Source organism: Lysinibacillus sp. NPDC096418, from assembly GCF_044762775.1.
Taxonomy (GTDB): Bacteria; Bacillota; Bacilli; order Bacillales_A; family Planococcaceae; genus Lysinibacillus.
Window position 1 is genome coordinate 115,343 of the sequence record NZ_JBIWEY010000003.1, and the last position, 115,343, is coordinate 230,685.

Annotated in this window: 104 protein-coding genes, 2 pseudogenes and 1 other annotated feature (2 of these 107 running past the window's edge); of the genes and pseudogenes, 81 read left to right on the forward strand and 25 right to left on the reverse strand. The window is 37.2% G+C overall.

Annotation, left to right across the window (positions count from 1 at the left end; genetic code table 11):
* From addB to ACIQZG_RS04885, 6 genes are all read left to right on the forward strand, one after another.
* A protein-coding gene (addB, locus tag ACIQZG_RS04860; RefSeq protein WP_402754039.1) for a helicase-exonuclease AddAB subunit AddB crosses the window boundary here: on the forward strand, positions 1–1,770 show its 3' portion. Its footprint begins 1,743 nt before the window's first position; only the last 1,770 of its 3,513 coding nucleotides appear in the window; its start codon lies off the left edge, out of view; the stop codon is at positions 1,768–1,770.
* A 1-nt stretch (position 1,771) separates the two neighbouring features.
* Positions 1,772–5,494 (forward strand): helicase-exonuclease AddAB subunit AddA, encoded by a 3,723-nt coding sequence (addA, locus tag ACIQZG_RS04865; protein ID WP_402754040.1) that lies wholly within the window; start codon positions 1,772–1,774, stop codon positions 5,492–5,494.
* Between the two features lie 375 nt (positions 5,495–5,869).
* The gene (locus ACIQZG_RS04870) at positions 5,870–7,039 is read left to right on the forward strand and encodes a DUF418 domain-containing protein (protein ID WP_402754041.1); all 1,170 of its coding nucleotides are present in this window, start codon (positions 5,870–5,872) and stop codon (positions 7,037–7,039) included.
* Positions 7,040–7,093: 54 nt separating this feature from the next.
* Entirely contained in the window at positions 7,094–7,996 is a 903-nt protein-coding gene (locus tag ACIQZG_RS04875; protein WP_402754042.1) for a fumarylacetoacetate hydrolase family protein, read from the forward strand.
* A 77-nt stretch (positions 7,997–8,073) separates the two neighbouring features.
* On the forward strand, positions 8,074–8,442 hold the full coding sequence (locus tag ACIQZG_RS04880; protein ID WP_402754043.1) for a YisL family protein: 369 nt from the start codon (positions 8,074–8,076) through the stop codon (positions 8,440–8,442).
* A 189-nt stretch (positions 8,443–8,631) separates the two neighbouring features.
* The gene (locus ACIQZG_RS04885; RefSeq protein ID WP_402754044.1) at positions 8,632–10,101 is read left to right on the forward strand and encodes an alpha-amylase family glycosyl hydrolase; all 1,470 of its coding nucleotides are present in this window, start codon (positions 8,632–8,634) and stop codon (positions 10,099–10,101) included.
* 90 nt (positions 10,102–10,191) lie between these two features.
* Here the strand turns inward: ACIQZG_RS04885 and ACIQZG_RS04890 are convergent, their stop codons facing one another.
* Positions 10,192–11,049: a DegV family protein gene (locus ACIQZG_RS04890; protein ID WP_402754045.1), complete on the reverse strand. Its 858-nt coding sequence runs from the start codon at positions 11,047–11,049 to the stop codon at positions 10,192–10,194.
* A gap of 82 nt (positions 11,050–11,131) precedes the next feature.
* Entirely contained in the window at positions 11,132–11,941 is an 810-nt protein-coding gene (locus ACIQZG_RS04895; protein WP_402754046.1) for a Cof-type HAD-IIB family hydrolase, read from the reverse strand.
* Positions 11,942–12,065: 124 nt separating this feature from the next.
* On the opposite strand from ACIQZG_RS04895, the gene ACIQZG_RS04900 reads away from it, so the two are divergent.
* On the forward strand, positions 12,066–12,830 hold the full coding sequence (locus ACIQZG_RS04900) for a prolyl oligopeptidase family serine peptidase (protein WP_402754047.1): 765 nt from the start codon (positions 12,066–12,068) through the stop codon (positions 12,828–12,830).
* Positions 12,831–12,978: 148 nt separating this feature from the next.
* A complete protein-coding gene (locus tag ACIQZG_RS04905) occupies positions 12,979–13,287 on the forward strand; it encodes a metal-sulfur cluster assembly factor (RefSeq protein ID WP_402754048.1) in 309 nt (102 codons plus the stop codon).
* Positions 13,288–13,695: 408 nt separating this feature from the next.
* Here ACIQZG_RS04905 and ACIQZG_RS04910 read toward each other — a convergent pair whose 3' ends face one another.
* Complete coding sequence (locus tag ACIQZG_RS04910; RefSeq protein ID WP_402754049.1) at positions 13,696–14,373, reverse strand: Crp/Fnr family transcriptional regulator; 678 nt, start codon at positions 14,371–14,373, stop codon at positions 13,696–13,698.
* A 242-nt stretch (positions 14,374–14,615) separates the two neighbouring features.
* On the opposite strand from ACIQZG_RS04910, the gene ACIQZG_RS04915 reads away from it, so the two are divergent.
* On the forward strand, positions 14,616–16,742 hold the full coding sequence (locus ACIQZG_RS04915; RefSeq protein WP_402754050.1) for an ATP-dependent Clp protease ATP-binding subunit: 2,127 nt from the start codon (positions 14,616–14,618) through the stop codon (positions 16,740–16,742).
* A 61-nt stretch (positions 16,743–16,803) separates the two neighbouring features.
* Here the strand turns inward: ACIQZG_RS04915 and ACIQZG_RS04920 are convergent, their stop codons facing one another.
* Positions 16,804–16,998 carry a YjzD family protein gene (locus ACIQZG_RS04920; RefSeq protein ID WP_402754051.1) on the reverse strand — a complete coding sequence of 65 codons (195 nt, stop codon included), beginning with the start codon at positions 16,996–16,998 and terminating at the stop codon, positions 16,804–16,806.
* Positions 16,999–17,208: 210 nt separating this feature from the next.
* On the opposite strand from ACIQZG_RS04920, the gene ACIQZG_RS04925 reads away from it, so the two are divergent.
* The 3 genes from ACIQZG_RS04925 (at position 17,209) to ACIQZG_RS24565 (ending at position 19,728) form a co-directional block, all read left to right on the forward strand.
* Positions 17,209–18,147: a beta-ketoacyl-ACP synthase III gene (locus ACIQZG_RS04925; protein WP_402754052.1), complete on the forward strand. Its 939-nt coding sequence runs from the start codon at positions 17,209–17,211 to the stop codon at positions 18,145–18,147.
* 31 nt (positions 18,148–18,178) lie between these two features.
* Positions 18,179–19,420: a beta-ketoacyl-ACP synthase II gene (gene fabF / locus ACIQZG_RS04930; protein ID WP_402754053.1), complete on the forward strand. Its 1,242-nt coding sequence runs from the start codon at positions 18,179–18,181 to the stop codon at positions 19,418–19,420.
* A gap of 95 nt (positions 19,421–19,515) precedes the next feature.
* Positions 19,516–19,728 (forward strand): YuzI family membrane protein, encoded by a 213-nt coding sequence (locus ACIQZG_RS24565; protein WP_483869781.1) that lies wholly within the window; start codon positions 19,516–19,518, stop codon positions 19,726–19,728.
* Here ACIQZG_RS24565 and ACIQZG_RS04935 read toward each other — a convergent pair.
* Positions 19,725–20,045, reverse strand: a complete 321-nt coding sequence (locus ACIQZG_RS04935) for a hypothetical protein (RefSeq protein ID WP_402754054.1) — start codon at positions 20,043–20,045, stop codon at positions 19,725–19,727. The genes ACIQZG_RS24565 and ACIQZG_RS04935 overlap by 4 nt on opposite strands.
* A 10-nt stretch (positions 20,046–20,055) precedes the next feature.
* Positions 20,056–21,045, reverse strand: coding sequence for a tryptophan--tRNA ligase (gene trpS / locus ACIQZG_RS04940; protein WP_402754055.1), 990 nt, complete (start codon positions 21,043–21,045; stop codon positions 20,056–20,058).
* Positions 21,046–21,131: 86 nt separating this feature from the next.
* Positions 21,132–21,364 (reverse strand) — a binding site (T-box leader).
* A 617-nt stretch (positions 21,365–21,981) separates the two neighbouring features.
* Here trpS and spxA point away from each other — a divergent pair.
* From spxA to pepF, 4 genes are all read left to right on the forward strand, one after another.
* Complete coding sequence (gene spxA, locus ACIQZG_RS04945; protein ID WP_053585422.1) at positions 21,982–22,380, forward strand: transcriptional regulator SpxA; 399 nt, start codon at positions 21,982–21,984, stop codon at positions 22,378–22,380.
* 434 nt (positions 22,381–22,814) lie between these two features.
* Positions 22,815–23,483 (forward strand): adaptor protein MecA, encoded by a 669-nt coding sequence (gene mecA / locus ACIQZG_RS04950; protein ID WP_402754056.1) that lies wholly within the window; start codon positions 22,815–22,817, stop codon positions 23,481–23,483.
* Between the two features lie 288 nt (positions 23,484–23,771).
* Positions 23,772–24,884 carry a competence protein CoiA gene (locus ACIQZG_RS04955; protein WP_402754057.1) on the forward strand — a complete coding sequence of 371 codons (1,113 nt, stop codon included), beginning with the start codon at positions 23,772–23,774 and terminating at the stop codon, positions 24,882–24,884.
* Positions 24,885–24,930: 46 nt separating this feature from the next.
* Positions 24,931–26,748: an oligoendopeptidase F gene (gene pepF / locus ACIQZG_RS04960; protein ID WP_402754058.1), complete on the forward strand. Its 1,818-nt coding sequence runs from the start codon at positions 24,931–24,933 to the stop codon at positions 26,746–26,748.
* A gap of 476 nt (positions 26,749–27,224) precedes the next feature.
* Here the strand turns inward: pepF and ACIQZG_RS04965 are convergent, their stop codons facing one another.
* From ACIQZG_RS04965 to ACIQZG_RS04980, 4 genes are all read right to left on the reverse strand, one after another.
* On the reverse strand, positions 27,225–28,034 hold the full coding sequence (locus ACIQZG_RS04965; protein WP_402754059.1) for a DsbA family protein: 810 nt from the start codon (positions 28,032–28,034) through the stop codon (positions 27,225–27,227).
* The gene (locus ACIQZG_RS04970; protein WP_402754060.1) at positions 28,027–28,434 is read right to left on the reverse strand and encodes a globin domain-containing protein; all 408 of its coding nucleotides are present in this window, start codon (positions 28,432–28,434) and stop codon (positions 28,027–28,029) included. The genes ACIQZG_RS04965 and ACIQZG_RS04970 overlap by 8 nt, the downstream gene beginning before the upstream one ends.
* 451 nt (positions 28,435–28,885) lie before the next feature.
* The gene (locus ACIQZG_RS04975; RefSeq protein ID WP_402754061.1) at positions 28,886–29,698 is read right to left on the reverse strand and encodes a lytic transglycosylase domain-containing protein; all 813 of its coding nucleotides are present in this window, start codon (positions 29,696–29,698) and stop codon (positions 28,886–28,888) included.
* A gap of 8 nt (positions 29,699–29,706) precedes the next feature.
* Positions 29,707–30,294: a CYTH domain-containing protein gene (locus tag ACIQZG_RS04980; protein ID WP_402754062.1), complete on the reverse strand. Its 588-nt coding sequence runs from the start codon at positions 30,292–30,294 to the stop codon at positions 29,707–29,709.
* Between the two features lie 120 nt (positions 30,295–30,414).
* Here ACIQZG_RS04980 and ACIQZG_RS04985 point away from each other — a divergent pair, with 120 nt between their 5' ends.
* The 6 genes from ACIQZG_RS04985 to ACIQZG_RS05010 all read left to right on the forward strand — a co-directional run bounded on the left by ACIQZG_RS04985 (position 30,415) and on the right by ACIQZG_RS05010 (position 35,255).
* A complete protein-coding gene (locus tag ACIQZG_RS04985; RefSeq protein ID WP_402754063.1) occupies positions 30,415–30,798 on the forward strand; it encodes a UPF0738 family protein in 384 nt (127 codons plus the stop codon).
* A gap of 59 nt (positions 30,799–30,857) precedes the next feature.
* Entirely contained in the window at positions 30,858–31,526 is a 669-nt protein-coding gene (gene yjbM / locus ACIQZG_RS04990; RefSeq protein ID WP_402754064.1) for a GTP diphosphokinase, read from the forward strand.
* Complete coding sequence (locus tag ACIQZG_RS04995; protein ID WP_402754065.1) at positions 31,526–32,320, forward strand: NAD kinase; 795 nt, start codon at positions 31,526–31,528, stop codon at positions 32,318–32,320. The genes yjbM and ACIQZG_RS04995 overlap by 1 nt, the downstream gene beginning before the upstream one ends.
* A 1-nt stretch (position 32,321) precedes the next feature.
* The gene (locus ACIQZG_RS05000) at positions 32,322–33,221 is read left to right on the forward strand and encodes an RluA family pseudouridine synthase (protein WP_402754066.1); all 900 of its coding nucleotides are present in this window, start codon (positions 32,322–32,324) and stop codon (positions 33,219–33,221) included.
* Positions 33,222–33,430: 209 nt separating this feature from the next.
* Positions 33,431–34,807: a magnesium transporter gene (gene mgtE / locus ACIQZG_RS05005; protein WP_402754067.1), complete on the forward strand. Its 1,377-nt coding sequence runs from the start codon at positions 33,431–33,433 to the stop codon at positions 34,805–34,807.
* 52 nt (positions 34,808–34,859) lie between these two features.
* Positions 34,860–35,255: a hypothetical protein gene (locus ACIQZG_RS05010; RefSeq protein WP_402754068.1), complete on the forward strand. Its 396-nt coding sequence runs from the start codon at positions 34,860–34,862 to the stop codon at positions 35,253–35,255.
* A 69-nt stretch (positions 35,256–35,324) separates the two neighbouring features.
* Here the strand turns inward: ACIQZG_RS05010 and ACIQZG_RS05015 are convergent, their stop codons facing one another.
* Entirely contained in the window at positions 35,325–35,879 is a 555-nt protein-coding gene (locus ACIQZG_RS05015) for a CotY/CotZ family spore coat protein (protein ID WP_402754069.1), read from the reverse strand.
* Between the two features lie 134 nt (positions 35,880–36,013).
* On the opposite strand from ACIQZG_RS05015, the gene ACIQZG_RS05020 reads away from it, so the two are divergent.
* The 6 genes from ACIQZG_RS05020 (at position 36,014) to ACIQZG_RS05045 (ending at position 38,740) form a co-directional block, all read left to right on the forward strand.
* Positions 36,014–36,418, forward strand: a complete 405-nt coding sequence (locus ACIQZG_RS05020) for a YhcN/YlaJ family sporulation lipoprotein (RefSeq protein ID WP_402754070.1) — start codon at positions 36,014–36,016, stop codon at positions 36,416–36,418.
* On the forward strand, positions 36,419–36,874 hold the full coding sequence (gene spoVAC, locus ACIQZG_RS05025; protein WP_402754071.1) for a stage V sporulation protein AC: 456 nt from the start codon (positions 36,419–36,421) through the stop codon (positions 36,872–36,874).
* Positions 36,868–37,863, forward strand: coding sequence for a stage V sporulation protein AD (locus ACIQZG_RS05030; RefSeq protein ID WP_402754072.1), 996 nt, complete (start codon positions 36,868–36,870; stop codon positions 37,861–37,863). Before spoVAC ends, ACIQZG_RS05030 begins: the two co-directional genes overlap by 7 nt.
* A gap of 16 nt (positions 37,864–37,879) precedes the next feature.
* Entirely contained in the window at positions 37,880–38,239 is a 360-nt protein-coding gene (spoVAE, locus tag ACIQZG_RS05035; RefSeq protein WP_402754073.1) for a stage V sporulation protein AE, read from the forward strand.
* A gap of 64 nt (positions 38,240–38,303) precedes the next feature.
* Entirely contained in the window at positions 38,304–38,480 is a 177-nt protein-coding gene (locus ACIQZG_RS05040; protein WP_402754074.1) for a YjcZ family sporulation protein, read from the forward strand.
* An 11-nt stretch (positions 38,481–38,491) separates the two neighbouring features.
* The gene (locus ACIQZG_RS05045) at positions 38,492–38,740 is read left to right on the forward strand and encodes a stage VI sporulation protein F (RefSeq protein WP_402754075.1); all 249 of its coding nucleotides are present in this window, start codon (positions 38,492–38,494) and stop codon (positions 38,738–38,740) included.
* A 51-nt stretch (positions 38,741–38,791) separates the two neighbouring features.
* On the opposite strand, the gene ACIQZG_RS05050 is transcribed toward ACIQZG_RS05045, so the two are convergent.
* The 3 genes from ACIQZG_RS05050 to ACIQZG_RS05060 all read right to left on the reverse strand — a co-directional run bounded on the left by ACIQZG_RS05050 (position 38,792) and on the right by ACIQZG_RS05060 (position 40,542).
* Positions 38,792–39,220, reverse strand: a complete 429-nt coding sequence (locus ACIQZG_RS05050; RefSeq protein ID WP_402754076.1) for a GNAT family N-acetyltransferase — start codon at positions 39,218–39,220, stop codon at positions 38,792–38,794.
* Positions 39,221–39,223: 3 nt separating this feature from the next.
* Entirely contained in the window at positions 39,224–39,739 is a 516-nt protein-coding gene (locus ACIQZG_RS05055; RefSeq protein WP_402754077.1) for a YjcG family protein, read from the reverse strand.
* An 83-nt stretch (positions 39,740–39,822) separates the two neighbouring features.
* Entirely contained in the window at positions 39,823–40,542 is a 720-nt protein-coding gene (locus ACIQZG_RS05060) for an alpha/beta hydrolase (RefSeq protein ID WP_402754078.1), read from the reverse strand.
* A 126-nt stretch (positions 40,543–40,668) separates the two neighbouring features.
* Between ACIQZG_RS05060 and ACIQZG_RS05065 the strand changes: the two genes are divergently transcribed.
* From ACIQZG_RS05065 to ACIQZG_RS05140, 16 genes are all read left to right on the forward strand, one after another.
* Positions 40,669–41,250 (forward strand): phosphatidylglycerophosphatase A family protein, encoded by a 582-nt coding sequence (locus ACIQZG_RS05065; protein ID WP_402754079.1) that lies wholly within the window; start codon positions 40,669–40,671, stop codon positions 41,248–41,250.
* 315 nt (positions 41,251–41,565) lie between these two features.
* On the forward strand, positions 41,566–42,384 hold the full coding sequence (locus tag ACIQZG_RS05070) for a thermonuclease family protein (protein ID WP_402754080.1): 819 nt from the start codon (positions 41,566–41,568) through the stop codon (positions 42,382–42,384).
* 976 nt (positions 42,385–43,360) lie between these two features.
* The gene (locus ACIQZG_RS05075) at positions 43,361–43,957 is read left to right on the forward strand and encodes an NEAT domain-containing protein (protein ID WP_402754081.1); all 597 of its coding nucleotides are present in this window, start codon (positions 43,361–43,363) and stop codon (positions 43,955–43,957) included.
* Positions 43,957–45,393 carry an NEAT domain-containing protein gene (locus tag ACIQZG_RS05080; protein WP_402754082.1) on the forward strand — a complete coding sequence of 479 codons (1,437 nt, stop codon included), beginning with the start codon at positions 43,957–43,959 and terminating at the stop codon, positions 45,391–45,393. Before ACIQZG_RS05075 ends, ACIQZG_RS05080 begins: the two co-directional genes overlap by 1 nt.
* Positions 45,394–45,527: 134 nt before the next feature.
* On the forward strand, positions 45,528–46,727 hold the full coding sequence (locus tag ACIQZG_RS05085) for an NEAT domain-containing protein (protein WP_402754083.1): 1,200 nt from the start codon (positions 45,528–45,530) through the stop codon (positions 46,725–46,727).
* Between the two features lie 15 nt (positions 46,728–46,742).
* Entirely contained in the window at positions 46,743–47,648 is a 906-nt protein-coding gene (gene isdE, locus ACIQZG_RS05090; protein ID WP_402754084.1) for a heme ABC transporter substrate-binding protein IsdE, read from the forward strand.
* A gap of 104 nt (positions 47,649–47,752) precedes the next feature.
* On the forward strand, positions 47,753–48,718 hold the full coding sequence (locus ACIQZG_RS05095) for a FecCD family ABC transporter permease (protein WP_402754085.1): 966 nt from the start codon (positions 47,753–47,755) through the stop codon (positions 48,716–48,718).
* A gap of 6 nt (positions 48,719–48,724) precedes the next feature.
* The gene (locus tag ACIQZG_RS05100; RefSeq protein ID WP_402754086.1) at positions 48,725–49,495 is read left to right on the forward strand and encodes an ABC transporter ATP-binding protein; all 771 of its coding nucleotides are present in this window, start codon (positions 48,725–48,727) and stop codon (positions 49,493–49,495) included.
* Between the two features lie 12 nt (positions 49,496–49,507).
* Positions 49,508–50,284 (forward strand): class B sortase, encoded by a 777-nt coding sequence (srtB, locus tag ACIQZG_RS05105; protein WP_402754087.1) that lies wholly within the window; start codon positions 49,508–49,510, stop codon positions 50,282–50,284.
* A 507-nt stretch (positions 50,285–50,791) separates the two neighbouring features.
* Entirely contained in the window at positions 50,792–51,319 is a 528-nt protein-coding gene (locus tag ACIQZG_RS05110) for a YceI family protein (RefSeq protein WP_402754088.1), read from the forward strand.
* A 115-nt stretch (positions 51,320–51,434) separates the two neighbouring features.
* A complete protein-coding gene (locus tag ACIQZG_RS05115; protein WP_402754089.1) occupies positions 51,435–52,361 on the forward strand; it encodes an NAD-dependent epimerase/dehydratase family protein in 927 nt (308 codons plus the stop codon).
* A gap of 300 nt (positions 52,362–52,661) precedes the next feature.
* Positions 52,662–53,948 carry an AAA family ATPase gene (locus ACIQZG_RS05120; RefSeq protein WP_402754090.1) on the forward strand — a complete coding sequence of 429 codons (1,287 nt, stop codon included), beginning with the start codon at positions 52,662–52,664 and terminating at the stop codon, positions 53,946–53,948.
* Positions 53,945–54,520: an RloB family protein gene (locus ACIQZG_RS05125; RefSeq protein ID WP_402754091.1), complete on the forward strand. Its 576-nt coding sequence runs from the start codon at positions 53,945–53,947 to the stop codon at positions 54,518–54,520. The genes ACIQZG_RS05120 and ACIQZG_RS05125 overlap by 4 nt, the downstream gene beginning before the upstream one ends.
* Before the next feature lie 203 nt (positions 54,521–54,723).
* Entirely contained in the window at positions 54,724–55,494 is a 771-nt protein-coding gene (locus ACIQZG_RS05130) for an ABC transporter ATP-binding protein (RefSeq protein WP_402754092.1), read from the forward strand.
* Positions 55,495–55,554: 60 nt separating this feature from the next.
* Positions 55,555–56,508 carry an ABC transporter substrate-binding protein gene (locus ACIQZG_RS05135; protein ID WP_402754093.1) on the forward strand — a complete coding sequence of 318 codons (954 nt, stop codon included), beginning with the start codon at positions 55,555–55,557 and terminating at the stop codon, positions 56,506–56,508.
* A gap of 15 nt (positions 56,509–56,523) precedes the next feature.
* Entirely contained in the window at positions 56,524–57,285 is a 762-nt protein-coding gene (locus ACIQZG_RS05140; protein ID WP_402754094.1) for an ABC transporter permease, read from the forward strand.
* Positions 57,286–57,310: 25 nt separating this feature from the next.
* On the opposite strand, the gene ACIQZG_RS05145 is transcribed toward ACIQZG_RS05140, so the two are convergent.
* Complete coding sequence (locus tag ACIQZG_RS05145) at positions 57,311–57,739, reverse strand: winged helix-turn-helix transcriptional regulator (protein ID WP_402754095.1); 429 nt, start codon at positions 57,737–57,739, stop codon at positions 57,311–57,313.
* A 125-nt stretch (positions 57,740–57,864) separates the two neighbouring features.
* Here ACIQZG_RS05145 and ACIQZG_RS05150 point away from each other — a divergent pair, with 125 nt between their 5' ends.
* Together ACIQZG_RS05150 and ACIQZG_RS05155 are read left to right on the forward strand one after the other, a co-directional pair.
* The gene (locus ACIQZG_RS05150; RefSeq protein ID WP_402754096.1) at positions 57,865–58,383 is read left to right on the forward strand and encodes a DUF4242 domain-containing protein; all 519 of its coding nucleotides are present in this window, start codon (positions 57,865–57,867) and stop codon (positions 58,381–58,383) included.
* A 20-nt stretch (positions 58,384–58,403) separates the two neighbouring features.
* Positions 58,404–59,465, forward strand: a complete 1,062-nt coding sequence (locus tag ACIQZG_RS05155) for an acyl-CoA dehydrogenase family protein (RefSeq protein WP_402754097.1) — start codon at positions 58,404–58,406, stop codon at positions 59,463–59,465.
* Positions 59,466–59,624: 159 nt separating this feature from the next.
* On the opposite strand, the gene ACIQZG_RS05160 is transcribed toward ACIQZG_RS05155, so the two are convergent.
* The 3 genes from ACIQZG_RS05160 to ACIQZG_RS05170 all read right to left on the reverse strand — a co-directional run bounded on the left by ACIQZG_RS05160 (position 59,625) and on the right by ACIQZG_RS05170 (position 62,626).
* Positions 59,625–61,091 (reverse strand): MDR family MFS transporter, encoded by a 1,467-nt coding sequence (locus ACIQZG_RS05160; protein ID WP_402754098.1) that lies wholly within the window; start codon positions 61,089–61,091, stop codon positions 59,625–59,627.
* Between the two features lie 43 nt (positions 61,092–61,134).
* On the reverse strand, positions 61,135–61,896 hold the full coding sequence (locus ACIQZG_RS05165; RefSeq protein WP_402754099.1) for a VOC family protein: 762 nt from the start codon (positions 61,894–61,896) through the stop codon (positions 61,135–61,137).
* A gap of 94 nt (positions 61,897–61,990) precedes the next feature.
* Entirely contained in the window at positions 61,991–62,626 is a 636-nt protein-coding gene (locus ACIQZG_RS05170) for a TetR/AcrR family transcriptional regulator (protein ID WP_402754100.1), read from the reverse strand.
* Positions 62,627–62,799: 173 nt separating this feature from the next.
* Between ACIQZG_RS05170 and ACIQZG_RS05175 the strand changes: the two genes are divergently transcribed.
* The 4 genes from ACIQZG_RS05175 (at position 62,800) to ACIQZG_RS05190 (ending at position 70,044) form a co-directional block, all read left to right on the forward strand.
* Positions 62,800–64,866 carry a catalase gene (locus ACIQZG_RS05175; RefSeq protein ID WP_402754101.1) on the forward strand — a complete coding sequence of 689 codons (2,067 nt, stop codon included), beginning with the start codon at positions 62,800–62,802 and terminating at the stop codon, positions 64,864–64,866.
* Between the two features lie 340 nt (positions 64,867–65,206).
* Positions 65,207–66,544 carry a dihydrolipoyl dehydrogenase gene (lpdA, locus tag ACIQZG_RS05180; RefSeq protein WP_402754102.1) on the forward strand — a complete coding sequence of 446 codons (1,338 nt, stop codon included), beginning with the start codon at positions 65,207–65,209 and terminating at the stop codon, positions 66,542–66,544.
* Between the two features lie 599 nt (positions 66,545–67,143).
* Positions 67,144–68,379 carry an IS110 family RNA-guided transposase gene (locus ACIQZG_RS05185; protein WP_402754103.1) on the forward strand — a complete coding sequence of 412 codons (1,236 nt, stop codon included), beginning with the start codon at positions 67,144–67,146 and terminating at the stop codon, positions 68,377–68,379.
* Positions 68,380–68,664: 285 nt separating this feature from the next.
* Positions 68,665–70,044: a right-handed parallel beta-helix repeat-containing protein gene (locus ACIQZG_RS05190; RefSeq protein WP_402754104.1), complete on the forward strand. Its 1,380-nt coding sequence runs from the start codon at positions 68,665–68,667 to the stop codon at positions 70,042–70,044.
* 52 nt (positions 70,045–70,096) lie between these two features.
* Here the strand turns inward: ACIQZG_RS05190 and ACIQZG_RS05195 are convergent, their stop codons facing one another.
* On the reverse strand, positions 70,097–70,258 hold the full coding sequence (locus ACIQZG_RS05195) for a hypothetical protein (RefSeq protein WP_402754105.1): 162 nt from the start codon (positions 70,256–70,258) through the stop codon (positions 70,097–70,099).
* Between the two features lie 213 nt (positions 70,259–70,471).
* Between ACIQZG_RS05195 and ACIQZG_RS05200 the strand changes: the two genes are divergently transcribed.
* The 7 genes from ACIQZG_RS05200 to ACIQZG_RS05230 all read left to right on the forward strand — a co-directional run bounded on the left by ACIQZG_RS05200 (position 70,472) and on the right by ACIQZG_RS05230 (position 82,487).
* Positions 70,472–71,860, forward strand: a complete 1,389-nt coding sequence (locus tag ACIQZG_RS05200) for an aldehyde dehydrogenase (protein WP_402754106.1) — start codon at positions 70,472–70,474, stop codon at positions 71,858–71,860.
* Positions 71,861–72,293: 433 nt separating this feature from the next.
* Positions 72,294–73,760, forward strand: coding sequence for a UDP-N-acetylmuramoyl-L-alanyl-D-glutamate--2,6-diaminopimelate ligase (locus tag ACIQZG_RS05205; RefSeq protein WP_402754107.1), 1,467 nt, complete (start codon positions 72,294–72,296; stop codon positions 73,758–73,760).
* A 361-nt stretch (positions 73,761–74,121) separates the two neighbouring features.
* Entirely contained in the window at positions 74,122–75,699 is a 1,578-nt protein-coding gene (locus ACIQZG_RS05210) for a peptide chain release factor 3 (RefSeq protein ID WP_402754108.1), read from the forward strand.
* 156 nt (positions 75,700–75,855) lie between these two features.
* A complete protein-coding gene (locus ACIQZG_RS05215) occupies positions 75,856–78,909 on the forward strand; it encodes an efflux RND transporter permease subunit (protein ID WP_402754109.1) in 3,054 nt (1,017 codons plus the stop codon).
* Positions 78,910–78,931: 22 nt separating this feature from the next.
* The gene (locus ACIQZG_RS05220) at positions 78,932–80,017 is read left to right on the forward strand and encodes an SDR family oxidoreductase (RefSeq protein ID WP_402754110.1); all 1,086 of its coding nucleotides are present in this window, start codon (positions 78,932–78,934) and stop codon (positions 80,015–80,017) included.
* 246 nt (positions 80,018–80,263) lie between these two features.
* Positions 80,264–81,022: a TerC family protein gene (locus tag ACIQZG_RS05225; RefSeq protein ID WP_402754111.1), complete on the forward strand. Its 759-nt coding sequence runs from the start codon at positions 80,264–80,266 to the stop codon at positions 81,020–81,022.
* Between the two features lie 109 nt (positions 81,023–81,131).
* Positions 81,132–82,487, forward strand: a complete 1,356-nt coding sequence (locus ACIQZG_RS05230; RefSeq protein ID WP_402754112.1) for a TrkH family potassium uptake protein — start codon at positions 81,132–81,134, stop codon at positions 82,485–82,487.
* Positions 82,488–82,665: 178 nt separating this feature from the next.
* On the opposite strand, the gene ACIQZG_RS05235 is transcribed toward ACIQZG_RS05230, so the two are convergent.
* The gene (locus ACIQZG_RS05235; protein WP_402754113.1) at positions 82,666–84,405 is read right to left on the reverse strand and encodes a B12-binding domain-containing radical SAM protein; all 1,740 of its coding nucleotides are present in this window, start codon (positions 84,403–84,405) and stop codon (positions 82,666–82,668) included.
* Between the two features lie 256 nt (positions 84,406–84,661).
* Between ACIQZG_RS05235 and ACIQZG_RS05240 the strand changes: the two genes are divergently transcribed.
* Both ACIQZG_RS05240 and ACIQZG_RS05245 read left to right on the forward strand, forming a co-directional pair.
* Positions 84,662–86,086, forward strand: a complete 1,425-nt coding sequence (locus tag ACIQZG_RS05240) for an ATP-binding protein (protein WP_402754114.1) — start codon at positions 84,662–84,664, stop codon at positions 86,084–86,086.
* A 124-nt stretch (positions 86,087–86,210) separates the two neighbouring features.
* Positions 86,211–86,657 (forward strand): MarR family winged helix-turn-helix transcriptional regulator, encoded by a 447-nt coding sequence (locus ACIQZG_RS05245; protein ID WP_402754115.1) that lies wholly within the window; start codon positions 86,211–86,213, stop codon positions 86,655–86,657.
* Positions 86,658–86,767: 110 nt separating this feature from the next.
* Here ACIQZG_RS05245 and ACIQZG_RS05250 read toward each other — a convergent pair whose 3' ends face one another.
* The 3 genes from ACIQZG_RS05250 to ACIQZG_RS05260 all read right to left on the reverse strand — a co-directional run bounded on the left by ACIQZG_RS05250 (position 86,768) and on the right by ACIQZG_RS05260 (position 88,598).
* Positions 86,768–87,445: a hypothetical protein gene (locus tag ACIQZG_RS05250; RefSeq protein ID WP_402754116.1), complete on the reverse strand. Its 678-nt coding sequence runs from the start codon at positions 87,443–87,445 to the stop codon at positions 86,768–86,770.
* A 269-nt stretch (positions 87,446–87,714) separates the two neighbouring features.
* Positions 87,715–88,329 carry a CPBP family intramembrane glutamic endopeptidase gene (locus tag ACIQZG_RS05255; protein WP_402754117.1) on the reverse strand — a complete coding sequence of 205 codons (615 nt, stop codon included), beginning with the start codon at positions 88,327–88,329 and terminating at the stop codon, positions 87,715–87,717.
* A gap of 80 nt (positions 88,330–88,409) precedes the next feature.
* Positions 88,410–88,598, reverse strand: coding sequence for a YkvS family protein (locus ACIQZG_RS05260; protein WP_402754118.1), 189 nt, complete (start codon positions 88,596–88,598; stop codon positions 88,410–88,412).
* 126 nt (positions 88,599–88,724) lie between these two features.
* Between ACIQZG_RS05260 and ACIQZG_RS05265 the strand changes: the two genes are divergently transcribed.
* The 8 genes from ACIQZG_RS05265 (at position 88,725) to ACIQZG_RS05300 (ending at position 98,813) form a co-directional block, all read left to right on the forward strand.
* Entirely contained in the window at positions 88,725–88,913 is a 189-nt protein-coding gene (locus ACIQZG_RS05265) for a hypothetical protein (RefSeq protein WP_402754119.1), read from the forward strand.
* 93 nt (positions 88,914–89,006) lie between these two features.
* The gene (locus ACIQZG_RS05270) at positions 89,007–89,237 is read left to right on the forward strand and encodes a Spo0E family sporulation regulatory protein-aspartic acid phosphatase (protein ID WP_402754120.1); all 231 of its coding nucleotides are present in this window, start codon (positions 89,007–89,009) and stop codon (positions 89,235–89,237) included.
* A 194-nt stretch (positions 89,238–89,431) separates the two neighbouring features.
* On the forward strand, positions 89,432–90,298 hold the full coding sequence (locus ACIQZG_RS05275; protein ID WP_402754121.1) for an NAD(P)-dependent oxidoreductase: 867 nt from the start codon (positions 89,432–89,434) through the stop codon (positions 90,296–90,298).
* A gap of 272 nt (positions 90,299–90,570) precedes the next feature.
* Entirely contained in the window at positions 90,571–91,893 is a 1,323-nt protein-coding gene (locus tag ACIQZG_RS05280; RefSeq protein ID WP_402754122.1) for an MFS transporter, read from the forward strand.
* Between the two features lie 69 nt (positions 91,894–91,962).
* On the forward strand, positions 91,963–92,865 hold the full coding sequence (locus tag ACIQZG_RS05285) for a chemotaxis protein (protein WP_402754123.1): 903 nt from the start codon (positions 91,963–91,965) through the stop codon (positions 92,863–92,865).
* A 184-nt stretch (positions 92,866–93,049) separates the two neighbouring features.
* Complete coding sequence (locus ACIQZG_RS05290) at positions 93,050–94,603, forward strand: Ppx/GppA phosphatase family protein (RefSeq protein ID WP_402754124.1); 1,554 nt, start codon at positions 93,050–93,052, stop codon at positions 94,601–94,603.
* Entirely contained in the window at positions 94,593–96,749 is a 2,157-nt protein-coding gene (locus tag ACIQZG_RS05295; protein ID WP_402754125.1) for an RNA degradosome polyphosphate kinase, read from the forward strand. Before ACIQZG_RS05290 ends, ACIQZG_RS05295 begins: the two co-directional genes overlap by 11 nt.
* Positions 96,750–96,800: 51 nt before the next feature.
* Entirely contained in the window at positions 96,801–98,813 is a 2,013-nt protein-coding gene (locus ACIQZG_RS05300) for a putative bifunctional diguanylate cyclase/phosphodiesterase (protein WP_402754126.1), read from the forward strand.
* A 24-nt stretch (positions 98,814–98,837) separates the two neighbouring features.
* On the opposite strand, the pseudogene ACIQZG_RS05305 reads toward ACIQZG_RS05300, so the two are convergent.
* Positions 98,838–99,509, reverse strand: a pseudogene (locus ACIQZG_RS05305) (transposase); the annotation flags it as partial.
* A gap of 315 nt (positions 99,510–99,824) precedes the next feature.
* Positions 99,825–99,965 (reverse strand): annotated as a pseudogene (locus tag ACIQZG_RS05310) (IS3 family transposase); the annotation flags it as partial.
* Between the two features lie 422 nt (positions 99,966–100,387).
* Between ACIQZG_RS05310 and ACIQZG_RS05315 the strand changes: the two are divergent.
* The 14 genes from ACIQZG_RS05315 to ACIQZG_RS05380 all read left to right on the forward strand — a co-directional run.
* Complete coding sequence (locus tag ACIQZG_RS05315) at positions 100,388–101,758, forward strand: lytic polysaccharide monooxygenase (RefSeq protein WP_402754127.1); 1,371 nt, start codon at positions 100,388–100,390, stop codon at positions 101,756–101,758.
* A 533-nt stretch (positions 101,759–102,291) separates the two neighbouring features.
* Positions 102,292–102,645, forward strand: a complete 354-nt coding sequence (locus tag ACIQZG_RS05320; protein WP_402754128.1) for a Fe3+-siderophore ABC transporter permease — start codon at positions 102,292–102,294, stop codon at positions 102,643–102,645.
* 101 nt (positions 102,646–102,746) lie between these two features.
* The gene (locus ACIQZG_RS05325; protein ID WP_402754129.1) at positions 102,747–102,896 is read left to right on the forward strand and encodes a hypothetical protein; all 150 of its coding nucleotides are present in this window, start codon (positions 102,747–102,749) and stop codon (positions 102,894–102,896) included.
* 686 nt (positions 102,897–103,582) lie between these two features.
* Positions 103,583–104,350, forward strand: coding sequence for a 2,4-dienoyl-CoA reductase (fadH, locus tag ACIQZG_RS05330; protein WP_402754130.1), 768 nt, complete (start codon positions 103,583–103,585; stop codon positions 104,348–104,350).
* Positions 104,351–104,423: 73 nt separating this feature from the next.
* Complete coding sequence (locus tag ACIQZG_RS05335; protein WP_402754187.1) at positions 104,424–104,657, forward strand: short-chain dehydrogenase; 234 nt, start codon at positions 104,424–104,426, stop codon at positions 104,655–104,657.
* A 260-nt stretch (positions 104,658–104,917) separates the two neighbouring features.
* Positions 104,918–105,361 (forward strand): cyclic-di-AMP-binding protein CbpB, encoded by a 444-nt coding sequence (cbpB, locus tag ACIQZG_RS05340; protein ID WP_402754131.1) that lies wholly within the window; start codon positions 104,918–104,920, stop codon positions 105,359–105,361.
* A gap of 311 nt (positions 105,362–105,672) precedes the next feature.
* Positions 105,673–106,563, forward strand: coding sequence for a transcriptional regulator CcpC (locus tag ACIQZG_RS05345; protein WP_402754132.1), 891 nt, complete (start codon positions 105,673–105,675; stop codon positions 106,561–106,563).
* A gap of 177 nt (positions 106,564–106,740) precedes the next feature.
* On the forward strand, positions 106,741–109,134 hold the full coding sequence (locus ACIQZG_RS05350; RefSeq protein ID WP_402754133.1) for a hypothetical protein: 2,394 nt from the start codon (positions 106,741–106,743) through the stop codon (positions 109,132–109,134).
* Positions 109,131–110,066, forward strand: a complete 936-nt coding sequence (locus ACIQZG_RS05355; RefSeq protein WP_402754134.1) for an ABC transporter ATP-binding protein — start codon at positions 109,131–109,133, stop codon at positions 110,064–110,066. Before ACIQZG_RS05350 ends, ACIQZG_RS05355 begins: the two co-directional genes overlap by 4 nt.
* Entirely contained in the window at positions 110,063–110,908 is an 846-nt protein-coding gene (locus ACIQZG_RS05360; RefSeq protein ID WP_402754135.1) for an ABC transporter permease, read from the forward strand. The genes ACIQZG_RS05355 and ACIQZG_RS05360 overlap by 4 nt, the downstream gene beginning before the upstream one ends.
* A gap of 12 nt (positions 110,909–110,920) precedes the next feature.
* Entirely contained in the window at positions 110,921–112,321 is a 1,401-nt protein-coding gene (locus tag ACIQZG_RS05365) for a hypothetical protein (protein WP_402754136.1), read from the forward strand.
* Between the two features lie 11 nt (positions 112,322–112,332).
* Positions 112,333–113,328: an AAA family ATPase gene (locus ACIQZG_RS05370; RefSeq protein WP_402754137.1), complete on the forward strand. Its 996-nt coding sequence runs from the start codon at positions 112,333–112,335 to the stop codon at positions 113,326–113,328.
* Positions 113,325–114,200: a DUF58 domain-containing protein gene (locus ACIQZG_RS05375; RefSeq protein ID WP_402754138.1), complete on the forward strand. Its 876-nt coding sequence runs from the start codon at positions 113,325–113,327 to the stop codon at positions 114,198–114,200. Before ACIQZG_RS05370 ends, ACIQZG_RS05375 begins: the two co-directional genes overlap by 4 nt.
* Positions 114,201–114,211: 11 nt before the next feature.
* Positions 114,212–115,343, forward strand: partial view of a vWA domain-containing protein gene (locus ACIQZG_RS05380; RefSeq protein WP_402754139.1) — the 5' portion only. Its footprint extends 614 nt past the window's final position; only the first 1,132 of its 1,746 coding nucleotides appear in the window; the start codon lies at positions 114,212–114,214; its stop codon lies beyond the right edge, outside the window.

Consider the following 115,343-nt stretch of genomic DNA (forward strand, 5'->3'; position numbering starts at 1 on the left):
GATGAAGTTACAGTGGCGACAGTGGAATTAGCCCGTTTATCAGACATCAAGGTAGCCTTTGTATTAGGAATGAATGATGGTGTTTATCCAACTCGTTTGGATTATGAAGGGTTGCTGTCGGATACTGAACGTGAATGGTTTACGCAAATTGGCTATGAGCTTGCCCCAACATCGAAGAATAGATTATTGCAGGAAAACTTTTTAATATATCGTGCATTGACGACACCATCTGAAAAATTATATATGACGTATCCAACTGCGGATGAAGAAGGAAAGGCATTGCTTTCATCTTTTTATATTAAAAAAGTAATCGGTGATGACAAAACAGCAGGATTGCTTAGTGGTGTATCTATACAGCGTGTGGTGATTGATCCAATTGAAGAACTGACAGAAAATACGGCTCTTTCTTATTTACGTCATCCTAGAACCTCATTGTCTTATTTAATGGTGCAATTACGTCAAGCAGAGCATAGTCGGGAGCTTGCACCAGAGTGGTTGGCATTGAAGAAGTTCTATGAACAAGATCCTTATTGGGCGCTTATTTTACAGCGTGTGATGCATCCAGTGGCACATAAAAATGAAGCAGAGTCTTTAGAGCCGTATATTACGCAAGAATTGTATGGATCAAAACTAACGTCGAGTGTATCTCGTGTGGAGAAGTACTTCCGCTGTCCGTTTTCGCATTTTACAACGTATGGCTTGCGCTTAGAAGAGCGTGCTGAATACCGTCTGGAATCATTTGCGATGGGTGATTTATTTCATGAGGCTTTGAAATGGATTACAGAAGAAACACAGCGTCAGCAAATTTCATGGATACGTTTGACGAAGCAACAGATTCAGCAACTGTCCCGTCAGGCTGTAGAGCAAATTGTACCAGTCTTCTCTCATCAGATACTATTATCAAGTGCGCGCTATCGTTATATACAGCGTAAGCTTATCCGCATTGTTGAGCGTACGATGACAGCATTATCGCAGCATGCCAATGTTTCACATTTTAAACCAATTGCTATTGAGGCATCATTCGGACCGGGGCGTGATGAGCAGTTGCCTCCGCTTGAAATTGATTTAACAGGTGGTAAGAAAATGTTGATGCGTGGACGTATTGACCGTGTAGATAGTGCAACCATTGATGACCGTTCGTATTTGCGAGTGGTGGATTATAAATCATCGAGTCGAGATTTAGATTTAAATGAGGTATATCATGGGCTTTCATTGCAGGTAATGACATACTTAGATGTTGCTATGGAAAATTCTTCTTACTGGCTACCAGGAGATGCGGAGCCAGCAGGAGTGTTATACGTACATGTGCATAATCCAATGTTGAAACTTGATAAGGATATGGCGGAAAGTGAGATTGAAGCTGACCGACTCAAACAGTACAAAATGAAGGGGCTATTAACTGAAAATCCAGAGGTCATTTTGTCAATGGATGAGCAGCTTGAGGAAGGTGGAGGCTACTCTCAAATTGTGCCGGTGTACATGAAAAAAGACGGCACACCATCGGAATCACAGTCTCGCGTTGTACCTGTCAACGATATGAAAAATATTCAACATTTCGTACGTCAAAAGCATAAAGAAGCTGGGAACGGAATTTTAGCAGGAGATACAGCGATCAGCCCGTATAAATTAAAATCGAAAACAGCATGTGATTATTGTCAATTTGCAGCTGTGTGTCAATTTGATCCGTCTGATGGCAAGCAAAGCTACCGCCAGTTATCCCAAGCAAAGCCTGTGGAAGTCGTTGAGAAAATTCGTAAGGAGATGAAGTAACATGGTGCAGACAATACCTGTGAAGCCAGCCAATGTCACGTGGACGGATGACCAGTGGAAGGCGATATACGCTAGTGGTCAGGATACACTTGTTTCAGCCGCCGCCGGCTCCGGTAAAACAGCCGTGCTCATTAATCGGATGATTGAAAAAGTGGTGGCTACAGAAGATCCAATTAATGTGGATGAGCTTTTAGTTGTGACCTTTACGAATGCTTCTGCTGCAGAAATGCGCCATCGAATGGCAGAAGCACTTGAAAAAGCAATCATTGAAAATCCATCATCTACTCACTTGCGCCGTCAATTAAGTCTCATTAATAAGGCACAAATTTCAACTCTGCATTCATTCTGTTTAGCAATCGTTAAGCAGTATGCATATATGTTAGAAATCGACCCAGGGTTCCGGATTGCAAACGAAGCGGAAGTAGCATTATTAAGAGATGATGTACTTGCAGATGTTTTAGAAGCGGCGTATGACACCCTTGATGAAGCAAAGGCACATGCATTATATCGACTGGTTGATAGTTTTACATCGGATCGTGACGACCAAGCTATTGAAATATTGATGAGTAAGCTTTACGATACATCACGTGTTCATGCAGAGCCGTTCAAATGGCTAAAAAGTTTATCTGAAGAGTACAAGTTAGTGGAAGATGTAACAATTGATGATTTAGAGTTGTCCCAATATGTAAAGTTGACGGTCAAGCATAGTTTAGAGGAAGCATTTGTCCTTATATCTGAAATGCGAGAAATTACATTAAAACCAGATGGTCCTGCTCCCTATGCAGAAACAGCAGAGATTGACTTTGCCATGATTCAAGAGGGCATTCGTATTAGTCGTGAAGGGACTTGGCAGGAGTTATTTGATTATTTTGGGACAGTAAAGTGGACGAAGTTAAAAAGTGTTAAAAAGGATGCCTTAGCGAATCCTGATTTGCAAGATTTAGCGAAGAAAAAGCGTGAAGCAGCAAAAAAAATAGTCAACAAAATGAAAGAGACGTATTTTGTAAGAACGCCAGCACGTTTATTGGAAGAAATTCGATTAATGGCGCCGACAATTGAAACATTAGTGGAGCTGACAGAACAATTTAGCGAGCAGTTTAGTATGGCGAAATTAGAGCGAGGCATTATTGATTTTTCTGATTTAGAGCATTTTGCCTTGCAGATTTTAACGATTGAAGAAGACGGGCATCTAAAGCCATCGCCTATTGCTTTAGATTTTAAGAAACGTTTTAAAGAAGTACTTGTCGATGAATACCAAGATACGAATATGCTACAGGAAACGATTTTGCAACTTGTGAAAAATGGTGATGAGCATGACGGCAATCTCTTTATGGTAGGGGACGTCAAGCAAAGTATTTACCGCTTCCGTTTAGCAGAACCGAAGCTCTTCATGCGGAAATATGGTGAATTTGTGGAGGAACCAGAGAATACTGGAATGCGTATAGATTTAAACGCCAATTTCCGAAGCCGCAAGGAAGTACTAGATGGCACCAACTACGTGTTTGCACAAATAATGGGCGAGCGAGTTGGAGAAATTGACTACGATGAAAAGGCATCATTAAAACCTGCTGCACCTTATGATGACAAAGAAGTGCCTGTAGAGTTAACGATTTTATATCCACCACAAGAGGAAGCTGCTGATGAAGATAATCAAGATGAACCGGTAATTAGTGAAGCATCTGAGCTAGAAGAATTGAAAAAATCACAATATGAAGCGCGTTTTATTATTGAACGGATTCAGCAGTTAATGGCAGAAGGATCGACTGTTTTTGATACGAAATCTGGTACTGAACGTCCGTTAAAGTACAGTGATATTGTGATTTTAATGCGTTCAATGACGTGGTCAGCAGATTTAGTAGAAGAGTTTAAGCTTGTAGGAATACCTCTTTATGCAGAGTCATCTAAAGGTTATTTTGATGCACTTGAAGTGATGATTATGCTAAATACATTAAAGGTCATCGATAATCCATATCAAGATATTCCCCTAGCCTCTGTGTTGCGTGCTCCGTTCGTTGGTTTAACAGAAAATGAGCTGGCGAAAATTCGTTTAGCAGAGCCGAAAGCGCCTTTTTATGATGCATTAAAGCAGTTTGTACGGAGTGAGGGACGCGGAGTACAATCCGAAACATTTGAGAAACTCCAACGTTTTATGCTGCAGTTTGAAAATTGGCGCGATTTAGCTCGTCGTGGCTCACTGTCAGATTTAATCTGGAAAATTTATTTGGATACGCATTATTACGAAATGGTTGGGGCGATGCCGAATGGACGACAACGACAGGCGAACTTGCGTGTCTTACATGATCGAGCCCTAATGTATGAACAAACGGCATTCCGTGGTTTATTTAGATTCCTACGTTTTATCGATCGTATGCGTACACGTGGAGATGATTTAGGAACGGCAAAGTCTATTGGTGAAAAAGATGATGTTGTACGCCTTGTAACGATTCACTCTTCAAAAGGATTGGAGTTCCCAGTTGTTTTCGTGGCAGGTATGGGGCGTCCATTCAACAAAATGGATTTCCATAATCCATATTTGTTTGACCAAGATTATGGTTTAGCTGTGAAGGCAATTGATCCTGAAGACCGCATTACGTATACTTCCTTGCCATTTTTAGCGATGAAGGAGAAAAAAGAATTAGAAATGCGTGCTGAAGAAATGCGCGTGCTTTATGTAGCGATGACACGTGCGAAGGAACGACTTATTTTAGTTGGTTCGGTGAGAAATTGGGAGAAAACACGTGAAAAGTGGCAGGATGCACAAAGCCTACCACTTGATGCACCGTTACAAGAATATTTACGTGCGCGTGCCAATAGCTACTTTGACTGGGTAGGACCTGCAGTTGCAAGGCATATAGATTTTGCTCCGTTAGCAGATGGACCATACAAAACGAGAGACAATCCATCAAGGTGGTTTGTACAAGCGATGTCGACGTTAGCATTCGATTATGAAATGCCTATAGACCATGAAGAACTACAGCAAGAGTTAGCAACAATAGAAGATCAAGCATTATTCAATGAAATTATGAACCGTTTCCAAGCACAGTACAAATATCAACAATCAACGTTAAAACGTTCAAAAACATCCGTTAGTGAGATTAAACGTCTAGAAAATTTACAGCGTCAAGAAGAGCCAGAATATTTCTTTTCTGCGCCCAAAAAACAAGAGACTACGATTGCACCTAGACCTGCATTTTTACAGGAAAAACGTATGACAGGTGCTGAAATCGGGACAGTTGTCCATGCTGTTATGCAGCATGTGCCACAGTGGGGTTTTTCAACTGTGCAAGAAGTTGAAACATTCGTTGCAAATTTAGTGGCGAAGCAATTATTAACTGAGTTTGAGGCGAAAGCTGTGCCGTGTGAAAAGGTTGTGCATTTCTTTACAACTGATATCGGACAACGTTTTAAAGAGGCAAAGCAAATTCGTAGAGAAATGCCATTTACGATAAGTCGTGTAGATGAAGATGGCGATGCACAAATCGTGCAAGGTATTGTAGACTGTTTATTCGAAGATGCGAATGGTAACTGGGTATTATTGGACTATAAAACAGACCGTATTCAAGCCCATTTCGCAGAAGAACCTGCATTATCAAAGGAATTACTAGGGCGCTATGCTGTCCAGTTGCGTGTTTACAGTGAAGCGATTGAATCAATATTGCATATTCATGTAAGTAAAAAAGTACTGTATTTATTCGATATTGGAAAAGAACTTCACGCGGAGTAAAGCAACCTTTGAGTAAGAAAAACGCTCCATTTTGTAAAAGATATGGGCTGTTTTTCCAAGAGGGTGTAATATATAGTGCAGGCGTGTTGATTAGGAGAATATTATGTGGTTATTTGCCAATGTATTGGTTATTTTCAATGCTAAAGTATGTTACCTTAATTTTAGTTGATTGTAGCGGAGGGTGCTCGACTCCTGCGGGGTATACAAGCTTACCGAGACCCTGCACGGAGCGTAGCGAAGGAAGCGGCTCGGTGCTTGCCCGCGGAAAGCGAGCATCCCGTAGCGGAAATCAACCTACCACTTTAATAGTATTGAGATAAATTGGTTAATTAACACCGCTGATATAGGGGAGTATTTGCAAGAGGAGGATATTTTGTGGATTTAAAACCTACGATGTTGCAAGAACGTATTGCAACATTAGATATTTTACGAGGCTTTAGTTTGTTCGGTATTTTACTAGTTAATATGTATGCATTTTATTTGCCGATGCCTTACATCGATTTGGCGACATGGTTTACAACACCGTCAGATATCGTATGGCAACAAAACTTAGACATTTATGTACAAAGTAGTTTTTATCCGCTATTTGCCATGTTATTTGGCTATGGTTTAGCGATGCAGTGGCAAAAGGCACAAAGTCGTGAAATGAAATTTTACGGAACTGGATTTCGCCGATTAGGTGTATTGTTTGTCTTTGGTCTAGTACATGCCGTGCTAATTTGGTGGGGCGATATTCTAATGACATATGCGTTTTGTGGCGTATTTTTATTGCTACTTCTACGCTTAAAACCGATTTGGCTACTGCTAATTGGAATTGTTATTAATGGTATTTTCCAGCTGTTTATGCTACTTGCTGCAGCACTCATTAGTATTAGTGGTGAAGCTTTAGATTCATATTTAGATATTACGGCAGTAGAAAAAGCTATTACTGCATATGGTTCTGGTAATTGGGTCGACGCTTTTATGCAGAGGCTTGATGATTTGTCCTTACAGGCTAGTGTAGGTATGTGGGTTGTTGCACTATTTACGATATTACCCTACATGTTAGTGGGAGCAGCTGCGTCGAAGTGGAAGTTGATAGAACGAGCCAAAGAATTAAAGTGGCTTTGGGTTGCGCTAGCAGTACTAGGACTAGGTGTAGGTATATTTGTGAAAAGTTTGCCTATTTTACAAACTAGAACATATTTGCTCGATTTTATAAAAGTCTATATTGGTGGGCCAATTTTATCGGTAGGATATGTCGGTCTCATTGTATTACTTTGTTTAGTGCCAGTTATTTTAAAGTTGTTAAGTCCGATTGCCAAAATGGGCCGTATGTCGATGACGATGTACATTATGCAATCCATTATCGGAACATGTTTATTTTATCAATTCGGTTTAGGTTGGTATGGTAAGGTAAGTGTCGAAACAGGCGTGTTGATTGCAGTAGGTATTATTGTTGCACAAATAGTCATCGCTGAAATTTGGTTGTCGAAATTTAAGCAAGGACCTTTAGAGATGATTTGGCGTAAATTTACGTATAAAAAAATGTTGTCGGAAAAGTAAGGCAATTTGTTGAGTATTGTTGTATCATGTAGAAAAAAGAAGGAGTCTTAAATCATGAAAATTTTATCATTTAAATTAGGTGGACATGTAAGTTTTGGACCAAAAGTAAAAAAAGAAGAAGCAGTATGGGATGTACTGGCTATTCAAAATGAACTTCAAGTTCTCCCTTCTTTTTCAAATTCGATTGTAGATGGTATTGCATTAGGCTTCGATTTTGTTGAACAGATTCGTAAATTAGTAGAAGCAGCAGAGAAATCAGATCGTGCAGAAAGCTTCAAGCGTGAATTTACAGTAATCGAGTGGTTATCTCCAATCCCACGCACACCAAAAAACATACTGTGTATTGGTAAAAACTATGATGAGCATGCAAAAGAAATGGGCGCACAAGCAGCACCAACAGATTTAATGGTATTTACAAAATCACCAACTGCTATTGCTGCAGATGGTCAAACATTATCTATTCATGCAGATCTTTCTTCTAAGATGGATTATGAAGGGGAACTTGCTGTCGTGATTGGCAAGCGCGGAAAAAATATTCCTAAAAACTTGGCATTTGATTATGTATTTGGTTATACAATTGGTAACGATATTACTGCACGTGATCTGCAAGATAAGCATAAACAATTTTTCTTAGGAAAAAGTCTTGATGGTACTTGTCCACTTGGTCCTTATCTTGTTACAAAAGATGAAATTCCAAATCCACAAGATTTAACAGTTGTGACAAAAGTAAATGATGAAGTACGTCAAAACGGTACAACAAAAGATATGATGTTTACGGTAGAAGAACTAGTATCAACTCTATCAAAACATGTCACATTAGAGCCAGGGGATGTTATTTTAACAGGGACGCCAGCGGGTGTTGGTAAAGGTATGACGCCTCCACAATTCTTGAAGTCTGGTGATACTGTAAAGGTTTCTATTCAAGGTATTGGCACATTAGTCAACCACTTCGAATGAAAATCTGAAATATTTGAAACCATTTCCACGTCATGGTAGGATATAGTTTGATAGAAAAATTATGAGGTGAGAAATAAATGGATTTTTTAACAAGTTCAGTGCATCCACACATTACGACATGGGTAGTCGGTATCGTACTCTTTTTAATCGCAGCACTTAGTGGCAAGCAATCAAAAGGTTTACATATGGCATTGCGTCTATTTTACATTCTAATCATCATTACTGGTGGAGCACTATTCATCGAGACAATGGGCTTGGGTGAAGGTATGCTTTATGGCTTTAAATTTATCGGTGGTATTTTAGTAATCGGTATGATGGAAATGGTATTAGTTCGTCAAAAGAAAAACAAACCAACGGGTATGTTCTGGGCATTATTTGCGGTGTTCTTATTCATCACAATGTTCCTAGGATTCAAACTACCATTGAATTGGAATTTTTTAGCGTAATTGATCGTAAAGGTCGTGAAGTATTTGCTTCACGACTTTTTATTTGCCCATAATTGTCCATGAAAGTAGAATGACACCTTTTTGTCGCAATTGTTTTTACATTTCAGGAAAATGTTTCGAAAAGATAGCGGTTTCTATGTTTTATTTGGTAAAATGACGATGGATTGGTTTGAAAGAGAGGGAATATAATTGAAGTTTAAGAAGTGGATAAGTGGAACAGCAGCATCGTTATTAATCGCTACTTCATTATTTGGGGCTACGCCTTTAGCACAAGCAGATGAAGTACAGAAAAGAACGATTGCTGAGGAAAGCATCTATGATTTACTCGTTGACCGTTTCTTTAATGGTGCGGGTGAAAATGATTATGATACAAATACGAAAGATCCTGCGAAATTTGCCGGGGGCGACTTTAGAGGATTACAAGATAAAATAACTTTCATCGGAGATATGGGCTTTAGCATCATTTCTATTGGTACTATTTTTGATACGGATAAATACGATGGCTCGATGCCAACAAGCTATACAGCGCTAGAAGAGCATTTTGGGACAGCTGAAGAATTTCAAAGTGTTGTTGAAGCGTATCGAGCAAAAAAAATGTCTATTATGATTGATTTCCCATTAAGCAATGTGAGTCCAAATCATGAGTGGGCAAAGGATCCTGCAAAGCAAAGTTGGATTACTTCTAGTAATGATGGACAAGTTCAGTGGGACTTAGCAAACGAAGAAGTACAAGCTGCACTTATTGAGGCTGCAAGTGATTTTGTAACTACATATGATATTGGTGGCGTTCGTTTAACAAACTTAGATGGGGCTAATACTGAATTTGTGAATACGATGATTGAAGCGCTTAAAGATACAAAAGAATCATTGTATGTGATTTCTAATGAAGAAAGTGATGCAAATTTTGATGCAACTTTCTCACAAGAAACAGCTGATATTTACCGCAATATTTTCAAAAATGTTGATATGGATTCAGCAAAGTTAATGGAACCATTTTCAGGTGAAAAACCAATGCAAATTATGGTAGATACGCTTAGCACACATCGTTTTACGTTTGACTCTGCAAATGAAAATATGTTTCCACCAACGCGCTTAAAAATGGCAATGGGTACATTATTTATGTTACCAGGGGTACCCGTTGTGCAGTACGGAACAGAAATTGCGATGAATGGTGACAAAGCTCCTGATACGCATCAATTTTATAATTTTAAAATCGATGAAGAGTTAATCGACTATATTGAAAACTTGCAAACGCTACGTAATAAATCAGCAACGCTTCGTAATGGTGAGTTTGAATTGATTACGAATGACAACGGCTTACTTGTATTTACTCGTACATCAGATGAAGAGAAATGGGTCATCATGGTGAATAATACAAGTAAAACAAAGCGCGTCGATTTAACACCTGAACAACTAGGTGACAAAAAAGCGTTGAACGGTATTTTAAATGAAGAAAAGGTCCGCTTGAATGAAAAGGATGTCTATCCGATTATATTAGACCGTGAAATGGTTGAAATTTATCAAGTAAAAGATGATGAAGGCTTAAATATTCCGTATATGGTGGCACTTGGCTTAGTTTATGTATTATTTATCGGCTTTGTAATTGTTATTATAAAACGTGGGAAGAAGCGTCGACAAGAGCAAGATACAGCACAATAATCTATAAAAAAGGAGATGGTTCAAATGTTTTTTGAGCCATCTCCTTTCTATGTGACAGCCCCTACATATTCGTAAACTTAAGGGCTTTTTTTATGACTGATAATCTTTGTTTGTGAAGAATATGGCGATCGTACCAGGACCGACATGTGAGCCGATTACAGCTCCGATCATAGTTGTTTGGATTGCTTTTGGTGCAAATTTTTCTTGTATCGATACCTTTACTTCGTTGGCGAAGATAGGATCATCACTATGACTAATACCAACAATTTTATTAGAAAAATCCCCTCCACGTTTTTCCATTAAGTCAAGCATACGTGCAATTGCTTTTTTACGGCTACGTATTTTTTCGATGGGCACAAGCTTTCCATCTTCAACATTTAAAATAGGTTTAATGCTTAATAAACCACCTAAAAATGCGCTAGCTTTGGATACGCGTCCGCCTTTTGCTAGGTAGTCTAGGTCTTCTACAGTAAATAAATGTTCGATTTGTGGTGCAAGAACTTTGATTTTTTCCTCAATTTCATCAACAGAACAACCGGCATCGCGTAGTTGAACAGCTTCTTCAATGAGTAAGCCATGCCCTAGTGAGGCGCATTTTGAATCAATGATCGCTAGTTTGAGTGATGGATATTGTTCTAGTACTTGGTTGCGAATCATTACTGCAGTACCATATGTACCGGAAAGTTCTGATGAAAAGGCAATATATATACCTTCTTCACCGTTTTTAGCTAATCGTTCGAAATGGGATAGAAAAATTTCTGGTGACACTTGAGATGTTTTGGGATGCGCACCTTTTCGAATGGCATCATAAATTTCTTTTGAGTCAATTGAGATGACATCATCATATTCGTTACCGTTTAACTGAACACGTAATGGTAATAACACTACATCGTGATCTTCATAGTAAGCTTTAGGTAAATCGCATCCACTATCAGTGAAAATTTTCATATAATCATCCTCCTACATATAATGCTTCTATTTCAGAATTTAAACGAAGCTACAAAGGAATGTCAATTGTCCTTAGTATTACTTATGTTAATTTCAAGCGATCAATGAGTATTTTAGCAATACCGTCCTCATTATTTGTCGCTGTAATCTCATTGGCAATGTTTTTTAATGATGATATACCATTACCCATGGCAACGCCGATACCGGCATAGTCTATCATTTCAAGATCATTGTCTTCATCACCAAAGGCAATAATACGCTCACGTGGTATCCCTAAATCTTTTGCAACATGAGAGATACCAACAGCTTTATTTAAGCCACGGCGTACAATTTCAATAATATGCAATGGTGCTCCCCAACGGCGGTGCTCGATTACCTCAGCATGTACATCTTGTAAATGGTCGCGAATAATCATCGAGTTTTCTTCATTGGCTTGAATTAGTAGACTTGTTGGATTCACTTGTAGATTCATAGCTAAGTCGCCCAACGTAATTTTTGGATTCCCCATATTGAAAATATTTAATATTCGATCATCTTCTGTGTGGATATAAATATCATCTTTCACCTCTGCAATAATATTTTCATATTCATAGGCATTCACAGATTCAACGACGTTATGCACAACGTTCAAATCAATCGGTGTATGCATGGTTTGCCATGCTTTATTTTTTGGATGATGAATGTATGCTCCGTTAAAATTCACAATGGGTGTTGTCAGGCCGAGTTCGTGATAGTAAATGTCACTTGCACGATACGGACGCCCTGTAGCAATCATTACTTGATGTCCTTGGGCTTTTGCCTGTAATAATGCACGTTTTGTTTTTGCTGAAATTTGTTGTTGGTCCGTTAGTAACGTACCATCTAAATCCAAGACAATTAAATGTGGTTTCATAATCTTGTTGCCCCTTTCTTCTATGTATGAATAGTATCCTTTAGTCCCCCGATTCGTCAAAACTTTGTCACGTAGAAAAAAGTTTGCTAACATAATAGTGTAAGCAAAGTTGGGAGTGAAAAAAATGATTGTAACAAATGAGACGTGGGAAGGTATTCCTTTATTACACATACATACGAACGAAATGAATGAACAAACACCAGTAGTAATCTTCCTACATGGTTTTATGAGTGCGAAAGAACATAATCTACATTATGCTTATCAGTTGGTAAACAAAGGGGTACGTGTCCTATTACCAGATGCAAAATTACACGGGGATCGAAGTGAAGGCTTAACTGAAATGCAGATGAATCTGCGATTTTGGGAGATTGTTTTAAATTCTATTCATGAAGTAGAACAATTATTTAATTATTTAAAGGTTAATCGTTTATTAGAAAGTAATAAAATTGGTGTTGCAGGTTCTTCAATGGGAGCTATTACGACATCAGGTTGCTTAAAGCGTTACGAATGGATCACTACGGCAGCTATTTGCATGGGTGCGCCTGGTTTTGTAGAGTTAGGAAAACATCAATTAGAGCAATTGGCTACAAATGGACTTAGCTGGCCAATGTCGGAAGCGGAAATTGCTAAAAGCAATGAATTGTTGGCAAGCTATGATGTAACTTTAACGCCTGAGAAATTCGCAGGACGTCCAGTGTTTTTCTGGCACGGAAAAAAAGATTCAACGGTGCCATTTAAAGATACTTATACATTCTATTTAAAATTACGTGCATATTATGATGGAAACCCAGAAAAATTAAATTTTTTGGTAGACAATCAAGCGGGGCATGCTATTACACGGGATGGCTTGCTAGCAGCAACTGATTGGCTTGCACAGCATTTGGCATAATAAGTATCATCTGCTATGATGAGTTTAAATTATATTCACCGGATGTTCAAACATCCGGTGAATATAATTAAAGCTCCGGCGAGTGTCATAGGTGTTTTTTAGACACAAATGCGCCAAGGCGAATTATTGTGTAGAAAGGAGAAATAAAATGGATCAAGATATGAAAGATAGTATGTTAGGTGCTTTAGAAAATGTAATTGACCCTGAGCTAGGCATTGACATTGTCAACTTAGGTTTAGTATATGATGTAGAATTAGATGACGAGGGTGTAGCGACTGTTAATATGACGTTAACATCTATGGGTTGTCCAATGGGACCAGTTATCGTAGATCAAGTTAATACAGCGCTTAGTGAATTGCCAGAGGTGAAGAGTACAAACGTCAACATCGTGTGGAACCCACCATGGACAAAAGACAAAATGTCACGCTACGCAAAAATTGCTTTAGGTGTACGTTAATAGTTAAAGCGAAATAAAATTTTTATAAACATAAAGTAACCCTGTTTGCAGTAATTTGCAGACAGGGTTTTTCGTATAGCACATCAGATGTGGTGATTAATCTATTTTACTAACAATGAATAAATTTCAAAAGAAATTATTCCCATTTTATTGAAGCGTAAGAGCTTTCCGTAGGAAATCTCGCTACGCGTGGTTTGTTGTGAATTACGTCTCGTGCGTGCTCCTGCCGCTACGTCTCACTCATGCTTTCGTCGCAAATAATGTTTCTGCTGGAGTCTCACGTCAACGCTATAAGCTTTAGTTAGCAGTGTGGAAATATTAGTAATTATTTGTGCTCATTGAAAGTATTTTATCTAATTCTACTAACCAGAAAAGGTTGACTAAATAATAAACACTTTTTGTAGCGGATTAATCTATTCGGCAAATTTGCAAAGGGCAATTTTCGCAGGCAATTTCATCTTTTAAAAATTTTAAATTATGGATAGTAATGTACCCTTTATCAAATGTTAAGATATGATGCTTTTTTAAATCATTCAACATACGATTTATCATTTCTCGACTAGTTCCGCAGAGATTAGCTATTTCTAAATTTGTTAATGGAAAATTAATAACGATCGCACCGTCATCTAAGGGTTTTCCATAAGTGTTGGTAAGGCGAATTAGTGTTGAAAATAGAGCACCTTTTTTTCCATTCAGTATTAAATCCCGTAATCGACTTTGATGCTTATAATTTTCAATTTGAAGCCATTTTAAATATTCCACCATCATCAACGGTTGCTCCGTCAATAAATGCTCCATCGATTTTTGACTAAGCACATATAAGGTGGAAGGCTCTAATACTTTCGCGGTCATGGAATTATAGGTAAGCTGACAAAACAGTGTACCTTCACCAACAATGCTATTAGGTCCACATATACGCATCGTTAATTCTTTACCACTTTCAGTTTCTTGGCTAATTTGGATAGCACCAGACTCAATATAAAAAAGTGCTTCTGCACGTTCACCTTCTAAAAAAATTTTACTATCCTTATCCACCTTTATAAAAATCCCATGATTTTTAAAAAGTGCATGAATATTGTCTTGCATGTTATCTATTATGATCATATAACAATCACATCTCTTTCTTTTTATAAGTTGCGATTATATTACAAAAGGATGCTGATTAATCTTTTCCATATATTAAAACAGCGAAATATAACATCATTATAACATAATCTTCCAATTATAAGTGTTGTTTTTTTAGAGCTTATTTTTTGCATGACCTTGTCGTTTGATGTAAAATAAAGTTAGTCAAAAAAGGTCAAACATTTAAAAAGGAGATGTTGACAATGCAATTTCAACAAACTGATGATAAAAAACCATTAGAGCAATTTGGTCGTAATTTAATAGAAGAAGTCAAAAATGGGAAAATGGATCCTGTTATTGGTCGTGATGAAGAAATTCGAAATGTTATTCGAATTTTGACGCGTAAAACTAAAAACAATCCAGTTTTAATCGGAGAACCTGGCGTTGGTAAAACTGCAATTGTAGAAGGTTTAGCACAACGTATTGTCAAAGGTGATGTGCCAGAAGGATTAAAAGATAGCATTTTGTATGAACTAGATATGAGTGCATTAATTGCTGGTGCAAGCTATCGTGGTCAATTCGAAGAACGATTAAAAGGTGTTCTTAAAGAAGTGAAGGAAGCGGAAGGGCGCATTATTTTATTCATTGATGAGATTCATACAATTGTAGGTGCAGGTAAAACAGATGGCGCGATGGATGCTGGCAATATGTTAAAACCAATGCTTGCCCGTGGTGAACTGCATTGTATTGGAGCAACAACATTAGATGAATATCGTATGTATATTGAAAAAGACCCTGCATTAGAACGTCGTTTCCAACAAGTTTTAGTACGTGAACCATCTATTGAAGATACAGTGTCGATTTTACGTGGTTTAAAAGAGCGTTTTGAACTACATCATGCTGTACGTATTCATGACCGTGCTATTGTGGCAGCTGCAGAACTTTCAAATCGATATATTACAGAGCGTTTTTTACCAGACAAAGCAATTGATTTAATTGATGAAGCATGTGCAATGATTCGTACAGAAATCGACTCAATGCCTCAAGAACTGGATGCGGTGACACGCCGAATTATGCAATTAGAAATCGAAGAGCAAGCACTCCGCAAAGAAAAAGATGATGCAAGTAAAAAACGTTTAGAACAGCTTCGAGAAGAACTTACAAAGTTGAAGGAATCTTCAGAGGGAATGCGTAAACAATGGGAAGCTGAAAAAGAAGCACTTCATGGTATCCAGAAAAAACGGGAAACGCTTGATAAATATCGTCGTGACCTAGATGAAGCAGAAAGTAAATATGATTTAAACAAAGCTGCTGAATTACGTCATGGGAAAATTCCAACACTTGAAAAAGAACTACAAGATATGGAACAGCATTTAGAAAACGGTACAGATACTCGTATTTTACGTGAAGAAGTAACAGCTGATGAAATAGCATCTATAGTTTCCCGTTGGACAGGTATTCCGGTAACAAAATTAGTGGAAGGTGAACGTGAAAAATTATTACGTTTAAAAGAAACATTACATGAGCGAGTAGTTGGGCAAGATAATGCCGTTCAATTGGTAACAGAAGCGGTATGGCGTGCTCGTGCAGGTATTAAAGACCCACATCGTCCAATTGGTAGCTTCTTATTCTTAGGTCCAACGGGTGTCGGTAAGACAGAGCTGGCAAAAGCACTTGCAGCACAACTCTTTGATTCGGAAGATCACTTTATCCGTATTGATATGAGTGAGTATATGGAAAAACATAGTGTTTCTAGATTGGTCGGTGCGCCTCCAGGGTATGTTGGCTATGAAGAAGGTGGCCAATTAACAGAAACTGTTCGTCGTAACCCTTATTCTGTGGTGTTACTCGATGAAATCGAAAAAGCACATCCTGATGTAGCGAATATTTTACTGCAAATTTTAGATGATGGAAGAATTACAGATAGCCAAGGGAGAATGGTGAATTTCACGAATACAGTCGTCATTTTAACGTCTAATATTGGCTCTAGTTATTTGATGGAAGCGAAAAAAGATGATGATGTAGTAGAAAATCTTGTGATGGCAGCATTACGACAACATTTTAAACCAGAATTGTTGAACCGTATGGATGATATTATACTTTTCCATGCATTGTCTGATGAACACTTTACAGCGATTGCTTGGAAATATGTTGAGCAACTTATGAAGCGTGTGGCAGAACAGGAAATTACATTACAAGTCGATGAAGAAGTGATTCAGTGGGTAGTAGAACAAGGGGCAGATCCACAATTCGGTGCACGTCCATTAAAACGTTTCGTTCAACGTTATATTGAGACTGCGGTTGCGAAAGAATTACTACGCGGTGAAGTTTTACCGGGTGAGGTACTTCACATTGCGATACGTGATGGACAATGTGTTGTAGAAAAATAAATTGTGGATGATGCCACGAAAAAAAGAGACATCTCAATGTTGAGACGTCTCTTTTTTGTTATTAATGATGGTCTGCTGCTTCTGGAGTTGGTTCGTTTGGAATGATAGCGCCAATTACAAAAATTAGTACTGAGAACACAACTGAGACAATAGCGCCAACTTGGAAGTCAAATGGTGCGCCAAGTACAGAACTTACTACGTAGTTTAACATTGAAACAAGTAGGAATGACCATACGAATGTTGCGATATATTGCATTAAATTCACCTCTACCGAACTTTTTGAAAATCATAAAGTTTTACTACATATACATTATCATATCATAACATATATCGAAAAAAAAAGAATCTTTTTAATAAACATGGCGAAATTGTCACGCGATTCAACCTATTGTTTTCAGAAAAATTATGAGTTATAATTATGACCAGTTACTAATAATTGATAGTAAGAAAGCAGAGGGGTTGCTGTATGAACGCAGGTATTATAGGGTTAGGAAGATACGTTCCTGAAAAAGTAATGACGAATTTTGATTTAGAAAAAATTATGGATACGTCAGATGAGTGGATTCGTACTCGGACAGGTATTGAAGAACGTAGATTTGCTGCAGACACACAAGAGACTTCAGATCTAGCAGTAGCCGCTGCAAAAGATGCATTAAATAAAGCAGGGATTGCTCCTGAGGAAATTGGTTTAGTGCTAGTTGCAACAGTGACACAAGACCAAGCGTTTCCCAGTGTGGCATGTATGGTGCAAGACCAAATCGGTGCAGTAAATGCAGCTGCGATGGATCTTGGTGCAGCGTGTGCAGGATTTATATATGGCTTGGTGACAGCTAAACAATTCATAGAATCAAACGCCTATAAATATGTCTTAGTAGTAGGTGCTGAAAAACTGTCGAAAGTAATCGACTGGGAAGATCGAAATACGGCTGTAATATTCGGTGATGGGGCAAGTGCAGCAGTTATGGGGCAAGTGTCTGAAGGTAGAGGGATTCTATCCTTTGAACTTGGTTCGGACGGATCGGGTGGAAAACATTTATACTTAACACAGCAACAGACAATTGCGATGAATGGTCGTGAAGTGTTTAAGTTTGCTGTTCGCCAAATGGGCGAGTCCGCTGTAAGTGTACTAGACATGGCTGGATTATCAAAAGAAGATGTTGATCTTTTGGTACCGCATCAAGCGAATATTCGCATTATGGAATCAGCGCGCGAACGGTTAGAGTTACCGCCTGAAAAAATGTCGAAGACGATTCATAAATACGGTAATACGTCGGCTGCCTCTGTTGGTATTTCATTAGTAGAGGAGTTAGAAGCAGGAAAAATAAAAGATGATGATCTTTTAGTGCTTATCGGATTTGGTGGCGGTTTGACATGGGGCGCTCTTACGATGAGATGGGGAAAATAAAAACGATGAATTGAATGAGGGGAGTAAGACAATGAGTAAAAGACGTGTAGTGATAACAGGTATTGGCGCAGTAACACCACTTGGGAATAGCATCGAGGAAACATGGGAAAATGTAAAAGCAGGCAAGTCTGGTGTAGGTGAGCTAACACGATTAAACAAAGATCTATTTGCTGCCAAAATTGCTGCAGAAGTAAAAGATTTCGATATCGAAAAGTATATTGAACGTAAAGAAGCACGTAAAATGGACCGCTTCACGCATTATGCACTTGCTGCGTCAATTATGGCGATGGAAGATGCTAAACTTACAATTGATGAAAATTTGGCTCCACGCGCAGGCGTATGGATTGGTTCAGGCATTGGTGGTATGGAAACATACGAGCAACAATTTTTAACGTTCCAAGAGCGCGGTGCAAGACGTGTGAGTCCGTTCTTTGTACCAATGATGATTCCAGATATGGCATCGGGTCAAGTGTCGATTCATTTTGGCGCAAAGGGCATTAATTCTTGTTCTGTAACGGCATGTGCATCTGGCACGAATTCTATAGGTGATGCGTTTAAAGTTATTGAACGAGGAGATGCAGATGTTATGATTTCTGGGGGTGCAGAGTCTCCAATCGTAACAATGGCAGTGGCAGGCTTCTGTGCAAATACTGCATTATCTTTAAATACAGATCCGACTACTGCTTCACGACCATTCGATAAAAACCGTGACGGCTTTATCATCGGCGAAGGTGCAGGTATCGTGATTTTAGAAGAATATGAACATGCCAAAGCACGTGGTGCAAAAATTTATGCTGAGGTCCTTGGATATGGTTCAACAGGCGATGCACATCATATTACAGCTCCAGCACCAGAAGGCGAAGGAGCAGCACGTGCGATGAAGCAAGCATTAACAGATGGTGGTGTAGACCCATCACAAGTTGACTACATTAACGCACACGGTACAAGTACACCATATAATGATCTATTCGAAACACAAGCAGTAAAAACAACGTTTGGTGAGCATGCATATAAACTAGCAATGAGCTCGACTAAATCTATGACAGGTCATTTACTAGGTGCAGCTGGTGGTGTAGAAGCAATCTTTACAGCATTAGCTTTAAAAGAAGGTATTTTACCACCGACAATGAACCTAACAGAACCAGACCCTGATTGTGATTTAGATTACGTGCCGAATGAGGCACGCGAAGCAAACATTGAATATGCAATGAGTAATTCGCTAGGTTTTGGCGGACATAATGCAAGTTTATTATTTAAAAAATATGTAGATTAATAGAAAACGTCAGCCATAATTTTCATGGCTGACGTATTTTTTATTGTCTTTTCGAATAGATGATAAGTAAGAAGAAATAGAAAGGATGCGCATATTTGTTCCGAGTATTTATGTTTTTACTTAGTTATGGCTTGTTAATTCTATCGATAGGCAATCTGATATTATATTTAAATTATCGGACACTTGGATATTCTTGGACGGTAGTTTTCAAATTCATGCTACACACAACTGAATTTTATTTAGCGATCGGCGCATGTATAATTTTGTGCAGTGTGATGCTTGATTTTTGCTTTGACCGTACATCCTAATTTGTAAGATAAGGACTGAATTTTATCGTAACACCTGTGCCCAATTCATCGGCAACTTTTTGGGCAAGCAGTACCCCTTGTTTGTCATGTGCTTCTGCTAGGTGTTCGGTCCCCTCAATGAAAGAATCATTTTCGATATCAATCCATTCACCAAAGGCACACATCCATGTTGTCAATTCAGTTAGTAAGACTTCACTTAGTGGCATCTCGTCTAATTCTAAATTTGCGAGGCAGTGACCACACCAAATGGGATCAGCACCAAAATCGCATTCTATAATAAGCTCTTTGAGAGGTTTGTTACAATGTTCGCAGTGCATAAATTTCCCCTTAGCGACGTGTACGGCCTAAGCCCATTGCTGCTTCCATATGTTTTAGTGTAGCACTTGCGATAGCATTTGCTTTTTCTGCACCCTCATCTAAAATAACATCTAGTTCTGATGATTCAATCAGGTTATAGAATTTCTCTTGAATAGGTGCTAGGTGATCGATGACAGCTGTTGCTACGCCTTGTTTGAAACCACCATAACCGATACCTTCATATTTTTTCACTAGATCTTCAATAGAAATACCTGAAATAGCTGATTCAATAGACAACAAATTAGAAACACCAGGTTTATTTTCAACATCAAATGCCACAAAACCATCAGAGTCAGTCACAGCAGATTTGATTTTTTTCTCGATATCTTTTGCCGTATCCAAAAGCTTTATAGTTGCTTTGGTATTTGGGTCTGATTTGCTCATTTTTTTCGTTGGTTCTTGTAAGGATTTAATACGAGCGCCAGCTTTTGGTAATTGGATTTCCGGAATTGTTAAAACTTCACCGTAACGCTTATTAAAGCGCTCTGCGAGGTCACGTGTTAATTCGATATGTTGTTTTTGGTCATCACCCACGGGCACGATGTTGGTATTGTATAAAAGAATATCAGCGGCCATTAATGGTGGGTATGTTAATAGTGCTGCAGATACTGCTTCCTTACCATTAGATTTATCCTTGAATTGCGTCATACGTTCTAATTCACCGATAGAAGCGATACATTGTAAAATCCAGCCTGCCTGTGCATGAGCAGGTACTTCTGATTGGATAAATAACGTCGATTTTTTCGGATCAACACCAGTAGCGATATATGTCGCAGCTAAGTTGCGAATATTTTGATGTAATTCCTTTGGATCTTGTGCCACTGTAATGGCATGTTGGTCAACGATACAGTAAACTGCGTTACCTTCCTCTTGTAGGGCAGGGAATTGTTTGAATGCGCCAAGATAGTTCCCTAGAGTGACAATGCCTGTTGGTTGCACACCTGAAAAAATTGTTTTCATCTGTTTTCCTCCTAAAATTCATTTAGCGTTAGATCGCTGAACGAATAAAATAAAAAAACATCACGCGTCCTCATTAGTTTTTCTAATGAAGGGACGAATGATGTTTGTATCCGCGGTACCACCCAGCTTGCCTAAAAAGGCCACTCTTCTTCGTAACGTGAAGGTACGAGCTTTGCTAATGGGTTTCATGAGGATACATGAACGTTCACAAAGCTAACTCGGAAGCCCATTCCAAATGCGTGCATGATCTGTTCGCAGCTACCACAGACTCTCTAAACAAGCACCTTGCATTTGTACTATTCTTCGTCAGCGTTTTTAGTATTGCTGAAATTATATTATAAAGATTCGTCTAAAAGCAAGTATAGCAATTACGCCTTTGGGTAATTGCAGTTGTCACTACGTTTTCGGTACAAAAAACGGAAGAGGCTTATTCTTCATTCATTTAGTGTTTAGATATCACTAAAAAAGGGCAAACTTATACCTGATAGAGATATTTTTTCACTGAATGAAGATAAAAGTCGGACTTTTGGCGGTGGTTTTGTCTGCATTAAAAAATTATGCTTTATTTATATATTTTTTTGCTGAAAGGGGAAACCTTATTTCCTAAATATTCGTTTAATTTGTACACGTGTAAATGACATTATTCTCGTTTAAAAAAAATAAATGAGAACAAAATAATTAAAAAAAGTTTATGTTTAATATTGTGTATAAATGGGAATATTATTACTACTTTTATTTTCTTAACAAGAAAATAGTTGTATTTAATGCGCATAAATCGACAATATAATTCGAAATATTGCCTTTCTTTTTTCATTGGAACTATATTCAAAATCCCCAGAGTATTGTATAATGAAGTAGTGGTTTTAAATTAAACTAATTCTAAATTAATACTCTAATTTATAGATACTGGAATCTAAATGGAAAGGATGTGTAAATATGTTAGTAACTTTATTTACATCACCAAGCTGTACTTCTTGTAGAAAAGCTAAAGCATGGTTGGAGGAACATGAAATTCCATATACAGAGCGTAATATTTTTTCTGAACCTTTAAGTATAAGTGAAATTAAAGAAATTTTACGTATGACTGAGGATGGTACGGACGAAATTATTTCAACGCGTTCTAAAATTTTCCAAAAACTAAATGTTGACGTTGAAAGTTTACCTCTACAACGTTTATATGAACTAATTCAAGAATATCCAGGCTTGTTACGTCGACCAATTATTTTAGATGAAAAACGTTTACAGGTTGGCTATAACGAAGATGAAATTCGACGTTTCTTACCACGTAAAGTACGTGCTTATCAGTTACAAGAAGCGCAACGTATGGTGAACTAAGCACGAATATATAATTTAAACCGACGTAGATGTTACACAAATGCGAGAAGCATACGGTGACATCTCTTTTTTTATGCCTTAAACAGGTAAAAAGTATATAGGAATGCGATAATAATTGATAGGAGAAAGTCATATATTTCCGTGAAAGTATGTTAAACTTGATTTAGACAAAATAGTTTACTACAATTTCAATATTCAAATATCTTTTGTGAAACGGTGTATATCCTTTTCATTTTATGAAAGAACAGCATACAATAGAATTAGAGACAACTGCGTCCAGTAATATCAAGGATTTCAGTTGCTCAACAATTTTGTTGTAGTGTGGTCAAAGGTTGAAAAACAAATCAAATTCAAGATTAAAAAAAATGATTCATAGCATACTAATGAAAGAAAACTGTTTTTCGACAAATGACAGTGAAGGGAGATGAGGTCTAATGGACATCGAACGTGTAAATGAAAACACGCTCAAGCTCTTTATTACGTACAATGATATAGAGGACCGCGGCTATAGTCGTGAAGAAATTTGGTACAATCGAGCAAAGGGTGAACAACTTTTTTGGGATATGATTGATGAAGTAAACACGGATGACTATTTTGATGTAGAAGGTCCGATTTGGATTCATATCAATGCGTCTGAAGTGGGCTTAGAGATCATTGTCACACGTGCTCATATTTTAAAAGACGGTGAAACATTAGATGGTCATTCAAATTATGATGAACAGAAGGAGATGTTTGGTCCTTTTGATGAGGTTGGCGAAGAGCTGCTTAGTCAATTAAGCCAATTCGGTGATTTGGATGATTCAGAATTGTTCATGGATACAGATATTTATGTATATAAATTTAAAGATATTGATGAGCTAATCCCTGTGGCTAAACGTATGACAGTAGACGCACTGGATTCCTCATTATTTAAATATGAAGATCAATATTATTTAGTAGTAGATTATGCAAATGTTGATGAAGATTTAAATCGACATGATAAAAATGCTGTAATAAAAGAATTTTTAAGACCATCAAATTTCACAATTCACCGTTTAGAGGAATACGGCGAAAAAATTATGGAATATGACTGTTTTGAAACAATTCGAAAATATTTTGTATAGATAATGATAGCCCCCGAGATTTCGGGGGCATTTTTTTATTGAGGGAACTATAGAGTTAGTGGTTAATTATTTGGATACAACTATTACAGAACAATGACTGTGCAATTTTCTGAAATCCAGATTTGATTTATGTGAATGAGAAAAAAATCAGTTCATGAGAGAAGTGATTCGAAAAGTTGAGGAATGCACCGTTCGTGATTATGCAAAAATTAATTTTGAGGAAAACACAGCTTTTTTATTGAGACGCATGCTGATTATTTTTACAATGGGCAAAAAGGGGATGGTTCCATGCTTATTGCCCTGACAGAACATAGTCAGCGTTTTATAAGTTATGAATATACAAGGGAGGCGTTGCAAAAATATCGGGAAAAGGGGACATTTTATTGTCCACAATGTCATCAACCAGTGCGATTAAAAATAGGAACCATTAATATTCCACATTTCGCGCACATCACCAATCAGTCATGTGATCGATTATTTGCTGAAGGGGAATCAGTCCTTCATTTAAAAGGTAAGGTACAGTTATTTGAATGGCTCAAAAAGCTCGGACATATAGTAGAGCTAGAGCCTTATTTAGTAAAGCTCGCGCAAAGACCAGATATGCTTTTGACAGTGCAGGAGCGATTGATTGCGTTTGAATATCAATGTAGTGCCATTTCGTATGAAAAGTGGCGATTACGCACAGATGGATATGAAAAAGAAAGGATAGAAGCTTTGTGGCTCTTTCAAACACCGCCGAAAAAAAGTGTCACGCCAGGTGTTCAAAAAGTTTCTATTGCGCCAATCATGCAACAAGTAATGATTCATTCTTCTCAAGGTTTACCATATTTAATAACATACGATGCAAATTCTTCGCAATTTATCTATTGGTCGAATCTTCTTCACCTTCAAGGGCATACTTTTATAGCGAAAGTGCAATGCTTACCTATCGAAATGCAACGATACCCTCTTTACGAACCGAAGCCACTATCAAGAGATGATTTTAAACGTTACTGGCAATTGTATAAAAAAACAGGTGAACAGTATATGTATCAAAGGTTATTACGCAGTAAAAACGGTGTACAAGACCCTTTTTTACGAAGCTGCTATGAAATGAGATTTGCACTTGAATCCATGCCTAGTTACGTTGGTTTACCAGTAAAAAACATAGAAGCTATTCCTTGTTTTTCGGTTGAATGGCAGACGTTGTTACATTATTTTTGTCGGCAACTGCAATTGCACCCGAATGAATTATGTAAAGATGATGTTCGATTATTCCTTCGTCAATTAGACGTTGAACCGACGGAAGGGGCTATACAAGCTGTGAAAAATTACAGCATGATTTTTGAAAATGTAGAAAGTGGTAAGGATTGGATGGGATACATTTATGTCCATTTATTTGCATTTGAAACAAGTTATTGAGAAAATATGAGAGTAAAGGAAAACTCAGATAAGAGGGGGCTGGCATATGGCTAGTAACAGCAATCAAGTTTTAATGAGAAACGAAGTACCAGAGGAGTTAACATGGCGTTTAGAGGACATTTTTGCAACAGACGCACTTTGGGAAGAAGAATTTAAAGAAGTCGCAGCATTTGCAAAAAAAGCGTCTAGCTATGCAGGTACCTTAGGAAACGGTGCAGATGCTTTATTAGACGTTTTAACGTATTACGATGAAATATATAGCCGTGCGATGAAGTTATACACTTATGCACATATGCGTTACGATCAGGATACAACGAATAATTTTTATCAAGATATGAATAGTCGTATCCAGACATTAGCAACAAACATTTCTACAGCGTTGTCATTTATCACACCTGAAATTTTAGCTTTAAGCGAAGAGACGATTGAGAGCTATTTAGCAGAAAATAAAGACTTACAATTATATACACAATCTTTGAAAGAAATTACGATGGCTCGCCCGCATGTATTACCTGCTGAACAAGAGGCACTTCTTGCACAAATGTCAGAGGTAACCGGTACAGCTTCAAATACATTTGGTATGTTAAACAATGCGGATTTGGTGTTCCCAAAAGTGAAAGATGAGAACGGTGATGAAATCCAACTAACGCATGGTAACTACATCAAGTTTTTAGAAAGCAAAGACAGAGATGTACGAGAAGCTGCATTTAAAGCGATGTATGCAACATACGGAAGCTTTAAAAATACATTCTCTTCAACATTAACGGGTAATGTAAAGAAACATAATGTTAGTGCACGTATTCGTAATTATAGTTCCGCACGCCAAGCTGCAATGTCGAATAACTTTATTCCTGAAAATGTGTATGATCAATTAATAGAAACGATTCATAAACATTTGCCAGTGGTACATCGTTATATTGCACTTCGTAAAAAAGTGCTAGGTGTGGACAAGTTGCATATGTGGGACTTATTCACACCTCTTGTCAAAGAAGTGGAAATGAAGATGCCATATGATGATGCGAAAGATATTTTAGTGAAAGCTTTAGCACCACTTGGTGAAGAATATCAAGGCATTGTACAAAATGGTTTTGATAATCGCTGGGTTGACGTAAAAGAAAATAAAGGCAAGCGAAGCGGCGCATATTCTTCAGGCACATATGGAACAAACCCATATATATTGATGAATTGGCAAGATAACGTCGATAATTTATTCACACTTGCCCATGAGTTTGGTCACAGTGTCCACAGTTATTACACACGTAATAATCAACCATTCGTTTATGGAGACTATTCAATCTTTGTAGCTGAAGTAGCTTCAACATGCAATGAGGAATTATTAAATGACTATTTACTAAAAACAATTAAAGATCCTCAGCAAAAGATTTATTTATTAAATCATTGGCTGGATGGTTTCCGTAGCACGGTATTCCGCCAAACAATGTTTGCTGAATTTGAGCATATGATTCACGAGATGGATCAAAAGGGCGAGTCGTTAACTGCAGAACGCTTAACTGAAGTTTACTATGACTTAAATAAACAATATTTCGGAGAAGACATTGTTGTCGATGAAGAAATTGGTTTAGAATGGGCACGTATTCCACACTTCTACTACAATTATTATGTGTATCAATACGCAACTGGTAAATCTGCAGCAACAGCATTAAGCAAACAAATCTTAGAAGAGGGTGAACCAGCTGTAGAACGATATATTAACAACTTCTTAAAAGCAGGCTGCTCAGACTTCCCAATTGAAGTGTTAAAAGCTGCAGGTGTTGATATGAATGATGCGAAACCAATTGATGAAGCATGTAAAGTGTTTGAAGAACGATTAAATGAGTTAGAAAAATTATTGTTAAATAATTAATATGAATGGCTGTAGTGATACACTACAGCTTTTCTCTATTATATGCAGAATCTATAGTTATGAAATAATATATAGAATAATATTTTTTGAAGAACTTATAATGGAGCTTAGTTTAAGAAAACCTTGCTGTAATCGCTTTCTATATGACAAATTTGTGAATCTGTTCCTGGTTTCGTTGCTATATTTATTATTCCGTGATAAAGTAAATCCTGTGAAATAAATCACAAAACAAACATACACCCCTTTGTTTGAACGTGAACATTTCTCCCATCCCCTTTGTGAAAAGAGGCGTCTCTATCTGTCGAGGATAGCGGCGTCTCTTTTGTTTTAACGAAAATTTGTAGCTTTGAATCTTATTTATTTGGGTTTAGTATATTCAAACTTTGTAATCATTGATGAACGTAAAAAAAAAAACGGGAATGCTCACTTGTATTAAGGAGACATTTCCGTTTTTAGTATAAGAAAGAATAATGGCATTATTTAGCGCGCCAAAGTGTGGCGTGGTTTGTCTGAATACGTTCAATTTTTTGTAGCAACATCCGCTTTTTTAATTCGCGTTCAGCAGCTTGCTCTGTCATCGAGTAAATAAAAGCTATTTCATTCGTAGAAAGAGTCTGATATTTGTCAAATAGTTCTTCGAAGGACGGAAGTGGTTGACTTACAAGTTGTTCATCAATCATTTCTTGTAATATTTGTTCATATACTTCGTAGGCGTAATTTCCTCCTACTTTTAATCCTTCATCTTCTATGCATTCGTTAAAAAATACAATGCTAGGTACTTCATCTACTTCCATCTCACGTTTGATGTATAAATCACATTGAAAGGCCCGAGCCGCTTCTTTTGAGCCAAAATCAACTGTGAATTCAGCCATATCTAACTGTACATCTTCTGCAATTTTTAATAGTGTAGCATATGAGTTAACATCTTGATAATTTAATAGAACATACTCTTGCAATTTATTTAGATAACGTGCACCTGCTCGTCTGCCTTGTAGTTCAGCTGCTTTAATGGCAATGGAAGGTAACACTGGGTGATTAATATCGAGCTCAATACCTGACTCACAGCCCTTTGTGCGCTTACTTAAACAGTTTAAAGACGTAAGCTCTGTGCTAAGTACAAACCGCCATGTGAAATAGTGATTGTATTCAAGTTGCAGTTTACGGATTACCGTCTGCAATCCAAAAGCATCTGGACAAAGTGGATCTACGAAAATATACAATTCAATGGGCTTAACGGCAGTTGAAATAGCTGACATGGGCTCTTGTACCATTTGAATATTATTCAAGCAATAACTCCCCCTCATCGTCATTTGGACTATTAATCATGTGATGAGCTGTTAATACTAATCGTTTGTAATAAATTTCTCGGAACTTACCGTCTAAGCCTACTTCATCCATAGCTTCTGACATGCATTCAAGCCATGCTTGAGCACGGTCAGGAGTAATGGCGAAATTCATATGACGTGCACGCATCATTGGGTGTCCATGTTCTTCAGTAAAAAGATTTGGTCCACCTAAATACTGTGTTTGGAATTGAATTTGTTTCCTTATTGTCTCTGTCAAATCCTTTGGAAAGATTGGAATAAGATCAGGATGATGAGCTACTCTTTTATAGAATGCATGCATGAGTTCAGAAAGCTTTTCAGCTCCAAGCTCATCATATGGAACAGTATAGTTTCGACTCATAATTAGGATGCTCCTTTATTCTTCATAGGTAGTATAGCTTAAAGCAGTAAAGCAAGGTGTAAAACCTATAATGGCTTTATATATACTTTGTAATATTTTTTTAAATTAAATGTGTATTTCCTGTGACTACTTTCATTCTATCAACGTCTTTTCGTTAATACAAACAAACAGCTCTCGATAAGTTTTCACTGACAAACAACAAATTTCACCAATATAGGTGAAATTTGTCGGGGTAGGCTGTGTGTGGCTCATTATCATTACTTTAAAATTATATCTGTTTCGGCTGGGCGTAGTCACACGATGTGACTTTTTTAGTCTTCGATCTTTTATTGTAATTCTCAGGCGTCGCCCTGCCTCCACTCAACCTGCATTTTTAAAATCATTAAGTAGTTTAATCAAATGTCTTCCACGACTTTGGGTGATGAATCAGTTTAGAAAAGCAATTAGCAAATTAAGCTGTAAAGTAGTTCATCACTTTCTTTACATAATTTTGCGTTTCTTTAAATGGTGGAACTCCTCCATATTTCGTCACACGAGACGGACCTGCATTATAGGCAGCAAGTGCTAGTTGAGGATCATTATCGAATTTATCGAGCATTTGTCGTAAATATTTAGCGCCAGCCATAATGTTTTGCTCAGGATCAAAAGCGTTTGATACACCTAAGTATTGGGCAGTTTTTGGCATTAATTGCATTAAACCTTGTGCGCCAGCATTGCTAACGACGCTTGGATTGAAATTCGATTCTTGTTTCATAACCGATGCAATTAACTTTTCAGGTACATTATGAGTAATCGATGCTTGTTTGATAATTGCTGCATACTTGTTGGCACCAGCAAGTGATTCTTCATAAGCAACTGTACCGATGACGTCGTCGGAAACATATGTATCTAACTTAGTACCTGAAGACAAATTAAATTGTGCTAGTGTGTCATAAACGGATGACGGTACATAGACAGCGTTTGAGCCGTTGTATAGTAAAGATTGCAAAGCTTTGTTATTAGCGTCATCAAGCTGATTTAAATTATTTGTAGTATTTGTTAAACCTGCAAAATAGCTAGACAGGTCTGATGATGAAGAAAGGCCCAGTAAGCTAGACATATTAGCTTTGCTAGTTGTTGTAGCGTCGCTAAGTAATTCTCCAATCATATCAGAAAAGATTGAGTTACTGTTGTCTGTTATCGAGTTCGTCGATGAATTTCCAGATGAACCTAGAGTTTGAAGTGCTTGTATTTCTAATAAGGTTCTGAGTGATTGAATATCCAAGTGATTAGTCACCCTTTCTTTGCTTGTAGCGCGGTCATAAAACGAGCGATTTTTTTATCAGTCTTTTGTTTTTCGATACCATATTCATGGAGAAATTCGTCGAATATGATATTTCCTTTTTTTACATCATTTGATTCATATTCTACCTCATAATCGTCGCACTGCAAATAGTAAGAATGGTCAAATACAAGAAGTCCCTCTTTGTAAGGGATTTCGACACGGTCAGTAGTTAGTGAACCAAACACAGCTAGTTTATCTATAGGGATATTATGTAAATCCAGTCTTTTCGCTACCTCAGTTGCAAAGAAACCTTTCCCTTGTAACATTACTTTTGCTTGTTCATCTGTAATTTCATCCGTTGTTTCTAAATGTGCGTGTTCGGCAGATTTTTCTTTTAATGTACATTCAAAATAGCTACCAATTTGTCGAATACGTAATCCGCTTCTTAAGTTTTTTAGCGAATTTTCTGGTGTGTCGAAATAATGATTTGTTTGACGATGTATAGCGTCTTTTGGGATTTGAAACTTTTGTAATAACCGATCGTATTGTTGTTTGGTTAAAAGATTTTTGAATTCGATTTCAAGTTGTTGTGTCATGGTTTTTCATCCTTTTTTATATTTTTTAGACAAGTTTCCAATTTAATATTTCCTGACTGCAACTAACTACCCCATATGATAAAATAGGTGGAAGAGAATGAACGAAAAGGGGACTCGCATGTGCGGAAAATTTATACAATAGACTCATTTAGTTTTGAAAATCAGCAACTTCATTTTAGTTTAAACGACAATGAGTTGAATTTACAGTTAAAACCTGCAGCGCAATTAATTGCAGATTCAGATGATTTTGCATTTATCTACTTACTAGATGCTGGAGATGATTATCATTATTTACGTTTTCAACCAACGATTTGGACTGAACTTGTGAATATTTTACAAACGAAGCGAAATCCAATGTTACAAGTAGGAACAGAGGTATTGGAGTTAACAAATTTCTACGAAGAATTGGAGATGCTCGTGTATAATATTGAAGGGAATTACAACTATGGGGCGGAATTTGTCCAAGCAGTGGAAGCCCACTTTAAGGCAATTCTAGCTGACTGAATAGTACATAACGGAAAGCTATCCGTTTTACTTGTATGCCGATGTCTGGAGGTTTGACAATGGGACAATGGGAGATTTTTTTAAGTCCATATAAGCAAGCTGTGGATGAATTAAAAATAAAATTAAAAGGAATGCGTTCGCAATTTGGCATAGTTAACGCAAACTCACCTATTGAATTTGTAACAGGTCGAGTAAAGCCACTTGCAAGCATTTACGATAAAACATTAGAAAAGGGCTTAGCATTTGAGCCTTCGAAACAATTAGGTGATGAACTTGGTGATATTGCTGGCGTCCGTATTATGTGCCAGTTTGTAGATGATATCGCTACTGTGACTGAATTAATTAGGCAACGAAAAGATATGCGTGTGGTTGAAGAACGTGATTATATTACACATAGTAAGCCGAGTGGTTACCGTTCACATCATATGATTGTAGAATATCCAGTTGAAACGATTCAAGGTAAAAAAGTGGTGCTGGCGGAAATTCAAATTCGGACTTTGGCGATGAATTTTTGGGCGTCTATTGAGCATTCACTTAATTATAAATATAAAGGTATGTTCCCGGAAGAAATCAAAAATCGTCTACAAAGTGCAGCAGAGGCAGCCTTTCGTTTAGATGAAGAAATGTCTTCAATTCGAAGTGAAATCCAAGAAGCACAAGCGTATTTCAACGAATTCAAAGAAGCCTCGAATCCTAATTTACTATCAGAGAAGGAGCGTGACGCATAATGAAATTTTCCATTCAATCACGTAGAGATGCACAATCGAACGAGTTAATGGAGCTAGCAAAAACATATCTACAAGATTTCGGGTTAACATATGATGAAGAATGTCCAGAAATTGTCGTGTCGATAGGGGGAGATGGCACGTTGCTTCATGCCTTCCACCGCTATTTACATCTGCTTGATCAAGTAGCCTTTGTCGGTATTCATACGGGACATTTAGGGTTTTATGCGGACTGGAAGCCTTCTGAGTTAGAAAAGTTAGTGTTGTCGATTGCAAAAAAAGAATTTAACGTCGTGGAATATCCACTATTAGAAGTAAAAGTAGAGCATCATAATTCTGAGTCTAATACGTATCTGGCGTTAAACGAGGCAACGGTTAAATCGCCAGATGTAACGCTTGTAATGGATGTTGAATTAAACGGCAATCAGTTCGAACGATTCCGCGGTGATGGACTTTGTGTATCGACACCATCTGGTAGTACGGCATATAACAAAGCTCTCGGTGGTGCTATAATTCATCCAACATTAGCTGCATTACAAATTACGGAAATCGCTTCAATTAATAATCGTGTATTCCGTACGGTTGGCTCTCCTCTTATTTTACCAGCGCATCATCATTGTGAGTTACGGCCAGTCAATGATCAAATCTTTAATATGACTGTCGATCATCTTCAAGTAACGCAAAAGAATGTAAAATCTATTTCTTTTAATGTAGCGAACGAAAAAGTACGCTTTGCTCGTTTCCGACCATTCCCGTTTTGGGAGCGCGTGCATGAATCATTCGTAGCAAATGAGTAAAATGGATCAACGATTTACATTACGGTTTACAGCAACGAAGGAAGGACAGTTGCTTCGAGAAGCTTTAGGTGAATGGCGTATTTCCAAACGTGCCTTAACAGCTATTAAATTCGAAGGAGGCTTATTGACTGTTAATGGAGTGGAGCGGAATGTAAGACATCCATTGCAAATCGGTGATATCGTCGAAGTCAAATTTCCACCCGAAGAAAAAAGCGAAGGGCTTGTTGTGGAATATGGTTCACTTCGTATTGTATACGAAGATGAAGCGATATTAGTAATTGATAAGCCCGCTCATCAAAGTACGATACCTTCTCGTGAGCATCCGACAAAAAGTATTGCCAATGATGTTTGTGGCTATTTTGAGCATCAAGACTTAGCTTCAACTGTTCACGTTGTGACGAGACTAGATCGTGATACATCGGGCTTACTTTGTATCGCTAAGCATGCACATATCCATCATTTAACTGGACTCGCACAGCGAGGTGGAGAGATATCGCGAGAGTATGAAGCGATTGTCCACGGACACGTAGTAGTGGATAAACAATCGATTATTGCACCTATTGGTCGAAAGGATACGAGTATTATTGAGCGTGAAGTACGCGAAGATGGTCAATTTGCCCATACAGATGTCACTGTGCTTAAACGCTTCAACATTCGCGGTGAGCCGATGACACATATTCGCTTGAAGCTACATACAGGACGTACGCATCAAATACGTGTGCATATGGCATATTTAGGGCATCCACTTGTTGGGGATGAATTGTATGGCGGTAACAGAGCGCATATTAATCGACAGGCACTACACTGTGTATCTTTGCAAATGTACCATCCGTTAACAGCTGGATCCTTGAAATTTTCAAGTCCGTTAATGGCAGATATGGAACGTTTATTAAATTGGTGAGGGAGATGTTCGCGTAAGCAGAGCATCTCCTTATCGTTTTTAATAGTGTTTTAGCAGATAATTAGATTTGTGTAGGGTATAGTAATGGAAAAGGTGGGTATCCAGAAAAAGAGTTTGCAGAACCAATAGGATACGCACTATTATATAAAAGGTAGATTTATGTGATAGTATGTATAAGTTAATTTGACGCTCGGAAGGAGGGGACAAGCATGATAGAGGAAAGAAATGAAAAAGATGAAGTACTATTTGACGAGGCGCATTTACGAGAAACGCTCGCTGCGAACGATATTAGTGCATTCCGAAATGAATTTTTAGAACTTCATCCATACGATCAGGCAACGTTTTATGAAAAGGTGGAGCCTGATATAAGGAAAATAATCTATACGTTCTTGTCTCCAACAGAAATGGCTGACATTTTCGAGGCAATCGAATTAGATGATGATGAGTATGAAGAATTTTTAAATGAAATGGATACGGCTTACGGGGCAGCAATGTTATCGCAAATGTATGCCGATGATGCTGCAGATGTCTTAAACGAATTAGATACAGAACAACGTGAAAGTTATTTAGAAATGATGGACGATGCGACGGCAGACGAGATTAATGAACTATTGAGCTATGACGAGGATACAGCTGGTTCCATTATGACGACTGAATATGTCGCTATCCCAGAAAATTCTACGGTACGCTCAGCGATGGCGATTTTACGCAAAGAAGCACCGAATGCTGAAACGATTTATTATATTTTCGTAGTGGATGAGAAACATCGACTAACAGGCGTTATTTCACTTCGTGATTTAATCATTGCGGACGAGGATACTCTTATTCGTTCGATTATGAATGAACGTGTTGTTATGGTGCATGCTGGAGATGACCAAGAAGAAGTCGCACAAATTATGAAAGACTACAACTTTCTGGCGGTACCTGTAATTGAGGACGCCGGTGAACTATTAGGGATTATTACGGTCGATGATATCATTGATGTCATTGATGACGAGGCATCAGAAGATTACTCAAAATTAGCAGGTATTTCTGATATGGATAAATTCGATACAAGTCCGTGGCAAGCAGCTAAAAAACGTCTGCCATGGCTCGTGATTTTATTATTTTTAGGAATGCTTACAGCAAATTTAATGGGGCAATTTGAAGAAACGCTCGATAAAGTGGCGCTACTTGCCGTGTTCATTCCACTTATTTCTGGTACGTCAGGAAATAGCGGTACACAGGCGTTAGCCGTTGCTATTCGTGGACTTGCAACAGGAGATGTCGAGGAACATAGTAAGGTGAAATTACTTATGCGTGAAGCCGGTACAGGACTTATGACGGGTATTGTGTGTGGTGTTATTGTAGTTGGTATCGTGTATATATGGAAACACGAACTTATTCTTGGCATGCTCGTAGGTGCTGCCATCTGTGGTTCAATTTTAGTGGCGACACTTGCTGGCTCATTCATTCCACTGTTGATGCACCGTTTGAAAATTGATCCAGCTGTTGCATCGGGTCCATTTATTACAACATTGAATGATATTACGAGTATTTTAATTTATTTAGGATTGGCGACAATGTTTCTTAGCCAAATCGGTTGAGCACCATAATTCTCCCTTTTGCATATCGTAAGGAAAAAAGGGTGTGAAAATTGTGGAGCGTGAGCCACTGTTATTTATTAATTCGCCATCTTATTTTTTAGATATTCCTCAGTCTCAACAGGAGAATATTTTGGAGGAAAGTACGTCTGTTTTTGTGAAAGATAGTTATGTAAATGAGCCGAGAAGTGTCCAGACCAATGAACAAAAAGATGAACCCATTAATGATTATTTGCTTAAACAATTTCAATTTTTAGAGAAACCATTTCGACAAAGGGTATATCAACCGTTACAAATATGTTTGAAAGACGGAAGAAAATTGGCGGGAACTGCATCAGATGTACAATCTGATTCTTTGATGCTTACTTCTGTAGAATTACAAATGCAGGAAATGATTCACATTGGAGATGTCAAACAAATATTATGGCGAGGAAAAAAATTGCCTATATGAAAAAAAAGCGTACAGCAGAGGATGCTGTACGTTTTTCTTGTTTTTGTAGTGTGTCAAAGGAGAAAGAGATTAATCACAAATACCTAAGTCAACATCAGCGATACATTGTACTGCACAGAAGCAAGATAAATCGACAGTAATACAGCTTTCTGTTGATTCCCAGTCTGTCACATCACAAAGCTTACCCATATCGATACAACACCCATCATCACCTAATAAATCAGCAGTTCTGTTATCGTCATCAATTGGTTCTAAAACACGTAGTGTAGCACAGCAATCATCAAACATGTCTTCTACACGGAAGAATACAGATGTACAATTGTCAGATTTAGAACTTTTATTGTTAGAATTTTTATCATGATTCGATTTACAAGAATGATTCATATTGAAGAATGCTTTGAATGGAGTACCGTCTTTAGTAAGTAACATAAACACACGTGTATCTGCATGGGATCGAACTGGACTCACGATACCACCAAGTGGCTCTAAGAAGCAGTTTGACGTACATGGAGAACATTCATCCTGCACCGCTTGATTTTGAATGTCTAGAATTGCACGAACTACGTCACAAACGCAGCCAGCATTTCTTGACCCAGTAGGGTTTGTTGGTTTACCACAACCCATAATTTCACCACCTCTCCTTGTTCTACTTCTACAATATGTGCTTTTTAAAAAGCAACTCGGGCTTTTGTCCTCATAGACGAATGAATAGTTTGTTTTATGTGTGGTGAAACTGTATAGAAAAGGAGGGTGAACATGTGAGGCAATTACAAACAGTACTGCTTTTGATGCTTAGTATTTCTATTCTTAGTGGATGTACTGACAAAGAAAAATTCATTGTATATGGTTCGCCACAAACTGAGGCAGAATTAGAACGGGTTTTAAAAGAAGAGGATTACGTCGAAAAAACAACTGTTCTTCAGCATGATGATAAAATGCTTGTCGCAGTGCAAATTAAACCATGGGATAAGTGGAAAAAAGCTAAATTAGAGAAAAAGTTACAAAAGAAATTTGACAAACTTTATCCAAATAAAGAAGTTTTCGTCTCTGCTGACTACAAGATTTATTATGAAGCAAATAAAGCCAAAAAGGACAAACTTGAAGGTGAAAAAATTAGCGACAAAATAAAAGAATTGAAGAAACTAGCGAAGGAGGAAGCTTGAATGGAAAAAGAACAATATCAAAAATTAGAACAAAGCGTGACACCGAAACCAACGTACTTGAAAAATATAACAAAGGCATTTTTTGTTGGTGGTATCATTTGTACAATCGGACAAGCGGTCTCTTATTTTTACATGATTTTCTTTAATTTTACAGAACAAACGGCAGGAAATCCCACAGTAGCGACAATGGTGTTTTTCGCGATGATTTTAACAGGTTTGGGCTTGTATAAAAAAATTGGCCAATTTGGTGGTGCCGGATCTGCAGTTCCAGTTACGGGCTTTGGTAATGCAGTGATTTCTGCTGCTATTGAGCATAAATCGGAAGGTTACGTTCTCGGCGTTGGTGGAAATCTATTTAAATTAGCAGGATCGGTCGTGTTATTCGGAGTTGTGGCAGCATTTTTCGTTGCGCTTATAAAATATATACTTGTGACGTTAGGAGTGGTCTCATGGTAATTGTTTTTCAAACAAAGCCTTCTATAATAGCCGGAGGTGTTGTTGCTGGACCACTCGAAAAAAGAAGTACATTTAGTCAATATTTTGATGCGATTTATGATGATGAGCGTTGGCAAATGAAAACGAATGAGCAGGGCAACCGAAAAATGATTCAAGAGGCTTGTGAAATCGTAATGAAAAAGACTGGTGTGACAAACTTAGAAATTGATTATTTTTTAGGTGGGGACTTGATTAATCAAATGACCCCAACAAATTTTGCTGCGAGGGAATTAGCAATCCCTTTTATTGGTCTATTCTCTGCATGCGCTACTTCAGTTTCTTCAGTAATTATTGCAAGTTTACTAACGGAAGTTGGAGCATCGAGCTTATCGCTTGCGGGTGCTTCTAGTCAACATAATGCAGTGGAACGACAATTTCGTTATCCGATTAATTACGGGGCACAAAAACCAGCAACCGCACAATGGACAGTCACAGCAGCTGGTTTTGCGTTAATTGGCAAGCATCAAGATAACCTTCCAAGTATAGAAGCTGCAACAATTGGTAAATCAGTTGATTTTGGCATGGATGATCCTTTTCATATGGGAGCAGCGATGGCTCCAGCTGCTTTTCAAACAATCCAATCGCATCTAGAGCAAAGGCAACAGAAATTTCACAATTACGATTTAATACTTACTGGTGATTTAGGACAACTTGGTCTGAAGCTGTTAAAAGGAATGTTTGCAGAGAGTGGTGCGAAACCAGAGGAGCTGACACTTATTCGCGATGCTGGTGCGGAATTTTATGGGCAGGATGAGGTATTCCAATCTGGGGCTAGTGGCGCTGGATGTTCGGCTTCTGTCTTCTATAGTTATATAGTGCAGCAAATGCGGGCAGGGCGTTATAAAAGGGTATTACTTGTTGCGACAGGTGCATTGTTATCACCTCTTTCTTATCAGCAAGGAGAAACGATTCCATGTACTGCGCATGCAATTGAAATCACAATGAAATGAGGCAAGAATTATGATAATGTCATTTGTATTTGCTTTTATCGTTGGGGGGCTTATTTGTGTGATTGGCCAATTATTAATGGATGTAGGAAATTTAACCCCAGCACATACATTGAGTACTTTAGTTGTTGCAGGAGCTATTTTAGATGGTATGGGTTTGTATGAACCACTAATAAATTTCGCTGGTGCAGGTGCAACAGTTCCGATTACTTCATTTGGAAATGCCTTAACACACGGAGCAATGGCGGAGGCGGAAAAGCATGGATTAGTCGGCGTGATGAGTGGAATGTTTGAAGTAACAAGCTCAGGAATTAGCGCAGCTATTGTCTTTGGCTTTATAGGTGCATTAATTTTTAAACCAAAAGGAAATATCGATTAGACGAATACCCCTCTCATTTCTGTGCCCTTACATACTATAGGGTATAGAAGGGAGGGGTACTTTTATGGGAGGCTATCAAGGTTGGGGTTCTCAACAATACGGTGGTTATGTTGGTGGAGCTAATTGCTGGAATAATAATTATTGCGGAGGCAATAACAATACTGGCTATGGTTCAACATTTGTATTAATAGTAGTATTATTTATTTTACTTATTATTGTCGGCGCTACTTTCGTATATTAAGGAGGGTGGATATGCAACGCTCATTTTTTAATTCAATAGAGAAAAAAACTGGCGTATCGATGGAAGAAATTTTCGCATTAGCGAACGCAGTACAACATGCAGACTTTAAAAATGAAAAACATGTAAGAAAAATCGTACGTCGTGTTGGCAAAGTGTCGAATAGACAAATAAGCCAAGAACTTGAAGATAAAATCGTAAATTCGATTTTACAAGATGGCGATTCATTAGACTTAGATAAAATCACAAAAATGATGAAATAATTAAAAAAGGTGTTATGAAGATGCGGTAGCATCTTCATAACACCTTTTAAGTTAAATTGATTTTTCCATTGCACGATGCGGAATATCGGCATCCATAAATTCTGGGGATGTTACTATATAGCCCAGTTTTTCATAAAAAGGAACTGCGTAGCTTTGTGCGTGTAATTTCACTTTTTTTATAGGGATAGTAATGGCGTATTTTTCTATTTCTTGCATAATTAAAGCACCAAGTTTTTTACCACGTTGTGATTGTAAAATACTTACTCGTTCAATTTTTGCGGTATCATTTTCTATAAGACGTAGACGTGCAGCACCAACAGCTTCATCATCTTTATACAGTACAAAATGTGTTGCCGTAGCATCATATGCATCATATTCTAGATGAAGAGGGATGCCTTGTTCTTCTACAAAAACTTTTGTGCGAACAGCGAATGCATCATCATGTTCACTTTTTGTTTCAACAATCTTAACGAAATACAAAGGTCATTCAGCTCCAGTCAATCGGAAAGTTTCGTAAGTTGTCCACGAACCATCTTCCAATTGGTACACTAAATGAATACGATCAATGATATCTTTCTCGTCAATACCTGACATACGTAATTGCCCAAAGATGTCGTCGTGTTCAGAAGCAGTCAATTTTTGAGCGATCGTAATATGTGGGACGAAAACGTGCTTTTCAGTACCAAATGGAATACCCTCTTGCAGCTCTTTATGGAATACTGTTAATTGTTCCGTTGGTTCAATGCGGAAATAAATTGTATTCGTTGCTGGGAAAAACGAACTAATGCGTGATGCATGAATTACTAATGGCTGATGTTTTGATACAAGCTCATTTAATTGTTGAACGACCGTTTTAATTTCTTCTTCACTTGCGTCGAAACTATCCTTTAATGTCATATGCGGTGTAATCAGTGCAACATGAGGGTCATAACGTTTTCTATACGTATTTGCCAAATCTTGCAGTCTTTTTGATGGAAACGCAACAATACCGTACTTCATAGTCCATTACCTCCCGAAAATAAACGATTTTTCTACCTAAGTATATCAGAAATTACATGACACGTAATTTGAATCGCCCAGAATTAATTGAAATTTTCAATTAAGGCACGTCTTAAATCAGGTTTCCAGTATTTCCATGTATGATTACCATCGAACTCATCATAAAATGTAGAAAATCCTTTACTAAGCATCAAATTGTTTAGCTTTCGATTTGGGGTTAAAAAGTCTTTTATTGTTTTATCCATTGTGACAACTTTGTTTTCATCTTTACCAATAATGTGATAAATTGAAATATCTGCAGGGTTTTTAAATTGTTCAACCGCCTTCAAGACATCATCATCCACATATGGAGATTGTAAAATCGCTTTACCAAAAATATTTGGATACTTTAAGGCAGCCATTAAGGAAGCGGTTGCAGCCAAAGAGTCGCCAATAACGCCACGTCCCATACCCATTTGATATGTTGCATATTCCCGGTCCAAATACGGCACGAGTTCATGTGCTAAAAAACGCAAATACGCTTCATGCTGTTCGCCGCTAGGAATATATTTATGACGGCGATCTTTAATATCTTTATATGGCACAAAAGCAATAATTAAATTTTCGATTTCATAGTCATCAATAAGTTCATCAGCAAGTTTTGTAATGCCGCCTAATTGAAAGTAATCCTTGCCATCTGATGCGATTAAAATGTTATATTTATATAGTGGTGAATAGTTTGCAGGAATGTATATATATAAATCTAAAGTTTCTTGCAAAGCCTCACTAAAAAATTTCAAATCTTGTACTGTCCCCTTGTCCAACGATGACACTCCTTCATAACGATATGTAACAAAATTGTATCATATTACAAAAGTAAGGGTATAATAAGTTTTGATGTGTGACAGCTAGAAGATCACTAGCAATAAAATTTGAAATGAGGTTTAGTTATGCATGATAAAAGTATTCGTGTACATTCTGATGAAGTTGCCAAAGCTACCAAAGCAGCATTACTTCGTCGTGGTGTAACGCAAGAGGCCATTGCTGAAATTGTTTATGAAATGCAAAATCCATATAATGATGGATTAACATTAGAACATTGTGTTCATTCTGTTGAGCGTGTACTGCGTAAGCGTGAAGTACAACATGCGGTTCTAGTAGGTATCGAATTAGATGAACTAGCAGAGAAAAAATTATTATCTGCCCCACTTCAACAAATTATTGAATCTGACGAAGGGCTATTCGGTGTCGATGAAACGATTGCACTTGGATCTGTTTTTACATACGGTAGCATCGCGGTAACAACTTTTGGTCACTTAGACAAACAAAAAATAGGCATCATTAAAAAATTGGATACAGAGCCAGGTCTTCATGTAAATACGTTTTTAGATGATTTAGTTGCTAGTATCGCTGCTTCAGCTGCTTCACGAATCGCACACCGCATGCGTGATTTAGAAGAAGAAGGCGAAACATTTGCTGATATTGAACCAGAGGAACTTGGACCAAAGCCAAAACCACATAGTGAAATTTAAGATGATAACGAATAAAAACTGTCTGCTAAGTTAGAAAACTTAGTAGACAGTTTTCTTTTTAATAATGAAGAGATAGTATGGTAGTATTACTATATTAAATGCTTAAAAGTTATGAGGGACTAGTGATAAATACTAGCTAGGAGAGAGGTACCAATAATGAAGGATAAAGATATTAAGACACTAATTACAAGTGGAACAATTATTTTAGCTTTTGTATTATATTTGATATTCAAATAATTTTATGATCTTCAGTTATATGTAACTGAGGATTTTTAGTTTAATGAAAAGATGTAAATTAGAAAGTAGGATATTCATTTGAAAAAAATCATTTTTGCTGTTTTCTTTTCTGCACTGTTTTTAAGTGCATGTACGGAAGAAAATAGGACGGATATTATTGAGACTGAAGATATAGAAAGTCTTGTATCATCAACAAAAGAAAATGCTAAAAAATACGACGTGAGTATGTTTGAAGAATATGAGTTGCAAGATGTTATTGACGGCGACACAATAAGAATAAAATATAAAGGTAGCTCAGAAAAGGTTCGTCTACTTCTTGTAGATACACCTGAAACTAATCATGAGACGTTAGGGGAGCAACCATATGGACCAGAAGCTAAAGAGTTTGCCAAGCAGCTATTAGCAGGTCAAGATGCGGTCTATTTAGAATTTGACGTTTCTTATCGTGATAAATACAAAAGATTACTAGCTTATGTTTACACGAAAGATGGTATTAGTGTTCAAGAGCAATTATTGAAAAACGGATTAGCACGTGTTGCTTATATTTATGAGCCCAATACAAAGCATGTAGATTGGTTCAATTCACTTCAAAAAACTGCACAAAATTCAGCAACAGGTATTTGGTCAGTTGAAGATTACGTTACGAATCGAGGCTTTGACAAAGAGGCTTATTATGCTACTACAAAGGAAAGGCATAATGCGTCTAGTACGGAAAATGACGAATCTAAAAATACTAACGATCATAACAGTTGTGTAATTAAGGGTAATATTAATTCAAAGGGTAATAAAATCTATCATGTGCCTGGTCAGCGTGATTATGAAAATACAGTAGCAGAAGAAATGTTCTGTACGAATGAAGAAGCAGAGGCAGCAGGGTTTATTCCAGCTAAGCAATAGATGTAAATATATTTTAAATTATACGAACGAACAAGAGCGCATAATCTTGTTCGTTTTTTTATATAAGCTGTTTTCGAGAAGATTTTTGCCATTCAACGGGGAGGTTACTTCTATAAGTAAAAATGGACAATTGTTATTTATGAACAAAATCGTTCAGCTCAATTAATAAAAGAGGTAGAACTTTGTAGTGAATGGTAACGTCATACTATATAAGTTAATTGAGGGGTGAAATTATGGGGTTTTGGTATTTCTTAATATTATTTATAGGATTATTTTTAGTGATTAAAGGATTACTTGGGGATAAGAGATTTGCCTTGGTACTTATAGGATTATTATGTATTTCGTTCTCAATATTTATGTTTTCTCCAGGAAGTGATGAAATCATTTCAGGATTATTCAATTTGAATTAGTTTGTTATCAAGCTCTTCCCTTGGTCTGTATGAAACATCTGATATCATTCAAGTTGGAATGATTGCTCGCAATCGATTGATACACAAGTTCTATGGTAGAAACTCTGGAAGTACATTATGAAAAAGATTCAAAATAAAATATTTCGTCACATGATAAGTACATCTAAAGAGGTGGATTCAATCTGGAAGTATTAAATTAATGTAAAAAAACGCTGTTGGATAAAATTCCACGGCGTTTTTTTAGGTAGAGTAACGGATTACCCCACGTGGAAAAAATACTTCCAGGTAAGTTGGGAAAAACCAATTATTCTATCATGAAGAATTTCTAAAAACGTTAGTAGTAGCCTTACATTTGAGATGAAACCAAAACATTTATAAATTGAGGACAATTTCGGTTAAGATGTTGACATTCATTGCTATATGAAGTTATGCTTGGTAATGGAAATGTTAATTGAGAATAATTTTCGTTTAGTTCGAAAATAGCAAGAATAAAAGATATTTATTATTAATATTTTTACACGATGAAAATTTTTAATTTTCATAATAAAAAATGGAGAGTGCGACACATGAGAAAAATAATGGTGTTGTTCATGCTAATTAGTATGATCGCGTTGACTGTAGCATTACCTCAAGCATCAGCGCAACTTGTAGATGGTACACATTCTGTAAAATATCAAGTGAATAAACCAGAAAGTAACTCACCGTCAATTGCGAATGATTATTTTGTAAAACCCGCAAAAGTGACCGTGAAAAATGGAGTAGCTACTGTACAAATTACATTGAAAAATAGTGCTTGGATTACAAAGTTCCAGCCACCAGGTGGTGCGACAGTTATTAGCGAAGATAAAGGTGCTGATACACGCGTTGTACAATTCACAGTAAAAGATTTAACGAAACCAGTTGTTACAGCAATGAAAATCGATATCAATGATATTAACTATCATCACGAATATAGTGTTTCATTAATATTCGAAGCAGGAGCTACAAGTGGTGCAGCGACAACTAACGAAAATACAGGTTCAAAGACAAATTCAGTACCAGAAAGTCAAGTGTCTAATCCACAAACAAGTGATGCAACTCCATATTTGTTCATCATGGCACTAGCAGGATCAGCATTTTTACTTTATAGAAATAAATTTCAAACAAAAACGGAGGGTCAATAATGGCTAAAAAACGTCAATCACGTGCAACGAAAATCGTACTCGCGTCATTACTAGCAGCATCACTATCAATCCCATCATTTGCATCTGCTGATGTAGGTGGAACAATTAATGTGAATGGAACAGAGGCAACAACTCGCGCTGTAGAAGCACAAGATGCTAAAACAGTGACTTTTAAAACATTCAAACCAGGTACAGATGAAGCTGGTTACATGGATAAGTACTTTGCAGGGACAGGTTTATTGGTTGAACAAGAAGGTACATATATTGCGAAATTAACAATACCAGCTAATTTTAGTAAAATGATTCCTGGCTTCCAAGTGAAGCAAGGTGATAAATATGTAGATGGAACAATCGAAGCGCAAGCAGATGGTTCAAGCGTTGTCTCATTCCCAGTAGATCCAACAGTGAAAAATGCAGCAAAAGTACATGTAGTGGTGGCTCAAGCTAATATGGATAAATGGTATGAGTTCGACTTCCAACCTATACTAGCAGAAGAAAAACCAGATGCGTCTGAAGAAACTATTGAAGTGGGCGTGACAGTTTACAAAGACGGTACTAAAGAAGAGTCAATTATGAAAAACTATATTGATTCGACTGTAGTTGTAACTGAAAAAGATGGTAAATACGTTGTAGACATGCTATTCCCTAAAGGTCAGTATATCCAAGCATTTAAAGTAGCTGGCAAGGATGCAACTTTAAAAAGTGAAGACAAGGCAACGAACGAGCGTATATACACATTTGAAGTGAAAGATTTAACAGCATTATTAACTGCACAAATCCACGTTATCGTAGATGAAGCAGGTGTTAAATACGATTCAAATCATACTGTTCAATTCAGCTTTGATGGAGAAGAGGAAGAAACAGCAAAACCAGACATTACAAATCCATTCAAAGATATTGATAATTACGAAAACAAAGAAGCGATTCTAAATTTACTAGCTTACGATATTATCAAAGCGCAAGATAAATTCAATCCAAATAACAAACTTACACGTGCACAATTCGCGTTAATGGTTTCACGTACTTTAGAATTAGAAGCAACTGAAGTTGCTGGCTTCAAAGACATCAAAGGTATCGAAGCTGAAAATGCAATTAATGCCCTTGCTGAATATGGTATTGTAGAAGCACGAGAAAAGTTCAATCCAAATGGAACATTAACGCGCCAACAAGGTGCTTTAATGATTTACCGTGCAATCCAGGCTGTTACTGAAGAAGAATTAAAGGTTGAAATTTCATTACCATACGCGGATGCTGCAAGTATTAAAGATGAGGAAGCGAGAAAAGCATTCTCATTATTAAACAAAGCTGGCGTTATGACTGGCTCTGTAGCGAAGGATGGCAAGAAGTATATCAATGCTAACCAACCATTAACGCGTGGCCAAATGGCAAAAGTATTAAATAACTCTTTAGACTTCTTTTATGAAGATGCAGAATAAGATCTAAAATAGCGACTTCCTTTCTCATCTTGATGAGGGAGGAAGTTACTATTGTTTCTATAGAAATTGGAGGAATAGATATAATGCAAATGAATAGAAAAGCCTTTCTTTTGGTGGTTACTTGCATCATTTTTATGACGTTTCCCTCTCAATTTGTATGGAAAAATGCATGGGCAGATGAAGGTTTGGCCAAAGAAGATGGTCAATATCAAGTTGAACTAAGTTTTCCATTAGTTGAAGGAGAACAGCAAGATAGCTTTTTCAGTAAAGCAGCGACACTTTTCGTAAAGAATGGCCATTATCAGTTGTCTTTACCGATGGTGTATCCAGACATCATTACGAACATACAAATCATGCAACTAGAAAAAATAGTGCCTTCTACGTTAAACAAGGCTGAAAATTTAGTTCAATTTGATATGAATGATTTAACACAGCCATTTACGATAAATGGTGCAGTGATCCTTCCATTTGAAGAAGAAACCGTTTCATTTATGGAGCAACTAGCAATTAATGTTGATTCACTTAAATTTATTGGACCAGTTATAGAAGAAAAACCACCAGTGAATTCAGAAGAAACGGATGAAGAACAACCTACTAAAGAATGGTCTTTTGATTATGTGTTGCTAGAAGATGGGGAAAATGAGCCATCTATGATGAATACATATGTAAATCCTACAGCCAAAATCATTGAATTAGATGACAAATATTTTGCGCAGATGACGATTTTAAAGTCAAGATGGGTAACTGGTTTAACTGTAGAGCAACAGGGTGAACAGATGGAGCCTACTTTGATTTCACTTGTTGACGATATTAGGGTTGTACAATTTGAAGTAAATGATTTTGAAAAGTTACAACGGTTGTGGATTAAACTAGATATTCCTGAACTTACTTATCACCACGAATACTTTGTCGATTTACAATTTGATAAGGAACAGGTGGCAAACTTTTTAGGAAAGTCATTGGAGCAAATAAAACCTGAACAGCCCAAAAAAGAGGATGTATCAAATGTTCAAGATAATGTGGGAGTAAAAGCACCAGATAAAGATTTATCAGCTATACCGCTAAAACCACCAACAATTAAGGTCTTTAATCCTTTACTTGGAGAGACTCAATTAGCATTTGATCGTACGTTAGATGAAGACGTGGAAGAGGCTACTGAAGACACGCAGCGAGAAGAAGTTACAGAGGATACAACTGGTAACAAGGAGATTGCTAACGACACGGCGCAGCAACTTGCTCAACTAGACAAAATAAAAATTGTTTTACTCATTGTAATTTGTTTATTATCGGGTATCATGCTTATTCGACGACTTAAGAATGCAAAACAAAAATAAGTGAGGGATTACGACATGCAAAAGAAATGGAAAATACTAATATTGTTTACTTCGCTTGTGGCTATGTTTGTCATAGCTGGTTGTAGTGGTGGAGATGATAGTGAAAAAATGGATGCATCACTTGAAAAAAAAGAAACCACTGAAGAAAGTGAACATCGAATTGTTGCTGGTACAGTCGTGATTGCTGAAATTTTAGATAAGCTAGAAATAGATGCCATTGCCGTTCCAGAAACAGAAAAAGAATTACCGACACGTTTTGATGGTCTTACTTCGATTGGCAATGCGATGGAGCCTGATATGGAAATCGTCAAATCGCTGAACCCTACAGATGTATTATCAGTATCAACGCTAGAATATGATTTAAAAGATAAACTCGAGCAATTAAAAGTCCCAGTGAATTTTTTGAATTTCCAAAGTGTTGATGCAATGTTTGACGAAATAAAAACATTAGGTGAACGCTATGACCGAAACGTACAAGCAGAGGAATTAATTGCAAGCTTACAAAAAAATATCGATGCTGTACAAACAGTTGCGGCCAATAAAGAAGGCCCTCGTGTATTAATTTTACTTGGGATTCCTGGTAGCTATTTAGTAGCGACAGAAAACTCTTATGCAGGTGATCTGGTGAAACGTGCTGGTGGTATCAATGTTATGGAAGGTCAGGATGCCGAGTATTTATCTTCAAATACAGAGTATTTACATAATAGTAACCCAGATATTATTTTAAGATTGTCACATGGTATGCCAGATGAAGTAGTGAAAATGTTCGACGAGGAATTTAAAACAAATGATGTTTGGAAACATTTCAGTGCTGTGCAAAATGGCAAAGTCTATGATTTAGAGGAAGAGTTATTCGGCACAACAGCTTCACTGCAAGTACCACAAGCTTTAGGTCAGCTTATGGAGATCTTCTATCGTTAATAGACAGAAAAAATGACGCTCGTGTAGTGAGGCTAGCCTTACTATACAGCGCTTTTATTATATTCGAGCCTGTGGGTGAATTCTATCAATAAAGGAAGTCAGATATGACAAAGAAAATTGTAAGTTTTACGACGGTAATCGTATTATTACTCGTGTCTATGATTTACTCGGCATCGACAGGTAGTATCAAGATGGGCTTTTTAGAATTTATAGGCGCATTTTTTGAAGAAGGTAATAGTCAGATGGAAGCTATTCGAGATTTACGCTTTCCTCGTATAATTGTGGCATTGTTTGCTGGAGCGGCACTTTCTGTGTCTGGGGTGTTATTGCAATCTGTTATGCGAAATCCACTTGCTGATGCAGGGGTTATCGGTATTTCCTCTGGTGCTGCATTTGTGCAGTTGTTTATTATTTCGTTTTTCCCGGCTTTATTTTTTATGACACCAGTGCTTGCATTTATGGGGGGAGCTTTTGCCTGCACACTTGTTTTTGCTCTATCGTGGAAATCAGGGTTAAGTCCGCTGAAGTTAATATTGGTGGGGATTGCCATCAATGCGATGTTTACGGGTTTGACAGAGGCCTTTATTAGCTTAGGAGGTTCATTGAATACATCCGCTTCAAGTGTCGTCGGTTCGAATTTAACGATGCGAACGTGGAAGGATGTCTCAACGATTGTGACTTACGGTTCAGTGGGCCTCATCGGCGCTTTTGCCCTCTATCGTTGGTGTAATCTTCTGGTGTTACAGGATAAAACAGCGAAAAGTTTAGGTTTTAATGTGGCGCGTGCAAGATTAATTATTGCAGCTGTTGCGGTATTATTATCAGCGGTTTCAGTTGTAGTGGCGGGGGTTATTTCTTTCGTTGGGCTACTTGTGCCGCATATAGCACGTCGCCTAGTTGGCTATGATCATAAAGTGTTGATTCCGTTTACTGCATTAGCAGGTGCACTTTTAATTTTAGTGGCTGATACGATTGGACGAACAATTGTTGCACCACTAGAAATTCCGGCTTCGACAATTATGGCGATTATCGGTGGACCATTCTTAATATTCCTATTACGAAAAGAGTGATGAAATATGGAAGTACAAGATATTATCGTATCGCATGATAATACAAGAAATCATTTAGATGGTGTATCGACTGCGATTCAAAAGGGGAAAATTACAACGATTATTGGACCAAATGGCTGTGGGAAGTCGACATTACTCGGTGTCATGTCACGCAATAATATACCGAAATCAGGTCATGTTTCCTTAGAAAGTAAAGATTTAATTCACTATAAGCCAAAGGAATTTGCCAAAAAATTAGCGATTGTCTATCAGCAAAATGATGTGCCAAAGGATTTAACGATTGAAAAATTAGTAAGCTTTGGTCGCCTTCCACATAATACGATGTTAAAGCGTAATCAAGAAGATGATCAAAAGGCGATTGATTGGGCACTTTCATGCACAAATTTACTAGAAAAGCGTCACAATGATTTAGAGGCATTATCAGGAGGCGAACGTCAGCGTGTATGGATCGCGATGGCACTTGCGCAGCAGTCAGAAATATTGTGCTTAGATGAACCTACGACGTATTTAGATATTTATTATCAAATTGAGTTGCTAGAGCTTGTCAAAACGTTAAATGAAGAGCACGGTTTAACAATTATTATGGTGTTGCATGATATTAACCAAGCAATTCGATATAGTGACCAAATCATTTTGATGAAAACTGGTCAAGTTGTAGCCGAGGGGGCTCCACGTGCGGTTATTACGAAGGAAGTTATTAAAGACGTGTATGGTGTCGATGCTATTTTCAATGAGGATGAGCAGCTCGGTCTTTACATGGTACCACTCGGTATTTAAGTAGGTGGAAAGATGAAAAAATGGACTTCTAAGTTACTTACCTTACTATATTTGGCAGTATTTTTGTATTCGGGTTTCGCACTTGTGAAATATTTAAATACGTATTATGAAGCATCAAAATCATTAAAGGAAGTACAGGCAATTTATGAAACAACGTTAGAAACACTTGGGGAAGAATCTGAAGATGAGGTAATCTTACCGGAAGACTTATTATCGAAATATATGATTCGACCGCAGTTTGAAGATTTACAAGCAGTAAATGAACATATTGTTGGCTGGGTATCAGTGGATGGAACGAAGCTCAATAATCCTATTTTACAGACGGATAATAATGATTTTTATTTAGATCATAATTTTAAAGATAATTATAGTCGTGCTGGGAGTGTCTTTATGGATTATCGCAATGATGTAACGGACATGAGTCGAAATACGATTCTTTACGGGCACGCTATGAAAAATGGCACAATGTTTGGCAGCCTGGACAGCTATTTGCAGCAAGACTACGCAAATGCGCATAGTAAGATTTATATGGATACATTATATGAAGGTTATGATGTTGAAGTGTTTGCGGCCTATGAAACAACAATTAATTTTTATTATATTGAAACAGAATTTACAACAGATGATGCATTTTTGAAATTTATTGAAGAGGTCAAAGATAGATCTGTTATTCAGATGGATGTTGAAATTGGGGCAGCCGATAAAATTATCACACTTTCGACGTGCAAGGATTCCGTTATGAGCGATGATCATCGCTTTGTTGTGCAAGGGAAATTAGTGAAGCGGTAAGAAAGAGGATGTACAATAAGTCCATTTAAGCAGAATAACTAGCTTTCTATATGGTAGAAAAACGCTTCGCTTTCCGCGGGCACAGCGTAAGTCGCAACCCTCGCAACCCGCGGCTTGTTGCGTCTTACGCCTCTTGCGTGCTTCTGCCGCTACGTTTCACTCACGCTTTCGTTGCAAATAATGTTCCCGCAGGAGTCTACTCGAATTTTTATCTGTATATAAAAAAATAGCTACTCGCTACAAACTATTTTACTTTAAGGACAGCCCGTTGTTCTGCCAACTTCATCAAAAAATTATTTCAATGGCTTGACTTAATGTAATTATGAATGTATAGTAAGTTACATAACGTAAGTAATTACTTTTAGTAACTAAAAATATTTACACAGTTTAAGTAACTGCAAATGTTCCACTTCTTTCACAAGAGGGAACATATTTAGAGTAGTTGCTTCATATTTTAACATATATCTCGAATTCGAGATAAAAACATTTCAATTGGAGGAATTAACTATGGCAAAATGGAATATCGATTTAGCACACTCAGCAATTAACTTTCAAGTAAAGCATATGATGGTATCAAAAGTAAAAGGTGTATTTGACTCTTACTCAGCAGATATTGAAGCGGAGGATCTTACAGATTTAACGACTGCAAACATTCAATTTGGCATCAATACGGCTAGCATTAACACACGCAATGAAGATCGTGATAACCACTTAAAATCAGGTGATTTCTTTGATGCAGATTCATATCCAACAATAACATTCAAGTCCACAAGTATTACGAAAAAATCAGATGATGCGTATGCAGTTACTGGTGACCTAACAATTAAAGACGTAACGAAATCAGTAACATTTGATACTGAATTTAATGGGAAAGGTACGAATCCTTGGGGCCAGGATGTTTACGGATTTGAAGCGGAAACTTCTATTAATCGTGAAGAATTTGGGTTAACTTGGAATGCAGCTTTAGAAACAGGCGGTGTGCTTGTAGGTAAAGATATAAAAGTAATCGTTGAATTAGAAGTAAATCCAGCATAATGAATGAAAAATAATTGGAAGGAGAGGCTACTTGGCTTCTCCTTTTTTGTTCCTTTTCGCATAACTTCCTCAAAATTGGCATATAAAACATCATATAGTTTTTGGGGGCGAGAAAATGAATGTTCTAGTGACTGGCGGGTATGGTTTTATTGGTAGTGCGGTAGCAAAACGTTTTTTTGATGAAGGTGCAAACATCTTTATTATTGATAATTTAAGCACAGGGCATTTACGAAATATTGAATTTCCACATAAATCTTATTTATTGAATGTGGAAGATGAAGTTTGTGAGCATTTCTTTAATGAAATCGAGTTTGATGTAGTGGTCCATTGTGCTGCACAAACAAGTGTACAGCTATCTATTCAAGAACCAATGAAAGATATTTTAACGAATATCGTAGGCCTTAGCCAAATGCTTTATCTCTCGTCTAAATATAAGGTGAAGCATTTTGTATTTGCCTCTTCAGCGGCTGTATACGGTGATAGTCATTATCCGCCAATTGAGGAAACGGATTATAGTGAGCCGGTATCGATGTATGGTTTAAATAAAAGTATTGGTGAAACGTATTGTGAGAAGTGGAGACAAGATTACGGTCTACAAACATTGATTTATCGATTTGCAAATGTATATGGACCAAGACAGCCGATAAAAGGAGAGGCCGCTGTTATTCCAACGATGTTGAAAAGTAGCATCGAGGGACAACCATTTACGATTTTTGGAGATGGTCATCAAACAAGAGACTTTATTTATGTCGATGATGTAGCAGATGCAATCTTTGCTGGTGTTGAGGTAGGACTACAAGGCGTCTATAATGTTTCTACAAATGAAGCTTGGTCAATTCAGCAAGTCATCTTACTTTTACAACATTTAAACTATCCGTTAGAAATCCAATATGCACCAGCTCGTGAAGGCGATATTGAACATTCAATTTTATGTCATGATAAACTAGCAAAAGCTATTGGCTGGAAGCCGCGTGTATCGTTTACAGATGGAATTCAACGAGCGATTATTGCTATGCAAAATGAGAAGATAGTAGAGATTTGAAATTGTGTGAGTGAGAATGTCCAATAAGTCCCTTTAAGCAGAATAATTGGCTTTCTTTATGGTGAAAATCCGCTGCGCTTTCTGCGTGCACAACGTAAGTCGTAACCCTCGCTACGCGCGGTTTGTTACGCCTTACGTCTCGTGCAGTTCCCACAGGAGTCTACGCGGATTTTTACTTGTATATCAAAAAAGAGCTACTCTCTGCTAACTATTTTACTTTTAGGACTGCCTCTTTTTTAAGGTGCGAATATTGTATAATAATTATAAATAGTCAAGGTGCAGTTGAACGGAGGGTATAACATGTTAGTAGATTTTAGAGTGAAAAACTGTCTGAGTTATAAGGAGGAAACACTTTTTTCGATGGTGGCTGGTAGTCGTATTCGAAAATTAAAAGATACACATATAATCAAAATCGATTCACTACGCCTTGTGAAAAGCGCATTTGTTTTTGGACCGAACGGTAGTGGTAAGTCGAATTTATTTGGGGCGATTAAAGTGTTACGTTCACTGCTATTTAATTTTGAAAATTTAAATAGTGTGAAAAAATTACGGTTACCATATCAGCCGTTTAAATTGGGTGGTGGTGGTGACTCTCCTACTGAATTTATGATTTCTTTAATGTTAGATGGATCATTGTATGACTATGAAATACATTATAATGCTGAGCAAGTACTTTATGAGCGATTAACAAGAATAGAAGAAATGCAGGAAGAAAAACTATTTCTGCGTGAGTGGGACGCAATTATCCAAGACTATAACTACGAAACAGCACAAATAATGCATCAGGAACTTACGAAGTATACACGTAAAAATACAGCATTTTTATCGGTTTTAAATGTTTTCAATGATGCGAATGCGGCGAAGATTTTTGAGTGGTTTTTACATAAAGTTCTATTCCTTGATGAGGTACATCGATTGTCTAGCCATCCACTTATTCGTAAGTTAGAGGAAGAACCATTTAAACAAGAAGTCATAAAGTTATTGAAAATTGCAGATTTCTCTATTCAAGATGTGACTGCTAGACGCGTAGAGCGTAAAGAGAAAAACACGGTAAGCTATGACTTTGATGGAGAAGATATTGTGATTCAAGAAGTCGATATTGATCTACATTATTTATCGTTTGATAATGAAGGCACACCGCTTGGCACAGAGACGATTAACTGGACAATGGATTCAAAAGGTACAATACGGATGTTGCATTTAGCTTGTGTGATGGTGGATGCCTTTAATAAGGGGAAGACAATATTTATTGATGAATTTGATACAGCTTTCCATGTCTCTATTTGTGAGTTTTTAATGGCTATTATGAATAGTAGAAGAAATGAGTGTAATCAATTTATTGTCACGAGTCATGAAATTGATTTACTTGATCAGCCACTACGCTCGGACCAAATTTGGTTTGTGAATAAAAGTTTTAAAAATGAATCTGAATTGTATTCTTTGTTTGATTTTGCAGAATTACAAAAGAAACGTGGGGATATTTCCTACGCAAAGAGATATCTAAAGGGTGAATTTGGTGCGACACCAGTCATTAATGAATATTTGTCGAACGAATATTTAGGTGAAGCGGAGGTACATGAGTCGTGAGAGTACGTCAAAAAGGAAATTTGGCTTTACGAAAAACGATATTAATTTATTGTGAGGGTGAAACGGAGCGCATTTATTTTGAGCAAATGAAACTATTAAAGCGCTCTAAAATGGTCAGTGTGAAAATCAAAAACGTTAAGCGCTCTGCGATAAAGTTAGCGCAACACGCTTATCGCGATTCTAGCTACCAACCTTTTGATGAGGTGTGGATTGTGTTTGATAAGGATGATCTTACAGAAAAGCAACTAGATGAAGTAAATGTTTTTTGTGAGGAAAAAGATATTAAAATTGCCTATACGAATGAAGCATTTGAGCTATGGCTATTGTTGCATTTTGAAGCAGTGGAAGTATCTGAGCCATATCCACGTGCGGTGCTTAACAGTAAAATGGAGAAGCACCTTGGTGTTACACGCTACTTCCGCCATAAGGGCGACGTGGAGCTTATTTCTCCAATTGCTTTACGTCATGAAGTTGCCATCAAAAACTGTAAGGAAATGATGGCACTACGCAATACAGATAGTCGGGAAAACCCTTACTGTAATGTGCATGAAATGATACAATACATATTTTAAATAGGGAAAAGATGTCTCAGAATTTTTTGAGACATCTTTTTTTGTCTATGTAAGGAAGTCTCGCTCAAAAGGGAAAAGTTATAAATAAAAATTTTCAGAATTTCTCGAAAATGAGTTGAGTTTTTGTATTGAGTATAATAAAATAACTTAAAACATATTAATCCTAGTAATATTATAAGTATTAGAGAAGGTGGCATAAATAAATGACAGCACCGATAATTTCTATCCAACAGGTGAGTAAAATGTTTGCTAAGCAGCCAGTGCTCGATCAAATATCATTGGATGTGCAAAAGGGAGAGATCATTGCGATATTAGGGAAAAGTGGTTGTGGTAAAAGTACATTACTTAACTTAATTGGTGGCTTTGAGCAACCATCTTCCGGACAAGTTTTACTTGATGATGAAATCGTGATGAAAGCCAGTAAACGTTGTATTATGCTCATGCAGAATTATGGATTATTACCATGGCGTTCGGTTCAAAAAAACGTAGAGTTAGCGTTAGAAGGTACAGGTTTAACGAAAATCGAGAGACAACGACGAGCACAGCATTATTTAAAACTTGTAGGTTTAGAAAATCGTCTATCGGCATTGCCAAGTGAATTATCAGGAGGTATGCAACAACGTGTAGCAATTGCGCGCGCGTTAGCGATTCAGCCAGAAGTTATTTTAATGGATGAACCATTCGCGGCACTTGATACGTTCACACGTTATTATTTACAAGACGAATTGTTAGCTATTCAAAAAGAAGAGAAGACCACAATTTTGCTTGTGACACATGATATTGATGAAGCAATCTATTTGGCAGATCGTATTTTTATTATGAGTCCTAATCCTGGGCGCATTCATAGAGAGTTACTTATTCGTAGTACTAAACCGCGAGATCGTTCCGATTCTGATTTTCAGCATTTTCGTGAAATTATTTTTAATGAATTTCAGTTTACGCATCCGCAAAATGCAGTTGAATATAACATTTAAACGGTAATAGCACTGATACCAAAATGCGAGCTTAATTTCTATAACATTGGAGGTAATGAAATGAAAAATAAATTATGGGCAGTTCTACTAGGATTTGCATTGTTATTAACATTAACCGCATGCGGCAAAGATGATGGAGTTACTGATTCAGAAACTGAGGATGGTAAAAAAATTGTCAAAATAGGATATTTACCAATTACCCATGCGGCTCCTTTGTATATGCAAACAGATAAGGGTTACGAAGGTTATGCGGTTGAGCTTGTGAAATTTGGTTCTTGGCCAGAGCTGATGGATGCGCTTAATACCGGGAAAATTGATGGAGCATCAGTACTTATTCAGTTAGCCATGAAAGCAAAAGAGCAAGGGATTGATTTAAAAGCAGTCGCACTTGGCCATCGTGATGGCAACGTTTTAGTCGGTGCACCAAATATTGAGAAAGTAGAAGATTTAAAAGGCAAAAATTTTGCGATTCCAAATAAATACTCAACACATAATGTTTTGCTTTACCGCATGTTGCAGGGAGCTGGCCTAAGCTATGAGGACTTAGAAGTTGTAGAATTACCACCTGCAGAAATGCCAGCTGCTCTAGCAGAAGGGCGAATTGCTGGCTATGTTGTTGCAGAGCCATTTGGAGCGATTTCGGTATCGCTTGAAAAAGGGAAAGTGTTATTCCAATCTGAGGAAATTTGGTCAGATTCCATTGACTGTGGCTTAGTATTACGTAGTGCGTTTATCGAAAAAAATAGGGATCTTGCAAAACAATTTGTGCACGACTATGTCGCTGCAGGAGAAATCATGAATGAAAAAGACAAACACGCACATGACGTTGTTTCGGAATACATTAAAGTCGATAAGGAAGTGCTAGATTTATCCTTAAACTGGATTTCGTATAATAATTTGAAAATCAAAGAGGATGCGTATGGAATTTTACGTGAGTCTTTAATTGAAATGGACTTATCAGATGCACCACCGACGTACGAGGACTTTGTAGATTCGACGTTAATTGAGGAATAGTAGGGTGAGGTTGGTATGGAAAAAATGAACAAAGTAGTACCAGTAGTATTCGGTTTTGTACTACTGGTAGGTACTTGGCAACTGGCTACAATAATCGGAGGGCATGACGCAGCATTATTCCCCCCACCAATAGAAGTATTTGCAGCACTTTTAGAAATTATTAAAGATGGTTCTATTTTTGAGCATATTCAAATTAGCTTGTTTCGCTTCTTTAGTGGTTATTTACTAGCAGTTGTAGTGGCAGTATTACTGGGCTTATTTTTAGGAAGATGGACAAAGGTTTGGGCTGTGCTTGATCCGATTGTTCAAGTACTACGCCCAGTATCACCTATTGCATGGTCACCCTTTATCGTTTTGTGGTTTGGTATTGGCAATATGCCTGCAATTGTCATTATTTTTATCGCAGCATTTTTCCCAGTACTCCTATCGACGGTGTCTGCAGTGAAAAAGGTTGAGGGCGTCTATTTGCGTGTAGCGGCAAATTTTGAAATGTCACAGGTTGACTTACTACGAAAAATAATTTTCCCAGCAGCGTTTCCAATGATTGCAAACGGATTACATATGGCACTTGGGAGTGCATGGATTTTCCTTGTAGCGGGTGAAATGATTGGAGCACAATCCGGATTAGGTTTTTTAATTGTCGATGCAAGAAATTCCTTAAGTCTCGATTTAGTGATGGCTGCAATTATCGTCATTGGTGTTCTTGGGTTATTACTTGATAAGGCTATTCGTTATTTCGAGGGCTGGGTCGCAAAAGTTTGGGGTGGACATGCATAAAAAAAGCTGACGCAGGAGTCATCAGCTATTTCTTAATTGCACGAATTTGTATGTTTTCAATGCGTTCACCGGTATTTTTTGAGTAATAGCCAAGCTCTACTCTTTCACCTGTGTTTGCGTCAACGATTTCTTTATAGCATGGATCTAAGTGCTCGCTACCCCATAAAATAATAGCGTTAAAAACTGGATCTAAAGCTTTCCCAGACTCTGTTAAGGAATAGGCATAGCGCGGTGGGTGCGCCGAATATAGCGTAGCTTCAACAAGCCCTGCTTCCTCTAACGATTTTAAACGGGCAGACAATAAATTTGCAGATAGTCCGGGTAAATTTATCTTGATGTCATTAAAGTTTGTTTGGCCAATTAATAGCTCGTGTAGGATTAGCAGTGTCCAGCGATCACCAATAATATTTAGGGTTTGAGCAATGTTGCATGGTAAGTCATAACGTGTTTTCATAATGATTCCCTCCATGCTGTAGTGTAGCATAAATTATAATTTTTAGTAAATTCAGTTGTTTTTATTAAGTAAGTATAATAAAATAACTCACAAGAACAAAAACTAACTATTCGGAGGTATTTACTATGAGTTTATTTTTAGTAGAATCAACAGTAAGCGAAGTAACAAACAAAGAACAATTTACAGCACTAGTGGAACGTGTAGGAAACGTACAAGACGTAAAAGTAATTGAAGTTCAGGTAGCAAAAGATTTTAGCCGCGCGTATTTTATCGTGGAAACGCATGAAGAAGTACGAGCAACACAGGCATTAGCAGCTGAAAATGTGCAAATTGATTTAGTTAAAGAGGTTCGTTTAGTCGGGAAAAAACTTGAAGATGTAAAGCAAAACCAAGAAGTGGTGAACTATTTAGTAGAATGGGAGATTCCAGCAGAAATTACGATGGATCAATACCTTGCACGTAAAAAGAAAAACTCAGTACATTACGAAGAAGTACCAGAAGTACACTTTTCTCGTACGTACGTATGTGAAGATATGACGAAATGCTTATGCTTCTATGATGCACCTGATGAAGCTGCTGTAAAACGTGCACGTGAAGCAGTACAAACACCAATTACTTCTTTAACAGAATTAGCAGATAAATAAAAGACGTAGGAGTGGAAACCATGGCAGTAGATGTAGTAGTTTTACAAGCTTTAATCGATGAAAAGTTAAAACCGTTTGTGAAGAGAATTGACGAAGAAGCTCTTTATGCGGAAGACTTTTTGCATGCATTAGGCAAGTCAGGATTTTTTGATTCATCACAAAAGAATGAACAAACGACGCTTCTAGATGAGCTAACAATTGTACAAGAAACGGCAAAAGTTTGTATGACAACTGCATTTTGCCTATGGTGCCACCTTGCTGCTTTGACATATATTCGTAAAACAAAAAATGCGGCCTTACGTGGAAAAATATTACCTTTACTTGAGAACGGTGAAGTACTCGGCGCAACAGGGCTTTCCAATCCGATGAAGTTTTACGCAGGGTTAGAAAAGTTACATTTATCAGCAAAGCGTGTTGAAGGTGGCTATGTCTTGGATGGCGTACTTCCAGCTGTATCGAATTTAGGCAATAATCATTGGTTCGGTGCGATTGCCCATAATGAAGAGCAGGAAGTGATGGTGTTCGTAAATACCGACAATGCTAATATTACGCTAAAAGAAAAAACACACTTCTTAGGTGTCAATGGCAGTGCGACCTATACATGTAAATTTGAAAACGTATTTGTTGCAGACGACTACGTAGTTTCACATAATGCTAGTACATTTGTTGATCAAATTCGTCCAACATTTATCTTATATCAAGTGCCACTTGGCTTCGGTGTTGTCGAAGCCTCAGTGGAAGGGATTGAAAAAGTAAAGGCAAAACAGAATGGCTGTAATGAATACTTACAAGTACAAGCAGATGTTCTCTCAGTGAAACTCCAAAGCTTACAGACACATTTAGCGTTACTTGTTCAATCGGGTGAGATAACATTAAACGCCATTAGCAAAATCCGTTTACAGGCGGTGTATGAAACATTAGAAGCGGTACAGGCAAATATGCTTCACAATGGGTCAGCGGGATATATTGCTGGAAGTACCCCTTCTCGCAAGCTACGTGAGGCATACTTTTTTGCTAATCTGACGCCTACCGTACGCCAGCTTGAAAAAATGACAAAAACTTTAACATGCAACAGCAAATGACCAAACATCCACTGATACATGTTAAAGCTTCCAAAGGATGTCACAGATTTTGAAAGGAGCCAATTGCCAAGCATAATACAAAATCTGGACGTAATTGATTAGTAGTAAAATGAAAGAGAAAAACCTTGAAAGGCAAATCAAGGTTTGTCTCTTGTTTATTTAATGTTGCATCATTTGTGTTTTGTCACTTGGTTTTTTCTTATTTAAGAAAAATACTAGAATCCAACCAATTACTGCCATACCTGTCGCGACAACGAATGTTGCTGCGTAGCCTGAGATGAGCGCATCAGAAGCAATCGCACTTTGCATTGTTGCAGTGTCTAATCCACTGTAATTTTCCATATCAGGTTTAAAGTTTTTGGCCGTTTGTGACATAATCGTGATTAAAATAGCTGTACCAATCGAAGCACTCACTTGCTGCATCGTATTAGCCATGGCAGAACCATGTGCATTCAATGTTTGTGGTAGCTGATTTAAGGCATGTGTCATAATTGGCATCATCCCTAATGATAGACCAAACATACGAATAGCATACATAGTTGTCAGCATGGTCATTGATGAATCAGCGGAAAGTGTCGTAAAGTAGAATGTTGTGAAAATCACGATAAGCATTCCTGGGACTGCCATTTTACGAGCACCTAATTTATCAAACAAAATACCTGAAACGGGCGACATAATCCCCATAACAATGGCTCCAGGCAATAGCATTAAACCGGAATCAATAGCAGATAATCCACGAGCCAGTTGCACATACATTGGTAACAATGTTTCAGCACTAATCATAGCGATGATGACAAATACGCTAATAATGACACCTAATGTGAAGTCTTTGTGTTTAAATACGCGGAATTCTAATAAAGGTGTTTCAAGACGAAGCTGTCTCCACGTGAATAACCCAATAATAATAAAGCCACCAATTATACAAGTTAGCACAAGTGTATCTGTCCATCCACGTGATGCACCAGCACTAAATCCGTATAACAATCCACCGAAACCAAAAGAAGACATTAAAATAGAAATAATATCAACCTTTGGATTTGTGCGCTCTGTAACATTAGAGATAAAGAAAATCGATAGAATCAATGTTAAAATTGCAATCGGCAGAACCGCATAAAACAGCATGCGCCAATTAAAATATTCCACCAAATAACCCGATAATGTTGGTCCAATAGCAGGTGCAAAGGAAATAACAAGTCCCATCATCCCCATTGCTGCTCCGCGTTTATCAACAGGGAACATTGTTAGAAGGACAGTCATCATCAGAGGCATCATGACACCCGAGCCCATCGCTTGCACAATACGAGCAATTAATAGAAGTGTGTAAGAGTCTGAAAATGCTGCCACAGCTGTACCGAATGTAAAGACGGCAATGGCTGAAATAAAAATTTGACGAGTTGTAAATTTTCCAATAATAAAGGCTGAAATTGGGATCATTATCCCGTTTGTCAGTAAGAATGCAGTTGTCAACCATTGTACCTGCGTTTCATCTATTGAAAAGTGAACCATGATTTCTGGTAATGCCGTTGCAAGTAGCGTTTCATTTAATAATGAAAAGAACGCCCCGAATAGCATAACCACCAACATAGGTCCTTTTTTTACATGTTTAAATGGATCATTCAAAGTCATATAATTTCTCCTTGTCTTAATCGTTGTTCATATACCAATCTATTCACTCGAATGAGCTGTCCAAATTTTGAATTTGAAGGTTTTCAATGGTAACCATCTTATTCACGAAATTTTTATGGTTACATGTTAAATTTACCTCCACTTTATGTTGGTCGGATTGGATAAAACGTATTCTCTGTTTTTTTAGGCAGATTGTTAATATACCATCTTTATCCTCATAATTCATAAATAAAGCATTTAGCAATTTTTTATCTTCTATTGTAAGTTTTCCATAAATCATTACTTCTGAAATACCACTAATTTCATTTTCTATACTGTTGGGTACCATATGTTTTTTCATATACTTCTTTGTTTTCTCATCATCAATTTGTTGAAGAAAGAATTGAAAAGGTACACCTTGAAATTCAGGCAAATATAAATTACGCCAAGGCATCGTCTTTTTTAAGAGATTGAAAAACCAACGGAATTCCAGTGGTTTCGGTGGAACAACATTTATATTTTGTTGAAGTAGATTTTTGTAAGACTCTTCTATGTCATCAACTTCTAAACAAAAACCAATCAAACCTCTATGTCCATCATGATACTTCATCGTCCAATCTTTTAACCAACCGCCACCGTCGTTCGTTTTAATACTAATAAACTCAAAATATTCATTTCCAATCCATATGTTTGAAACTTTAAACCCCTTTGTACCTTTTCCTTTTTTAGGGTTGTAGGGTAAACCAATGGAATGGATACTATCAATAATGCCTTTATCTTTTTGAACGAAATTATCTACATTTACAACTAAATGATCAATTTTCAAGGAATTCCCTCACTTTAGTAAAAACGTATTTTACGCCAAGCTTTAAAACAATCGCTGTTTAGTTTTATAAGAAACGATTTGATGACATAGTGACCTATTTATAAAATAATGGTTTTAAGAAATGGAAGTACTCCTCCATTTCTGTTGCACATTGATCGGCTAATGTATAGTAGATATCAATATCATAGTTGGATTCCTTATATTGTTGGTTATACTGATTAGAAAGGCCATCCAAAACCCATTTAATCGTATTTAGTGCATATTTTGTGTCTATCTCTTCTTTAAAAAGGGAGTAATCAATACCCTTTAAAAATTTGTCATAATTATTTTCTCCATTAAGAGATTGTTTTGTTTCAAGCTCAGATAATACTTCTGGGCTTTTTTCGATGTGCACCATATTCATGAAGCTAAAAAATGCAGGATTTTGTTGAACTATATTTATTTGAATGGAGATTAACTGCTTATAGCGTTTGAAAACATCTGGTTCAGTCAAATCAAAATTTTCAAAAGTTGCTTCAGAATATTTATTAAATACATAGTCGAATAAAAAGAGATATAAGTTTTTTTTGTTTCCAAAGTAATGGAAAATAAGTCCTTTAGATATCCCAGCTTCCTTCACAATTTTATTTGTTGAAGCTGCTTCGTAAGGTTGCTTTGAAAATTCATTTAACGCTGCGTTTATAATACTACGTTGTTTTTCCTCGTTTAATTTTAGAAATGATGGGTACAAAATTAGCCTCCTCTCGTCGATATTGACCAGTGTGGTCATTCTAACAAATGTTGACTAATATGGTCAATGTTTTTATTTTAAAAATTCTCTAAGTATGTTTCTATACTAAAAACATATATTGTTTATTGAACATAATTGAAATGAAAATTGTTAAGTAACGAAAGGGGATTTTCGTGGATAAACCTTGGTCAAATTCGGGGAATAGTGCAGATGGAAATGCTAAGGATCAACAGCTCGAACAATTTCGCGTAGATAATGATGGGAAAAAGATGACGACAAATCAAGGTATTAAAGTTTCAAATGATGAGGATTCATTAAAGGCTGGGGTAAGAGGTCCAACATTAATGGAGGATTTTCATTTTAGAGAGAAGATTACACATTTTGATCATGAACGGATTCCAGAGCGTGTGGTACATGCGAGGGGTTATGCAGCACATGGGGAATTTGTGCTGTATGAATCTATGCAAGAATATACGAAAGCGGGCTTCTTACAAAAAGTAGGGTCAAAAACGCCTGTCTTTCTAAGATTCTCGAATGTTGTCGGGAGTCTTGGTTCGATGGATACTGCACGAGATGTGCGCGGATTTGCGGTAAAGTTTTATACGGAAGAAGGCAATTATGATTTAGTCGGTAACAATATTCCGGTGTTTTTTATCCAAGATGCCATAAAATTTCCCGATTTAATCCATGCCGCGAAGCCAGAACCTAATAATGAGATGCCACAAGCAGCTACCGCACATGATACATTTTGGGATTTTGTTGCGAATAATCAGGAAAGCGCACATATGATAATGTGGTTAATGTCGGATCGAGCTATTCCGAAAAACTATCGAATGATCGAAGGATTCGGTGTCCATACGTTTCGTTTCATAAACGATAAAGGTAAGTCCAGATTCGTAAAGTTTCATTGGAAGCCAGTATTAGGCGTTCATTCACTTGTGTGGGATGAAGCACAAATTATTGCAGGGAAAGATACCGATTTTCAACGGCGTGATTTATGGGAAGCCATTGAAATTGGAGATTTTCCAGAGTATGAGCTGGGTATACAAATGATTGAGCAAGATGAAGAATTCAGATTTGATTTTGATATTTTGGATGCAACTAAAATTTGGCCTGAGGAAATGGTTCCTGTAAAAATCATTGGTAAGATGACATTGAATCGTAATGTTGACAATGTTTTTGCAGAAACAGAGCAAGTAGCCTTCCATCCGGGGAATGTTGTACCTGGCATTGATTTTACAAATGACCCGCTGTTACAAGGGCGATTATTTTCATATTTAGATACACAGCTTATTCGATTGGGTGGGCCGAACTTTGCAGAAATTCCTATTAACCGACCGATATGTCCAATCCATAATAATCAGCGAAACGGGTTTAGTCGTCAAACAATTAATGTAGGTCGAGTTAGTTATCATAAAAATTCACTTGCCAATAATACACCTTCTACATCCACTGCTGCTGAAGGTGGATTTGTTCATTATGAGGAAAAAGTGGAAGGGCGCATTACGCGTTCACGAAGTAAATCCTTTGACGATCATTTCTCACAAGCAAGGCTATTTTGGAACAGTATGTCACCACCTGAAAAGCAACATATTATCAATGCGTTTAGTTTCGAGGTTGGTAAGGTGAAAAGCCAATCTGTTCGGCAACAAGTTGTCAATATGTTTGTTCGGGTGGATAAAGAAATGGCTACCATAATTGCTAGTAATGTAGGGGTAAATAAACCAGTTGGCGAACAAATAAACGTTACGCTATCTTCACCTGCTCTAAGCCAAGCAAATACAGTGAAATTGCCACAAACACTTAAAGTTGGTGTGCTTATAGGTGACGGATTTGATGGCACAGAAGTAAATAATGTTTTGAAGGTATTAACAAAATATGGCGTAAGATATAGTATTATTGCGGAAAGATTAGGGGCTATTAAGAGTAAGGATGGCGTTCAATTAACTGCAACAGAAACTTATCAAACGACAGATTCGGTACTGTTTGATGCGTTATATGTTGTCGGTGTTAAAGCAGATAATCAAGCGAAATTCAATCAGGATATACAAATATATATTAATCAAGCATTTCGCCATTATAAACCAATTGGCGTTGCAACAACAGGTGTACCATTTTTCAGTGCTTCAAATGCAAAGCTTGGTCCGGGTATTGTAATAGCTACTGGCAACGCCGATTTTGGGAAAAAATTTGTGGATGCTATCGCAAAGCAGCGTTTTTGGGACAGGGATATCTATTAGTAAGTTCGTTTAAACGGGGATGCTTAAAGCGTTCTCGTGTTTTTTTATGGTAGTTTAACTGAAAAGGAACATGAATGATGGTGCGTTGTAGGAAAAAGAAACGGGCTTTTAACCTTATAAAAGGCGTCAGTTTCATAATAATTTTGGGAGGTTTCGAGTAATGAAGACGGTTAGGAAAGGAAGCTCATCTAATACTGTTCCTTTCTAGAGGTGAAAGTTGAAAATCTATAAAATACATATTTTATTAATAACATTTTGAAATACATTTTCTTATAAGGAAATATTACTACCATTGCATTCAAATTTTGTAAATGATAAGGTGATACATGAGGTGAATTTTTTGGAAAACTTTGATTTAGCAGTTATTGGTGCAGGACCTGGGGGATATGTAGCTGCCATTCATGCAGCGAAAAATGGTATGAAAGTAGCGTTGATTGAACGTGGAAAAGTTGGAGGCGCTTGCTATAATGTAGGCTGTATTCCATCAAAAATTTTATTGGAGCATAGTAAGCTTGTACAAGAAATTGAACGTGGCAATGGCTGGGGGATTGAAACACCAACTGTGAACATTAATTTCCCGCGTTTGATGCAGCGAAAAGATGGTGTGATTGCTGAGTTACTAGCTAATATCGAAGAATTTATTGCTAGTAATCAAATTGTATTTTATCGTGGAGAAGCGTCAGTTGCACATGATTTAACGGTTACTGTTGGAACAGAAACCTTAACAGCAAAAGATATTATCTTAGCGACAGGAAGTAAACCATTTGTACCACCATTTAAGGGTTTAGAAACATCTACATATTTTACAACGGATACATTTTTTGATATGAAGGAGCTACCCAAGCAGTTAACGATTATTGGTGGTGGCGTAATTGCAGTTGAAATGGCATTTAGCTTGGCGCCACTTGGCACGAAGGTGACGATGCTCAATCATAGTTTAGATGTTTTACAAACAGAAGAACCTGATGCACGTCCAATTATTCGTGAAAAAATGGCGAAGCTTGGGATTGAGCTTGTGACGGATTTCCAATTTGAGTATTTCAATGGGAACGAAATTCATACGTCTAAAGGTGTTTATACATACGAAAATTTATTATTTGCGACAGGTCGCCGTCCAAATACGGAAATTGCTGAAATGCTTGATTTACATTTTGATGGACGGTTAATTGCTGTGAACGAGCATCTTGAAACGAGTCAACCTCATGTTTATGCGATTGGTGATTTAGTAGGTGGTTATCAGCTAGCGCACGCAGCAAGTGCAGAAGGTATCCATGTTGTTGAGCATATTTTGGGGAAGAAACCGGAAACGATTGATCAAACTTCGATTCCACGATGTGTATACACGCACCCGGAGATTGCGACATTTGGTTTACTAGAGGAAGAAATCGATGTAGCCTACACAGTGACGAAAATCCCAGTTCGCACGAATCCTAAAGCTTTAATGGAAGGGAATATTGAGGGCTTTGTCAAGCTGATGGTTACAAAAGACGATGGGCGTATTTTAGGTGCTTGCGTTGTTGGAGATGGGGCAACAGAAATTTTAAATACAATCTTAGCAACGAAAAATGCAGGAGGAACGGCGGTCGCGTTGGCAAAAATGATTTTCCCACATCCGACCGTATCCGAACATGTAGGGGATGCAGCAAAGGCAGTTTTCGGCAAGGCAATTCACTTATAAAAATAAGAAATCACGGTTCGAATTTAAGAACTGTGATTTTTTTTGCTATAAAACTAGATTACTCATAAAATTTGATTTGTTGTATTTGAAAACTGTGTATGATTGTTGAAAAAGGCTACATAATTTTGATTACTAGTAGTAAAAGAAGGTTTTGGATGGTTCTTCACCAAATGGAGGAGTTGATATTTTAAATAAAACGTTTGTTGATAGGAGTGGCGCCAGTGTTTAGGGGGAATGAAGGCTAATAGCGTCACGTCCTGTCCTGTCATAATTTATCTGTGCATAAGCGAAGCGACAGCAGCACAGGCCTTTATGTCTAATAACCTGTAGCAGACACTTATAAAACACCTGTTCGTATTATAAGGTCAGCCAGAGAAATCTGGTTGACTATTTTTTATTCAATTTATAGATTGATAGTAGCCGGTGTAGAACGGAAGCACCTGTGGGACTCGATCCCGACAACTAACATGTTCACCCTCTACTTGTTAACACATGATTAGGCTGGTTGGGACATAGTGATCCCGTATAACAAGCGAACATATGAATGACAAGCTAGATAGAGGTTACCGGTCAATCCATTACCTAAGGAGGAGATAAACATGAATCCAGTTGTTGGCCTGGATATCGCAAAAGGTGAAAGTCAGGTTCAAATGTTCTTGGATAAAAAAATGCCCTATAAAAACAGTGTGAAAGTTGATCATACGGTGGAAGGATTAGAAGAGTTACACTCTTATTTACTAGATTTAGAGCGTCAAACAGGGATGAAACCACCTATTGTTTTAGAAGCGACAGGTCACTATCATGCCCCAGTTGTACAGTTTTTAGAGGCAAGAGAGTACATTGTCATAATCGTAAATCCACTGGTATCTTATCGAGCAAAAAGCTCTAACTTACGAAAAACTAAAACTGATGCCATTGATGCCTATCACTTAGGTGAGCTGTATTACAAAGAGGATTTGGAGCCTCAGAAAAAGCGTGGGATTAAGCTTTTAAACCTTCGACATCTGACAAGGCAACACGAAAACATGACGGGCATTATGGTTCAAACAAAGCTACAATTTCAAGCAGTATTAGATCAAGTATTCCCCGAGTATAAAGGAGTTTTTGGAGATTTATACGCTGAGATTTCATTAAGGACTTTACAGTCCTACCCTACATCCGAATCAGTACTAGACGCAGGTGTAGAAGAGATTGCACAATTTATTGATAGGCATTGTAAAGCACGTTCATTTAATTGGGCGCAAGAAAGAGCTAAAGTATTAATCGCAGCTGCAGAACGCAACCTATTTCAGTCAACGCTTTATCAAAGCCTTCTCGTCAGTCTGAATATGTATATTGATTTACTTCAAGCGTACCGCCAACAACTTTCTACGTTAGAGCGTGAGATTGATCAATTGGCGGCACAACTCGAAGAATATGAATTAATCCAGTCACTTCCCGGCGTAGGTGAAAAAATCGCTGCCACGATACTTTCAGAAATTGGGGAAATTGACCGGTTTAATCATCCCAAAAAGTTAGTAGCTTTTGCAGGACTAGATCCCAGTGTGTTTGAATCTGGGCGCTTTAAAGGCACAAACAATCACATTACCAAACGTGGCTCAGCTAGGCTTCGGCATATGCTTTACACAGCTGTTCGCTGCTCAATTCGTGATAGTCGTAAAAAGAAAACAACAGATGAAACTATTGCACGAAATAAACGATTACGAGCCTTCTACGAATTGAAACGCGAGGAAGGTAAACCATATAAAGTAGCTATTATAGCTTGTGCTAATAAGCTTTTACACTGGATTTATGCGATTTTAAAAACAAAAACACCGTTCCAAGAAACTATTTAACAACAGTATTTTCAAATAAAACAAAAACCTTCCACATAAAATGAGGAGGGTTATTTGTGTTGAACATTTTTAGTATAACATGAAGTGTTTTTTGATTAAAAATGTTTTTCTTGACATTCTATTAGCTGGTTTATTCCAAAGTGGATTACCGGACGCCCCTAGGAAAGTACGCTGGCGTACGGTAATCATCCCCTATTTTTGATGAACCTTTTGGATGAGAATTCTGGAATTCACCGGAAATAAGCCGATATAAATTAAGATATGAGACCATTCGGAGGGAATATAATGTCTATTTTAGATAGTTTGAAGCGTGTGAAGAAAGAGTTATTAGATCAAAAACATCCATTTGCTCATGAGGATGCACAATTTCGGCAGACGTATGCAATTGGTTACGCTTTACTGTTATGTGTAAAAGGTTATCCTAGTGAGATGGCGAAAGATGATTTGAAAAGGCAGGTGGCGCTATTAGATTTGCCTATGGAATTTAAAAAGCATGCAATTCAAGTTGCACTACAGGCAGAAGATGAAACAGTACATAAATTACTACAGGTTTTAAGTAAACCGATTCATAAATATTTCTTTATGCTGGACTTGTATAGCCAAGCACAAAAGGATCATAAAATTACGGAAAAAGAGCAAGAGATACTTGTCCTATTTGAAGAACTTTTACAGTTAAATTATGCAGAAATCCATTTTATACGTGGTTTCCGTTTAGCGATACTTCGTAACGATGTGGAGGTTGGTTTAAAAGTTGTACAAGCCGCATTAGAGCAAAATGTGGAAGTTCCACTAACATCACTTAGCTATTTCCTACCGAATTTTATATACCAAGATCGCATGGCACAGATGACCTTACTAACTGGACAAAAACGTAAACTTAATTATGCGACACTCTTTACGGGAGATGTTATTGTTAGTAAGGGAGCTGAGCTTGATTTAAATGGTATGGAGGTCACGTTTGCAAATAATGCATCGATTATCGTCGATGGCGGTATATTAAAAGCAGATGGTGCACGATTTATGGCTTCAATGGATGCTAATAAGACAATGCTATCATTACGTAATATTTCTCAATTGAAAATAGAAAATGCTCATTTCTTTGGTGCTAGTATTGTGCGTGCTGTGGAAATGAATAATGTACAGGTCGAAATGGATAGTTGTTCCTTTGAGAAATGTTTCGATGAGGAACGCGGTGGTGCTGTCTATTTTACTAATAGCGAAAGCTTTATTTTACGCAATTGTGTATTTGAGCATAATTCATCACTTGGTAAAGGTGGTAGTATGTATATTGCTGGAACTGAGGCAGCACATATGAAATCCCGCAACTTCTTTGGCTTTATTTCAGGTGGTAAGGTGAAGAAAGTAAAGCTAATAATGGAAGGTTGTAGTTTTAAAGAGAGTCGCTCACAAATGAGTGGTGCACTGCATATGTATGATGCTGAAATTATGTTAAAAGATACAAGTTTTGAAGCATGTACATCTCAAACAGGTGGTGCGGCAGTAGATACGCTAAATTGTAAGTTTGAAGGTAGTGGTAATACATTTACGAAATGTAAGGCTGCTATTAATGCTGCTGTTGTCGTTTTAGGTGGTGCTAAACTTGAAAATGAAACAAGTTTTGGCAAATTTGAAACGTGTGAGCCGAAAAATATATTGTATAAATAAAACAAAGAAAGCGCATCATAGGAGTCCATTCCTAAGATGCGCTATATTTAATTTAATTTAATTCATGTGGTTCAATCGCTTTTTGATCTTCTGAATGTGCTACTGACAGATATAAGAATGCCTCGTCCTGTAATAGATGCAATTTATCCTCGTTAATTCCGTGAGCTAGTGCACCTGAAAAAATGGATTCCCACCAAGTTTCTGTCATCATCATAAATAATTCCCCCATTCGATTGTATTTATGTAATTGCACATTTCCCTTGAAGTAAATCGTGTAAACCTTTCGAGAATAACGAATCGTGTTTAGATATCACCAACCTGTTCAAAAAGAGGTTTTTTACACGTCATGTTGAATCTTATAGACAAAGATAGTTTGTTTCAAAAGTTATAATTTATGTATGCCATTATAAAAAAGAGGTGTTTATTTATGAATTTTACTGCTCAAGATGTAGAAAATATGATTACACAACAACGTCAATTTTATTTTTCGCGTGCAACAAAAGACATTGATTTTCGCAAAGAGCAATTATTGAAATTAAAAAAGACCATTTTGAAATATGAAAAAGAAGTACTAAGTGCACTGTATTTAGATTTACGCAAAAGTGAATTTGAAGCATATGCGACAGAGGTAGGTATCGTGCTCGATAGCATCTCTTTTATGGTCAAGCATGTAGATGAGTGGATGAAGCCTGAAGCGGTGAAGACACCAATTCATTTGCAAATGGGAAAAAGTTTTATTGTACGTGAACCATATGGTGTAACACTGATTATCGGTCCTTTTAATTATCCATTCCAGCTTGTGATGGAGCCATTAATTGGCGCAATTGTTGGTGGCAATACAGCTATTGTAAAACCATCAGAAACTTCAGTGCATACTGCTGCGATTGTGAAAAAAATTATCGAAGAAACATTTGATGCCTCTTTTGTACGTGTTGTGGAAGGGGAAAAAGAAGAAGTTACAGCTCTTATTCATGCATCATTTGATTATATATTCTTCACGGGAAGTGTAGCTGTAGGTAAAGTAGTCGCGCGTGCAGCAGCAGAGCGTTTAACACCGTTTGCGCTAGAACTTGGTGGAAAAAGCCCTGCAATTGTTGACCAAACAGCGAACTTAGAAGTATCGGCTAAGCGATTGGCTTGGGGAAAATTCACAAATACAGGGCAAACATGTGTCGCACCTGATTATATCCTTGTACATAAAGATGTGTATGAGCCATTTGTGAAAATATTAAAAGATACAATTCGAACTTTTTACGGAAGAAATGCGTTGAAAAGTCCTGACTACGGTCGCATTATTAATGTGAGACAATTTGATCGATTACAACAAATTTTAGTGGAAGAACGTGACTCGATTACGTTTGGTGGTCGCACAGATCGAGATGATTTGTATATTGAGCCAACAGTAATTGAGCACGTTCAGTGGACAAGTCCATCTATGCAGGACGAGTTGTTTGGTCCAATATTACCTATTATGGTGTACGATGATTTACGTATTGCCATTCATCAAGTTCGTCAATTACCGAAGCCGTTAGCTGCGTACTTCTTCTCAGAACATGAAAAAGCAATCAATTACTTTTTAGAGGAATTGCCGTTTGGTGGTGGGTGCATTAATGATACAGTGACCCACGTCGGAAATATGCACTTGCCATTTGGTGGCGTAGGACCCTCCGGGGCAAAGGCTTACCACGGTAAGGCAAGCTTTGAGAATTTTACACATGCAAAATCTATACTAAAAAAATCCTCAAAATTAGAAACGAATGTATTATTTCCACCTTATAAACAAAAAGTAAAGTTAATCCGTACAATTATGAAATAAGGAAAAAGGCTATCTCCACTATTACTTGGCGGAGACAGCCTTTTTTGATAGATGGTAATTTGATATGGATGGTCGCCCCATATTCTAGTTCACTGTCAATGGTGCTAGTTGTTGCGCATTCGTAATAAGTCAATTTGTAGTAAAATATACACCTCAAATTACCATAGTTACGAATATGATACAACATTTTATGGTGTCGATAAATGACGTATTTTGTTATGATATATAAAATTAAATGTTTTTCTAAAATGGTAGCGTTTACATTGAAAAATCATGTATTGAGGCATTTCATTTATGAGTTGATAAGTAGTAAAATAAGTTCAATAGATAGTGGGGGTATTCATTCTGTCAAATGTTGTCGAAAAATCGTTAGTGAGGTTAGAACAACAAATTTTGATAAAGTGAATGTAGAGATTGATTGGAGGACTATGAAATGTATGCAGAGGAATTGTTGAGTGCATTACCTTTGAGAAAAATTGTCGGTGAATTACCAGATCAAGTGAGCGATATTGTGGTGGATTCACGTGGTGTACAGCCGAATAGTATGTTTGTTTGTATAAAGGGTTATACAGTAGATGGGCATGATTATGCACAAAGAGCAGTAGAAGGTGGTGCAACGATTGTTGTAACTGAGCGAGTACTACCTTTGCCAGACGCAATTGCACAAGTTATTGTGAAAGATACGGAGCGTGCAGTTGGCTTACTAGCAGCGAAGTTCTTTGATTATCCGTCGAAGGATATTACGATGATCGGTGTTACAGGGACTAATGGTAAAACATCAGTGACTGGTATTATACAAAACATCATGCAAGGTATGGGCGAGAAATCTGCACTAACAGGAACAATTGGCTTTAATTTAAATGGGATTTTATATGAATCTTCAAATACCACAAGTGATGCACTTTCGACACAACAAATGATTTTCCGTGCGAAAATGGAAGGTTGTCGTTTAATGACGATGGAAGTTTCTTCGCATGGTCTAGCATTAGGACGATTAGCTGGTGTCGATTATGATGTAGCGATTTTTACGAATCTTTCACATGACCACCTTGATTTCCATGGTACGATGGAGGAATATGGACATGCAAAAGGTCTTCTATTTTCTCAACTTGGACAGGATTTAGAAAAAAATAAATTTGTTGTATTAAATGCAGATGATCCTTGGTCTGAGCGTTATGCAGCGATGACGCCATTCCCGGTATGGACATATGGTTTGCAAAATGAAACGGCTGATTTCCGTGCTATCAATTGCCAGTATCATGACTATATGACGCATTTTGATGTTGTCACGGCAGAGGGGACATTCCCTGTGAAAATGCATTTACTTGGTGAGTTTAATGTATACAATGTCCTTGCAGCAATGGTGTCATTTTATGGACGTGGCTACTCCATGGAATCAATTATTGAGCAGGTCGAGCAATTGCCACCAGTAAAAGGACGTATGGAGAAAGTTCCAACTGACTTACCAGTGAAAATTTTTGTCGATTATGCGCATACTCCAGATGCAATTGAAAAAGCAATCGCAGCGGCTGAGCCTTATAAAAAAGGGAAGCTGATATTCTTAGTAGGTACAGGTGGTAATCGAGATAAATCAAAACGTCCAGCAATGGCAGAAAAAGCATCTGCTGCGGATTATGTAATTTTAACGACAGACGACCCACGCTATGAGCCGTATGATAGTATTACAGGTGATCTTGCGAAAGGCATGCTACATGAAAACTATGCTTGTATAGGTGATCGTGCGGAAGCAGTACGACATGCCATTTCAATAGCAGAACCGGACGATATGATTATATTTGCTGGTAAAGGTCACGAGGACTATCAAATTATCGAGAATACTAAATATCCACATAGCGATGCAGAAATTGCTATGGAGGCAGGTCGTTTGAAATTTGTGTAAGAAGAAATTGTTCGAAAAATAATAACGTCAATATATTCTTTAAACGATTATGAGAGTTTGTTTAAGGGACCCGTTGATTTCCGTTCTAGGCGGACGACCCTGAAAAGCGCCTAACAGGAAAGGAAATCAACCCACGTTACTGTAGTTAAAGGAGCTTTCAAGTACGGATTTTGGCAAAGAGACCATTTTAAGAATGATTTATTCGTGCAATTTCTATGGATAAAATACTTTATCAACAGAATGTGAAAACCTTTTAGTCATGCACTAAAAGGTTTTCTTTTTGAATTATTAAGTAAAAAGGTTGTGCAGAGGGTAAGCCTTCTTTTATTATTAGTAGGTATGAAAAAAGGAGAATGTGAAAATGACTTCAAATTTAGAACAAGATATATTATCACGTCGTACGTTCGCTATCATTAGTCACCCGGATGCTGGGAAAACGACGATTACAGAAAAACTTTTATTATTCGGCGGTGCTATTCGTGACGCAGGTACAGTAAAAGGAAAAAAATCAGGCAAATTTGCAACATCTGACTGGATGGAAATTGAGAAGCAACGTGGGATTTCAGTAACATCTTCAGTTATGCAATTTGACTATAATGGTTCGCGTGTAAATATTTTAGACACACCTGGGCACCAAGATTTCTCAGAAGATACGTATCGTACATTAATGGCTGTTGATAGTGCAGTAATGGTTGTCGATGCTGCAAAAGGGATTGAAGCGCAAACGTTAAAGTTATTTAAAGTTTGTAAAATGCGTGGTATTCCAATCTTCACATTCATCAATAAATTAGACCGTCAAGGGAAAGAGCCACTTGAGCTAATTGAAGAATTAGAAGAAGTACTTGGCATTAATGCGTATCCAATGAACTGGCCAATCGGTATGGGGAAAGAATTCCTTGGCATTTATGACCGTTATAATAAACGTATCGAACAATTCCGTACGGATGAGGGTGAACGTTTCTTGCCGATCAATGAGGAAGGCGAATTGGCTGTCGATCATCCGATGAAAGTAACATCTTATTATACGCAAGCGATGGATGATATCATGCTATTAGATGAAGCAGGTAATGAGTACTCAGAAGAAAAAATCCGTCGTGGGGAATTAACTCCAGTATTCTTCGGCTCGGCTTTAACGAACTTCGGGGTACAAACATTCCTTGAAACATATTTACAGTTTGCCCCAACACCACAGCCTCGTATTACAGAAGATGAGCAATTCATTGATCCTGTTGAGTACGATGAGTTTTCTGGTTTCATTTTCAAAATACAAGCGAATATGAACCCTGCCCACCGTGACCGTATCGCATTTGTGCGTATCGTATCGGGTAAATTCGAACGTGGCATGAATATGACATTATCTCGTACAGGAAAGTCATTTAAAGTAACGCAATCTACACAATTCCTTGCAGATGATCGCGAAACTGTAGATGTAGCGGTTGCGGGCGATATCATTGGTTTATATGATACAGGAACATATCAAATTGGTGATACAGTTGTAGGTGGGAAGAAAACGTTCCAATTTGAGAAATTACCACAGTTTACACCGGAGTTATTCGTCCGTGTTACAGCGAAAAACGTTATGAAATCGAAGCAATTCCATAAAGGGATTCTACAGTTAGTGCAAGAGGGTGCGATACAGTACTATAAAACATTGCACACTGAAGAAGTTATCCTTGGAGCAGTTGGACAATTACAATTCGAAGTCTTCGAGCACCGCATGAAAAATGAATACAATGTTGAAGTGAAAATGGAGCCAATCGGTTCAAAAATTGCACGCTGGATTGAAAATGAAGATGATGTTAAAGAGTCGATGTCTTCTGGCCGTTCAATGCTTGTAAAAGACCGCTTCGACAATTATGTTTTCTTATTTGAAAACGAGTTCGCTATGCGTTGGTTTGCTGACAAAAATGAAAATATAAAATTATATAGCTTACTATAATAAAGGAACACGAATCGACAATTATGCGATTCGTGTTTTTTTACAAGGAAAAAGTGATAATAATGTTGAATACATACAGTATCAAGAAATAATTTATAGAAAATCCTCCTTTTCGGCAATCATGAAAAGAAGAGAAGAAAAAGGAGTTTACTTAATATGCGTATTAGTGATTTTTCCATCAAGAGACCTGTATTTACAATTGTGACGATGTTGCTAGTAATAATATTGGGCGGCGTTTCGTTACTGAAAATTCCCGTCACACTCATCCCAGAGTTAAATCCACCGATTGGGGTAGTCGTGACTAGTTATCCTGGTGCAAGCCCGACGGAAGTTAATGAGAAGGTAACAAAGCCTTTAGAGACTAGCCTAGCAACATTGCCGGGCATAAAAAAAGTGCAGTCGACCTCGCAAGAAGGTGCAAATTTAATCGTTTTAGAATTTAACTGGTCGACAAATATAGAGGACGTACAACTTGATATTTTACAGCGACTAGATATGACACCGCTTCCAAGTGATGCGGAGAAGCCAAGTTTTTTAAAATTTGACCCGGCACAATTTCCAATTATTCAGCTTTCACTACGGGCAGAAAATAACGATGTCGACGTGCGTGTTCTAGCAGAAGCTTTAGAAAAAGAGCTCCGTCGTACAGATGGGGTAGCCAGTGTTAACGTCTCTGGTAAACTTGTCGAAGAGGTACAAGTAACGCTTGATGAAGCAAAGCTTGTCGATAAAGGTTTAACGCAAGCGGACGTCGTGCAAATTATTCAAACTAATAATATTTCAATGCCAGGTGATCCAGTATCTACTGAGGAAGGGAAAATGCTGACGACGCGTATTTTAAGCACTTTAACGTCACCGGAGGATATTGCAGACTTAATTGTGTCGGTAAATCCTTTGGACGGTAAGGCGTTAACTGTAGGAGATATTGCAGCGGTGGAACGCGCTGAACAAGTATCTACTACTGAAACGCGTGCTAATGAGCATCCTGCTGTACTAATGTCAGTACTCCAAGAATCAGGTGCAAATACCGCACAGGTGTCAGACGCGTTTCAAAAGGCATTAGACGAGCTTCTTAAGAAAGAACAATATAGTGGGATTAAAGCTGATATTTTATTAGATCAAGGAGATTATGTAAATTTAGCGATTAATAATATTGGTTCTTCACTCCTTCTTGGTGGTCTGTTTGCCATGATTATCTTATTCGTCTTTTTAAGAGGCGTGAAGAGTCCAATTATTATTGGTATCGCGATTCCATACTCGGTGATTGTGACGTTTGTGTTGATGTTTTTCGCAGATTTCACACTCAATATTATGACGCTTGGTGCATTAGCACTTGGTATTGGGATGCTTGTCGATAATGCCATCGTTGTTATAGAAAATATTGAACGGCATTTAGGGCTGGGCAAAGATCCAATTGAGGCAGCAAAACAGGGAACGAAGGAAGTTGCGATGGCGATTACAGCGTCAACTATGACGACAATTGCAGTCTTTATTCCAGTGATGTTTATAGAAGGCTTGATTGGGAAAATTTTTACTGAATTTGCTCTAACAATTTCTTTTAGTTTACTTGCTTCTTTATCGGTTGCATTGACGGTTGTACCCATGTTAGCAAGCCGATTGCTCAAAACAAAACCAGAAAATATTAATGAAATTCGTCAAGAGTCGCGTTTCTACAAAGGTTATAAGTCGTCTATTGTTTGGGTATTACACCACCGATTCCTTGTACTTACGACGACTACAATTCTCTTTGCGTTATCCTTATTCGGTTTAATGAAAATTGGAACGGAATTTTTACCTGCAACTGATGAAGGGTTTGCATCTGTAAGTGTGAATTTAGAAAATGGCTCTTCAGTGACGGAGACAGAAAAAGTCGTTGCAAAAATAGAAGATAGATTGAAACAAGAGGCTGAGGTCGATGTCTATGTTAGTTTAATTGGAGGTACACAGCAGTCACAGTCGCGTGGACAAACAAGTCCTAATCGAGCGGAAATGTATGTGAAATTAGTGCCATTAGAAGATCGTAAACGTTCCATTTTTGAATTTGTGGAAGAGGTGGAACAAGATTTGAAAGCAGAGCTTGGAGAGCAAGCGGAAATTGCATTTAATGTATCGACGTCTTCAGGTTCTGCACCGAATACACTAACATTCCGTTTGACTGATTCAAACGAACAACTATTACATGAATCGGTTGAAAATGTACGACAGGAGTTGCTAAAGATTGATCAGGTAACAGATGTTTCGAATGATTTAGATAATATAATACAGGAAATTCAGATTGAAGTTAATCGTGAAAAAGCCAAGGATTACGGCTTTGTTCCTGCGCAAATTGCACAGACCGTCAATCAAATGACTAGAGGGCAGCTAACGACTCAAATGATTGCTGAGGATGGTACTGTTTTATCTGTGTTTACGGGTTTCGGAAATACATTTAATAATAGCATTGAAGCTTTAAAAGACATGCAGTTACGGTCACCGGCTGGTCTATTTGTGGAGTTAAAGGATATTGCAGATGTATCTATTCAGGAAGGACCTGTATCGATAAGACGTTCAGATCAGGCTGCAGCCGTAGCATTTTTTGTTGAGTATAAAACAAAGGAATCACTAGGTGGTATTTCGTCTTTAGTGGATGATGCGCTTGAGCAAGCAAACTTACCGGCAGAAACACAAATCGTCTTTAGTGGAGATCGAGAGCTTTATGATAGTGCAATCGATGATATGTTGCTTGCTGTAGCACTTGCGGTAGTGCTCGTTTATATCGTTATGGCAGCGCAATTTGAGTCCTTTAAATATCCGTTCGTTATTATGTTTACAGTGCCTCTAATGATTATTGGAGTAGCCATCGCGCTATTTGCGACAAATACACTTATAGGCGTGACATCTGTTATTGGTATATTGGTGCTCGTCGGCATTGTTGTTAATAACGGCATTGTACTTGTTGATTATATCAATCAACAAAAGGTGGCGGGCATGACGACATATGAGGCGATTTTACTGGCCACGCAAGATCGATTACGACCAATTTTAATGACAGCATTTACGACGATTTTAGGCTTACTTCCACTTGCACTTGGCATTGGTGAGGGAACAGAGATGAACCAGCCTATGGGGATTGCCGTAATTGGCGGATTAGTAGTATCCACACTGTTGACACTGTATATTGTGCCAATTGTATATAGTTTAATTGATAAACAATCGAGAAGAATATCGTAATTTGATGTAGGAGGAAATGAGGATGGGTGTTCACTTTTTTACTGGCTTTCCGGGTTTCATTACGAGGCAATTAATCCGAGAATTATTTCGGAAACATAAAACGCAAGAAGTGATTGTCGCTGTTTTACCTGGTGAATTGCTAAAAGCAAATGCAGAGAGACAAAGAATTTTAAAGGAGTTTCCAGCAGGTGTACTTCATATTATTGAAGGGGATATTACATTACCTAATCTAGGTTTTGATGATCAAGTGTTACAAGAAATCACTCCTCAAATTGAAGTTATATGGCACTTAGCTGCTATCTATGATTTAGCAGTCCCACGAGATATAGCATGGAAAGTCAATGTACATGGTACAGCGATGGTGAATGATTTTGTCCGTACACTACCAAATATAAAGCGCTATATGTACTTTAGTACAGCATATGTGGCGGGTACACGTGAAGGGGTGCTACGTGAGGAGGAACTGATTCGCCCGTCTGCATTTAAAAATTACTATGAGGAAACGAAGTATGAGGCTGAACTTCGTGTTGAAGATTTAAAAGCTAAAGTACCGGTTACCATTATTCGTCCAGGCATTGTCCGTGGGCACTCTGAAACAGGTGAAACAATAAAATTTGATGGGCCATACTTCTTTTTAAATATGGTGGACCGCTTAAAATGTTTGCCGTTCATTCCGTATGTGGGACAGTCCAAATCTACGATTAATGTAGTGCCTATTGATTATGTCATGGATGCTGTGACATTTTTATTTGATGAACCGAGCGCAGTAGGAAGGACTTTGCATCTAACTGATCCGAATCCACATCCGGTGCAAGAGGTGTACCGAACGATGGTAAAGCTTTTGACAAACCATTATCCAAAGGGGCGTTTACCATTAACGCTTGCTAAAAAATCTTTACAAGTACCGTTTGTACGTAAAAAATTAAGGGTTGAGCAGGAAACACTGGATTATTTAACTTGGAATGCTGAGTTTGATACGACAGAAGCGGTAGGTATTCTGCAAAAGGGCGGAATTACTTGTCCGGACTTTATCCAAACGATGCCAAAGATGATTGAGTTTTATAATGCGCATAAAGAAGATGAAAGTTTTCAAATTCAGATTAAATAGTGCATAGAAATTTTTGTCAAAGGAAAATGATAGTGATATAATAATATTACACAATAGGTTCAATTGACGCTTTGTCAGATGTGAACGAATGTTACAAGTACCACGAGTGTAATGACGGGTATAAACATTTTTATGCAAAGAGCGAATCCAATCTCTGTAATTTGCTAATAAAGACCTCTGCCATTTCATAGGCAGGGGTCTTTACTTTTCTTTCAGAGTACATGGAGTTTAAAGGGGAGAGATTTTATGGAAGCTATAATTTTGCAATATGGCTGGGTGCTCATTGTACTTGTCGTATTGGAGGGATTACTTGCAGCTGATAACGCAGTTGTTATGGCTGTTATGGTCAAACATTTACCGATTGACCAACAGAAAAAGGCATTATTTTATGGGCTTTTTGGAGCATTGATTTTCCGCTTTTCAGCGCTCTTTATTATCACAATTTTGGTGAACTATTGGCAGATTCAAGCGATCGGAGCTGCATATTTACTGTTCATGTCTGCTAAAAATATTTATGACTTACGGAAACATAAAAATGAACCTGAGGAAGAACATAAGGAAAAAACAGCAAAAAAAGGCTCTAGTTTTTGGATGACAGTTATTAAAGTAGAGCTTGCAGATATTGCATTTGCTATTGACTCGATGCTTGCCGCAGTTGCTATTGCTGTTACGTTGCCGCATTTAGGTAACTTTGATATAGGTGGTATTAATGGTGGGCAGTTCACGGTTATGCTTATAGGTGGTTTCATAGGAGTTATCATGATGCGTTTTGCCGCTCAATGGTTTGTCAAAGTATTAAATGACTATCCTTCCCTTGAAACAGCCGCATTTTTAATCGTAGGGTGGGTAGGTGTTAAATTAGTCGTATTAACACTAGCACATGAAAAAGTAGGAATGTTACCTGCAGAATTTCCGCATTCAACAGCTTGGGAATTAACATTTTGGTGTGTTCTTCTTGCCATCGCACTTGGCGGTTATCTAGTAGGAGTCCGCAATAAAAAATAACCAATATAGTAATGAGAAGAACAGTTTATACTGTTCTTCTTTCTTTTTTTGCGCATTTTTTCTATACTGTTATCAGGTCTGGCAACTTAGGAAGGAAGGGGCTGATTTGGTGCCATGGAAAAGACCATCGAGTAAAATAGCAACGCCGTTTCAGTTACTCGTCACCTATTACTTTATAGCAATTGCGATTTCATTCCTATTACTACGTCTCCCAGGTGTACACAAGCATGGGGTTGAAGTATCTTTATTAGATAGTTTATTTACTGCAGTTAGTGCCGTTAGTGTTACGGGTTTAACAACGATTACTATTTCAGAGACATACTCTACATTTGGGATCATAATGTTGCTTGTTATTTTACAGCTTGGTGCCATCGGGATAATGTCGCTTGGCACGTTTATTTGGCTACTTGTTGGAAAAAAAATTAGTTTGCGTGAACGTGAATTAATTATGATTGACCACAATCAATACAATTTATCTGGTATGGTCCAACTTATTCGGGAAATCGTGAAAATCCTGCTCGTAATTGAAATAGCGGGTGCTTTTATTCTTACAATACATTTCATGAACTACTTTGATACGTTTGAAAAGGCACTTCTTCATGGTGTATTTGCATCAATTTCGGCGACAACGAATGGTGGTTTTGATATTACCGGTATGAGCTTGCTACCATTCCATAACGATTATTTTGTACAGTTCATTACGATGATTTTAATTGTGTTGGGTGCCATTGGCTTCCCTGTATTAATCGAAGTAAAAGCATTTTTACGCAATCGACATACTAATTTCCGCTTTAGTCTATTTACTAAAATTACAACGTCAACGTATGCTATTTTATTTGTCGTTGGCGCACTTATGATTTTACTACTCGAATCGTTCCATTCGTTTAAGTATATGCCATGGCATGAAGCGCTTTTTTCTGCTATGTTTCAATCTGTCTCGACTAGGTCAGGTGGTTTAACAACATATGATGTGACGACGTTTAGTGAAGCGACAAGTATTTTTATGAGTTTTTTAATGTTTATTGGTTCTTCACCAAGTTCAGTTGGTGGGGGAATAAGGACGACGACATTTGCTATCGCTATTTTGTTTTTAATTACATTTGCGCGTGGTAAAGAGCATATTCAAATCTTTGGGCGTGAGATTCATCCAATTGATATGTACCGATCATTTGTAGTTATTTTATTAGCATGCTTTATGGTTTTAATTGCTACAATGCTTCTACTAATAACTGAGCATGATGCAACACTTATACAAATTATTTTTGAAATTACCTCGGCGTTCGGAACATGTGGGATGTCGTTAGGAATCACTTCAGATTTATCGGTTGCTGGAAAAGTAATTATCATGATCTTAATGTTCATAGGACGTGTAGGCTTAATTTCCTTTCTTTATAGCCTTGGTGGTGGTGGTAGAGGTAAGACAACGAATTTCCACTATCCTAAGGAACGTGTCATTATCGGGTAAACGACAAGAGCTATCTCAAAGTATTTGAGGTAGTTCTTTTAATTGTCGAAAAACAATTTCTTCAATGATTTCTTTGTTAATGGTATGAGAGTTTGCTCAAGGGCCCGTTGGTTTTTGCTCATTTCGAGTGAGTATAAAAAACGCTATTCCTCACTAATTAGAGGAAATAGCGTTTGTTTTATATAGAGCTAAATGTTGCGAGATATGGAGCATGACCATGTCGGAAATAAGTTAATAAATAGCCTTTTTTAGGTGTGATTTTATCGTTAATGAAGTCTTGATAATCCAAGTAATGAGGGATAACAAGCGTATGCTTGAACAATTCTTTTTCAGAAAGGTTGAAGTTAGCAAATTCCTCACCAGCAATTGTAGGATCTTCACGTAAAGCTTTGTAAATAGCCTTTTGTTGCTCTTCAGTTGGGCGTTCTTTCCACCATAGTTTACGTGGCTGGAATTGCTGTGCCATTAAGTAGTCAAGCTGCATTAAGCTTTGTATGATCTGGGTATCGACGCCCTCAATAGTTGCTAAAAATTCAAGTAAACGTCTGAATAAATCTTCAAGTTGATGACCAATGCGCGACCAACCTTTTGTTTCCCAATACGTACCGAAGTTTTGGAAGAAATCAAAAGGTGTTTCAAATACTTCTGTTACTAAGTATTCAATGGTATTGTCCATACGGTGATCATTCCAATATTTTTCTAATACATCTTCAGCGTGTTTAATGCGTACAATATCATCGAATGTCAGTACATTGTTTGAGAAAATTTCATATGGCGATACATCCACATATGTATAACCAAATTTTTCAGCCTCTAAACGTAAGCCAGTCCCGCGAAGTAACTTTAAGAAACCAAGCTGTAATTCTTCAGGGCGCATTGCAAACACATCATTAAACGTTTGACGGAAGCTTGCGTAATCCTCTTCTGGTAAGCCAGCGATTAAATCTAAGTGCTGATCGATTTTACCGCCCTCTTTAACCATCGTGACCGTACGTGTTAGTTTCTCAAAGTTTTGACGTCGCTGAACAAGGGTATTAGTTAAATCATTGGTAGACTGGACACCGATTTCGAAGCGGAATAATCCTTTAGGTGCATTGTCATTTAAAAATTGAATAACTTCGGGACGCATAATGTCTGCAGTAATTTCAAATTGGAACACAACGCCTGGCTTATGTTCATCTATTAGGAATTGGAACATTTCCATTGCATAACTGCGGCTAATATTGAATGTGCGATCGACGAACTTAATCGTACGGGCACCGTTATCCATTAAAAAGCGAATGTCTTCTTTAATTTTTTCGCGGTTAAAATAGCGTACCCCCACTTCAATTGAAGAAAGACAAAATTGGCAACTAAATGGACAACCGCGACTCGTTTCAATATATTGAATACGTTTACCTAAATGTGGTAAATCTTCTTCAAAGCGGAAAGGACTAGGTAGTTCACGTAAGTCCACTTTAGGAGCCTGTGGATGAATACGTACTTTTCCATCTTCTAAATAACAAATTCCTGGAACTTCTTCAAGAGGAATTTCACCGTTAAAGTGGCGGAGCATTTGTTTAAAGGAGACTTCACCTTCACCCATCATTATATAGTCAACTTCATCGATACGACGTAGCCAATGATGGACATCATAAGAAACTTCAGGTCCACCTAATAAGATTTTGACATTTGGGCAGACGATTTTTAACATTTTAATGACATTAATCGTTTCTTCTATATTCCAAATGTAACAGCTGAATCCTACTACATCAGGCTTTTTTTGGAATAAATCTGACACGATATTGAAAGCTGGGTCTTTAATCGTGTATTCTGCAAGAGTCGGATTAAACTCAGGAAGAGCAGCGCCCTTTAGATAGCGTAATGCTAAATTTGTGTGGATATATTTTGCGTTTAATGTAGCTAATATAGTGTTCATGCAATAATCTCCTTTTCAACCTAATTGTATCAGTCAAATAGCTGATAAACAATATAATCCTTTTTACCTATTTAAAATATGAATGTTCTGTGAAATAATTAAAATTATTTAAATTTACAAAATATTGTAATAAAAGATGCGCGCTGTCATAAAGTAAAGTGAAGGCTATAGTTTAAATTATAACTAAGTTACTCTCTTGAAAGGCTCGGTGAAAAATTTGGAACAGAATAATTTAACTCAATGTTACGATAACGTATTGACGAATTCATTATTGCCAATTTTTATTCTAAGTAGCTCAAGAAAAATTTTACAAGTCAACGAACCAGCAATTCAGCAGTTTAAACTTAATCTGGCTTATAATGGTTTCTTAGCGATGGACGAGCCCTCCAATATGAAATGGACGCGATTCGTTAAACACTTAAAGTATATAAAAGAAGCAGAAGAAACATTTTATATTCGAACGGCTAATAATGAATATGAGCTAGTGCGGTTTAAATGTCACTACCATGTCAAAAATGAAGAAATCGTTGCTCATGCCACTATATTAAATCATTTGGATGATACAGCCTATGATTTATATTTTACGCAGGAGGATAATCGATATCCTTTATTTAGTACCTACGATAAAATTCCACATGGTATTATTTTAACAAATGCAAATGATATGATTTTTGATTTAAATAAGCATGCAGCTATGTATTTAAAAAGGGAAAAATCTCAGGTATTAGATAGCGCTCATAAAAGCATTTTTGATTCATTTAATTTGAAAGATAGTGAGCTCTCTTACTATTTTAGTAAATTGACAGAAGAAAAGTTTGCTACAATTCATGTAGTAGATCAATCACAGTCTAATAGGGCACTATATTATGAAATTTCTAGTGTTTTTGATTGTAAGAAAAATTTAATCGTTACAACGTTACTTGATGAAACAGAGAAAATAGAGTTACAACAAAAGGTAGAGCATCAACAAGCTTTAAATGTTGTCGGTCAAATGGCAGCAAGTATTGCCCATGAAATTCGTAATCCATTAACGTCATTAAAAGGATTTACTGATCTGTTAAAGATAGATGCTACTGAGGATGCTCAAATGTATTTATCGGTGATTGATAGTGAACTCCAACGTATGGAGCAGATTTTATCAGAGTTATTGATGCTATCAAAACCAGCCAATATCAACGTGGAATTATTAGAATTTGATAAGATTGTACAGAATGTGATTGAATTTATGATGCCGGATGCACTGATGAAAAACGTTATGATTCAATTTATATCATCACCTATGACTGTCCTGATTGAGGGGAATGAAAACCGCTTAAAACAGGTAGTGCTCAATCTGATTAAAAATGCAATTGAATCTATGTATAACGGTGGAACTGTAAAAATTGAAATGTGTATTAATAGAGGTTCACTTTTAGAACTATCTATTACGGATGAAGGCTCGGGAATGACTAATGAAACAATCGAAAATTTATTTCAGCCTTTCTATACAACGAAGACAACGGGGACAGGATTAGGTCTTCCTTTTGTAAAAAAGGTGATCGAGGAGCATAATGGTGAAATCGTAATAGAAAGCGAATTGAAAAAAGGTACTCGTTTTAGCTTACATTTCCCGATTTACTCGTTCGATCCTTTAGATACGCTGAGCCCAAACGAGAAGGATTCCAATTATTTGGTAACGTAGTGGTGGAAAACTCTATACGAAGAAGGCTGTTTGGACATAGTGTATTTAAGTACGATGCTTTTGACAATTCTTTTCCGTACTCGTTATAATGGCAAGATAACGTAGGAATTGAAAGGACAAGACTATGACTTCAGAGAATATTAAACAATCGTTAAAATTATATATCGTACTTTCTCGCGCGCATAAAGCAATCAACGAAACAACAAATCAGTTTTTTCAGGAGAATGGGGTAAATCCGACAGAATTTGCGGTTTTAGAGTTGCTTTATCATAAGGGACGTCAGCCATTGCAGCAGATAGGCAATAAAATTTTGCTTGCGAGTGGTTCAATTACGTATGTAATCGATAAGTTAGAAAAGAGGGGCTATTTACTTCGCGTATCCTGTCCGTCTGACCGTCGTGTAACTTATGCTGAAATTACTGAAGAGGGAGAAGCATTTATGGCTGAAGTGTTTCCAAGGCATGAGCAGCATCTACATGGACTACTGAGTACTTTAACAAATGAAGAAAAAGATGAAGCAATTAAATTACTAAAAAAATTGGGATTGTCTATTAAAGATCTATCCTACTAAAAAAAACCTTACGATGTGTGTTGTATCGTAAGGTTTTTTTACATTATAAGCGATTAGTATCTCTTTTGAACTGCCAGTAGGAAGTTAAAAGGAGGTATGTAAGCTAATGCTTATTTTTGTGAAATTGTTGCAGCCATTGCAAGCATAGCTGCAGTTAAATCTTGTGTTTTATTATCATGAATTATTAATTTTACGATTAGACCCTCTTTTTCAATAACAACCCCAACTACTTTTTCATCGTCAAAATGAACTACATAGCCTTCATTATTTTTGTCATTTTTAAAAGCAGCTAATTCTTCTGTCGATAACGGAGTCGTTTCACCTACAGCGTTCATATACTCTACTAGTGACGATTTAACATCGTCATAGCTAGTTTCTGAAGTAGATACAGTTTCTACACGCATAAACACATTATCATCGTCATTTGATATGATGATATCTTTGCCAGGTTCTTCTTGTGAAAGTGTGAAGCCTGGTAATTGGTGTAATTTATAGTTTTGATCGACACTTTTAGATTCAGTTGCTTTTGTGTTTTTATCAACACCATTTTGTACATAATTTAGATCTTGTTCTTGTGTTGATGGAATATTAGTAGATGTATCAGTTTGGTCAGGCGCTTCAAGCTCATCTTCATCAGATTCATTGTCTAATGGTGTTTCTTGATTTGCTGTGTTTGATGGATCTTTTTGCAAGGCGTCAGAATCCTCTGTTTTATCGGTAGTATTACAACCTACAACTAAGATGGCTGCTAGTAGTAACATAAGCATAGACATTAATTTTTTTTGCATGAAAAGCCCTCCTTTTTTATAGAACGATTTAAGGTGATAAAATGTTTCCAGCAATCAACCCAATTCAGTTAATCATTTTGTGGCGAAAGTGAAGTAACCTCTACAAAATTTCCCATCCCAAACAGTAATAGGTTGAAGAACGCTATCATATTTAATTTAGTGGGCACTGAATCGAGCTGTTTATGTTACAAGAAAAATATGCTGGGTTAAAATCTGGGCATAACGTTTTTAAAATAGTAGTAAATTCACCAAATCGCAATTGAATGTTATTATGTTAATGGCAGTACTAAGAATAATAATAGTACAAATACGACATGGGCTACAATAATTAGTGGCATACTTTTGCGCCATTCATATAAGAAGCCCCAAAGGATACTTGTAACGAATGCTGCAATGATACCAAGTGTAAAGCCACTAAACGCAATCGAAATGGCACAAAGAATAGCCGTTATAAGAACAGCCAATGCTGGACGCATAAAATTCTTTAGTTGCTGTTGAACGTAACCACGCCAAAATAGTTCTTCACCAAGTGCTACTATAAAAACAAGAAACACATAATGCCAAATATTTTGTGGGCCATAAGTTGTTAGAAATTTCTGGACGGATCGTACTAAACTATCATCAATAAATGGTGCAAGCCAATAACCAAAACGAATAAAACCATAAGTAATTGTACCGTAGCCTATTCCGAAAAGGAGAAATTTCCATGTGGGTAATCGATCCTCAATTTTACCTGCGAGTATAGCAATCGCGATGCATACTAAAAGTGTAAAGGTATAAAGATACCAAAATACAGCTTTATTAGCAAAAGTAAATGCAAACATACCGAAAGTGAATAATAAAGAAAGAAGAAGTATACTAATTTGTTTTGAATTTTTACTCATTCATACAACCTCCAATTTCTATATTATCAAAAAAAAAGTCCCTTATCATCTATAAAGACAAATAGGGACTATTCAGACTATTAAGCTCCACTACTATTTAAAATTTTGTATCGTTTATGATTGACGACTGTTTTTTCTTCTACTTCTAGGGAATCGAAATTTTCCATGTATGTTAAATCAACGATTACCGAATTTTCATTTACTTTTTCAACAATACCTTGTAAACCATCTTTAAACTCGATAATATTTCCAACTTCAGCTATTTTCACAGACAGTCAGCTCCTTCATCGACTAATAATATACAGTTTGCCGTAAAATTAGGGAAACGTAAAGCTTTTTTTGAGTTATTCGTAATTTTTAACGCAAAAATATTCATAAAGGAAAGGAAGAAGAAAATGACAAACTACGAAGAAATGCTTCAACAATTAAAAGAAGGGGAAATTGAACGTATTGAAATTGAGAAAGATCAATTTTATGAGTTTCGTGAGGTGCTAGTAAGACATCCGTTATTTAAACATTTTAGAGGAGAGGCTAAACAAAGCGGAAGAGTGATTTATACGTACTTGGACATTCCGAGAAGCTAAATGTCGAACATTGTCGGAAGTTAAGGGCTGTTGAAAAGTATGAAAAAATGTATAATAATGGTATGAGTTATTTGTCTTCAGGAGGGTTGTAGAATGGCTAATCTACTCTTAAAACAAATGGAGCAAACCCGTGAAATGATGATTCGCTCAGGTGTAGAAAATGGATTGCAAAATGCAAATACAATACGTTTGAGTCGTCAATTAGATCAGTTAATGAATACTTATTATGAAGAACAACTTTTGACAGAGTCAGTTCCGCTAAACTGCATTAAGAGTTTAAATGAAAACACAACTTTAAGTAGTATAAAAAGTAAAGAAGGGTGACATACTTAGTTTGAACACAGCAACATTCTCATTTCCCCCTTTAGAGCAGCGATCTCATGTCGTTGCTCTCTTTTTTATGTTTACTCGGTTTATATGCGAATTACAGCATTTTTAGCACATTACCACGGGTAATTTGAATTTTTTTAATTATTAAATTACACTTGAAGCACTTAAGTATAAAGGGGTTGTTATCTATGGAAAAGGAACGTATTGCTTTTATTGGTACTGGCGTTATGGGAGCTAGTATTGTAAAGCACCTATTAAACAATGGACATGAAGTAACTATCTATACCCGTACAAAAGAAAAAGCAGAGCCATTAGTAGCTTTAGGCGCTAGTTGGGCAAGTTCGCCTGCGGAGGCATTTGTAGAAAAAGATATTGCTTTTACGATGGTAGGTTACCCTACTGACGTAGAAGAAGTTTACTTTGGAGAAAACGGCTTATTTCAAACAGCGAAGACTGGAAGCGTTGTTATTGACATGACTACTTCTGAGCCGTCTTTAGCCAAACGAATTTATGCGCAAGCAAAAGAGATGGGTGTAGCAGCTTTGGATGCACCTGTTTCGGGTGGTGATATAGGGGCACAGAATGGTACATTGTCAATTATGATTGGTGGCGACGTTGAAATATTTAATAAAGTATCACCAGTACTGCAACATTTTGGTGAGAATATTGTTTATCAAGGTGACGCAGGTGCAGGACAACATGCGAAAATGTGTAATCAAATAGTCATTGCTTCTGGCATGATTGGTATTTGTGAAGCCTTAGGATATGGTTTAAAGGCAGGTTTAGATTTACCGACTGTTCTAAAATCAATCTCATCAGGTGCAGCTGGCTCATGGGCATTGAGTAATTTAGCACCTCGTATGGTAGTGGAAGATTATGCACCAGGTTTTTACATAAAGCATATCGTAAAGGATTTGAAAATCGCTTTAGAGGAATCAGAAAAAATGGGCATCTCTTTACCAGGGTTAGCACTTGCCTATGAGATGTATGACAAGCTCATTGAAGCAGGCTATGGTGAAGAAGGTACACAAGCGTTAATAAAAGCCTATAAATAATAAAGGCTCTCTATTAAACATGTACTTGACTTGAAATATAGCTACAGATGTAAGCACGTGGAACGGTGAAGTAGAATGCACTGTCAGCTACAGGTTTTGGTGTAGGGCCATAAGAAGTGAAGGAAAAACAACTTGTCGTATCTTATTTGTGAGGCAAGTTGTTTTTTTGTAAATAGCCTGTAAAACATTGTAAGTTTTCTTTTGGTAAAAGGTATTTTTTAAGTCAAGTTGGAATTAATTTAGTAGTGTAGAAGAAAAAAAGGAGGGGTTCTATGAAACAAAGGCAAATGGGTGAGATTCAACATCGAAGTCAGTTAGCTTTGTATTTATCGTTACCGATTTTATCTTGGGCCTTTTACGATTTTGCCAATACAATTTTTTCTTCTAACATTAATACAGTGTTTTTTCCGTTTTACATGGATGAGGTTTTAGGCACGAACGAAGTGATGCAACAGGTGGCAAGTACATTTATTTCTTATGCAAATGCGATTGCAAGCTTTTTCCTCGTCGTTTTTTCGCCGCTATTCGGTGTATGGATTGACAATACCGGTTATAAAAAACGTTTTATTGTATGGTTTGCATCGATTTCTATATTTTTTACATTTATGATGGGGATATTAGCAAATTTTCAATCGGAGATTACTTATTCAGGTGTACCGCTCAGTTTATTTTTGGTAGTGGCAAGCTTTGTTATCGCGAAATTTTTCTTTAATTCTAGTCTCGTATTTTATGATTCTATGATGGGAGATTTGGGCTCAAAAGAGGAAATGCCCTTAATTTCTGGCTATGGTGTAGCGATCGGTTATCTGGGTACTATTTTTGGATTACTTGTTTATTTATATGTTGGTGAATCGGATTTCCACCGAGCTTTTATCCCAACAGCGATTTTGTACTTATTATTTTCGTTACCACTATTTTTCATTAACAAGGATACACCTATACCAAAAGCGCAGCGTAAGACAACGAAGTTTTTTGATGGCTATAAGGAGATTATTAAAACCTTTAAAGATATGAAGCAGCATAAAGTAATTTTCACATTTATGATTGCGTATTTCTTTTTAAATGATGCCATTGCCACTACGATTGCCATGATGGCGGTCTATGCAACAGTAATTGTAGGCTTTTCTTCAGGACAATTTATTATTCTCTATCTAGTGTCGACTTTATCAACGATTATTGGATCACTTGCTTTTGGCTATATTACGAAAGCAGTTGGAGCTAAGCGGGCAATTACAATGGTCGCTTTAATTATGATAATTGCCTTAACTTTTGCGGTATTTGCTACAGAGCAATGGATGTTCTGGATTGCTGGTAGTATGTTTGGGATTTCACTTGGATCAATGTGGGTAACTTCTAGAACTTATATAATTGAGTTATCGCCAGATGAAAAACGTGGGCAGTTTTTTGGCTTGTTTGCTTTCTCTGGTAAAGTATCTTCAATCATCGGTCCAGCTGTTTATGGGACGGTGACATTATGGTTGAAGGACTACGGCACATTAGCTAGTCGAGTTGCTTTATCAACATTAATTTTGATGACTGTTATTGGCTTATTCGTTCACTTAAAAGTACATGATAAAAATGGAAATACCAAGTAGGAGAAATGTATCTGCTATGATACAATTGAATTATAGATTAGAAGTTGAATAGAAAGGAGCGGGCTTGCTTTGGAACATAAAGGCATCTTATTAGAAAGTGGTACAAATGAGCTAGAAATCGTTGAATTTGAAGTAGCCAATAATAAATTTGGTATTAACGTTATTAAGGTGAAAGAAATTATCCAACCAATTCCAGTGACATTTATTCCACACGCGCACCCGCATGTAGAGGGAATTATTCAATTACGAGGTGAAGTATTACCAGTAGTTGATATGCTAAGAGTATTAGGGATTCAAAATGTAGAGCGCAATCCACACCAAAAATACATTGTAGCGGAATTTAATAAACAACGAGTTGTATTCCATGTGGATAATGTAACGCAAATTCATCGTATTTCATGGAACCAGATAGAAAAACCTTCGGATATGTATCAAGGTGGTACATCTCAAGTAATCGGTGTTATTAAGCAAAATGAGCAAATGATTCTATTACTAGACTTCGAGAAAATAATGGTGGACATTAACCCTGATTCTGGTATTAGTGTCGACTCGGTAAAGAAATTAGGAAAACGTGATCGTTCAGAAAAACGTATCTTAATCGCAGAAGACTCACCATTATTACGTAAGCTATTATTCGATACGATGAATGAAGCTGGCTATGTAAATGTAGAATTCTTCGAAAATGGTCGAGATGCATATGAATATTTAGAGACATTAGTAAAGAATGGTGGAGATGTCAGTGAGCATGTTCAGTTAGTCATCACTGATATTGAAATGCCACAAATGGATGGACACCATTTAACACGTAAAATTAAAGAACATCCATCGCTACAAAAACTACCAGTAATTATTTTCTCGAGTTTAATAACAGATGATTTACGTCATAAAGGTGATCAAGTAGGCGCAGAAGATCAAATTAGTAAACCAGAAATTGCAGAACTCATTTTACGTGCGGATCAACTCATTTTATAAAAGAATTTTAAAAGATACGCCTCAATTTAAATAATTGGTATCCAAAAAGAATGTAAATAAGAAAAAAGCCGGATGCCTTTTAGGTTCCGGCTTTTTTTGTATAAAGTTAGCGGTAATGGTGAACGATAAAGTGAGTTAATAGCAATGAAATTGTATTGATTTTCTCTTGAAGGAAGTGAAGAATTTGCATGATTTGAAAACAGCCATTATTGATATTGGCTCAAATACTATTCGTTTAGTTCTTTATCATTATGAAAAAGAACAAGGACTTCGTGAATTAGGAAATATAAAAACAGTTGCACGTCTACGAACGTATATCTTACCTTCAGGTGAAATGTCTGAAGAAGGGATTCAAGTGCTGACAGATACATTATTAACATTCAAAGCAATGCTCGATGATTTTGAAATTGTTGATGTAAAAGCTGTTGCAACTGCTGCTATACGTCAGGCGACTAATCGGGATCAAATTATAACACAAATGAAGGAACGAATAGGAATCCAAATCGAGTTATTAACAGGTGAGGAAGAGGCATATTTCGGTTATATGGCTGTAGCTTATTCAATGGGCACACCTTCTGCCGTTACGATTGATATTGGTGGAGGTAGTACGGAAATTACTATTTTTAAGGATAAGCAAATACTAAAAACGCATAGTTTCCCTTTTGGAACAGTTTCTTTAAAACAGCATTTTGTGAAGGGCGATATCCTCAATAGTAGTGAAAGAAAAGCACTAATTGCTTTTGTTAAAGAGCAGTTCATGTCGCTTCCTTGGATACAAGGTGTGCAACTACCTATTATAGCGATTGGAGGTAGTGCGCGAAATATAGCGCAAATACATCAGCAACAGTGTAAGTATCCAATAGCCAGTATACATGGATATGAAATTCCAAAACAGGACTTAGAAGAACTTAGCAACTACTTAGGTAGTATGTCTTTTGATGGGTTAAAGCAATTGGACGGACTCTCTACAGATCGTGCAGATATTATCGTACCCGCATTAGAAGTTTTTATTGTATTAATGGAAGTAGTACAAAGTGAAGTATTTCAGTTAACGAAAAAGGGATTACGTGAAGGTCTTATTCTACAACGTATTTTAGATAACGATGAGCAAGCCTTTGATAAATTCAATGTGTTTGAGGGAAACGTTAGAAGGTTAGCAAGACAGTATGGCCGTTCAGAAGTTGAAGTGGATTATTTAATGAATTTGGCAGAACAGCTGTACAAGGAATGTTGTCATTTGAATTATTTAACTTTCAATGACGAAGACTTACAGCTTATTCGTAAAGCTGCCAAAGTTTTTAATCTAGGCGAATACATTGAACTGAGTTCAGCTAGCCAACATACATTTTATTTAATTGCCAATCAATCCATTGAAGGCTTAAATCATAAGGAGCGTGTGCAATTAGCTCTTCTAGCATCTTATAAGAATAAAGATTATTATCAACGATTTGCTTCACCTTTTGTTGGGTGGATGAATCGAGAGGAGTATCGTAAAACCCGTGATTTTGGTGCTGTTTTAAAATTTGTTTATGCTCTAAACGTTTCAAAACGCAATATTGTTAGTTCCATCAAAATGCAAAAGGATAATGGGTTTGCGAGGTTGGATATTTTCGTAAAGAAAAATGTTGCTGCTGAAAGGTATCAAGTAGAGCGTCATAAAAAGCATTTGGAGCGAGCAATAAAAACAACAATCAAAATCAATTTTATAGAAGAAGGGTGGAAACAAGATGACAACTGAAGTAAAGAAAAATAATATAGATACGGAAGAATATTCGGCCGAACAAATCAACTTATTAGAGGAAATCGCGAAACCGCAATACTATAATAACCGTGAATTAAGCTGGTTAGCCTTTAATGAACGCGTGTTAGAAGAGGCCGAGGATTTAAATAATCCTTTACTAGAGCGCTTGAAGTTTTTGGCGATTTTTAGTTCGAATTTAGATGAATTTTTCATGGTGCGCGTAGCTGGTTTACAAGATCAAGTACGTGCAGGCTTCCATAAAGCTGAAAATAAATCAGGATTGACGCCTAAAGAGCAATTAGCGAAAATTGCAGAACGTACACAAGCCTTAGTCCGACGTCAAACAGAAGTATACCGTCATTTAATCTATGATTTATTGCCACAACATAATGTACATATTGCAGACATGAGAGATTTGAACAGTCAACAAAAGGAATTTATCAATGAAATGTTTGCAGAAACGATTTTTCCAGTATTAACACCGGTAGCAGTTGATGCATACCGTCCATTCCCGACGCTACTTGGAAAAACATTGAATATCTTAGTGTTATTAGAACAAGATGAAGAAGATATAGAAAATCGTGAAAGAGTAGCGATTGTACAAGTACCGTCTGTTCTTGATCGTTATATTAAAGTGCCTTCTGCTGAAGGTGAGACAGTCATTGTTTTATTGGAAGATGTAATTGTTGCACATATCGAAAAACTATTTTTTGGCTACAGTGTAAAATCGGCTCAAGCTTTCCGTTTAACACGTAATGCAGATTTGACAATTCATGAAGAGGGTGCCCGAGACTTACTAGTAGAAATTGAAAAAGAGCTCAAAAAACGTAAGTGGGGTGTAGGTAGTAGACTCGAAGTACGTGTAGGTGAAATGAATGAAGAAGTATTAGCCTATTTACTAGATGAATTTGAAATTGAGGAAACGGATGTTTTCCACATTGATGGTCCACTCGATTTAACTTTTATGTTTTCTTTTGTCAAAGGCATTTCAGTTGGTCGAGAACATTTAGAATACGAAAGCTTTATTCCACAACCACCATTAGATTTACAGTCCGATGAGAATATTTTTGAAAAAGCATTACAACAAGATATATTTTTTCACCATCCATATGAATCTTTTGTACCGATTGTAGATTTCATCGCTGAAGCAGCGGTCAATCCGAATGTATTGGCGATTAAACAAACATTATATCGAGTTAGCGGTAATTCGCCGATTATTCAGGCATTAAAACAAGCGGCTGAGAATGGTAAGCAAGTAACCGTACTAGTTGAGTTGAAAGCCCGTTTTGATGAGGAAAATAATGTACATTGGGCAAAGCAACTTGAGCAGGCAGGTTGTCTTGTTATTTATGGCATGAATAATTTAAAAACGCATTCTAAAATCACACTTGTTGTTAGTCGCAGACTTGGAAAGATTGAGCGCTTTGTACATCTCGGCACAGGAAATTATAATGATGCCACAGCGAAGATCTATACGGATATGGGGATTATTACATCTGATAAAGAATTTGGGATTGATGCTACAAACTTTTTTAACTTTTTAAGTGGTTATACTGAAAAGCCGAAATTTAATCATTTAGTTGTTGCTCCTTTTGATATTCGTGATGAATTTATTCTACTGATTGACGAAGAGATTGCTTGTCATAAGAAACACGGAAATGGCTTTATTCGTGCGAAAATGAATTCATTAACTGACAAAGATTTAATGATGAAATTATATGAGGCGTCTATTGCAGGGGTAAAAGTCGAACTAATTATTCGAGGTATTTGCTGTATTCGTCCAGGAATACCGGGCATTAGTGATAATATTACGGTAACAAGTATTGTAGGCCGTTTCCTTGAGCATTCTCGTATTTATTGGTTCCATCATAATGGGGAAAATAAAGTGTATTTATCGTCTGCGGATTTGATGACCCGTAATATGATTAAACGTGTAGAAATTTTATTCCCGGTATATGCAACTGAAGCAAAAAAACGTATTATTGACATTATGAATACGCAACTAGAAGATACGGCGAAAGCGCGTATCCAAGACTCTAACGGGAAATATCATTATAAAGAGTTTGACCGGGGCGAAGATCCGATCAATAGCCAGGAAATTTTCTTGAAAGATGCGCTAAAGCCGACAATAGACGAAGAATAACTTTCCTTTATATAACTGAATATTGTACGGGCTCTGCTAATGGGGGAAAAGATGGATAAAATAAAAGATAATGTATCGCAAAATGTATATTATCATCAACTGGCAAAGTTAAATCCATTTGATGCAATTGTTTTTTTAAGACAGAACGAAACAGGGGAGTACGAAGTTGTTTACTATAACGATATTTTGCTTTCTTTACTAGAGGTAAAAGATGTACATGCTATTGAAGCAAGAGAATTTTTCACAGACACCTGTTGGAAACAATTGGTGAAAACCCTTGTCCAAGAGTCGGGTAATATTCAAACGATTGAACATAAAAAATTGAAAAAAACTGTCGTCAGTGTACAACAACTAGATGGAGATCTGGTGGCTATTATATTCCGTGAGATATCTGATAATAATACCAAGTCAGAAAAGTATCCGTATTTACAGTTTGTTGAGCAACATGTTAATCCTGTGATTACAACGGATTTACAAGGATCTATCATTTATCAAAATACAGCTGCGACAACTTTATTACAACAGCAACAAGTAAGTATGATAGGGCAAGATATTTTTTCAATCATAGAAAAAAAATTTGAGAGTGAATTTAAATTATTATTCGAAAAAACATTAGAAGGTTCTGCATTCGGAATGCCCAAGTGTTTATTTAAAGACCAATTATTGAGCAAAGAACCTTTTTTCTTACGTACACATCCAACCTATTTTAATGGTGAAATAGTAGGTGTTCATTTATTTATTAAAGAGCCAAAAGCATTTATGCATGATCACGAGACTTTTTATTATTACACTTTAATGGACGAGTTGACGGGAATGTGGAATCGGAAAGCGTTTAAGGAGCACTGGCAACAACATCTGAATGATACTAACATTAATAAGCAACAGGCAGCGCTTATATTAATCGACATTGATCGTTTCAAAAAGTTTAATGAGTCATTAGGTGAGAGTCAGGGCGATGAATTAATGCGCTTGTTTAGTAATAGATTACGCGAGTTAAGTCATTCTACATGCTCGGTATATCGCTATAATAGCGATGAATTTATTTTTCTATTAAAGGAAGCAACGTTTGAAAAAATTGAAAAAGTTGCTGGTGATATATTAGAGGCGTTAAAACAACCGTTTATGATAGAAGAACAAGAATATTTCATCAGTGTTTCAATTGGTATTTCTCTTAGTCCAGCAGATGGGAATGATTTAGAAACTCTTGTGCGTAAAGCCGACCAAGCATTGTTTTCAGTAAAAGAGCATGGACGCTCTCATTTCCGTTATTATCGGGAGGATATGACAACTGCGTTTCCTAATGAAGCTTTGATGGAGTCACATTTACGTCGTGCAATCGAATTCGATGAGTTAAGTATTCATTTGCAACCACAAATAGACTTAGTAACAAACCGAATAGATAGTTTTGAGGCATTATTACGCTGGAATAATAGAAAATTTGGCTTTGTGTCACCTGCGCAATTTATTCCGCTAGCGGAGGCATCGGGCTTAATTATTAATATTGGCGATTGGGTAATAGAGGAAGTATGTCGTTACCAAAAAGAGTGGAAGGAACTTGGCTATCGTCCAGTTCGTATTGCTATAAATATTTCGCCAAAGCAATTTAGAAAAGAAGATTTTGCACGCAAAATAAATGATGCATTGAAAAAATATAATGTAGAACCTACGTTATTAGAAGTAGAAATTACAGAAAGTTCGATGACAAATGTGAATGAAACCTATTCAATTTTATCGGATTTAAAAAGCTTAGGTGTGCATGTTTCGGTTGATGATTTTGGCACAGGATACTCTTCTTTAAGCTATTTAAAAGAATATCCTATCGACACCATTAAAATCGATCAGTCGTTTATCGCTGATATCGCGAAGGATAAGAAAAATGAAGCGATTATTAAGGCGATTATTTCGATGTCGCATAATTTAGGGTTAGAAGTAGTGGCTGAAGGTATTGAAGAGCAATTCCAGGTAGCTTTTTTAAAACGTTATCGCTGTCAAAAGGGGCAAGGGTATTTATATAATAAGCCATTGTCAGTAGAAGCGGTAATACAACAATATTTTGTATGTTGAAAGAAGAGACTGGGACATAAGGTTTCAGTTCATATGAAAAAACGGGATTGCATAATGCAATCTCGTTTTTTGCGTTTTTTTTTGAAAATATGCGGTGGAGGAGTATCCTTGGACCACATATTTTCTTAAGTTTACAGCCATTAATGCGAGACCAATATCGTTTTCGACCTTTGATTTTCTACGAACAGAAAATCTTGTGAAACCTAAATTAGCTTTTAGAAATCCCAAACCTGGTTCAACGTCAATTTTAAGTTTACGATAAATTGCACCTGTTTTTTCTTCTGAAAGTTTTGCTCTTACATATACTTTTTATTGTTCCAACTTTTCATTAATCATGAGCTTGCGATTTGTACCTTCTCTCGCTTTTTTACATAACTCACGCTCCGCATCGTACACCCAATTACTTGTTTTGAACCAGCCATTTTTAAACTTACACTTTTGTTCGTTTAAGTAGTGGTTATACGTAATCAGTGGCGTACGTTTGTGTCTTGTTAAGATGTCATCGTAATTTTGCTCGCTGCTGTAACCGGCATCCACAACGATGTGTTTTGGTAAGTCAAAGTACTTTTTTTCAATTTGGTCAAGGAATGGTATAAGTGTTTTCATGTTTGTTGGATTAGGAAAAATGCCATACGCCAACGTAAATTGACCTTCTGTCGCAACTTGCACGTTTTATCCTGCCTTTAGTTGTCCGTTTGCATATAGTGCTCGATTTGAGTTAATTCTTCAATAGATAGCTGTTCATCGTTTTCACGCTCCCATCCCCACAAAGAACGTTCAATTTATGGTGTATAGATTTACTTGCTCTCCGTTACTAGGGGGCAAACGATAAGCATGGGTATATCATCTCCTTCAGGTAAGCGAGTGAAGGCTTGTACTAACATCTTTGAAACAAATGGATAGATAGGGCGTATTTCAAGGTTATACGCAATAATTTCACCGTTAAACAAATCAAGTACAGGTAAAAGATAAAGTTAAAGTGAACCCCAAAAAATTAGACACTATATACAGTTAAGTAGCAATGGAGGATTGAATTTGGTATTGTACCGGACTCAATCCTTTTAATTTTCCCTTAATACGTTTGTGATGGTAGTATCCGATAGACTGTTCAAGCTCATGCTTGAAGTGAACAATTCTCTCAAATTCTTGTTTAAGGGGAATTGAGTTGAAAATTATTAATTCAATCTCGCATCTTTGTATTTTTAAAGAAAAATTCGTGTAATAATCTGAATTTATAAACTTTAACTATTTTTATAAATAATCGCGGGCTTCATCCGATATGTATAAAGATGCTAGTGGGTTGGGATTAAAAAAAGAAATAAGCACTATGCAGATGGTGCTTATGTCTAAAAATAGTGACATTGTTACTACTTGCATTAATGCTACAACAAAATAATTAGAGAAAATAATTCGTTAGAGGGGGTGTTTTTGAATTTATTTCCACTTCTAATATAGAAGACTAAAGATAATATAGGTATTAATGTAATTTTGTTTTTTAATTTTTGCATCAAAATCCTCGCACATATAAATTTGTTTGTCATGTAACAAGTAGATAAGTAAAGGGGACTAATAAGATGAATAATAATTTTCCATTTGGTTTTACAAAAAAGACAATAAGAAAAACGGGAGTAGGCGCTTTTATATTAGCAGCGGGTATTATGGGAAGTACTTTAATACCTGAGAATGTAAATGCACATGGATTTGTTGAAAAACCTGTTAGCCGTGCTGCGTTATGTAGTTCAAATTATGGAGCGCTTAACTTGAGTTGTGGAGAGATTAGGTATCAACCGCAGAGTTTAGAAGCACCAAAAGGGTTCCCACAAGGTGGGCCAGTAGACGGAAAAATTGCTTCAGCTGGTGGACTGTTTGGTGGAATTCTTGATCAACAATCATTTGATCGTTGGTTTAAGAATACGATCACTGGTGGTGAAAATACTTTCACATGGAAGTATACTGCATCGCATGCAACAAGCAAATGGCACTATTATATTACAAAAAAAGACTGGGATCCTAATAAACCTCTAACCCGTGCTGTTCTTGAACCAATTGGAGAAGTCCAACATAACGGTTCTATGTCATCTAATAATCTATCGCATAAAATTAACGTACCAACAGATCGAAGTGGATACCATGTGATTTTGGCTGTTTGGGATGTAGCTGATACTAGAAACGCTTTCTATAGTGTAATCGATGTTAATTTAATAAATAATGAAAACCCGGATACAGAAGCTCCAACACAACCACAAAAATTACATGTAGCGACAGTTACAGAAAACAGTGTGAAATTAAACTGGGAGCCTTCTACAGATAACGTAGGGGTGAAAGAGTACCAAGTATTACGTGATGGAAAAGTAGTTGGAACAGTACCAGGAACAACATTTACAGACGGAAAATTAACAGCTAATACAGAATATACATATACAGTGAAGGCTGTAGATGCAGCAGGAAATGTTTCACTAGAAAGTGAAGCAGTTGTTGCAAAGACAGGAAATAAAGTTCAAGATACTGAAGCGCCAACCCAACCAAAAGCACTGCATAGTATGGGGCATACATCATCTAGTGTAGATTTAATGTGGAGTCCATCAGAAGACAATATAGCAGTTGATCATTATGTTGTATACAGAGAAACATCAAATGGACAAATGATAGTAGTTGGAACATCCAACACTACAACATTTATGGACAAGAACTTACAATCAAATACAACATATAAGTATACAGTTACGGCCGTTGATGCAGCAGGAAATGAATCGATTAAAAGTAACATTCTGACTGTAACTACAAAAGAGCAGAGTTCATCTTCTGAACAATGGAGCCCGGTTAAAGCATATTCAAAGGGTGATAGAGTAGAACATCAGGGAAAAAACTATGAAGCGGTTCAAAGTTATCAAGGATACGGCGATCCAAACTGGATATTTGCCTTATCGCTATGGAAAGAGATTTAATTTAAGTACAATTTAATTGAAATAGAGTAGACTAGAGGATTTTGGTGCAAAAAGCTGAAAATAAACATGACACAGACTTCTAAATTAGATTGGAATATTAAAAAGAGCGATAATTGATAATGGGACTGGCCCCAGAGTCATTGGCAAATAAAAAAGCAACTTTAATTGAATTCGGGTAAAGTTACAAAACTAATCTTCTTAAACTAACGGAGACTAGTTTAAGAAGAAAGGACTTGCGTGCATGATTTAACTCATGTACACAAGTCCTTTTGTTATGCTCTACTATCAACACCCACATGCTCGTTAAATACTCCAATAAGCTTGCTACGTTTGTTGTTGTAAGCTAACCAAAAGTTGAAGCTGATTAGACACCTTCGCCTCGCCCTGCTATAACAGGCAATCTTTCTTGTTAGTCATACACATTCGTATCCTATTAATATTTCCGAATATGATACAATATACCAAACGAATCATTATTTGGTCGTTCAACTAATGAGCCAGATTGCGGAACAGGCTAGATAGGGGCATACGAAATGATACAGGGTTTACTTGTAATTTTAATATGGATTATGCCTACTTTCTTTCTTACAAATACTTATTTGACAATGGATAAGGAAGAACAACAGAAATTTAAAAATGAGTTTAAACAACCATTAGCACTTTTTGGCGCGGGATTAATAATCATAGGCATGTTGCTATCACTTTCTGGAATTATCCTAGCAATTGAATGGATTCAGCATATTGGTGCAATTATGGTGTTTATTAGTTGGCTTACTACAAGTATCGTAAGCTGGAAAAAAGGAAAGACGGGTTTTATAAAAAGTACTGTACTTATTTTGTTTGGCGTTTCTGGAATAGCTACTTATGGTTACCTATATTTAAGCTAATGGACGATTTAGTTTAATAAAAATAGGTCTTGTATTTCTGATTAATCTCCATATGCAAGTCCTGCAATTCAATGAAGAACCACCATTGAGGAGACATTGATATGAAACAAATCCTACAATTACTCGGGTTTATAGGTCTATCTTTTATTGTATTTGCTAATGGATTTCGATGGGAAAGTTTTTTAATGATTTTACTACTTCCTTTGTTTTTTTTAGGTAAACCTTGGTACACATATTTAACAAAAAAATAAACAGGCGCTATTGTGAACCATTCGACAATCTAAACAATAGCCCATCACACTTCAAGCTAAGGGACTTGTGCGTAAAATTACACACAAGTCCTTTTGTTGTTATTTCCCCACAATAGCTCCTACAGCTTCACACATAACTCTGTTGCAACATTATATAACCTGTGTCAGTGTTTCCCTGCTTCAACATCAACACTCACAGGTTAGTTGAAGGCTTCTAAGAGTTTGCTACTACTGCTCCTGTACCTAACCAAAAGTTGAAGAAGTTTTGACCTGCTCGTATAGTGTAGCTATAGCAGATAAACAAACTGCTACACTCTGATCTACGAAAACAATGTAAAATTAATACAATCTGATTCGGGAGAACATCATCGCATTATTAACAACGTAGAAAAGAATGAATTGGATTAGTCGGAACGCCGTATGCGGTGAAAGTCGCACGTACGGTGTGAAGTGGGGGAAAAGCCGGAGATAACGTCAAAGGCTTACCTAACACTATAAGAAGATAGCCAAACAAGAAGTAAAAATCTTTAAGAAAACAGCCATAATTTAAAACCAGTGAACCTTGAAAGTTGAGAATCGAACTATTAAATTATCGATTTTTCTAGATATTTTAAGACATTAACGAGAAAGTGTAGTAAAATACTGAATAGTAATTCATTTTTGACTTTCGCAAAGGGGGAAATGGTATGTTACAGGGGAAAACAATTATTATTACAGGCGGATCAAGTGGGATGGGGCTTTATATGGCTAAGCAATTCGTTGCTGAAGGGGCCAATGTGGTTATTACTGGACGCAATGAAGATCGTTTAGCTGAAGCAAAAACGTTTATTTCTGAGGTGGGCAGTACAATTGAAACATTCCAGATGGATGTTCGCATACCGGAACAAGCAGACGCGATGGTGGCATTTGCGGTTGAAAAGTTTGGACAAGTGGATGGACTTGTTAATAATGCAGCAGGGAATTTTATCGTACGTGCAGAAGAATTGTCTCCAAATGGTTGGAAAGCGGTTATTGATATCGTGTTGAATGGTACGTTTTACTGTTCTTCGGCAGTCGGTAAGTACTGGATTGAACACAAGATTAAAGGTTCTATCATTAATATGGTGGCAACGTATGCTTGGAACGCAGGTGCCGGTGTAATTCATTCGGCGGCAGCGAAAGCAGGTGTTTTATCCGTAACAAGAACACTTGCTGTTGAGTGGGGAAAACAGTATGGCATTCGTGTTAATGCGATTGCACCTGGACCAATTGAGCGGACAGGTGGAGCATCGAAGCTTTGGGAATCAGAAGCCGCAGCTGCTAGAACATTGGATTCTGTGCCACTAAGTCGAATTGGTACGCCGGAAGAAGTTGCTGATTTGGCGACTTTTATGATGTCAGATAAAGCGAGCTATATGAACGGAGAATGTGTCACATTGGATGGTGGTCAATGGTTAAATCCATTTCCGTTTTAATTAAATACCTTGCATAAAGAGCAGCTGGTTTAACGCATACTAATGGGTAAAGAAAGGAGTTTTGCCTGTGGGTATGTGGTTAATACCAGCTCTTATTACGATTACAATTATTAGTGTTATTTCGTTCGTTTCTACGATGCGTATAGCAAAAATGACAACCGAGCGAGACTCAGAAAAAGATACACCGATTTCTAAAACGGTTGAAGAGTATTCAACGGTGCTGAATCCAATTGTTTGGGTGTACCTTTTGTTTTTAGGGTTTTTAGGTATTATGATTTTTTATTATTGGAGTATAGCTGGGTATTAGAATAATTCAATGGTATTCAGCAAGTGAATATTTATTTGCTGAGTACCATTAGATATCATAAATGTTCTCCATTCAATAGAGATATCAGACGTTTTGAGAAAGTAAATGTGATAGTTAGTTTTTCTCGAAAGGTTGAAATAATCCATAGTTATAATAAAACTCTTCTCGGTCTTGTCATGGTCATTTTAGGAAAAATTATGATATGATAAAGAGGAAGCATCCTGTTCTGCATATTGGGGACAGAAAAGGAGAAGAGGTTCATGATTTCAACTAACAGTAAAGATTTATTAGCAATGCCAATTAGTGATTTTATTATTTCATCAGAAAAAGTTGCTCATGTTCAAAGTGGAAACAGTGCAGAGCATGCATTACTAGTATTAACGCGTACAGGGTATTCATCCATTCCCGTATTAGATATGAAATACCGTCTTCAAGGCTTACTAAGTATGAAGATGATTACTGAAGCGATATTAGGGCTCGAACATATTGAGTATGAAAAACTACCTGACATCAAGGTAGAGACGATTATGGATAAAGATTTGGCTGTATTAAAAATAACAGATAATTTCCAGCGAGCGTTAGATTTAGTCATTAACCATGCCTTTTTATGTGTGGTCGATAAAGAGGGGTTATTTGCGGGTATCCTAACAAGACGCGTAATATTAAAACAACTAAAAAAATATATTTATCAAAAAGAAAACTAGTTTAGGAGGGGCTCAAGGAATAATTGAGTCCTTTTTATCTTTATTCAGCCAAAAAATCCTGTCTCTATAAGAGGTGAGATGAATACGGTTGTAGCTTTTTTCAGCGATTATCTAAAAGCAGGCTGAATAGAGGAACCCAGGCTAAAATCGCCGCGTCCTGCGGCAACGCCTGAGTGATCAACATCCTGTTGGCCCAAAGCCTCCGGCGGATATCACAGATTTTTAAGGGAGTGAATTGTGTGAGCGCAATTCAAAATCTGGACGGGCAATTACGCTGAGGTGTAATTGATTTTAAATTGGAGGTTGCTTTTTTGACGGTAACAGAGGCAGAAATATTAAAAGTATTAGCAGAGGAACGCAATATGCGAAAGGCAGCGGAACGATTATTTTTATCACAACCAGCACTTTCACAGCGTTTACAAACAATTGAAAAAGAATGGAGAACACAGCTGTTTATTCGCTCGCCAAAAGGATTAACGGCAACACCTGCTGGAGAACTTGTTATTTCCTATGCGAATGAAATGATTGCAAAAAAAGAAGAAATTATGGAAATGATCCAAGCGCTGACGACGAAAGTGAATGGTACATTGAAAATTGCTTGTGCCTCAATTGTAGGACAAAATTGGCTACCAAAAGTATTAAAAGATTTTGTCACAAAATACCCGGAGGCGAAAATTTCGCTGATGACAGGCTGGAGCTCTGAAATTGTCAAAGCCTTATATGAAGGTGAGGCACATGTTGGAATTGTAAGGGGACAGGTAGATTGGAAAGGAAAAAAAATTCATCTTTTCCGAGATACATTATATTTAGTTGATCAAGAGCTAAAAACAATTGAAGATGTGCTTACGACAGACCGTCCGTTTATTCAATTCAAAAGTGATTCGAACTACTATCAAGAAATTCAACAGTGGTGGCAGCGACATTTTGCGTCCAATCCAAGTCGTCAAATTTTAGTAGACCAAATTGAGACGTGTAAGCAAATGGCATTGAATGGGATTGGCTATGCGATTTTACCGTCCATTACGTTAAATGAAGCTGATGGTGTCAATAAAATAGCATTAATGAACAGTGAAAAGGAATTTGGTCTAACGCGGGATACGTGGCTAATTGGTTATGAATCGTCATTTGAACTGCGTCAGGTTGAAGCATTTGTGGAAGTTGTACAGGATCATGCACGTTGTTTATTTGATTATACGAAGTAAGAAAAAGGACTCTAAAGTTTAATTTAAACTTTAGAGCCTTTTTTGTTTACCAGCGTCTAAATCTTAAGAGTTTATGAATATTCATGAAGATACCATAAGAAATGGAACAAAAATAAGTAGAAAACGTATAATTATGTAAATGTCTTTCATGACTAGAGAAAAAGAGGGGTTGAGCTTTTGAGAAAAACAAAAATAACAGCACTTTTACTACTATTTATGCTTGTTATGAGCTTTATGCTACCTGTATCACAGGCGAGCGCTGCACCAAGTTTAGAGGTACAAGCGACAGCAGGCATTAACGGTAAAGCGAAAAGTTTATCTATTGTACCATTAAAAATTACAGTGAAAAATAAAGGCTCTGATTTTTCGGGAGATATGGCGATAGATGTCACGCACTCCTATGAACTTGGGTCGGCATTAGTATTACCAGTTGATTTAGCGGAAGGCGAAGAAAAGACTTATGAGTTATACGTGAACGGTTTGTCTAATAACAACTTTTCAAATGCGGAAATATTTGCCTTTTATGATGGAGGCATTGAAAAAGGGAAAAAAGTTGAATATAAAGGGACGAAGCAGCTACAAGCCAATATTCTAGATTCTTCCGCAACTTTTATATATACATTGACGGAAAAAAGTGACCGCTTAGCTGCCTATTTGCGATTAGCACAAATTGCACCATCAAATAATGTTGAAGTATTCAATTTAAATCAATTAAAGGAATATACATTGCCAGAAGAAGCTCAGGGTTATGCAATGGCAAATATTATTGCTATCGATGAATTTGCCTTGGCAGATTTATCACAAAAACAGCAAGAGGCTTTACTAAAGTGGGTTCAAGATGGTGGTACATTACTACTCGGGGCTTCAGATCAGGTTGAAGCAACAGCGGGTGTTTTTAAGGACTATTTACCACTAATATTGTCACAGGAAAAGACAGCTGTATCAGCGGCTAGTTTAACGAAAATGTCAGATGGCGGTATTTTTTCAAAGGATATTGAGGTCTATGTAGCCTCAGCAAATGAGGATAGCAAGCCCATTTTAACGGATGGTACAACTATTTTAGCTGCGAAGAAAAATGTAGGAAATGGCGAAGTTCTACAAACGACGTTCTCATTAGGTGACAATCCACTAGCTTCTATGGATGGTTATGCTGCATTAACAGCTAAAATGTTAGATATTCAAAATTTGACGCAGCAAGCGATGCTAGCAGATCAGTCGATGCTTGAGAGAGTAGCGGCTTATTTACGTCCAGTGAATGAAATATCCCCTTCCTTTGAAGTGTCTGTCTCATACATGCTTGTTGTGATTATTCTTTATATATTAATTATTGGACCAATTCTATACTTCATCTTGAAAAAAATGGACAAACGTGAGCATGCATGGTTGATTATCCCTGCCATTTCTGTTGGATTATCGATTGTCCTCTTCATTTTTGGGGCGAAGGATCGTATTATCCAACCACAAGTACAGCAGTCATCTATCTATAAAGTAAATGACGACAAAAGTGTAAATGGATATTATATAGAATCAATTTTGACAAATCGCGGTGGTGATTTTGTTGTTGAAGCGGATAATCAGACATCGGCGATAGCATTGCGTCAATTTAATGACTTTAATGGTAACCTGGGTGACCTACATGAATCATCGTATATTAAAGAGCATGCAAATGGTTCAACATTAACTTTACGTGATTTAAGCTATTGGTCAGTTCAATCTTTTGCAGGGAAAACAGCTGCAAAAAATATAGGCAAAATGGAAATTGATCTTACATTAAAAAATGAAAAGCTTTTGGGAACTATTAAAAATAATTTCCCATTCACTCTAAAAGATGTCACGCTTTTATCGGGTTTTAATGAAGTGAAACTCGGTGATATTGAGCCAAATGCAACACTGCAAGTTGATAAGAATATCAAAACGACAGTCTTGCAAAAACCAAATGTGTATAGCAATAACGGTTATACGTATCCAACGAAGAAGGAAGAAATTGACCCAGTTCGTATTGAGCAGATGAAATCTATGGCATTATCACTTGTAGAAAACGGTGAGTTGCCTGTGTTAACAGCTTGGGCGGATCAAGCAATTGCAGGCGTTGAACTTGAATCAAGTGCTAGTATGGCGCCAATTTCTTATTTCATTCAGCCGTTTGAAGGTAAGGTAGAACTGACAGGTCCATTTACGATGAAGCATACAAACTTTTCTTATACAGTGGATACTCAATCACTGAACGCAAATTATGAAAAGCTTGATGAGCAATTGAATGAATGGCGATTAACTGATGGTGTATATGATGTAAAGGCTACGATGCCTAAAGATTTTATAGCAACCATCCAATCGTTTAATGAGCTTTCAATTTCAAATAAGGATGTAGGTCGTATGCAGGTATCCATCTGGAATAACCAGACGAGCAACTTTGAGCAATTAACGGATAAAAAACAAGTACTAACTGAAAATGTTGAGCATTATTTCAACCGAAATGGTGAAATTTTAATGGAAATTAAATACGGGCCAGACCAAACAGGTGAACCGACAACATTACCAGAAGTAGAGCTGAAAGGAGTGGTGAAGGAATGATAGAAATTTGTGATTTAACGAAAAAATATGGCTCCTTTACAGCATTAGACCATTTGAATTTATCCCTTGATGAGGGTGTTGTTTTCGGCTTTGTTGGCGCAAATGGTGCCGGAAAATCGACGACGTTTTCGATATTAGCGACGCTACTTTCACCAACATCGGGTGATGCTTTTATTAACGGTAAAAGCGTTGTAAAAGAACCAGAAGAAGTACGTAAGCAAATCGGCTATATGCCAGACTTTTTCGGAGTTTATGACCAGTTAAAAGTCGATGAATATTTAGATTTTTACGGAGCGAGCTATGGAATTCGTGCAGCAGAACGTAAAGTATTAATTCCACAGTTATTGGAACTTGTCAATTTAACGAATAAACGTTATGACTATGTGGATCTACTATCACGTGGGATGAAGCAGCGTTTATGCTTAGCGCGTGCACTCATTCACGACCCAAAGGTATTAATTCTTGATGAACCTGCATCAGGACTTGATCCACGTGCACGAGTAGAAATGCGTGATATTTTACGTAATTTAAAATCGATGGGTAAAACAATTTTAATATCATCACATATTTTGCCAGAGCTAGCGGAAATGTGTGATGAAATTGGTGTGATTGATAATGGTAAACTCATTGCGCATGGAAATGTAGCAACCATCCAAGCACAGTTGCAAGGTGGAAAGCGTATAGTGGTGAAGGTAGCAGAGCGCCTACAGGAAGTGCGTACATTCCTTGAAGAGGATCCAATGATTACTTCAATAGATGTAGTGGATAATCGTTCAGAAATTGCGTTTAGTTATCGCGGCACTAACACAGATCAAGTGGCTCTATTAAGAAAAGCGATGCTTGCCGATTTACCGATATATGCGTTAAGTGAAGAAGTAAAAGATCTAGAGGATGTCTTTATGGCTATGACGAAAGGAGCGGATATTCAATGATGGAACGATTTTATAATCCAGTACTCGTAAAAGAATTGAAGTTACGCTTTCGTTCTTTTAAAAGTTTTTCAGGTTTAATGTTTTATTTAGCCGTTATATGTATTTTTATAGCAGGTTTTTTAATGCTAGCGACTGAGTTTACAGGTAAGGGCTTCTTTAGTCCTGACATGAGTTTTATAATGTTCGCAGTATTGACTATTTTACAAATGGCCCTTGTCCTTTTCATTACACCAAGTTTAACAGCAGGGGCAATTAGTAGTGAGCGAGAAAAGCAAACATTGAACATTTTACTGACAACGACACAAAGCTCAACACAAATTATTATTGGGAAATTATTATCGTCGGTTGCCTTTTTAGTATTAATGCTAGTAGCAGGGCTGCCATTATATAGTTTAGTGTTCTTATTTGGTGGGGTATCGCCTTCGCAGTTAGTATCTATCTTTTTATTCTATTTAGTGACAGTTATTGCGATTGGTAGTATTGGTGTGATGTTCTCCACGATTACAAAGAAAACAATTGTCGCAATGATTGCGACATATGGCTCGATTATTTTCTTAGGTGGAATAACGGCGTTCTTCTTCTTTTTAACGATGGCCTTTCAACAAATGGGTAATCCAATGGGGGGGAATACGTCTTTCCTGACTTATTTTTGGGCTTCCATTAACCCAGGGGCATTAATGCTAACACTCATATCACCTGCTATGGGTGATGCGTTAACTGAGCTATCAGGAGTTGAATTACCTGTCTGGGTGACTTATTTAATTGTCTATGTATTAATTATTGTTTTTAGTTTAACAGTGGCCATAAAAAAATTACGTGCCAATATGAAAAGTAATCGATGAGGAGGGATCTATATGGAGCGACGTAAGCAATTACGAAAATATATACAACGTGCGAAAATAAGTTTATCGATTGAGAAGATAACACCTATTGTACAGTACGGTTTATTCTTTGCATTGCTTGCGAGTGCTTCACTAGTTGTTGTTTCAAGATTTTTTGTGTGGCCTTATTATCGTCAAACAGCAATTGCTGTTTTTGTGATAGGAATACTAGCGACGATTGCCTTCATGTGGTGGAAGCGAGCAAAAGAGCAAGAAACCATGCATGCACTAGATAGCTATTTTTCACACAATGAACTTGTTACGGCCCTTTCATTTAAAGATGATGAGGATCCGCTTGTGCAATCTTTACTAGAGAAAGCGGTGCAAAAAGCTGAGGATGCTTTTATGCAGTTTAAAGCAAGAAAGAAGAATTGGCTTCGACCAGCTGCGTTAATTGGATTTTTTGCAACGACTGTTGTTCTTGCAGTGCTCTATATGTTCCCAGCAGCTACACAAATTGAAGCCATTGAGGTTGAGAAAGAAAAAGCAGTTGTGGAAGACATCAAAAAAGAAGTGACTAAGTTAGAGAAAAAAGCTGAAACAAAAGAAGTCAAAGAGCAACTAAAAGAATTACAAAATACGTTAAAAGAAACAAACACAGCAGAAGCAGCATTACGTGAAGTCGTAAAAAAACAAAAAGAACTTGCGTTAAAGGAACAGCAATTAAAAGATAAGCAAAGTGTTAGTGAAAATGGTGCAAATGAGGGAGCTAGTTTGTCGAAGGAAGAAATCGAGCAACTCAAAGAACTCGCGCAGATGCAGCAGGAGTTAACACAAAATGCAAATGCTACGCAAACTGCGATGAGTAAGCTTGGCAAGCCAGCAAGCAATACACTACAAAATGCCATTGCAAGTGCGAATAACGCAAATAATAATACGCAAAACAATTCGTATACCAACCAAAATCCTTCTAGCAATGCACAGGCGAATAAACAGCAGGGACAAAGCGGGCAGCAAGGACAAAATAACCAACAAAATGGTTCACAAGCTCAAGGCAACCAACAAGGCCAAGGAAATGGTCAAGGTCAGGGACAAGGTCAAGGAAGCGGCAATGGATCAGGCTTAGGGTCTGGACAAGGAGCGGGTTTAGGGAGCGGTGCGGGTACAGGTCAAGGTGGCCGAGACCTATTAACAACCCCTAAACGACTTGGCGGTTCGAGTGAAACCTCTGTTGATGGAGGGCCATTAGGGGACGGTTCAAATGTTTCCGAGCAACAAGGAAATGGACCAATTACAAAAGGCTCAATCCGACCATATGAAGATGTTGTAGGTGCATATAAAAATAGTTATTTAGAAAGTTCAGATCGTCTGCAACTACCTAAGGATTTACAAAATGTCGTGCAATCGTATTTCACGTCAATTGAAGTACAGTAGGAGGAAAAGAAATGGCATTTACGGAACAACAATATCAAGAAATGAGTACGAACCTACAGCAAGTAAAAGCGGAAATTCATCGTTTTATTGTAGGACAAGAAGAAGCCATTGATTACACATTATATGCAGTACTTGCTGACGGGCACGCGCTGTTAGAGGGCTTACCTGGTCTAGGAAAAACGATGTTAATTCGCACAATTTCAGAAGTACTAGATCTATCGTTTTCCCGTATACAATTTACGCCAGATTTAATGCCAGCGGATATTACAGGAACGAGTATGATTGAACGAACGGCGGATGGCAAGCAGCAGTTCACATTTCAGCCCGGACCAATCTTTAGCCAAATGGTATTAGCGGATGAAATTAACCGTGCAACACCGAAAACACAAAGTGCCTTACTTGAAGCAATGGGGGAAAAGACCGTTACTATTTTAGGGGATACGAAAAAAATGGCTAAACCATTTTTCGTCTTAGCTACGCAAAATCCAATAGAAATGGAAGGGACATACCCATTACCAGAAGCACAAATGGACCGTTTTCTTTGTAAAATTCTTGTACCTTACCCAAAAAAGCATGAGTTAATGGAAATTATGAAGCGTACAACAGGCGCACAGGAAATTCATTTACGAAAAATGATGGACACAGAAGCACTCATTACGGCACAGCAAATGGTGAAGGAAGTGCTTGTTGCTGATGAAATGCTAGAATTTGCAGCCAACCTAGTCGTGGCCACACATCCTAAACGAGAAGATGCATTAGATGAAGTGAAGCAATATGCGATGTATGGTAGTGGTCCACGTGGTTTGCAAAGTTTAATTAAATTAGCAAAGGCAAGAGCATTAATGAATGGACGCTTCCATGTCTCGGTTGCCGACATTAAATCGGTGGCAAAACCTGTGCTTCGTCATCGTATGCTGCTGAATTATGAAGGGGAGGCTTCAGGAAAAACAGCAGATGATGTCATTGACGTTATTTTAGAAAAAGTGCAGCAAGGCGTTAGTCGATGACACAAAAAATAATATTGCCCGAAGATTGGTTAGCGAAAATTAGTCGCTTTCAAGTGGCGACTGCCTCCAAATTACGTGGGCAGCATAAAGGCTCGCACCGCTCGCAACGCTTCGGGGCATCACTCGATTTCTCGGATTTTCGCGAATATCATCTTGGCGATGATGTTCGGCAAGTGGACTGGAATGTCTTTGCAAGAACCGATAAATATTTTATTAAGCGTTTTTTAGATGAACAGGAAATGCGTGTGCATATATTGCTCGATACAACTAAATCAATGGGCGAAGAAGTAAAATGGACGTTCGCACGGCAAATTGTTGCATCCCTTGGATTAATGGTATTAGGGCGAGATGATCGATTATCGTTTTCTTTTGTGCAGGACGATATGAAACCTCCGTTTAGACGTAAGGGTGCTATGTATCGACGTGCCTTTTTACAAGTTGTCACTGACATTGAAGATGCTGTGTATACAAATAGCTTTGCGCAAGGTGCGTTAAAGGCAATCCCAAAGGATAGTACGGTTTTATTTATTGTGACCGATGGACTTGAGCCTATTAATGAGTGGGAGCAACTGTTGAAAAGGTTACCACGTTTTGCAGGAGATGTACGCATTTTGCAGATCGTGACAGAGGAAGAACTATCGCCGCATTACTCAGGCGATGTTCGTCTACTTGACCATGAAACAGGACGTGATGTCAATGTCACGATGTCATCAAGAGTACTTGAAACATATGATGCCAGACGCCGACTACATGAAGAAGAATTTGAGGCAATTTGCAGACGCTTTGGCGTACGTAAAATACAGCTGAAAGTTGAGGACGGCTTGCAACATGCTGTATTCCAACAACTATTAAAAGCACATTGGATTAGATGAGGTGAGCCGTTTTGGGTTTTAGTCAAATAGTATTTATCTGGACGGCCATCATCCCGGTCATTGTCCTACTATATTATTTCTTTCGAAAAAAATATACCGACCAGACGGTGTCCTCGACGCTTTTCTGGTCGGAAATTATGCAAGAAACACGTGTATCTCCATACTTAAAGCATTTACAAAAAAATGTACTTCTCTATTTGCAATTACTTGCGCTTCTGTTACTTGTGCTGGCATTGATGAATCCTTATTTGAAGAAGTCAACAATTGCAGGCACGCAAGCGATTTTTATCGTTGATACGTCGGCTACGATGTTAGCAGGAAAAGAGCAGTCAACATTTGACACACATAAAAAAGAAATGCTGTCATTAGTTGAGCAACTTGACGGTCGGCCGGTGACGTTAATTACTACAGGGAATTCGCCTCAAGCTGTACTACAGCAAGAAACCAATATTAAAGAGATTAAACAAGAGATTCATGATTTACAAGTAACGTATGAGACTGCACAGATGAATAAAGCACTTGATGTCGCGCAGGCCTTTGTCGGTGATACACAAACATCGATTTACGTCTTTACAGATACACTAGATAAAAAGCAATTGCCGATGGAAAAAGATTCTGTAAAATGGCTTGTATATGGAGCGGCAAAGGATTTAACGAATGTTGCGATTACTCGATTTGCTGCAACAACAGATGGTAAAGCGGTTATGGCCCTCGTTCAGTTACAAAATGATACGAATGAAGAACAAAACTTTAAACTAGCGTTACAAAATGAAAAAGGCGAAGAGGTAATTACTGAAGAAGTAACGTTACCAGCTAATGAAGCCATAACAAAAACGTTTGAAGATTTGCCATTAACAAATATCATGCGTGCATCACTGGATATACAAGATGATTATGCAATTGACAATATGCAAGCGGTATTGCTACAAACGACAACATCAAAAATCGTAGTCGATCAAAACATGCATCAGCTAGTACAAAAAGGTTTCCAAACAATTAGTAATGGTGTGAAAATCGTACCGCCATTACAAGTTCCAGACAATCAAGATGCTACGGTTGTCACGAATCAAACAGCACTACTCACGCAAATGACAAATCCAGTTGTATTATTTGGTCGTGATGATGCAGAAAAAATAGAGGCAA

Bases quoted from the DNA above. Each gene is read 5' to 3' on its own strand.
- ACIQZG_RS05225 (WP_402754111.1), top strand. From the start codon at position 80,264: ATGGAAGCTATAATTTTGCAATATGGCTGGGTGCTCATTGTACTTGTC.
- ACIQZG_RS05000 (WP_402754066.1), top strand. From the start codon at position 32,322: ATGGATCAACGATTTACATTACGGTTTACAGCAACGAAGGAAGGACAG.
- cbpB (WP_402754131.1), top strand. From the start codon at position 104,918: ATGATTTCAACTAACAGTAAAGATTTATTAGCAATGCCAATTAGTGAT.
- isdE (WP_402754084.1), top strand. From the start codon at position 46,743: ATGCAAAAGAAATGGAAAATACTAATATTGTTTACTTCGCTTGTGGCT.
- ACIQZG_RS04920 (WP_402754051.1), bottom strand. From the start codon at position 16,998: ATGCAATATATCGCAACATTCGTATGGTCATTCCTACTTGTTTCAATG.
- ACIQZG_RS04875 (WP_402754042.1), top strand. From the start codon at position 7,094: ATGAAAATTTTATCATTTAAATTAGGTGGACATGTAAGTTTTGGACCA.
- trpS (WP_402754055.1), bottom strand. From the start codon at position 21,045: ATGAAAACAATTTTTTCAGGTGTGCAACCAACAGGCATTGTCACTCTA.
- mgtE (WP_402754067.1), top strand. From the start codon at position 33,431: ATGATAGAGGAAAGAAATGAAAAAGATGAAGTACTATTTGACGAGGCG.
- ACIQZG_RS05365 (WP_402754136.1), top strand. From the start codon at position 110,921: ATGGAGCGACGTAAGCAATTACGAAAATATATACAACGTGCGAAAATA.
- ACIQZG_RS05355 (WP_402754134.1), top strand. From the start codon at position 109,131: ATGATAGAAATTTGTGATTTAACGAAAAAATATGGCTCCTTTACAGCA.
- ACIQZG_RS04910 (WP_402754049.1), bottom strand. From the start codon at position 14,373: ATGCAAGACAATATTCATGCACTTTTTAAAAATCATGGGATTTTTATA.
- ACIQZG_RS05110 (WP_402754088.1), top strand. From the start codon at position 50,792: ATGGCAAAATGGAATATCGATTTAGCACACTCAGCAATTAACTTTCAA.
- spxA (WP_053585422.1), top strand. From the start codon at position 21,982: ATGTTAGTAACTTTATTTACATCACCAAGCTGTACTTCTTGTAGAAAA.
- ACIQZG_RS05370 (WP_402754137.1), top strand. From the start codon at position 112,333: ATGGCATTTACGGAACAACAATATCAAGAAATGAGTACGAACCTACAG.
- ACIQZG_RS05145 (WP_402754095.1), bottom strand. From the start codon at position 57,739: ATGAAAACACGTTATGACTTACCATGCAACATTGCTCAAACCCTAAAT.
- ACIQZG_RS05205 (WP_402754107.1), top strand. From the start codon at position 72,294: ATGTATGCAGAGGAATTGTTGAGTGCATTACCTTTGAGAAAAATTGTC.
- srtB (WP_402754087.1), top strand. From the start codon at position 49,508: ATGAAAAAATGGACTTCTAAGTTACTTACCTTACTATATTTGGCAGTA.
- ACIQZG_RS04925 (WP_402754052.1), top strand. From the start codon at position 17,209: ATGAACGCAGGTATTATAGGGTTAGGAAGATACGTTCCTGAAAAAGTA.
- ACIQZG_RS04935 (WP_402754054.1), bottom strand. From the start codon at position 20,045: ATGCACTGCGAACATTGTAACAAACCTCTCAAAGAGCTTATTATAGAA.
- ACIQZG_RS05100 (WP_402754086.1), top strand. From the start codon at position 48,725: ATGGAAGTACAAGATATTATCGTATCGCATGATAATACAAGAAATCAT.
- spoVAC (WP_402754071.1), top strand. From the start codon at position 36,419: ATGGAAAAAGAACAATATCAAAAATTAGAACAAAGCGTGACACCGAAA.
- ACIQZG_RS05280 (WP_402754122.1), top strand. From the start codon at position 90,571: ATGAAACAAAGGCAAATGGGTGAGATTCAACATCGAAGTCAGTTAGCT.
- ACIQZG_RS05255 (WP_402754117.1), bottom strand. From the start codon at position 88,329: ATGAGTAAAAATTCAAAACAAATTAGTATACTTCTTCTTTCTTTATTA.
- ACIQZG_RS05055 (WP_402754077.1), bottom strand. From the start codon at position 39,739: ATGAAGTACGGTATTGTTGCGTTTCCATCAAAAAGACTGCAAGATTTG.
- ACIQZG_RS05235 (WP_402754113.1), bottom strand. From the start codon at position 84,405: ATGAACACTATATTAGCTACATTAAACGCAAAATATATCCACACAAAT.
- spoVAE (WP_402754073.1), top strand. From the start codon at position 37,880: ATGTCATTTGTATTTGCTTTTATCGTTGGGGGGCTTATTTGTGTGATT.
- ACIQZG_RS05160 (WP_402754098.1), bottom strand. From the start codon at position 61,091: ATGACTTTGAATGATCCATTTAAACATGTAAAAAAAGGACCTATGTTG.
- ACIQZG_RS05270 (WP_402754120.1), top strand. From the start codon at position 89,007: ATGGCTAATCTACTCTTAAAACAAATGGAGCAAACCCGTGAAATGATG.
- ACIQZG_RS05140 (WP_402754094.1), top strand. From the start codon at position 56,524: ATGGAAAAAATGAACAAAGTAGTACCAGTAGTATTCGGTTTTGTACTA.
- ACIQZG_RS04880 (WP_402754043.1), top strand. From the start codon at position 8,074: ATGGATTTTTTAACAAGTTCAGTGCATCCACACATTACGACATGGGTA.
- ACIQZG_RS05265 (WP_402754119.1), top strand. From the start codon at position 88,725: ATGACAAACTACGAAGAAATGCTTCAACAATTAAAAGAAGGGGAAATT.
- ACIQZG_RS05150 (WP_402754096.1), top strand. From the start codon at position 57,865: ATGAGTTTATTTTTAGTAGAATCAACAGTAAGCGAAGTAACAAACAAA.
- ACIQZG_RS05095 (WP_402754085.1), top strand. From the start codon at position 47,753: ATGACAAAGAAAATTGTAAGTTTTACGACGGTAATCGTATTATTACTC.
- ACIQZG_RS05250 (WP_402754116.1), bottom strand. From the start codon at position 87,445: ATGCAAAAAAAATTAATGTCTATGCTTATGTTACTACTAGCAGCCATC.
- ACIQZG_RS05275 (WP_402754121.1), top strand. From the start codon at position 89,432: ATGGAAAAGGAACGTATTGCTTTTATTGGTACTGGCGTTATGGGAGCT.
- ACIQZG_RS04955 (WP_402754057.1), top strand. From the start codon at position 23,772: ATGCTTATTGCCCTGACAGAACATAGTCAGCGTTTTATAAGTTATGAA.
- mecA (WP_402754056.1), top strand. From the start codon at position 22,815: ATGGACATCGAACGTGTAAATGAAAACACGCTCAAGCTCTTTATTACG.
- ACIQZG_RS04895 (WP_402754046.1), bottom strand. From the start codon at position 11,941: ATGAAACCACATTTAATTGTCTTGGATTTAGATGGTACGTTACTAACG.
- ACIQZG_RS04900 (WP_402754047.1), top strand. From the start codon at position 12,066: ATGATTGTAACAAATGAGACGTGGGAAGGTATTCCTTTATTACACATA.
- ACIQZG_RS05195 (WP_402754105.1), bottom strand. From the start codon at position 70,258: ATGATGATGACAGAAACTTGGTGGGAATCCATTTTTTCAGGTGCACTA.
- ACIQZG_RS04980 (WP_402754062.1), bottom strand. From the start codon at position 30,294: ATGACACAACAACTTGAAATCGAATTCAAAAATCTTTTAACCAAACAA.
- fadH (WP_402754130.1), top strand. From the start codon at position 103,583: ATGTTACAGGGGAAAACAATTATTATTACAGGCGGATCAAGTGGGATG.
- ACIQZG_RS05040 (WP_402754074.1), top strand. From the start codon at position 38,304: ATGGGAGGCTATCAAGGTTGGGGTTCTCAACAATACGGTGGTTATGTT.
- ACIQZG_RS05245 (WP_402754115.1), top strand. From the start codon at position 86,211: ATGACTTCAGAGAATATTAAACAATCGTTAAAATTATATATCGTACTT.
- ACIQZG_RS05075 (WP_402754081.1), top strand. From the start codon at position 43,361: ATGAGAAAAATAATGGTGTTGTTCATGCTAATTAGTATGATCGCGTTG.
- ACIQZG_RS05030 (WP_402754072.1), top strand. From the start codon at position 36,868: ATGGTAATTGTTTTTCAAACAAAGCCTTCTATAATAGCCGGAGGTGTT.
- ACIQZG_RS05065 (WP_402754079.1), top strand. From the start codon at position 40,669: ATGCATGATAAAAGTATTCGTGTACATTCTGATGAAGTTGCCAAAGCT.
- ACIQZG_RS05220 (WP_402754110.1), top strand. From the start codon at position 78,932: ATGGGTGTTCACTTTTTTACTGGCTTTCCGGGTTTCATTACGAGGCAA.
- ACIQZG_RS04915 (WP_402754050.1), top strand. From the start codon at position 14,616: ATGCAATTTCAACAAACTGATGATAAAAAACCATTAGAGCAATTTGGT.
- ACIQZG_RS05130 (WP_402754092.1), top strand. From the start codon at position 54,724: ATGACAGCACCGATAATTTCTATCCAACAGGTGAGTAAAATGTTTGCT.
- ACIQZG_RS05155 (WP_402754097.1), top strand. From the start codon at position 58,404: ATGGCAGTAGATGTAGTAGTTTTACAAGCTTTAATCGATGAAAAGTTA.
- fabF (WP_402754053.1), top strand. From the start codon at position 18,179: ATGAGTAAAAGACGTGTAGTGATAACAGGTATTGGCGCAGTAACACCA.
- ACIQZG_RS04905 (WP_402754048.1), top strand. From the start codon at position 12,979: ATGGATCAAGATATGAAAGATAGTATGTTAGGTGCTTTAGAAAATGTA.
- ACIQZG_RS05335 (WP_402754187.1), top strand. From the start codon at position 104,424: ATGTGGTTAATACCAGCTCTTATTACGATTACAATTATTAGTGTTATT.
- ACIQZG_RS05015 (WP_402754069.1), bottom strand. From the start codon at position 35,879: ATGGGTTGTGGTAAACCAACAAACCCTACTGGGTCAAGAAATGCTGGC.
- ACIQZG_RS05300 (WP_402754126.1), top strand. From the start codon at position 96,801: ATGGATAAAATAAAAGATAATGTATCGCAAAATGTATATTATCATCAA.
- ACIQZG_RS05360 (WP_402754135.1), top strand. From the start codon at position 110,063: ATGATGGAACGATTTTATAATCCAGTACTCGTAAAAGAATTGAAGTTA.
- ACIQZG_RS05135 (WP_402754093.1), top strand. From the start codon at position 55,555: ATGAAAAATAAATTATGGGCAGTTCTACTAGGATTTGCATTGTTATTA.
- ACIQZG_RS05120 (WP_402754090.1), top strand. From the start codon at position 52,662: ATGTTAGTAGATTTTAGAGTGAAAAACTGTCTGAGTTATAAGGAGGAA.
- ACIQZG_RS05210 (WP_402754108.1), top strand. From the start codon at position 74,122: ATGACTTCAAATTTAGAACAAGATATATTATCACGTCGTACGTTCGCT.
- ACIQZG_RS05375 (WP_402754138.1), top strand. From the start codon at position 113,325: ATGACACAAAAAATAATATTGCCCGAAGATTGGTTAGCGAAAATTAGT.
- addA (WP_402754040.1), top strand. From the start codon at position 1,772: ATGGTGCAGACAATACCTGTGAAGCCAGCCAATGTCACGTGGACGGAT.
- ACIQZG_RS05085 (WP_402754083.1), top strand. From the start codon at position 45,528: ATGACGTTTCCCTCTCAATTTGTATGGAAAAATGCATGGGCAGATGAA.
- ACIQZG_RS05200 (WP_402754106.1), top strand. From the start codon at position 70,472: ATGAATTTTACTGCTCAAGATGTAGAAAATATGATTACACAACAACGT.
- pepF (WP_402754058.1), top strand. From the start codon at position 24,931: ATGGCTAGTAACAGCAATCAAGTTTTAATGAGAAACGAAGTACCAGAG.
- ACIQZG_RS05320 (WP_402754128.1), top strand. From the start codon at position 102,292: ATGATACAGGGTTTACTTGTAATTTTAATATGGATTATGCCTACTTTC.
- ACIQZG_RS04995 (WP_402754065.1), top strand. From the start codon at position 31,526: ATGAAATTTTCCATTCAATCACGTAGAGATGCACAATCGAACGAGTTA.
- ACIQZG_RS05215 (WP_402754109.1), top strand. From the start codon at position 75,856: ATGCGTATTAGTGATTTTTCCATCAAGAGACCTGTATTTACAATTGTG.
- ACIQZG_RS04970 (WP_402754060.1), bottom strand. From the start codon at position 28,434: ATGAGTCGAAACTATACTGTTCCATATGATGAGCTTGGAGCTGAAAAG.
- ACIQZG_RS05325 (WP_402754129.1), top strand. From the start codon at position 102,747: ATGAAACAAATCCTACAATTACTCGGGTTTATAGGTCTATCTTTTATT.
- ACIQZG_RS05080 (WP_402754082.1), top strand. From the start codon at position 43,957: ATGGCTAAAAAACGTCAATCACGTGCAACGAAAATCGTACTCGCGTCA.
- ACIQZG_RS04890 (WP_402754045.1), bottom strand. From the start codon at position 11,049: ATGAAAATTTTCACTGATAGTGGATGCGATTTACCTAAAGCTTACTAT.
- ACIQZG_RS05295 (WP_402754125.1), top strand. From the start codon at position 94,593: ATGACAACTGAAGTAAAGAAAAATAATATAGATACGGAAGAATATTCG.
- ACIQZG_RS05185 (WP_402754103.1), top strand. From the start codon at position 67,144: ATGAATCCAGTTGTTGGCCTGGATATCGCAAAAGGTGAAAGTCAGGTT.
- ACIQZG_RS05190 (WP_402754104.1), top strand. From the start codon at position 68,665: ATGTCTATTTTAGATAGTTTGAAGCGTGTGAAGAAAGAGTTATTAGAT.
- ACIQZG_RS05045 (WP_402754075.1), top strand. From the start codon at position 38,492: ATGCAACGCTCATTTTTTAATTCAATAGAGAAAAAAACTGGCGTATCG.
- yjbM (WP_402754064.1), top strand. From the start codon at position 30,858: ATGGGACAATGGGAGATTTTTTTAAGTCCATATAAGCAAGCTGTGGAT.
- ACIQZG_RS05315 (WP_402754127.1), top strand. From the start codon at position 100,388: ATGAATAATAATTTTCCATTTGGTTTTACAAAAAAGACAATAAGAAAA.
- ACIQZG_RS05115 (WP_402754089.1), top strand. From the start codon at position 51,435: ATGAATGTTCTAGTGACTGGCGGGTATGGTTTTATTGGTAGTGCGGTA.